General features: G+C 62.0%; 84 protein-coding genes and 4 pseudogenes. 45 read left to right on the top strand and 43 right to left on the bottom strand.

What is annotated here, in order from left to right; genetic code table 11:
• The 3 genes from D1Y85_RS27200 to D1Y85_RS27190 form a co-directional block, all read right to left on the bottom strand.
• Nucleotides 1-1486: hypothetical protein (locus D1Y85_RS27200; RefSeq protein ID WP_185219082.1), on the bottom strand; the 1486-nt coding region annotated here is incomplete at its 3' end.
• A 3-nt stretch (nt 1487-1489) separates the two neighbouring features.
• Nucleotides 1490-1822, bottom strand: coding sequence for a hypothetical protein (locus tag D1Y85_RS27195; RefSeq protein ID WP_185219081.1), 333 nt, complete (start codon nt 1820-1822; stop codon nt 1490-1492).
• Between the two features lie 39 nt (nt 1823-1861).
• Nucleotides 1862-2998: a hypothetical protein gene (locus D1Y85_RS27190; protein WP_185219080.1), complete on the bottom strand. Its 1137-nt coding sequence runs from the start codon at nt 2996-2998 to the stop codon at nt 1862-1864.
• A 40-nt stretch (nt 2999-3038) separates the two neighbouring features.
• On the opposite strand from D1Y85_RS27190, the gene D1Y85_RS27185 reads away from it, so the two are divergent.
• The 7 genes and pseudogenes from D1Y85_RS27185 to D1Y85_RS27735 form a co-directional block, all read left to right on the top strand.
• The gene (locus D1Y85_RS27185; RefSeq protein WP_185219079.1) at nt 3039-3815 is read left to right on the top strand and encodes a YadA family autotransporter adhesin; all 777 of its coding nucleotides are present in this window, start codon (nt 3039-3041) and stop codon (nt 3813-3815) included.
• An 87-nt stretch (nt 3816-3902) separates the two neighbouring features.
• The gene (locus tag D1Y85_RS22420) at nt 3903-5048 is read left to right on the top strand and encodes a DUF2827 domain-containing protein (protein WP_124153268.1); all 1146 of its coding nucleotides are present in this window, start codon (nt 3903-3905) and stop codon (nt 5046-5048) included.
• 4 nt (nt 5049-5052) lie between these two features.
• Nucleotides 5053-6213, top strand: a complete 1161-nt coding sequence (locus D1Y85_RS22415) for a DUF2827 domain-containing protein (RefSeq protein WP_124153267.1) — start codon at nt 5053-5055, stop codon at nt 6211-6213.
• Nucleotides 6210-7340 (top strand): DUF2827 domain-containing protein, encoded by a 1131-nt coding sequence (locus D1Y85_RS22410; RefSeq protein ID WP_124153266.1) that lies wholly within the window; start codon nt 6210-6212, stop codon nt 7338-7340. Before D1Y85_RS22415 ends, D1Y85_RS22410 begins: the two co-directional genes overlap by 4 nt.
• Nucleotides 7341-7419: 79 nt before the next feature.
• The gene (locus D1Y85_RS22405; RefSeq protein ID WP_124153265.1) at nt 7420-7758 is read left to right on the top strand and encodes a hypothetical protein; all 339 of its coding nucleotides are present in this window, start codon (nt 7420-7422) and stop codon (nt 7756-7758) included.
• A 144-nt stretch (nt 7759-7902) separates the two neighbouring features.
• The gene (locus tag D1Y85_RS22400; RefSeq protein WP_124153264.1) at nt 7903-8475 is read left to right on the top strand and encodes a hypothetical protein; all 573 of its coding nucleotides are present in this window, start codon (nt 7903-7905) and stop codon (nt 8473-8475) included.
• Between the two features lie 642 nt (nt 8476-9117).
• Nucleotides 9118-9198: pseudogene (locus tag D1Y85_RS27735) on the top strand (IS5/IS1182 family transposase); the annotation flags it as partial.
• A gap of 59 nt (nt 9199-9257) precedes the next feature.
• Here the strand turns inward: D1Y85_RS27735 and D1Y85_RS22390 are convergent.
• A pseudogene (locus D1Y85_RS22390) lies at nt 9258-9458 on the bottom strand (transposase); the annotation flags it as partial.
• A gap of 130 nt (nt 9459-9588) precedes the next feature.
• Between D1Y85_RS22390 and D1Y85_RS22385 the strand changes: the two are divergent.
• Nucleotides 9589-11112 (top strand): 4-hydroxyphenylacetate 3-hydroxylase N-terminal domain-containing protein, encoded by a 1524-nt coding sequence (locus D1Y85_RS22385; protein ID WP_124153262.1) that lies wholly within the window; start codon nt 9589-9591, stop codon nt 11110-11112.
• Between the two features lie 309 nt (nt 11113-11421).
• Here the strand turns inward: D1Y85_RS22385 and D1Y85_RS22380 are convergent, their stop codons facing one another.
• From D1Y85_RS22380 to D1Y85_RS22345, 8 genes are all read right to left on the bottom strand, one after another.
• Complete coding sequence (locus D1Y85_RS22380; RefSeq protein ID WP_124153261.1) at nt 11422-11760, bottom strand: cupin domain-containing protein; 339 nt, start codon at nt 11758-11760, stop codon at nt 11422-11424.
• A gap of 95 nt (nt 11761-11855) precedes the next feature.
• Complete coding sequence (locus D1Y85_RS22375; RefSeq protein WP_124153260.1) at nt 11856-12287, bottom strand: OsmC family protein; 432 nt, start codon at nt 12285-12287, stop codon at nt 11856-11858.
• Nucleotides 12288-12333: 46 nt separating this feature from the next.
• Nucleotides 12334-13122, bottom strand: coding sequence for a c-type cytochrome (locus D1Y85_RS22370; RefSeq protein WP_124153259.1), 789 nt, complete (start codon nt 13120-13122; stop codon nt 12334-12336).
• Entirely contained in the window at nt 13119-14744 is a 1626-nt protein-coding gene (locus tag D1Y85_RS22365; protein ID WP_124153258.1) for a cbb3-type cytochrome c oxidase subunit I, read from the bottom strand. The genes D1Y85_RS22370 and D1Y85_RS22365 overlap by 4 nt, the downstream gene beginning before the upstream one ends.
• A complete protein-coding gene (locus D1Y85_RS22360) occupies nt 14734-15306 on the bottom strand; it encodes a cupredoxin domain-containing protein (protein WP_124153257.1) in 573 nt (190 codons plus the stop codon). Before D1Y85_RS22360 ends, D1Y85_RS22365 begins: the two co-directional genes overlap by 11 nt.
• Nucleotides 15307-15324: 18 nt before the next feature.
• On the bottom strand, nt 15325-15507 hold the full coding sequence (locus D1Y85_RS22355; protein WP_124153256.1) for a hypothetical protein: 183 nt from the start codon (nt 15505-15507) through the stop codon (nt 15325-15327).
• Nucleotides 15508-15517: 10 nt separating this feature from the next.
• On the bottom strand, nt 15518-16801 hold the full coding sequence (locus tag D1Y85_RS22350) for a c-type cytochrome (RefSeq protein ID WP_425466968.1): 1284 nt from the start codon (nt 16799-16801) through the stop codon (nt 15518-15520).
• 13 nt (nt 16802-16814) lie between these two features.
• Nucleotides 16815-17420, bottom strand: coding sequence for a c-type cytochrome (locus D1Y85_RS22345; protein ID WP_124153274.1), 606 nt, complete (start codon nt 17418-17420; stop codon nt 16815-16817).
• A gap of 1065 nt (nt 17421-18485) precedes the next feature.
• Between D1Y85_RS22345 and D1Y85_RS22340 the strand changes: the two genes are divergently transcribed.
• Nucleotides 18486-19709: a retroviral-like aspartic protease family protein gene (locus D1Y85_RS22340; RefSeq protein ID WP_124153255.1), complete on the top strand. Its 1224-nt coding sequence runs from the start codon at nt 18486-18488 to the stop codon at nt 19707-19709.
• Between the two features lie 141 nt (nt 19710-19850).
• Here the strand turns inward: D1Y85_RS22340 and D1Y85_RS22335 are convergent, their stop codons facing one another.
• Nucleotides 19851-20237, bottom strand: a complete 387-nt coding sequence (locus D1Y85_RS22335; RefSeq protein WP_124153254.1) for a YybH family protein — start codon at nt 20235-20237, stop codon at nt 19851-19853.
• Nucleotides 20238-20819: 582 nt separating this feature from the next.
• Between D1Y85_RS22335 and D1Y85_RS22330 the strand changes: the two genes are divergently transcribed.
• Nucleotides 20820-21917: an NAD(P)H-dependent flavin oxidoreductase gene (locus tag D1Y85_RS22330; RefSeq protein ID WP_124153253.1), complete on the top strand. Its 1098-nt coding sequence runs from the start codon at nt 20820-20822 to the stop codon at nt 21915-21917.
• Between the two features lie 169 nt (nt 21918-22086).
• On the opposite strand, the gene D1Y85_RS22325 is transcribed toward D1Y85_RS22330, so the two are convergent.
• From D1Y85_RS22325 to D1Y85_RS22320, 3 genes are all read right to left on the bottom strand, one after another.
• The gene (locus tag D1Y85_RS22325) at nt 22087-22965 is read right to left on the bottom strand and encodes an ADP-polyphosphate phosphotransferase (protein WP_124153252.1); all 879 of its coding nucleotides are present in this window, start codon (nt 22963-22965) and stop codon (nt 22087-22089) included.
• Between the two features lie 95 nt (nt 22966-23060).
• Nucleotides 23061-23204: a cupin domain-containing protein gene (locus D1Y85_RS27180; protein WP_185219077.1), complete on the bottom strand. Its 144-nt coding sequence runs from the start codon at nt 23202-23204 to the stop codon at nt 23061-23063.
• Between the two features lie 79 nt (nt 23205-23283).
• Nucleotides 23284-23550 carry a hypothetical protein gene (locus D1Y85_RS22320; RefSeq protein ID WP_124153251.1) on the bottom strand — a complete coding sequence of 89 codons (267 nt, stop codon included), beginning with the start codon at nt 23548-23550 and terminating at the stop codon, nt 23284-23286.
• Between the two features lie 167 nt (nt 23551-23717).
• On the opposite strand from D1Y85_RS22320, the gene D1Y85_RS22315 reads away from it, so the two are divergent.
• Nucleotides 23718-25166: an MFS transporter gene (locus D1Y85_RS22315; protein WP_124153250.1), complete on the top strand. Its 1449-nt coding sequence runs from the start codon at nt 23718-23720 to the stop codon at nt 25164-25166.
• Between the two features lie 255 nt (nt 25167-25421).
• Here the strand turns inward: D1Y85_RS22315 and D1Y85_RS22310 are convergent, their stop codons facing one another.
• Both D1Y85_RS22310 and D1Y85_RS22305 read right to left on the bottom strand, forming a co-directional pair.
• Nucleotides 25422-26069 (bottom strand): hypothetical protein, encoded by a 648-nt coding sequence (locus tag D1Y85_RS22310; RefSeq protein ID WP_124153249.1) that lies wholly within the window; start codon nt 26067-26069, stop codon nt 25422-25424.
• A gap of 114 nt (nt 26070-26183) precedes the next feature.
• The gene (locus D1Y85_RS22305; RefSeq protein WP_246025016.1) at nt 26184-26654 is read right to left on the bottom strand and encodes a hypothetical protein; all 471 of its coding nucleotides are present in this window, start codon (nt 26652-26654) and stop codon (nt 26184-26186) included.
• 473 nt (nt 26655-27127) lie between these two features.
• Here D1Y85_RS22305 and D1Y85_RS22300 point away from each other — a divergent pair, with 473 nt between their 5' ends.
• Genes D1Y85_RS22300 through glmS form a run of 6 tightly spaced genes read left to right on the top strand, consistent with a single transcriptional unit; the run spans nt 27128 to nt 36685 of the window.
• Nucleotides 27128-29533 carry a poly-beta-1,6 N-acetyl-D-glucosamine export porin PgaA gene (locus tag D1Y85_RS22300; protein ID WP_124153248.1) on the top strand — a complete coding sequence of 802 codons (2406 nt, stop codon included), beginning with the start codon at nt 27128-27130 and terminating at the stop codon, nt 29531-29533.
• Nucleotides 29534-29559: 26 nt separating this feature from the next.
• Complete coding sequence (pgaB, locus tag D1Y85_RS22295) at nt 29560-31644, top strand: poly-beta-1,6-N-acetyl-D-glucosamine N-deacetylase PgaB (protein WP_124153247.1); 2085 nt, start codon at nt 29560-29562, stop codon at nt 31642-31644.
• Complete coding sequence (pgaC, locus tag D1Y85_RS22290; RefSeq protein ID WP_124153246.1) at nt 31641-32909, top strand: poly-beta-1,6-N-acetyl-D-glucosamine synthase; 1269 nt, start codon at nt 31641-31643, stop codon at nt 32907-32909. The genes pgaB and pgaC overlap by 4 nt, the downstream gene beginning before the upstream one ends.
• Entirely contained in the window at nt 32887-33492 is a 606-nt protein-coding gene (locus tag D1Y85_RS22285) for a Biofilm PGA synthesis auxiliary protein PgaD (protein WP_124153245.1), read from the top strand. The genes pgaC and D1Y85_RS22285 overlap by 23 nt, the downstream gene beginning before the upstream one ends.
• Before the next feature lie 18 nt (nt 33493-33510).
• Nucleotides 33511-34827 (top strand): hypothetical protein, encoded by a 1317-nt coding sequence (locus D1Y85_RS22280; protein WP_425466967.1) that lies wholly within the window; start codon nt 33511-33513, stop codon nt 34825-34827.
• Between the two features lie 40 nt (nt 34828-34867).
• A complete protein-coding gene (gene glmS / locus D1Y85_RS22275; protein WP_124153243.1) occupies nt 34868-36685 on the top strand; it encodes a glutamine--fructose-6-phosphate transaminase (isomerizing) in 1818 nt (605 codons plus the stop codon).
• A 201-nt stretch (nt 36686-36886) separates the two neighbouring features.
• Here the strand turns inward: glmS and D1Y85_RS27730 are convergent, their stop codons facing one another.
• The gene (locus tag D1Y85_RS27730; protein ID WP_124153242.1) at nt 36887-37099 is read right to left on the bottom strand and encodes a GDCCVxC domain-containing (seleno)protein; all 213 of its coding nucleotides are present in this window, start codon (nt 37097-37099) and stop codon (nt 36887-36889) included.
• 217 nt (nt 37100-37316) lie between these two features.
• On the bottom strand, nt 37317-39644 hold the full coding sequence (locus D1Y85_RS22265) for a heavy metal translocating P-type ATPase (RefSeq protein ID WP_124153241.1): 2328 nt from the start codon (nt 39642-39644) through the stop codon (nt 37317-37319).
• Nucleotides 39645-39720: 76 nt separating this feature from the next.
• Between D1Y85_RS22265 and cadR the strand changes: the two genes are divergently transcribed.
• Nucleotides 39721-40152 (top strand): Cd(II)/Pb(II)-responsive transcriptional regulator, encoded by a 432-nt coding sequence (cadR, locus tag D1Y85_RS22260; RefSeq protein WP_124153240.1) that lies wholly within the window; start codon nt 39721-39723, stop codon nt 40150-40152.
• A gap of 196 nt (nt 40153-40348) precedes the next feature.
• Here the strand turns inward: cadR and D1Y85_RS22255 are convergent, their stop codons facing one another.
• The 3 genes from D1Y85_RS22255 to D1Y85_RS22245 form a co-directional block, all read right to left on the bottom strand.
• Complete coding sequence (locus D1Y85_RS22255) at nt 40349-40915, bottom strand: LbetaH domain-containing protein (RefSeq protein ID WP_124153239.1); 567 nt, start codon at nt 40913-40915, stop codon at nt 40349-40351.
• Nucleotides 40912-41895, bottom strand: coding sequence for a phytanoyl-CoA dioxygenase family protein (locus D1Y85_RS22250; RefSeq protein ID WP_124153238.1), 984 nt, complete (start codon nt 41893-41895; stop codon nt 40912-40914). The genes D1Y85_RS22255 and D1Y85_RS22250 overlap by 4 nt, the downstream gene beginning before the upstream one ends.
• 250 nt (nt 41896-42145) lie before the next feature.
• Nucleotides 42146-43435 carry a glycosyltransferase WbuB gene (locus D1Y85_RS22245; protein ID WP_124153237.1) on the bottom strand — a complete coding sequence of 430 codons (1290 nt, stop codon included), beginning with the start codon at nt 43433-43435 and terminating at the stop codon, nt 42146-42148.
• Between the two features lie 198 nt (nt 43436-43633).
• On the opposite strand from D1Y85_RS22245, the gene D1Y85_RS27175 reads away from it, so the two are divergent.
• The 11 genes from D1Y85_RS27175 (at nt 43634) to D1Y85_RS22195 (ending at nt 57963) form a co-directional block, all read left to right on the top strand.
• A complete protein-coding gene (locus tag D1Y85_RS27175) occupies nt 43634-43771 on the top strand; it encodes a hypothetical protein (protein WP_185219076.1) in 138 nt (45 codons plus the stop codon).
• Nucleotides 43772-44303: 532 nt separating this feature from the next.
• The gene (locus tag D1Y85_RS22240; protein ID WP_124153236.1) at nt 44304-45305 is read left to right on the top strand and encodes a GlxA family transcriptional regulator; all 1002 of its coding nucleotides are present in this window, start codon (nt 44304-44306) and stop codon (nt 45303-45305) included.
• Between the two features lie 177 nt (nt 45306-45482).
• Nucleotides 45483-47048: a mannose-1-phosphate guanylyltransferase/mannose-6-phosphate isomerase gene (locus D1Y85_RS22235; protein WP_124153235.1), complete on the top strand. Its 1566-nt coding sequence runs from the start codon at nt 45483-45485 to the stop codon at nt 47046-47048.
• Between the two features lie 32 nt (nt 47049-47080).
• Nucleotides 47081-48499, top strand: a complete 1419-nt coding sequence (locus D1Y85_RS22230) for an undecaprenyl-phosphate glucose phosphotransferase (protein WP_124153234.1) — start codon at nt 47081-47083, stop codon at nt 48497-48499.
• Between the two features lie 35 nt (nt 48500-48534).
• The gene (locus D1Y85_RS22225) at nt 48535-49749 is read left to right on the top strand and encodes a polysaccharide biosynthesis/export family protein (RefSeq protein WP_246025014.1); all 1215 of its coding nucleotides are present in this window, start codon (nt 48535-48537) and stop codon (nt 49747-49749) included.
• The gene (locus tag D1Y85_RS22220; RefSeq protein ID WP_246025013.1) at nt 49746-52013 is read left to right on the top strand and encodes a polysaccharide biosynthesis tyrosine autokinase; all 2268 of its coding nucleotides are present in this window, start codon (nt 49746-49748) and stop codon (nt 52011-52013) included. Before D1Y85_RS22225 ends, D1Y85_RS22220 begins: the two co-directional genes overlap by 4 nt.
• Nucleotides 52014-52049: 36 nt before the next feature.
• Nucleotides 52050-53069 (top strand): hypothetical protein, encoded by a 1020-nt coding sequence (locus D1Y85_RS22215; RefSeq protein ID WP_124153233.1) that lies wholly within the window; start codon nt 52050-52052, stop codon nt 53067-53069.
• Between the two features lie 22 nt (nt 53070-53091).
• Complete coding sequence (locus D1Y85_RS22210; RefSeq protein WP_124153232.1) at nt 53092-54273, top strand: glycosyltransferase family 4 protein; 1182 nt, start codon at nt 53092-53094, stop codon at nt 54271-54273.
• Between the two features lie 51 nt (nt 54274-54324).
• Nucleotides 54325-55641, top strand: a complete 1317-nt coding sequence (locus D1Y85_RS22205; RefSeq protein WP_124153231.1) for a hypothetical protein — start codon at nt 54325-54327, stop codon at nt 55639-55641.
• Nucleotides 55638-56738: a glycosyltransferase family 4 protein gene (locus D1Y85_RS22200; RefSeq protein ID WP_124153230.1), complete on the top strand. Its 1101-nt coding sequence runs from the start codon at nt 55638-55640 to the stop codon at nt 56736-56738. The genes D1Y85_RS22205 and D1Y85_RS22200 overlap by 4 nt, the downstream gene beginning before the upstream one ends.
• 52 nt (nt 56739-56790) lie before the next feature.
• Nucleotides 56791-57963, top strand: coding sequence for a glycosyltransferase (locus D1Y85_RS22195; RefSeq protein ID WP_124153229.1), 1173 nt, complete (start codon nt 56791-56793; stop codon nt 57961-57963).
• A gap of 20 nt (nt 57964-57983) precedes the next feature.
• Here D1Y85_RS22195 and D1Y85_RS22190 read toward each other — a convergent pair whose 3' ends face one another.
• The gene (locus D1Y85_RS22190) at nt 57984-58373 is read right to left on the bottom strand and encodes a hypothetical protein (RefSeq protein WP_124153228.1); all 390 of its coding nucleotides are present in this window, start codon (nt 58371-58373) and stop codon (nt 57984-57986) included.
• A gap of 110 nt (nt 58374-58483) precedes the next feature.
• On the opposite strand from D1Y85_RS22190, the gene D1Y85_RS22185 reads away from it, so the two are divergent.
• The 3 genes and pseudogenes from D1Y85_RS22185 to D1Y85_RS22175 all read left to right on the top strand — a co-directional run bounded on the left by D1Y85_RS22185 (nt 58484) and on the right by D1Y85_RS22175 (nt 63893).
• A complete protein-coding gene (locus D1Y85_RS22185) occupies nt 58484-59797 on the top strand; it encodes a lipopolysaccharide biosynthesis protein (RefSeq protein ID WP_124153227.1) in 1314 nt (437 codons plus the stop codon).
• Nucleotides 59798-60120: 323 nt separating this feature from the next.
• Nucleotides 60121-60279 (top strand): annotated as a pseudogene (locus D1Y85_RS28140) (DapH/DapD/GlmU-related protein); the annotation flags it as partial.
• 56 nt (nt 60280-60335) lie between these two features.
• Nucleotides 60336-63893, top strand: coding sequence for an NHL repeat-containing protein (locus D1Y85_RS22175; RefSeq protein WP_124153225.1), 3558 nt, complete (start codon nt 60336-60338; stop codon nt 63891-63893).
• Here D1Y85_RS22175 and D1Y85_RS22170 read toward each other — a convergent pair.
• From D1Y85_RS22170 to D1Y85_RS22160, 3 genes are all read right to left on the bottom strand, one after another.
• Entirely contained in the window at nt 63890-64948 is a 1059-nt protein-coding gene (locus tag D1Y85_RS22170; protein WP_185219075.1) for an acyltransferase family protein, read from the bottom strand. The two genes, D1Y85_RS22175 and D1Y85_RS22170, sit on opposite strands and share 4 nt — an antisense overlap.
• Before the next feature lie 34 nt (nt 64949-64982).
• Nucleotides 64983-66176 (bottom strand): acyltransferase family protein, encoded by a 1194-nt coding sequence (locus D1Y85_RS22165; protein WP_124153223.1) that lies wholly within the window; start codon nt 66174-66176, stop codon nt 64983-64985.
• A 310-nt stretch (nt 66177-66486) separates the two neighbouring features.
• Entirely contained in the window at nt 66487-67386 is a 900-nt protein-coding gene (locus D1Y85_RS22160; RefSeq protein WP_124153222.1) for a LysR family transcriptional regulator, read from the bottom strand.
• A gap of 239 nt (nt 67387-67625) precedes the next feature.
• On the opposite strand from D1Y85_RS22160, the gene ampC reads away from it, so the two are divergent.
• Both ampC and D1Y85_RS22150 read left to right on the top strand, forming a co-directional pair.
• Entirely contained in the window at nt 67626-68795 is a 1170-nt protein-coding gene (gene ampC / locus D1Y85_RS22155) for a class C beta-lactamase (RefSeq protein WP_425466969.1), read from the top strand.
• 79 nt (nt 68796-68874) lie between these two features.
• Nucleotides 68875-69684 carry a hypothetical protein gene (locus tag D1Y85_RS22150; RefSeq protein ID WP_124153220.1) on the top strand — a complete coding sequence of 270 codons (810 nt, stop codon included), beginning with the start codon at nt 68875-68877 and terminating at the stop codon, nt 69682-69684.
• Between the two features lie 152 nt (nt 69685-69836).
• On the opposite strand, the pseudogene D1Y85_RS28135 reads toward D1Y85_RS22150, so the two are convergent.
• Together D1Y85_RS28135 and D1Y85_RS22140 are read right to left on the bottom strand one after the other, a co-directional pair.
• A pseudogene (locus D1Y85_RS28135) lies at nt 69837-70019 on the bottom strand (FAD-dependent oxidoreductase); the annotation flags it as partial.
• Complete coding sequence (locus tag D1Y85_RS22140) at nt 70000-71583, bottom strand: alpha/beta hydrolase family protein (RefSeq protein WP_124153218.1); 1584 nt, start codon at nt 71581-71583, stop codon at nt 70000-70002. The pseudogene D1Y85_RS28135 and the gene D1Y85_RS22140, both read right to left, overlap by 20 nt.
• Before the next feature lie 1173 nt (nt 71584-72756).
• On the opposite strand from D1Y85_RS22140, the gene D1Y85_RS22135 reads away from it, so the two are divergent.
• Nucleotides 72757-74130 carry a tryptophanase gene (locus tag D1Y85_RS22135; RefSeq protein ID WP_124153217.1) on the top strand — a complete coding sequence of 458 codons (1374 nt, stop codon included), beginning with the start codon at nt 72757-72759 and terminating at the stop codon, nt 74128-74130.
• Between the two features lie 459 nt (nt 74131-74589).
• Here D1Y85_RS22135 and D1Y85_RS22130 read toward each other — a convergent pair whose 3' ends face one another.
• A complete protein-coding gene (locus D1Y85_RS22130) occupies nt 74590-74769 on the bottom strand; it encodes a hypothetical protein (RefSeq protein ID WP_124153216.1) in 180 nt (59 codons plus the stop codon).
• A gap of 340 nt (nt 74770-75109) precedes the next feature.
• Here D1Y85_RS22130 and D1Y85_RS22125 point away from each other — a divergent pair, with 340 nt between their 5' ends.
• Together D1Y85_RS22125 and D1Y85_RS22120 are read left to right on the top strand one after the other, a co-directional pair.
• Complete coding sequence (locus tag D1Y85_RS22125; RefSeq protein ID WP_185219074.1) at nt 75110-76885, top strand: sensor domain-containing diguanylate cyclase; 1776 nt, start codon at nt 75110-75112, stop codon at nt 76883-76885.
• Nucleotides 76882-78519 (top strand): EAL domain-containing protein, encoded by a 1638-nt coding sequence (locus D1Y85_RS22120; protein WP_124153214.1) that lies wholly within the window; start codon nt 76882-76884, stop codon nt 78517-78519. Before D1Y85_RS22125 ends, D1Y85_RS22120 begins: the two co-directional genes overlap by 4 nt.
• Nucleotides 78520-78670: 151 nt before the next feature.
• Here D1Y85_RS22120 and dgoD read toward each other — a convergent pair whose 3' ends face one another.
• The 7 genes from dgoD to D1Y85_RS22085 form a co-directional block, all read right to left on the bottom strand.
• On the bottom strand, nt 78671-79819 hold the full coding sequence (gene dgoD, locus D1Y85_RS22115) for a galactonate dehydratase (protein WP_124153213.1): 1149 nt from the start codon (nt 79817-79819) through the stop codon (nt 78671-78673).
• 124 nt (nt 79820-79943) lie between these two features.
• Nucleotides 79944-80876 (bottom strand): dihydrodipicolinate synthase family protein, encoded by a 933-nt coding sequence (locus D1Y85_RS22110; RefSeq protein WP_124153212.1) that lies wholly within the window; start codon nt 80874-80876, stop codon nt 79944-79946.
• Nucleotides 80877-80905: 29 nt separating this feature from the next.
• Complete coding sequence (locus tag D1Y85_RS22105; RefSeq protein WP_124153211.1) at nt 80906-82642, bottom strand: IlvD/Edd family dehydratase; 1737 nt, start codon at nt 82640-82642, stop codon at nt 80906-80908.
• A gap of 34 nt (nt 82643-82676) precedes the next feature.
• Nucleotides 82677-83879, bottom strand: coding sequence for a multiple monosaccharide ABC transporter permease (mmsB, locus tag D1Y85_RS22100; RefSeq protein ID WP_124153210.1), 1203 nt, complete (start codon nt 83877-83879; stop codon nt 82677-82679).
• Nucleotides 83880-83907: 28 nt separating this feature from the next.
• Nucleotides 83908-85443, bottom strand: a complete 1536-nt coding sequence (mmsA, locus tag D1Y85_RS22095) for a multiple monosaccharide ABC transporter ATP-binding protein (protein ID WP_124153209.1) — start codon at nt 85441-85443, stop codon at nt 83908-83910.
• Nucleotides 85444-85533: 90 nt separating this feature from the next.
• Nucleotides 85534-86595: a multiple monosaccharide ABC transporter substrate-binding protein gene (gene chvE, locus D1Y85_RS22090; protein ID WP_124153208.1), complete on the bottom strand. Its 1062-nt coding sequence runs from the start codon at nt 86593-86595 to the stop codon at nt 85534-85536.
• A gap of 126 nt (nt 86596-86721) precedes the next feature.
• Nucleotides 86722-88104 (bottom strand): aldehyde dehydrogenase family protein, encoded by a 1383-nt coding sequence (locus D1Y85_RS22085; RefSeq protein ID WP_425466966.1) that lies wholly within the window; start codon nt 88102-88104, stop codon nt 86722-86724.
• Between the two features lie 174 nt (nt 88105-88278).
• Here D1Y85_RS22085 and D1Y85_RS22080 point away from each other — a divergent pair, with 174 nt between their 5' ends.
• Entirely contained in the window at nt 88279-89250 is a 972-nt protein-coding gene (locus D1Y85_RS22080; protein WP_124153206.1) for a LysR family transcriptional regulator, read from the top strand.
• 18 nt (nt 89251-89268) lie between these two features.
• Here the strand turns inward: D1Y85_RS22080 and D1Y85_RS22075 are convergent, their stop codons facing one another.
• A complete protein-coding gene (locus D1Y85_RS22075; RefSeq protein WP_124153205.1) occupies nt 89269-90090 on the bottom strand; it encodes an SDR family NAD(P)-dependent oxidoreductase in 822 nt (273 codons plus the stop codon).
• Between the two features lie 201 nt (nt 90091-90291).
• On the opposite strand from D1Y85_RS22075, the gene D1Y85_RS22070 reads away from it, so the two are divergent.
• The 6 genes from D1Y85_RS22070 to D1Y85_RS22045 all read left to right on the top strand — a co-directional run bounded on the left by D1Y85_RS22070 (nt 90292) and on the right by D1Y85_RS22045 (nt 96604).
• Complete coding sequence (locus tag D1Y85_RS22070; protein ID WP_124153204.1) at nt 90292-91827, top strand: NfeD family protein; 1536 nt, start codon at nt 90292-90294, stop codon at nt 91825-91827.
• Entirely contained in the window at nt 91824-92597 is a 774-nt protein-coding gene (locus D1Y85_RS22065; protein WP_124153203.1) for a slipin family protein, read from the top strand. The genes D1Y85_RS22070 and D1Y85_RS22065 overlap by 4 nt, the downstream gene beginning before the upstream one ends.
• A 111-nt stretch (nt 92598-92708) precedes the next feature.
• The gene (locus tag D1Y85_RS22060; protein ID WP_124153202.1) at nt 92709-93605 is read left to right on the top strand and encodes a fructose bisphosphate aldolase; all 897 of its coding nucleotides are present in this window, start codon (nt 92709-92711) and stop codon (nt 93603-93605) included.
• A gap of 99 nt (nt 93606-93704) precedes the next feature.
• A complete protein-coding gene (locus D1Y85_RS22055) occupies nt 93705-94352 on the top strand; it encodes a lytic transglycosylase domain-containing protein (RefSeq protein WP_124153201.1) in 648 nt (215 codons plus the stop codon).
• A gap of 243 nt (nt 94353-94595) precedes the next feature.
• The gene (locus tag D1Y85_RS22050; protein ID WP_124153200.1) at nt 94596-95258 is read left to right on the top strand and encodes a response regulator; all 663 of its coding nucleotides are present in this window, start codon (nt 94596-94598) and stop codon (nt 95256-95258) included.
• The gene (locus D1Y85_RS22045; protein WP_124153199.1) at nt 95255-96604 is read left to right on the top strand and encodes an ATP-binding protein; all 1350 of its coding nucleotides are present in this window, start codon (nt 95255-95257) and stop codon (nt 96602-96604) included. Before D1Y85_RS22050 ends, D1Y85_RS22045 begins: the two co-directional genes overlap by 4 nt.
• A gap of 109 nt (nt 96605-96713) precedes the next feature.
• Here the strand turns inward: D1Y85_RS22045 and D1Y85_RS22040 are convergent, their stop codons facing one another.
• A complete protein-coding gene (locus D1Y85_RS22040) occupies nt 96714-97592 on the bottom strand; it encodes a ProQ/FINO family protein (RefSeq protein ID WP_124153198.1) in 879 nt (292 codons plus the stop codon).
• 190 nt (nt 97593-97782) lie between these two features.
• Here D1Y85_RS22040 and D1Y85_RS22035 point away from each other — a divergent pair, with 190 nt between their 5' ends.
• Complete coding sequence (locus D1Y85_RS22035; protein WP_124153197.1) at nt 97783-98556, top strand: SDR family oxidoreductase; 774 nt, start codon at nt 97783-97785, stop codon at nt 98554-98556.
• Nucleotides 98557-98713: 157 nt separating this feature from the next.
• Here the strand turns inward: D1Y85_RS22035 and D1Y85_RS22030 are convergent, their stop codons facing one another.
• The 4 genes from D1Y85_RS22030 to D1Y85_RS22015 all read right to left on the bottom strand — a co-directional run bounded on the left by D1Y85_RS22030 (nt 98714) and on the right by D1Y85_RS22015 (nt 103131).
• Nucleotides 98714-99802: an OpgC domain-containing protein gene (locus D1Y85_RS22030; RefSeq protein ID WP_124153196.1), complete on the bottom strand. Its 1089-nt coding sequence runs from the start codon at nt 99800-99802 to the stop codon at nt 98714-98716.
• Nucleotides 99803-100377: 575 nt separating this feature from the next.
• Nucleotides 100378-100755, bottom strand: a complete 378-nt coding sequence (locus tag D1Y85_RS22025) for a hypothetical protein (RefSeq protein WP_124153195.1) — start codon at nt 100753-100755, stop codon at nt 100378-100380.
• Nucleotides 100756-100758: 3 nt separating this feature from the next.
• Nucleotides 100759-101721, bottom strand: coding sequence for a hypothetical protein (locus D1Y85_RS22020; protein ID WP_124153194.1), 963 nt, complete (start codon nt 101719-101721; stop codon nt 100759-100761).
• Nucleotides 101722-101739: 18 nt separating this feature from the next.
• Nucleotides 101740-103131 carry a glycosyltransferase family 2 protein gene (locus tag D1Y85_RS22015; protein ID WP_185219073.1) on the bottom strand — a complete coding sequence of 464 codons (1392 nt, stop codon included), beginning with the start codon at nt 103129-103131 and terminating at the stop codon, nt 101740-101742.
• Nucleotides 103132-104360 lie beyond the last annotated feature (1229 nt).

Raw genomic sequence — 104360 nt, 5'->3', positions numbered from 1 at the left:
CGGATCTGTCGGTGTCGGCGTCGACGGGTCTGGTGTCGGTGTCGACGGCGATGGCGACGGCGGACAGCACGGTGTCGAGCCTGTCGACGTCGACGGACGCGAGCCTTGCGTCGCTGAGCACCGGCGCGAGCACGACTGCCAGCGGCCTGACGAGTCTGTCCACGGCCACGGTCGCGAGCCTCAGCTCGCTGTCGACCGGTACGTCGTCGCTCGCGAGCGGAGTAGGCTCGCTGTCGACGGGTCTCGATGCCTTGACGACGTCGACATCGACCGGTGTCTCGTCGCTTACGGCGGGCCTCAGCGCGACGCAGAACAACGTGACTAACCTCACGGCGTCCGCGTCCACGGCGCTCGCGCCGCTGTCTACGGGTCTTGCCAGCACCGAAAGCATCGTATCGAGCGTATCGACCCAAACGTCGACCGGCATTGCCGCACTGTCCGGCAGCCTGTCTACCGCGAGCAGCACGCTTGGCAATCTGGCGGTGTCGGGTTCCACGAGCGTTGCGTCGCTGTCGTCCGGCATTGCGACGAACGACAGCAAGATTGCGAGCATGTCGGGCTCGGTATCGACTGGCGTCGGATCGCTGTCGACCGCGCTCACTTCCGCAACGAGCTCGATGACGGGCCTGTCGGTTTCGACGGCGACCGGATTCAGCTCGCTCTCGAGCGGCCTGTCGTCGACGAACAGCACCACGGCAAGTCTTTCGGTTTCGACCCTCGCCGGACTTTCCGCGCTGTCGACCGGTCTTGCTGCGGCGACCGACGACCTGCAGTCCATGTCGATCTCGACTTCGTCCGGCATGACTGCGCTGTCGTCGGGCCTTTCGACGACGACGAGCAACGTCGCGTCGCTGTCTGCTTCCGGTTCGACGAGCCTGGCTTCGGTATCGAGCGGGGTCGCAACCGCGAATAGCACGTTGACGAGCTTGTCGGCTTCGTCGTACGGCGACGTGAATTCGCTGTCGACCGGTCTCGCGACGGTAACGAGCGATCTCGGCAGCATGTCGGCTTCCAGCTCGGCCGGACTGGCATCGTTGTCGTCCGGGCTGTCCGGCCAGCAAGGCGCGCTCAGCAGCCTCTCGACGACTTCGTCGGAAAGCGTGGCGTCGCTGTCGACCGGCCTGTCCGGCACGACCAGCAGCCTGACCATGCTCTCGACGGGGCTCGATGCACTGAGCGGCTCGACGTCGACCAGCTTCGCGTCGCTCTCGAGCGGCCTTAGCTCGACGGACAGCTCGCTCGACGTGCTCGACGCATCCGCGTCGACGGGTGTGCAGTCGCTGAGCACGAGCCTCTCGACGGTGACCACGACCGTCTCCGGTCTGTCGACCACGATGGCGGATGGTGTCGTGTCGTTGTCGTCGGGACTGTCGACGGCCAACGACATACTCACCAGTGTGTCCGGGTCCGCGACCGTCGGCCTGACGCAGGGCAGCGCCAGCGTGTCGAGTGTCACCAGCGCGGTGTCGTCGCTGTCCACGACCATCGATCAGTTCTCCGCTTCGACGTCCACCGGACTGGCGCAACTGTCTACCGGTCTCTCCACGACGAGCAGCAACGTCGCAGGTGTGTCGACGTCGCTCTCGACGGGTGCAAGCTCGCTGTCCACGGGGCTCTCGACCACGCAGAGCAGCTTTGCCGTTCTGTCGGCTTCGGTATCTGCGGGGGCAGGATCGCTGTCGACGGGCCTGTCCACGACCGAGAGCACAGTCGCCAATCTCGATGCATCGACATCGGCCGGCATCGGTTCGGTCTCGAGCAGTGTGTCGACGATCGCGGGCGTCGTGTCGAGCCTGTCGTCGTCGTCGTCGACGGCCGTCACTTCGCTCTCTACCGCCCTGGTCGGCGCGCAAAGCGACATCTACAGCCTGTCGACGACAACGTCGACGACGCTGTCGTCGCTTTCCACCGGCATCTCGACGGTCGACGGCGATATCGACAGCCTGTCGACGTCCACTTCGACGAGCCTCGCTTCGGTGTCCACCGGTGCGTCCGATCTGTCGACGTCGACGTCAACGGGCATCAGCGATCTGGCGAGCGGCTTCGACTCGCTCTCGACCAGCATGGATGGTCTGTCGACGACCGTTACGACGGTGTCGACGTCGACGTCGAGCGGCATTGCTTCGCTGTCGACCGGCATCATCACAACCACGACCACGCTCGGCACGCTGGGAAGTTCGATTTCCAGCGGGGCGAGCCTGCTCGCCGGCGGAATCAGTACCGCGAACAGCACGTTGACGACGCTGGCGGGTTCCAGTTCGACCGGTCTCTCGTCGCTGTCCACCGGGGTGAGCGCACTTGCAACTTCGGCGTCCACTGGCCTGAGCACGGTTAGCACTTCGACTTCGACCGGCCTCGCATCGCTTTCGAGCGGTCTGTCGACCACCAACAGCACGGTGGCGAGCCTGTCTGCCGGAACGTCGAGCAGCCTGAGCACGTTGTCGACGGATGTAGGCACGGTGAGCGCCAGCATGTCGGCCACGAACTCGACGATTGCAAACCTGTCGTCGTCGACGTCGTCGGGTCTGGCTTCGCTGTCCACGGCGGTCGATTCGGTTGATACCGGCCTCGAAACCACTGACAGCACCGTCGCGAGCCTGTCGACGGCGACGTCGAGCGGCATGAGTTCGCTGTCGACGAGCGTGAACTCGCTGTCCACGGGCATAGCGTCCACGGACAGTGCGATTGCCAGCCTGTCGAGCTCGATAACGTTCGATGCAAGCGGCGTGGCGGTTGACGTCGGTTCGCTTTCGACCGCGCTCGGCACGACGGACAGCTCGATCTCCACGGGTCTCGCTTCCGTGTCGACCGGTGTCGGTTCGCTGTCGACCTCGAGTTCCACGGCGATCTCGGATCTCGCGGGATCGACGTCGACGAGCCTTGGTTCGCTGTCGACGAGCGTGTCGACACTGACCTCGGACATTACGTCGCTGTCGACCGGCCTCACTACCACGAACTCGACAGTCGCATCTCTGTCTACATCAATAGAACCCTTCACTGCGCAGGTAGATGCTGCGGCAGCGCAAGGTGCGACGGTTGTGGGCACACTGATTGGCGCAGCTAACAGTGACAGTACGGCGCAGACGCGCGGAAGCAGTGGCACGACGATCGGCAGCGTCAATGTCGCCGGCTGTTCGTCGGTGTCGGGTGTGGACGCAACCGGTTCGGGCTTGTGCGCGACGGCCACGGGTGACGGTGCAACGGCTTACGGCTCGAACGCGGCCGCTACTGCGGAGAACACGACGGCAGTCGGGTTCCGTGCGTCGGCGACCTACGCGGGCTCGGTGGCGATCGGTTACAACGCGCAGGCAACTGCCGATCCGACCGTCGCGGTGGGCGCGAACTCGCTGGCCGCGGGCAACAACTCGGTGGCACTCGGTGCTGGTGCAACTGCAACGGGCGCGAATTCGGTCGCGCTTGGTGCGGGGTCGATTGCGAAGGAGGACAACACGGTATCCGTGGGCTCGACGGGCAACGAGCGGCGTATCACGAACCTGGCGGCCGGTACGGACGACACAGACGCGATCAACATGAGCCAGCTCAACGCCGTCACCGGTGGCGTCACCAGTGCGATGCAGAGCATCAGCCGGAACGCGTACTCGGGTATTGCATCTGCGATAGCGCTGACGATGATTCCGGGTGTCGATGCGGACAAGACGCTGTCGATCGGGGTTGGCGCAGGGAACTACGGTGGATATCAGGCGATTGCAGTAGGTACAACGGTGCGCGTCACGAATAACATCGGCGTGAAGGTGGGGGTCGGTGTCTCGGGCACCAACCAGAACGTGGGTGTAGGTATGACGTACACGTACTAACAGCAGGTTGTGCTACGGGGAGTGGACCGCGGGCACGTTTCGACGAAACGGGCCCGCGGTATGGGTACAAGTATCAGGAAGGGATCAATGCGTATCGGAATTTCCGTTCTCAGCCACCAGGGCCAGAATATCTGGGAAAACGGTCTGGGACAGAACACTATCTTCGTTGCGCAGACGTTTCAGCGTCTGCCGTTCGTGCGATCAGTCGTACTGATCGACGTGGGCAGCGAGCAACAATTGCCGGCCGACGTGGAGCAGGTTGCGCCGGGCCTGCGCATCATCAAACAGCAGCAGGCGACCGACGAAGTCGACGTGATCGTCGAAATGGCCGGGGCGCTCGACAACGCGTGGCTCGATCTGATGCGTGCGCGCGGGCGCAAGGTTGTGTACTACTGCTGCGGGCAGCCCTTTGTCGGACTCGTTGAGCCGGCCGTGTTCAACAAGCCCGTCCATTCGTCACGTCCGGACCGCTGCGACGAAATCTGGGTGCTCCCGAAAGACGAGGCAAGCGTGCCGATGATGCGGACATTGCATCGTTGTCCGGTGCATGTGGTTCCGTATTTGTGGCATCCCCAGTTTCTGGAGCGGCGTATCCAGGAAGTCGCGGCACACGGTTTCCATTATGGCTACGAGGCGGCGCTTGATGCACGTAAAGCCGCAGGTGGCGGGTTGCGCGTCGCGATCTTCGAACCGAACATCTCGGTTGTGAAGACGTCGAGCATACCGATGCTCGTCTGCGATGAGGCATACCGTGTCGAACGCGACAGCGTGGCCGCGATGCATGTGCTCAACACGATGCACATGAAGGACCATGTCACGATGCTGCACCTCGCGAATTCGCTCGACCTGGTGCGCGAGCACCGCGCGACCTTCCACGGACGGCACGACATCGTCGGCTTCATGGCGCAGCACGCCGACGCGGTCGTCGCACATCAATGGTGCAACGATCAGAATTACAGTTATCTGGACGTGTTGTATGGCGGCTATCCGTTGATCCACAACTCGCCGTGGCTCGCGCAGATGGGCGCCGGTTACTACTACGAAGGCTTTGACGCGAAGCAGGGGGGCGAACAGTTGCTTGACGCCTGGCGCCATCATGACGAGCAACTCCAGACGTACCGCGACCACGCACGCGCAGTGTTCGATACGGTCGATCCTTTTGGAACGGCCAATCTTGCTCAGTACGCGGTGCGGTTGCAAAGTCTGACGGGCTCGAACGGTGTGAGGAATTGACAGCATGGAGTTTTCAAACGGTACGACGGAAAAGCGTCGCAATCTGAAAGTCGGGGTGTCGCTTTTTGTGCGCAAGGGGCAGCAGTCCTTGTGGGAAAACGGCATCTTCCAGAACTGCCTCTTTCTGGTGATGTTGCTCAAGCTCGTGCCGTCGGTCAGCGAGGTGTATCTCGTGGTGGGAGGAGGCGGCGGCGACGTCGACGACGCAAAGAATTTCATCGAAGATTCGCCTGTTCCGCTGATCGATCTGAACGATGCCATGAACCGGCTCGATCTGATGATCGAAATGAGCGCCCAGTTGAATCGCGACTGGATCGTGTCGTTCCGGGAGCGCGGCGGACGCGTGATCTCCATGCGGGTCGGGAACGACTATGTGATCGACATCGAACGGATGGTCTTCGATCGCCAGCAGGCGCTTTTGATCAGCGCCGCGCCGTATGACGAGATCTGGACGCTGGCCGAGTACGAACGGACATGCATGCCGTACTATCGCAGCGCAATGCGCGCGCCGGTGCGTTTGATGCCGCATCTGTGGAGTTCAATTGTGCTCGAGCGCGCCGCCACCGCGCTGCCGGAGGGAGAGTCGTTTGGCTACCAGCCGGGCCGCGCCCGCTGGCGCGCCGGCATCTTCGAGCCGAACATCTGCATGGTGAAGACTAGCCAGATTCCGATGCTGTGCTGCGAAAACGCGCATCGGGAGAATCCGGACGTGCTGGAGCACGTGTGGGTTTACAACACGGTCGGTATCAAGGACCACGCTGGCTTCTTCGCATTCGCGCGCAGCCTCGATATCGTGCAGCACGGGATTGCTTCGTTCGAGGGGCGCTTCCCGTTCTGGCAGGTCATGTCGAAATATGTCGACGTCGTGGTGACTCACCAGTGGGAGAACGCGCAAAACTACGTCTACTACGAGGCACTCTACGGCGGCTACCCGCTGATTCATAACTCGCATCTGATCGGCGATTGTGGCTACCGCTATCACGACTTCGATTGCGAAGAGGGCGGCGGCATGCTGTTGCACGCGTTCAACATGCACGATCTGAACCTGGACGCGTACCGCCGCACCGCGAATACGTTCCTGCAGACGCTGGACCCGCTGAATCCGGTCAACGTGAAAATCTACGGTGACGCGATCGACGCGGTATTCGCCGGAGGCGCGCGATGAGCCAAAAACTGCGTGTCGGGATTACCATCGGCCTGCACCAGGTCGACGAAACGCTGTGGAACAACGGCATCAAACAGAATGGCGTGTTTCTGGCGGAGACGCTGCGCCACTGTCCGAATGTCGAGAGCGTGGTGCTCGTCAATACCACGGGCGTGCCGATCACCGACGCACTTCCGTGGGACCAGACCCGCTGGCCTGTGGTGTCGTTCGATGACGCCAAGGACAAGCTGGATGTTCTGATCGAGCTGGGCGGTCAGACGGATCCCGCGCGCACGGAATATTTGAAGGCCCGTGGCACCCGTCTCGTTTCGTATTGCTGCGGATTCGAATATATCCACGCGGCCGAAGCGATGCTGTTCGGCAAAAATATGTGGGACGGCAACCTCTTCGTGAACCTGCGTTATGACGCGCTGTGGTTCATTCCCCAGGTGGCGGGCAACACACAGTCATATCTCGAGGTGATGAGGCGCCTGCCGGGGCAGGTCGTGCCGTTCGTATGGAGTCCGGTGTTTCTGGAGGCGCGGTCGCAAAGCTTTCCGGACGGAGGGCAATACCGGCCGCGCCAGGGACCACGCAGGCTCACGGTCATGGAGCCGAACATCAATATCGTGAAGTTCTGCCTGTATCCGATATTGATTGCGGAACTCGTGTACCGGGAACGCCCCGCAGACATCGAATTGCTGCAGGTGGCCAATACGTTGCCGCTGGCGCAGACGAATCGCGACTTCATTGCGCTGATGAACCACCTCGATATTGTCCGCGCCGGCAAGGCACTATTCACGGGGCGGCACGATACGCCGACGTTTCTGGCGACGAATACCGATGTCGTGCTTTCGCACCAGTTGGAGAATCCGCTCAATTACTTTTACCTGGAGGTGTGCTGGCAAGGGTATCCGCTGGTTCACAACGCAACGTTGTGCGATGACCTCGGCTATTACTACGCCGGGAACGATGCAGGCGCAGGGGCGCGGCGGCTCAACGAAGTCATCGACCATCACGATGCGAATGCCGTTTCATACCGGGACAGGCAGCGCGCGCTGATCCAGCGCTATCTGCCGGACAACAAGGATGTCGTTTCTACCTATAGTGCGTTGCTGGAAAACTTGATGAAGGCGCCGGTGCGCTGAAATGGCGACGTCGTAGTGTCAGGTCGAGGCGTCACTGTTGGAAAGGCGGACATTTCTTTAAATATTGTTTTGCACTCTTATGAAAATAAAATCTTCTATCACCGCGGTCATGGTAATTTCGACATCCTTTATCTGGGGATGCTCGACGTATTCGGATCCCCTGCAAAAAACCGAGGTGATTTCCGCGGCGAATGGCGGCGTACAGTATCGCGTTGAATGCAAGGGTATTTTCAGTTCTTCGTCGGTCTGCGTGCGGCAGATGAAAAAGATCTGCGGCGAGCGCCAGGTCCGCCAGGTGGAAGCCAAGGATTCAAAGGATCTCAGCCTGAAAAGCGGAGATGATCCGCGCAGCATGACGTTTATGTGTGTCGCTGCAAACGGCAGCGAAGCGGGTGCGCAGGGAACACAGGCGCGGTAGTCCCCAGTCGGGCTATTGGTTCCTTCCGTTCGTCGGGCATCGTGAATGCGGCCTGGATCGGTTCCAGTTATTCCGCTTAAGCAGGATTGTTTATTGTTGTTGGAGCGAGTAATGAGAGCTGTTCTATATGCTTGCCGTCGTGGCTTGATCCGTTTTTCCGCGGGCCTGCTGGTTATCTCGGCGTCCGTTGCGGCGGCGCATGCGCAAAGTGTGCTTGCGCCCGCCACCAGCGCGCCGACACCACGTAATCCACTAGTACTCGCCGCCGGCAACGTCGGCGTACGCCAATGTTTGCCGGCGTTGAGCGCGTTGTCGGAATTCGGTGTCCGCGACGCGCGCAACAGTGATGTACTGCTCGATTGGGATCACCGCAAGCCTAATGGAGCGGCGGTGTTTTCTTTGCTCGGCCTGGAAGGGCGGGCGGGCAGTAATGCCGTGATGTCGATTTCGGCGGTGCCCGAACTCGATGGCTCGTGTTCCACATCCGCCGAACGGATCGAAGTCGCGCCCAAGTCGTGCAAGGCGGTTGCTGACGCAGAGTTGCGTGGCTTTCAGGCGACGAAATTGCTGCCCCAGATGACTGTCTACGCGAAGCAGCAGGATCCAGGATCGACGGTCTCGTTGATCGAAACTTCCGGAAGCTGTCTGGTCATCCGGCGTTTTGTGAAATTCGCGGCGACGTGGACTGCGGCAGGTGCGGTCGGGCCGGGGAAATAGGCTGGTTACGCTGACTGAATTTACTGGCACGTTTTGAAGCGCGATCAGAAATTCAGATTCGCCCCGGTGGCTTCACGACGGGCCATCATGGGGATGCGATTGCACGCAGCGTCAGTCGCTACGCAATCGCATGAAATGTTAGATATTCGAAACGTATATCCGACTAGGTAAGGCGCTCACAACGACGAATCTTCGCGTTGCTATCATGGTCGCGCTCTGTTCGGGAGCACTCGATGAACAACAAATTACCATTCGTTGTGGTTGTATCCTGGTGTCTGATTACGCTTGCTTGTGCACAGGAGTCGCAAACTCAAGCGGTTCCAGCCACGTCTGCGCCACCGGTCACACCAACGAGCGCCCTTCATCTGGTGCCGAGAAACGACGCTCCGGCGGGCATGCTTCATCAATGGCCTCACGCGATGGGTCGATCGCAACCGAGTCATGACGAGAGCCTTGGAGCGCTGCTGGCAGCACATCCGGAATTGCAGACGCACTCGCATATGACGTATGCACCGAGCACCCGCGTCCTTGTGGGTGAGCGTGCCCGGCTGCAACCGCCTGGTAGCGAATTTAGCGGCGAATTTAAACCCCTGCAGTAGCCAGGATTCAGGTCCGTAAGCCGTGCCATTTCGTACGCGAGGAATGCAGGTCATCAAACTGCCTGAGGCGAAGAAGCGCTTCGCGCTGCTGCCTCGTCGCTGGGTGGTCGAGCGCAGCGTCGGCTGACTCAACCCGTTCAGGTATCTGGCTTGCGACTACGCCCCGAAGGAAGTCTCCTTGGGGCATGTCATGTCGCTGCCGAACCCAGCCTGCTGCGGCAGGTCTAAGCACGTAATGCCCGTTTGCATGACATACAGGATGCCGTTCAGTGTTGCGCGGTCACCTACCTTGCGGCGTCGACCACCTTTGGGTGAGGGTGTGAACACCGTAAGCAGTGGTTCCAGCACCGCCCATAATTCGTTAGTGGTTTTTCGTCTGGCCATACCGCCATGGATATGGCGCTCACGGGCGGATGTCCGGGTTGTGTTAGCCACGCTAACTTACCAACCGAGGCGAATCGTAGCAGGGTAAATAACGTTCCAGGCTATCTATTATTTTAGAGTATTCTCGAAAATGGACAAAGATCTCAGCAAAGCAGGTATTCCTCTTACTGGCGAAGAATATCTCGAGAGCCTGAATGATGGCCGCGAAGTCTGGATATACGGTGAACGGGTATCTAATGTTGCGGAGCATCCGGCGTTTCGTAATACTGCACGTATGGTGGCCCGTCTTTATAATGCGCTTCATGATCCGCTGCGCAAGGCGTGCCTTACAAGTCCTACTGAAGGGGGGTACACTCATCGCTTCTACCTCCCTGCTAAAACCGTAGAGGAGCAGATTGCACAACGCGATGCAATTGCGGACTGGCAGCGCAGCGTATATGGCTGGATGGGGCGTTCACCCGATTATTGCGGCGCAATTGTTGGCGCGCTCGGTGCAAATGGGCCGTTTTACCAGCGATTCAAGGAAAATGCCCGAAATTGGCACGCCAAGGCTTGCGAGCGGACCTGGTATTTCACTTTTGGCATTCAGAATCCTCCGATAGATAAAGGCGGTCCGGAAACCTCAGGTGTTCACCTTCGGGTTGTAAAGGAAAATGATGCTGGAGTTTATGTAGATGGCGCAAAGGTGGTTTGCACCAGTGGAGTTTTCAGCCACTACGTCTACATTTCACATGACGTGGCGGAGCCGATAAATTTCATCGTGCCAGTCAATGCGCCCGGACTCAAACTCTTATGCCGCGTATCAAACGAGTACCGGGCTGGTGTTCTGGGAAGTCCGTTCGATTATCCGCTTTCCAGTAGATTTGACGAGAACGACTCGATTCTGGTGTTCGATAACGTATTTATTCCGTGGGAAAACGTTTTATCATATAAAATGGATTTGCCTCTGGATGAAAGTTATTCAGATCGCTTTATCGAGAGAAATGAGCTTCACGGAATAACGCGATTCGCAGTCAAGATGGATTTCCTCGTTGGGCTTTTTGCGCGGGCGCTTTCAATTACGGGTGCCAGCCGTGTGCAAGGCGTGCAGGCGCTCATAGGCGAGATGATTGCCTGGAGAAATATTTTCTGGGCCCAATCCGATGCGATAGCGAGGAGCGCTACGCCGTGGCACGGCGGTGTTGCTCCAGATCCGAACGTTGCGTTCGCGGGGAGTGTGCTGCAGCAGACAGCCATACCCCGCATACGAAGTCTCATCGAGCAGGCAATTGGAAGCGGTTTCATTTACGTCAACTCTCACACGAGCGACTTCAAGACGCCAGAGATTCGCGGCTATCTTGAGAAATATTTGCGCGGTACGGAAGGCGGCACTCGTGCACACGAGCGAGTGAAAGTCATGAAGGCGCTATGGGATGCGTTGGGTACCGAGTTTGGCGGGCGGCACGAGCTGTTTGAAATCAGTTACCACGGAAACAACATTTCTACCCGCCTTAGAAATCTGCAGGCGGCGTTTGATACTGGCAACCTTCAACGGTTCGCGGACTTTGCGCAATCGGCAATGGATGAGTATGACCTTGATGGCTGGACGGTTCCCGACCTCATTAATCCGGACGATATCAGCATCCTTAACGCCGCTGATAAAACCTCTCCGTAGTGCGAGGGCATCATGATTATTGTCGGCCATGCTTTTCGCAAACTGGCAAATTGAGAGATGCTCTCGTGTAGGCAAATAATGCGGAATCTGATCGATCGCTGGTAGTCGGTTTGAGGTTTGCGTTTCGGTGGGGCAGGCGTGAGGCTCGTTCGCCCGCGATTGCCGGGTCGCCGGGTTACGGTGATCGATGCGCTGGGCGTCTGATGCAACGCGATCGGGAGCACAGCGTAGCGACCGCTGCCTCACGACATGGATCGAAGCGTGTTTGCGCGCGGCGTCGACCACGCCCGCCTCACTTCTATCGCGCCATTACCCCTTGTCGCTCGCGAGACGGATCGTCACGATCAGCGATGCATCGTCGAGCGCTTCCAGCGCATGCGGCGTCCCCGCTTCGAGCAGTAGCATGTCGCCCGCATGAATCGTCCGCGGCTCGCCGTTCACGGAGAAGCGCACCACGCCTTCCACACATTGCACGGTGATCTCGCCTGGCGTGTGGTGTTCGGCGAGCTGTTTGCCCGCGGGCAGCACGATCCGGATCACTTCGAGCTGTTTCGAGCGGATCAACGTCGTGGACTTCGCGTCCTTCAACGCGCCGCCGAGCGGGCTCACGTCGAACGGCTCGCCGGGTGACGCATGGGGAATGGCCATAAAAATCTCTTATTCGATGACGCCGGCCGCGCGCGCGTCATGCACGATGCACACCCCGCACCGATGGCCGGCAAGGAACGCGGCACCTTGCGCGCTCACGAAACAAGCGCTGCTTTCAGCGTGATCTTCGCGTTGTTGGCAAATAGCTTCGACAGCGGGCAATTTTCCTTTGCAGCCGTCGCGAGCTTTTCGAAGTTCGCCTGATCGATGCCCGGGATTTTCGCCGTCATGTCGAGGTCGCACGCCGTGATCGAGAAGCCTTCGCCCACCTTGTCGAGCGTAACGGTCGACCGGGTTTCGATGCTGTCGGCCTTGAAACCCGCATTGGTCAGAAACAGCGAGAACGCCATCGTGAAGCAGCCCGCATGCGCGGCGCCGATGAGTTCCTCGGGATTGGTGCCCGGCCCGCCTTCGAAGCGCGACGCGAAGCCATACGGCGCGTCTTTGAGTACGCCGGTCTGCGTGGAAATCGTGCCTTGCCCGTCTTTGATGCCACCGTGCCATCTGGCCGATGCCGTCCTCTGCATGATGTTTCTCCGCTGGATTGGAAAGGGATGCGCGTTCAGCGCCGACTCAAGGCCGCGGTTGCCCGGCAAACCAGGCCGCCGCGGCATCGATCTCCGCGAGGGTCATGTTGCGCGCGATATTGCGCATCTGCTCGGAGTTGTCGTTGTGCCGGGAGCCGTCCGCAAACGCAAGCATCTGGGCCTTCGTATAGGCTGCGGGCAGACCGTCGAGCGACGGGGCGCCGACCATGAACTCGATACCGCCGTGGCACGAAGCGCACGCCGGAATGTTGCGCAGGGGCGAGCCGTGCGCCACGATCGGGGGTGATGCGCCGTTCACGTGGACGGGGCGCGGCAGCGAGGCGTACCAGGCCGCGAGGTCGCGTATGTCCTGGTCGGAGAGATTGCGCGCCATCGGCGACATCACCGCGCTTACACGCACGCCACTTCGGAAGTCGTGCAGTTGCTTGTATAGCGAACTTGCGGGTTGCCCCGCGAGATTAGGCGAATTCGCCTCGCTGATGCCTTGCGGTCCATGGCACATCGAGCAGCGCAGCCCGAGCGTCGCGCCGCGGCCGATCGAGAGTTGCGTGGGATTGTCGAGCATGTGCGGCGTGAGTTGGGCCGTGCTGACCTTGTAGCCTGGCGGGATAGCTGATTCGACCGGATGCCACTGGCGCGGCACGCCCGCGGCGCTGCAGATCGCGTTCCAGATGCCCGTGAAGTACGGATCGGTTTTCACGGAAGGCAGCCATACGAAGCCGATCAACACCGACACGATGAACGCCACAATCGACGCACCGACCCCGGCGCGGAACCACGGATTGCGTAACGAGAACAGCGTATCGTCGTTCATCGCAGCGCTCCAATGGGGATCGCAGGTACGGACGTGTTGTTGTTCGCGATTGCCTGCGCGATCGGATAGGCGTAATTGGTGACCGTGAGTGCGATCATGAGCACGACCCACAAGGCGAAGCTGTTGAGCGCGACGGGCAGTGTGTGCGGCTCGTGGACAGGTGTGCTGAAGCGGTATTCCTCGGCGGCGATGCGCTCGCCGCGATGGCCTTGCACCAGCACGATGAAGAACAGGATCCCCGAAATGACGAGTATCAGCCCGCCGAACACTGAGATCACGACGAGCATGGCCTGCGGCGCGATCGCGGGATCGGTGAAGTCGAAATAGGCCATGCGGCGCGGCATGCCCATGATGCCGACGAAGTGCCACGGAATCGTCGTGACCATCATGCCGATGAACCACAGCCACAGTTGCCAGCGCATGAGCCGCCAGTTGGTGAGCGCGCGGCCCGTGAGCTGCGGCCACAGATCGTAGGCGATGGCGAAATACATGATGACAATCGCACCGCCGAAAATGAGGTGAAAGTGGCCGGTGATCCACTGCGTGTTGTGGATCGTCTGGTCGAGCTGGTAGCTCATGTTGATGAGGCCGCCCGCGCCGCCGAGGCCGAGCATGACGAACGAGAACGCCACGGCGAGCATCTGCGGATTGTCCCACGGCAGCTTCGCGATCCAGCCGAAAGTGCCGGTGCCGCCGCGCAGGCGGCCCGCGATTTCGACCGAGGCGCAAATCGTGAAGACGGTGAGCAGCGTCGGCACCGATACGAGCGCGGTGAACACCGTCTGCACGAACTTGAAGCCGGAACCCACGTGCGGATCGGTAAAGAGGTGATGCAGGCCGATCGGCATCGCGACGACGAGGAACAGGATGAATGAAATACGCGCCATCGCGTCGCTGTAGAGCCGCCCGCCGATCGCGCGCGGCACGATCGTGTAGTAGGCGACATACGCGGGTATCAGCCAGAAGTAGACGATCGCGTGCAGCGTCCACGAGAAGAACACGCGCGCGAGGCCGGCGTCGATGGTCGTGCGCAGGCCGAGCGCAACCGGCAGGATCTGGAACAGCACCTCGATCGCGGCGCCCACGGCGGTCCAGCCCCACAGGTAGGCGCCCGCGGTGCTGGCGAACATGGCGAGCGGCACCGGCTTGCCCGGGTTATCCCGCTTCCAGATGTGGCAGTTCACGGCCATGAGTCCGACCCAGACCCACGAGCCCACCACGACGAGCACGACACCGATGTAATAGAACACGTTGCCGATCATCGGCGGATAGAACGTGAAAAGCACGGAAGCGAGTCCGAGCGCCACGGTCACGGACGCGATGACCCCGCCGAGCGCGACCAGGATGAAGCCGGTCCATGCCCAGCGCACGCCGATGAGCGGCCGCTTGAGCGCGAGTTCGGTGACCGCGTAGCCAAAACCCATCGCGACCAGCGTGGGCAGCGCGTAGCCCATCACGGTGCCGTGCTCGGTGACCGACCGGTAGTACAACTCGGGATTTTGCAGCCACGGATGCAGCGGGCTGCGCACGAGCATCTGCCAGGCGCCGAGCAGCAGCGCGACGCCGAACAGGATGAACGCGAGCCAGAAGTGAGCCAGGACGAGTCGCTTGTTATTTAACACAGCTGAGTCTCCGCGCGTTGCCGGCCTGTGCGGCCATCTGCATGAACGAGTCCTTGTCGATGACCTTCACGTGCGCCCACATGCCCTGGTGGCCTGGGCCACAGTACTCGTGGCAGGGCATGAGGTGATCGCCCGTGCGATCGAAGGTCGTGCGGAACGTCGATACATAGCCCGGTTCGACCATCGAGTTCAGGTTCGTGTCGGTGATGAGGAAGCCGTGTATGACGTCGGCACTCGTCGCGCGAAACGTGATCGGCACGCCTGCGGGCACGAGCAGGCACTGCGGCGTGAACGAGTATTCCTGAGCGATCAGGCGCACCGTCACCGAGCCGTCGGACTCGACGGCGCTGCCGAGGTTCGGTTCGACGAATTCGCCGCTCATGTGCAGCGAGGTGACGTCGACTGTCTCAACGCGTGACGGCGGCATCATCGCCCAGTGCAGGCCGGTGTAGACGACCATCGCGACCAGAACGGACACAAGCAGGACCATGGCTATCGCCCAGCGACGCTCTACGCGGGCGGCGACGTCGGCACTGGCGTGGGGATCGGTTGGGCTCGACATGGGATCGGACCGTTTTATTTATTGAATGACGCCGCGAGGCAGGAACACCAGGAAATAGAACGCGAACCAGATGATCGTCACGATGGCCGTTGAGACGGTCGCCAGCGCGAGCGCGCCCCCCGGCCCGTGCTGTACGATCTCGTCGACGCGCTCGGCCAGCGGGCGATCGCCTGGTGTTTCGGGAGCAGGAGTCTCGATCATCGTGAGCGCCTCAGAAGAGCGGCGCCGCGCGCAGTGCGTTCACTTCGCGCACGGACACCGGCGTGCCGTGATTGCCCCACGCCGTGCGGATATAAGTCACCACGGCCGCCACTTCCTCGTCGGAGAGCAGCTGGGCGAACGGCGGCATGCCATAGGGCGTCGGATTCTTGATCGTGCCCGGCGGATAGCCGCCGTTGAGCACCATGCGGATCGGGTTGACGGCGGAATTCATCTGGATCGACTGGTTGTTCGCGAGCGGCGGGAAGGCGGGCGGCATGCCCTGGCCTTCTGTTGCGTGACATTCCGCGCATTGCGCCGCGTAGATTTTCCTGCCGAGCGGTACGAGACGGGCCGCCTCTTCGGCGACGTAGGTGCTGCGCGGCGAGGTGTCGACTTCGTTTGTGTGGCCTGGCAACGCCTTCAGATAGACCGCCATCGCGCGTATGTCTTCGTCGCTGAGGTACTGGAGACTGTTTTTGACGACCTCGGCCATCGGCCCGTAGACGGCGCCGCGCGTGCACACGCCCGTTTGCAGCAGATCGACGATCTCTTCGATGCTCCACTCGCCGAGACCGGCTTCCTTGTTCGACGTGAGCGACGGTGCGTACCAGTCCTGCATCGGGATCAGCCCGCCCTGGAATTGCTTCGACGTCGAAACGCCGCCGAGCGCATTGATCGGCGTGTGGCACATCACGCAGTGGCCGAGCCCCTGGACGAGGTACGCGCCGCGGTTCCATTCCGTCGACTGGGCGGGATCGGGCTTGAATTCACCGGGCCGGAAGAACAACGTGCGCCAGCCGATCAAGAGCGAGCGCTGGTTGTAAGGGAAGCGCAGGTTGTGCTCGCGATTTGGCTGATGGATCGGCGGCGTCGAAAGCAGGAACGCGAAGATCGCATCGGAGTCGGCGCGCGTGACATTCGTGTATGACGCGAACGGCATGACGGGATAGAGCAGCGTGCCGTCGCGCGACTTGCCGTCGTGCAGCATGCGATAGAACTCGTCGGCGGTCCAGGCACCGATACCGGTTGCCTTATCCGACGAGATGTTCGGCGAATAGAACGAGCCGAACGGCGTCTCCATCGCGCGGCCGCCTGCGAACGGTTTGCCGCCGGGGTTCGTGTGGCAGGCGATGCAGTCGCCCGCGCGCGCGAGGTATTCGCCCAGCGCGATTTTTTCGGCCGCGTTGGCGGGCGCGTGCGGCGGGGCCGTCTGGGCGCGCACGAGCGCGCCGGCCGCGCACAGCGTCGCAACGAGGAGCGGGATACCGAATCTGAGGGATCGAAGTTTGCGCACGTCGAGGCCTCGGCTAGTTGGGGACGCTGCCGCAGGCGATCGGCAGTGGCGCGGGCGCCGCGGGCGTCGGATCCGCTGGCGCGGGCTGCACGGCGAGCCACGCGGCGATCGCCGTGATCTCGCGGTCAACAAGGCGCGAGGAGATGTCGTGCATACAGTTGGGGCTCGCGGTGTGGCGCGTGCCGTAGCGGAACGCGCCCAGTTGCGCGCTGATGTAATCGGCGTGCAGGCCGACGAGGCCCGGGATGGCGGGTCGCATGCCCGTAAGCTCGGCGCCGTGGCAGGCCGCGCAGGCCGGCACGTGGCGCTGCGGCGCGCCGTGCTGGACGAGCTGCTTGCCGAGATCGAGGGTGGCGGCGTCGACTCGCGGCGCTGCCGGCGCGGGATAGGGTGGGTGTAACTCCGCGAAGTGCTCGGCCATCTGCTTGAGGTACGCGTCGGGCAGATACGCAAGCAGATAGTTCATCGGCGGATAGCTGCGTCCGCCGTCGCGGAATGCGATCAGCTGATTGAACAGATAGCCGGCAGGCTTGCCGGCGAGACGCGGGAAGTAGTCGTTGTCGGTTCCTTCGCCGTGGACACCGTGACAGGCGGCGCAGGCGAGCAGGCGTGCCTGCATCGTATCAGGCGCGCGCTCTGTGGCGGGTGGTGCCGCGAAGAGCGGCGCACACGGGCCGAGGAGCACTAGGACGATCAGGACGATTCGCTTTCTCAAAGACGCCCTCTTGCGGTTGTGACAACACAAACCTGATGCAATCCGGTATCGATGAGGTGCCGGGTCGCGCCGTGCTATTGGCTAGCTGGCGTCCCCGTAAGCATCCTCTGGGGGACATTATGGGAGAAAAATCGAGACACGCGGTGCGAAGGTGTACAAAAAATAGAATGATGCGGGGTTTATACCGGGCGTCGGTATCACGTTAGCTAACGACGTCGACATGCGGCTGCCTGCAGACGCGCAAAAATTGCCGAAGCAACGGACAGGCGCGATCGTTGCAGAGGGGAGCCACAAGGCAGGGGGCGGCGCAACGAAATGACGAAGCGCAGCCATTTACCTGACTTCACGTAGCGCGCAGGGCTTCGCCACTCAGACTATGTCGACGACGATCTCGCCACGCGCGCTCGCGTCGACGATGGCTTCGTATTCCGAGGCGGCCCGAGGCGGCCGTGCGCAGACCGAAGCGGCGCGGGTCTACCCACGGCGTGAGCTTGCTGGCGTCGGCCGGCCGCGTCGACTGCGCGAGTATTTCGTCGTGATGCGCCGGATGCTGGCAGTTCAGCAGCGGATAGAGCGCAACAGCTGCCAGACGACAGAAGTTCCACAGCGGTACCGATTCTTTCCACGATTCTGCTCGAATTGTTGCGGAATAGACAATTGTCAATTCCTGATGACTCGTGGGTCGGATTTCTGAGATTGTGCAATTCTGTGTTCGCAGAGTTACGAGGAGTTAAAGCTGCGGAAAAGAGCGGAACGGATGAACGCTGTCATCGAATCTCACTTTCGCTAAACCTGGTCTCATTCATCGCATCTGCGTTGATATCAGTTACCGAGAAGGCTGACTGATGCACCAAACAGATCAGGCTACCTAATCATTTCCGCGACTGCGATGTCGGTTCGGAAATGATTGCGCTTCCCGCTAAACGGCTCGTGAGTGTCTATGCACCTCTGGCCGGTCCAGATTACTGAATGAATAACAGAAAGCTTGCGCAGCAATGGTCCACCCGGATTGGCGGGTTTTTCTACTGCATGGTACTTTGCTGCACCACAGCGTCCGCACAGATGGTGACGGCTCATCCGAATCCGGAATGCCAGCTGAAAATGGAAGCCCGTCTGCCGATGACTGAGAATTCGGGGCATTACATCGTTCCCGTGAGCATCAACGGCAAGGACTACCCGATGATCGTCGACACGGGTGCGAGCACGTCGCTGACGCCCGCCGTGGCCGACATGATGGAACTCGCCACGGATAACAGCTCCGCACGGCGGGCCGCCGGTATCGGCACCGAGGTCCGGTCGGAATACCCCCGTATCGTGCCGTCGCTCAAGCTGGGGCCATCGGAATGGATCAACCTCGAGGTCCTGACCTCCGACATGCTGTCTGCAAAGATGAAAGCCATGCAGCCGCCACCGGTTGGTCTGCTCGGGGCGGATGTCCTTTCGCGCTACGACGTCGAATTCGACTTCCCCGCCAGACAGATGACGCTCTATACGGCGCAGAACTGCTTCGGCTCGTTTGCCCCGTGGCAGGGACGGTATTTCGAATATATGCCGGATCCGTCCAGACAACACCGTTTCCTGTTGCCGGTCGTACTTAATGGCCATCCCACAGACGCTTTGCTCGATACCGGCGCCACGCGATCCATGGTGACAAAGCAGTCCGCATTCGACGCTGGCGTTGACGAACACAGCGCTATTCCGGTGCGGCAAGGTTCCGCGACAGGCTTCGAAGGGACGCCATTCGCTGTGCGGACCTACCGGTTTGCCAGCGTTCAGATCGGCCCCTCGGTCTACCACCAGGTTCCGGTGGACGTGGTCGATACCAGGCTAACACAGGGCGGCATGCTGCTCGGCATGGATTTCATGCACTCAAGGCGTGTGTGGGTGTCGTATTCGAACAATGTGGTGTTCATGCAGCCCGCTGCAACCGCAGCCACGCATTTGTCTACACCGGCATCGCCACCGGTTACGCCCGCTCCGGCCACTACCGGATCAGCGACATCGACGGACGACAGTGAGAGCCTGCACGAGCTTCTCTCGAGCCGGCCCGATCTAAATACGCACACGCACATGACTTATTCCCCCACCGTCCGCGTCTGGCAGGGGTCAAGGTTGCAGTTGCCTCCACTACATTATTCCCGCCCCGTCCCCGACTGGCAGGGGTCAAGCTCGCAGTTGGTTCCGCTACATTGAGTCATCGGTCCTGTCGTAACGGGCCTATGCAAGGTCTCTGAACTGGACGGCAGGAACCTTCAGCGACATGAACGTCATGTTCACTTGGACGATGCACAGGTCGGCGGTACGGCGACTTTTGCAGCGTGAATCCGCGCCGCGCTATTTCTTCACATCGACGAAATTCGCATCCCGCGCAAGTAGCCAGCGACCGCCAGCGTCTCGGTGCAACAGCGTGAGCGTATAGCCCGCGCGGCGCACGGCTTGCGTGGCGCCAGGCGGGGTCACGCTGATGTCGATGTAGTTGCGTATGAAGGCCCAGTCGCCCAGCACCTGAAGCTCGACGATCCGGGCCGTGCCGTCGATGCGCATGCCCGCCTGCGAAGCCGATGCGGCCGCGAATTCCGCCTTGCCGAACGGTTCCATGCCCGGAACCATGAACACGACGTCGTCGGTCATCAGGCTCAGGACTTTCGCGGTGTCGCCAGCGGTGCTTGCGGCCATCCAGGTGTCCACGAGTTCGCGGATCGCGCGTTCGTCAGCGGTCATCATGCGCTCCGGAGCGTGTGTCAATGCGCACGATTCTAGCCACGTATAGGCCCTGCATTACGCTCCATCGGCCAATGCCACGCCAATCGCGACAAAATTGAAGCGCATTACCGACCACGATTGAATCGCCGCACGGAACAATGACTTTCGCATGTCGTTGATTATCTCTATTTATAGCCTAATCCAGACTCGCTTCCATCGACCTCAAACGCCGCGTGCAGCGCTGTTGCATGGAGAACAATTACGCAGCCCGCCGCCTTCGATCCCGCTGCTCCGGCGCCTTTCAACGTCTCGCGGGCCACCGTGTCCGATCGCGTTGACGCGCGATCTTTTTACGGCATCGAGAACGAAGTGAACCGACTCGACGCTTCCCGATCGAACGCCGTTGGCGTGCGAGGCTACGCCGGGCGCGATGCGGCTCCCGGTGCGCTGGCGGAGCGTATCGGCGGCTGGAATATCCTCATTGGTTGCTTGCCTACGGCCGCGGCGCTGGCGGCGTGTAGCATACTCGCGCATTGGGCGCGCGAACGGTAGCCGTTTCCGGCGTCGCGCGGGAATGGGTTGATTCATGGAGAAATCAGAATGACAGATTCATCAGGAACCCGAAGCTTGTTGACCCTGCTCGGCATCGAGAAGCCAATCATTCAGGCTCCCATGGCGGGCGTGAGCACGCCCGAACTCGCGGCGGCCGTGTCGAACGCGGGCGGGCTTGGATCGCTCGGCCTCGGCGCGATGAATGCCGATAGCGCCCGCAAGGCTATTCGTGCAACGCGCGCGCTGACCAGCAAGCCGTTCAATGTCAACGTGTTCTGCCATCAGCCCGCGCGTGCGGACAGCGCGGTGGAGCGCGCGTGGTCGGACTGGCTTGCGGACGCGTTCGCGCAATACGGTGCGACGCCTCCGGCCGAGCCCCAGGAAATCTACACGAGTTTCCTCGTGGACCGCGCGATGCAGACGATGCTCGTAGAAGAACGGCCCGCGGTGGTCAGCTTTCACTTCGGGTTGCCATCGGCCGAAGTGATCGCTGAACTCAAGCAAGCGGGCAGCAAGCTGCTCGCGAGCGTGACGAGTGTCGACGAAGCGAAGCAGGCTGAAGCGGCCGGTATCGATGCGCTCGTCGCACAGGGTATCGAAGCGGGAGGACATCGCGGCGCCTTCGATCCGGATACCGACGACCGGCTTGGCATCTTCGCGCTCACGCGTCTTCTGGTTCGCACGAGTCCTCTGCCCGTAATCGCGGCGGGCGGCATCATGGACGGCGCGGGCATCGTCGCGGTGCTGGCGCTCGGCGCCCAGGCCGCACAGCTCGGCACTGCGTTTGTCGCGTGCGCGGAAACGGCAATCGACGAGGGGTATCGCCGCGCGCTGCTTGGTGAATCCGCGCGCCGCACGACGTTCACGAAGGCCATCTCCGGACGGCTTGCTCGCAGCATGGTCAACCGCTTTACGCAACTCGGCAACGATCCACGCGCGCCGCAAACGCCCGCTTATCCGATCGCGTATGACACCGGCAAGGCGCTCCATGCGGCGGCGAAGGCGAAGGGCGAGTTCGGCTACGGCGCGCAGTGGGCCGGACAAGCCGCGGCGCTCGCGCGTGGCTTGCCGGCTGCGGAGCTGTTCGCGCAGCTCGAAAACGAGATGCGTGCGTGCCTGAAAGCCATGCGGGAAATCCGGATCTAGCGCGGCACATTGTCAGAATGCGGGCGTCCGCGCGTTCGAGACCGATGACGGTTTCGACGCGCGGATTTTGTCACGACGAGAGTATTACTTCGCTGGAACCTATGACTGCCGCGAAGGACGGTGCGCTTCGCGAGCGTTCTTGCGAGCTGGAAAATTGATGTGGTGTGAACTACCCGGCTTCATTAACCAGCTGCTCGCGGATCTTGAGCAGTTCGGCGCGCCGTTCCGCGGTGGTAGTGGGATAGCTCAGCTTCAGCTTTTCCAGCGTGTCGAGGATGATCTGCGAGACGATTAACCGGGCGTCGTCCTTGTTGTCAGCCGGGACGATGTACCAGGGCGCCTGTTCCGTGCTCGTCGCAGAGAGGCATTTCTCGTAGGCGTTGGCGTAACTCTCCCAGTATTCCCGTTCCGCCATGTCGGAAGCGCTGAATTTCCAGTTCTTGGACGGATCGTCGATGCGCTCGAGAAAACGCTTGCGCTGCTCTTCCTTCGACAAATGAAGGAAGAACTTCACGATACGCGTATCGTTGCGGAAGAGATGGGCTTCGAACCCGGCAATCGACTGGTAGCGTCCTTTCCACATCGACTTGCCTGACCCGGCTGCGGGCGACAGCCCCTCGCCGCCGAGTATCTCGGGATGGACGCGCACGATGAGCACCTCCTCGTAGTACGAGCGGTTGAAGATGCCAATGCGGCCGCGCTCGGGGAGGTCGCGCGAAGTGCGCCAGAGGAAATCGTGCTGAAGCTCCTGTGCGCTCGGATGCTTGAAGCTGTACACCTGACAACCCTGCGGATTGACGCCCGACATGACGTGCTTGATGCAACCGTCCTTGCCGCCGGCATCCATTGCCTGAAAGACGAACAGCGCGGCAAAGCGATTGTCCGCGTAGAGCTTGTCCTGCAGTTCACTCAGCTTTTTGACGTGCCCGGCCAGTGCGGCGTGATACTCGTCCTTCGTTTTGCACAGGGGCTTCACGCGTGTCGGCCATTTCTTGAGATCGACGGTTTGACCCTCGGGGGCGCGGAAATCATCGGAGTGTATTTTCATAGCGACCGCTCAAATGGAGAATCGTTGCCAGGAATGGAAACGTTTTGAGCGTAACATCGTTCGACCGTGGCGGCGAACGTCGATCGTTCGATCGGTCAACTCTCGAGCGGAATGAACACGTTGAATTGCCCCTCGTCAGGATGCCGCGAACGATGCCCCTTGCCGACGGTGTCCTCGACGAGCACGACCGTACCCGGTTCGCAGCGACAGGTGTCGCCGTCGCTCGTTTCGAACTTCATGCAAGTCCGAACCCGATAAGGCGTCGAACAGCAAGCGGAACCAATGAAAGCGACGGCGGCTGTCGTTGGTGTGTGGCGATCAGCTCCGTCCTGAACGCCTCAGTCGCTTGATCACGAGCACGCAAAGCGCGGGCACATGAACCACGCCGAGGCCGGTCACGAACACGGCCCACGGGGGTGCCGACGCTCCGGCCAGCATGGCCGACACCACGCCGAACACGATGCCGACCATCAGCAGCATCGCGTGCGCGACGAGCCGTTTCCGGCCTGCACCCGTGAAGCGAGGCATGCTCACGTGGACATAGGCGACGATCAGTAATGCCACAGTGGCGACCAACGCAGACATAGTGATTCCTGTTGCCTTCTACAATGCTTTGTTCATGATCCGGAGCAGGGTGCATTGTAACGATACTCGTGAACGTCGGGATACGCCCAGGTACGCCGCGTGCTTGCGATGCGTCGCACGCCTGTATGGCGCGGCAACAATCACGCAACCGTGGACGTCCCCGTGCGATGAACACCACCGAAATGTCCACCGTCATCGAGACTGATCTCCCTGCGCGCCTCGACCGTCTGCCGTGGGGGCGCTTTCACGTGCTGATCGTCGTGGCGCTCGGCGTCACCTGGTTGCTCGACGGGCTCGAAGTGACGCTCGCGGGCGCAGTTGCGAGCGCGCTGAAGACGAGCCCGATGCTGCATTTCGATAACACGCAGGTGGGCCTCGCCGGTAGTGCCTATATCGCGGGCGCGGTGTGCGGTGCGCTCGGGTTCGGCTGGCTCACGGACCGGCTGGGGCGGCGCAAACTGTTCTTCGTCACGCTCGCGGTCTATCTGCTTGCCACCGCGGCTACTGCGTTTTCGTGGAGTTTCGCGAGTTTCCTCGCGTTTCGCGCATTGACCGGCGCGGGCATCGGTGGTGAGTACGCGGCCATCAATTCGACGATCCAGGAATTCACGCCGGCGCGCGTGCGCGGTTGGACCGATCTGGGCATCAATGGCACTTTCTGGGTGGGTGCGGCCATCGGAGCAGCGGGCTCGCTCGTCCTGCTCGACCCGCACTGGCTACCGGAGGACTGGGGCTGGCGGGCTTGCTTCTTCATTGGGGCGGTGCTTGCGCTGATCATCCTGCCGATGCGTACGTGGATACCCGAAAGCCCCCGGTGGTTGCTGACGCACGGCGAGCATGACGAGGCTCGCTCCGTGGTCGAAGCGATCGAAGCGCGCTTTCGCGAGGCTGGCCATGTCCTCACAGCCAACACTACCAGGCCGCTGCGGCTGCGCGCGCGGGGTCATACGCCGATACGCACGGTTTTACACACGATCTTCGTGAGGCATCGCAGACGCGCGCTCGTCGGCCTCTCGCTGATGACGGCTCAAGCCTTCTTCTACAACGCGATTTTTTTCACCTACGCGCTCGTGCTCACCGACTTCTATCACGTGCCGGGCGGCGACGTGGGGCTCTATCTTCTGCCGTTCGCGCTCGGCAATTTTCTCGGTCCGCTCGTGCTCGGCCGACTGTTCGACACGCTTGGCAGACGAATCATGATTTCCTCGACTTACGCGTTGTCCGGTCTGCTGTTGACGGCAAGCGGCTACCTGTTCTCGCAGGGCTGGCTTACCGTGACGACGCAAACGGTCGCGTGGATGGTGATCTTCTTCTTCGCGTCGGCGGCGGCGAGTTCAGCTTATTTGACCGTCAGCGAGTCTTTCCCGCTCGAAATTCGCGCGCTCGCGATTGCAGTGTTCTACGCATTTGGTACGGGGCTAGGTGGAATTGCGGGCCCGGCCTTCTTCGGCCGGCTGGTCGATACGCATCAGCGCAGCGAAGTGTTCATCGGCTATCTCGTCGGCTCCGCGCTGATGCTCGCCGCAGCGTTGATCGCCGCAATCTGGGGTGTGGACGCGGAGCGCAAGCCGCTCGAGCATGTCGCCACGCCGCTTTCGGCGCTACCAGACGAGTGAGCGGTCGTGTTGGATGCTGTGCGCAATCAGGGTTTCCTGTGAGCGTAAGGACACCCGGTGCGCTCGCGTCAGGGGCTGAAAGTCAAAGGCAGCGTTTACCCGAGGCTCGACAATAAATGGAAAGCTTTTGTAAATGCCTTTTAAGTGGAGTGACGAGTTAAGACCCGAATTGAAGCTTCTTGCCTGCATACAAAATGCTGACCAATTTAATTCAGAGACTCACGCGTCAGACATTGAAGATTGACAATAGCGTTATCAATGCCGGTATATATCGGGCATATAGCTCGGAAAATCGGAGCGTGTCGTTGTTGCGTATCGAAGCAGGGGCGGGTGAGGGACATGCCGATGCACGTGCTTCATCATCCGCTTCGGCCCCGGAGGCGCGACGGAGACCGGATGAATGTCTTGCGTCTGAACGGTTGACGCTACCGTTGGTGCGTTCGCGGGCACCCATCCCCCGTTGACCATGGCCTGGGTAAGCAGCGCCCTGGTTTCCGGCGTGTTGCCCCTTCGTGCAATGACACCGCTAGTTGCTTCGATCACGCAATTCCATTGCGCGACGGCTGCGCAGGCGCGCGCGCGCGCAAGCAGAGCACCGGGCGCGTCGAACCGGGGCGCCAGTGTCTGGCTGCTCGCAGCTACGGGCGCGTTCGCCATCGGACCGGAAAGTGTCGAGTGATCCGGTTCGGCAGGCTTCGCGCGAGGATGGCGGTCGCTGTCGTACTTCGCGCCAATTGCGAGCATGAGCAGGTAAAAGGAGAGACTTAGCGCGAGACTGAGCCACGCTCCTGCAGTGACACGCTCGGGATTGTCAATGCTATCGGCGGCCCCGGTGTCTGACACTTCTACGTCGTACGCCCGCGTGTCATCTGGCGCTCGTTCGTGATGTTTCGGGATCGTCATGGCCCGCGTTTCCCTCCGTTGCTGGGTCTCTAGCCGCAATGACGCTCAAAGTCGCGTCACCACGCGTATAACGCAGTTGTGCACGTGCAATGCCCGGTATGTGTCCCAGTCACCCTACCACTTTATCCGGGCGTTCATGTTTCCAGTCTGCACGATCTCGAACTTCATTTCGCCACGATACGTGCCTTCTATACGATAGTCGGCATCCGGTACGGAGAACAGACAGTGAGGACCTGCAGCAACGAAATCCATCAGGACACGGCCGTGACGCCTCACCTTGACCGCGACGTCGGAGAGCAGCGCACCATCGGAGGCGGACACGAACGAGATGGCCATGTTGAAAGGATGGTCCGGATCGGGTGAGGTAACGTGCGAATCGATCCCGGGCTTACCGCACACGTAATAGAGCATCTGTTGCGGCGCGGGGCTTGCCGAGGGTGGACGCGGTGCCACCGGTGCGGCGGCTTGCATGTTCTGCGGTTCCGCTGGCCGTGAGTACTGCGCTTTTACGGACTGCGCGTCAGTGCACGCAATGAGCAGGATGCCGGATAGCGCAAGCAGGTCGCGTTTTTTGAAGACCACCATGATTGATCTCCCTGGCGGATGATCAAAAGGATAGGAATCGACGGAGCGAAATGCAACCCTGGTGGGTTTGACGGAGTCTCCGACGATGCTTTCACTTTATAGCAGGAAGCTGCTTGCGCCGACCCCGTCACCGTATAGTTGGGATGTTGAATGGCCTAAAACGAAATAAATTTTCTGCCAGCATCTGCCACGCAAGGACGCGCCGCCCGCAAGCGTTGCTTCAATCAGACAAAAGCCCGAAGTCCTGCGCCATCGGTGCGAATAAAGTCTCGTTACAGATTTTACTGAGTAGAGGTTAGCTTTCGCATTCCCGCCGCGAGTACCTTGTTTACTGGATTGAATTCCGGTTTTTCTCGACTGATTGTTGTAGCCATCGCGTCCAGTTTTTCAGCATTGATGTGTCCTTTGCGGCACGTCGATTGCGCCAGGGGACTCGCATTTTCGCGTTTAACTATCGGCAGGGAACTGGTGACATGAACGAGAACAAACGTGTGTACGCGGCACATTCGCAGCGGCAGCTCACGGCCTGCGCGCGCGCTGTCGTCCTGCTTTTGTATGCCTTTGCAGCGCTCGAAAGCAAAGACGGAGAGGCGAGGGAGTCGGGTGGGGAGATGCCGGTGGTGTACGTTGTCGCGCTGGCCGACGCACCCATGGACGCGACTCCGCAGAGTCGAGCGGTGATGTCCGATGAGTCCGGCTCTACGGTCTACGCGGTGGCCGCGGTGTCGCCTGCTCCCGAGGAGAGTGCAGGCGCCGCGCCAATGCCGGTGGCCGCTCCGGTTACGCGCGAATCTGAAGCGCCTGCAGGCGAAGTCGTTGCACAGGCTCCCAAGGAACAGATGAGTACGCAGCCGCTCGCCCCGGCGAGCGGGTCGAATGCCGCACCCGCTGCCGTCACGCCACCACCTGCTAGTCCATCGGATCAGGGACCCCAGCCGGGATCGCTGGGGCAGATCCCGCCAGCAGGTGCTGCCGCGCAGCAGAACCTCTCACCGAACGACGCGCTGCGCCAAAGCGTCCTCGGACTTGCGACCAGTGGCGGTGCGATTCGCGCACTTGAACAGGCAAAGGCGAGACCCGATGTGTTTTCGCCGGTCGACATCGCGCAGATCGAGGAACTCAGCATCCGGCAGGAGGTGCGGGGCGGTCGGGCCAAGGTTCGCTCGATGACGAGTTCCGATCGCTTCGATGCACTCGATGCGTCCATTCGCAAGGCGGATGAATTCGATGCACGACTGCCGAAGACGCCGGAATACGCGCAAGTGCGAGCATCGCTTGCCGGCGACCGCACTGTAGCCTACGCGGCGCGCGGGCGGATGGAGGATGCCGTGGCCGCGTTCGAGTCGATTCCACAGGGGGCGGAGGTTTCGGTCGAATCCCTCGCGGCAGTGGGCGAAGCCTATTCCTATCTTCAGCAACCGGCCAAGGGAGAGCAGGTCTATCGCCGCGCGATCGACCAGTCCGCCTCGGTTCCAACCGATGCAGCGACACTCGGATACCAGTACGGCACGCACACGCGTCTGATCGATTTGCGCGAAGGTCTGTTTTACGCGCTCACCGACCAGAACAAGTATGTGCAGGCGCAGCAGGTGCTCGACGACATCCAGCATTCGCTGCCACCGGCCAACGAGGTTCATCCGTGGGACCAGGCGAATGACGACTATCTGCGCTATTACCGCCTGCTTGCGCAGTTTCAGATTTACTCCGGCCAGACGAGTACAGGCATGGCCGGACTGCAGCGCCTTGAGCAACAGGTTCCGTTCAATTCGGAGGTGCGCAACGCGCAGGCCGACGCGACACTCGGCATGTCACAGACACGGCGCGCGCGCGACATGTACTCCGCAACGTTGACGGACCACCCGGACAACATCGAGACACTGGCGGGGCTGGGCCGGGCGTCGCTTGCGCTGGGCGACTATGCAAGCGCGCGCCGCATCAACGACGCCTTCGACGACACGTTTCCCGAGAACGGCTCCGTGCGCGGTTTCAAGCGGGACTTCGCCGCGTACCGCGCACCGGTGCTGTCGTTCGACGTCAGTGGCGAACATGGCAACTCGGTGTTGGCGGACAATCAGTTCAGCATCGACACGACGTTGTATTCGCCACCCATCTACGACTACTGGCGCGTATTTGCCCATACGTTCTACGGTTATGCGGACACGGATATTGGCAATATCAGCCGTACCCGTGTCGGCGCTGGCGGCGACTATCGCAACGGTCCGCTTACCGTGACCGGCGAGGTGACCCGCTCGATGGGCGGCAATGGACGAACCGGCGGCAACGGCGAAATCAGTTTTGCATTTAATGACTATGTGTCGGCCACTGCGGCGGTCGACAGTGACTCCAATGCGATTCCCTGGAAGGCTTACGTCGAGCATCTGTGGGGAAAAACCGCGCAGTTCACCTTGAATTTCACTGACACCGATCGGCGTTCGGCGTCCGTGTCGTACGGCGCCGCGCGCTACAGCGATTCGAACTTCAATCAGGAGATTGCATTGAGTGGGACACAGCGTGTATTCACCGCTCCGAACCAGCTGGTGAATCTCACGTTGAATCTGAACACGAGCAGCAACACGATCACCAACGCGGCCTACTTCGCGCCCTCGCGCGATTACACGGCGGAAGTGGTCGCAATGCACCAGTGGGCAGCGTGGCGCAGCGGCGAAAAGGCCCTGTTGCAGCGTATCTATCTGACCGTGGGCGCTTATAACCAGCGCGGCTTCGGCACGAGTGCGGAGTACGGTGGACGCATCGAACAAGCGTGGACGTTCAGTCACGACGTTGCGATCACCTACGGCATCGGTGTACTCAGCCACGACTACGACGGTTCGCGAGAAACGTCCGTCACTGCATACGCCGCGCTCGTGGTTCCGTTCTGACTTTGAAATGCGAAAGGAGGCCGGCGATGGATTCACGTCGACGATTTGTGTGCAGCTGTCTGGGTGCCATGGCGGGCTGCACGTTGTTTCCATCGCTCGCGCCGGCCAAGCTGATCGACATCCTTCCGCCGGCCGATCCTGCCGATGGCAAGACGTTTCGCGTGCTCTGCTTTCACGACGTGCGCGACAATCTGCGGGCTGAATTCAATACGAACAATGTGCTCGATCCGTATGCGGTCGATACCGGCACGCTGACATCGATCTTTTCGTGGCTGGAGTCGAATGCCTATCATCCTGTCACGTTCGAGGCGGTCGTGGCGTCGCGCCATGGCGGCAAGCCCTTGCCGCCGCGCTCGGTGCTGCTGACCTTCGATGACGGCTTCAAGAGCCATCATGACAAGGTGCTTCCGCTTCTCAAGCAGTTCAATTACCCGGCTGTCATGGGGATCGTGACATCGTGGATAGACACGCCCGCGGACTCGGGCATTCGACTTTCGGACACGATCGTCGTGCCGCGCAATACGTACATGTCGTGGGACGAGATTCGCGCGGTGGCCTCATCGGGTCTTGTCGAACTGGCGTGTCATACGCACGACCTGCATCACGGCGCCGTGGCCAATCCGCAAGGCAATGAATTGCCGGCGGCGACTTCGCATTTGTACCTGAAGGATCAGAAGCGCTATGAGACGGACGCCGAATTCGAGTCGCGCGTGCGAGGCGATCTGGCGCGGTGCATACGTCAGGTCAAGAACCAGACCGGCGTGACGATCCGCTCGATGGTGTGGCCGTATGGCGCGCAGAATCTGACCGTGAGAAGCGTGTCGTCGCACCTTGGCATGCCTACGCAGTTCACACTCGAGTCCGGGCCGAATACGAGCGACATTCCGCTCGACCGCCTGCGCCGGATTCTCGCGACGTATGACCTCGACGTCGGCGGTCTGGAGCGTTCGATGCGCGAGCCGGCGGAGAATCGCGGGCAGATCAATCCGGTGGAGCGGGTTGTGGTGGTTTCGCTGGACGATGTCTACGATCCCGCACCCGATGTGCAGGAAAAGAAACTCGGTGAATTGATTGAGCGGATTTATCGTTTGCAGCCGAGTTCGGTGTACCTGCAAGCCTTCTCTGATCCCGCGCATACAGGGGTGGCGCAGGCACTGTATTTTCCGAACCGGCATTTGCCCGTGCGTTCCGATCTGTTTTCTCGCGCGGCGTGGCAGTTGAATACGCGTTCCAACGTACAGGTCTACGCGTGGATGCCTATGCTCGCCTTTGCGGTGCCCGCGCAACTCAACGGACGCGTCGAGTTCGTGACCGCTGCAACGGGCGGTACAGTACCACCCGGGGTGTCGAACGTGCGGCGACTGAGTCCTTTCGACCCGGCTGCGCGCGCGTACGTGCGCGACTTATATGAAGACCTCGGCAAATACGCTGCTTTTAACGGACTACTCTTCGGCGAAGACGCGACGCTCAGCGATTTCGAGGACGCCGGGCAGCACGGCCGCCAGATGCTCGCGAGCTGGAATCTGCCGCACGATATCGATCAGATCCGGGCGAATCCGGAACTCGCGAAGCGTTGGGGCAGCCTGAAGACCCGCCATCTTCTGGAATTCTCGAAGGAATTGCAGCGCATCGTCCTCGACAGTCAGAACAGCGACGAGGTGCTGACCGTGCGCACGATCTTTCCCGATGTCGTGATCGACCCGGACGCCGGGCAGCGCTACGCGCAGGACTATCAGGCGTTCCTGAACAACTACGATTTCGTTGGCCTGCTCGCCATGCCGTCGCGACAGGGCGTCTCGTCCGTGGACAGCTGGCTCGACTCGCTCGGACAGCACATACGTGCCGTGCCGCAAGGCCCCCGCCGAACGGTCTTTCTCCTGGAAGCAATCGATTTCCGCACGGGTGAGAGCATACCGGCCGACCGCCTGACCCAGCAGATGGGTCATCTTCGGGAATCCGGAATGGTGAGTTTCGGCTACTACCCCGACAACTACGCTCGCGATTTGCCGAACGCGCTTGCAATGCGCGACGTCATGTCGATGCGCTCGAGGCTCGATCCGACCTCGATTAATGCGCTGCTCAAGAGCACCCCAGGGGGAATGAATCAATGATGCATATCGTGATCAACCGGCTTCAGGATTTCATCTTCTTCTACCCGTTTTTTATGTCCTATTTATGGATGATCGGCGGGACCGTTCATTTTCTCGCGCTGGAGCACGGGCGAACCCGCTCGCCACGCGCATTGAGAATGGCAGGGATGCCGAAGGTGGCGATCATCGTACCGTGCTACAACGAGGAGTCGAACGCGCGCCGCGTATTGCATCATCTGGCGGCGCTCCAATACGCCAATTACGAAATCATCGCGGTCAACGACGGTAGCCGCGACCGCACGGGCGACGTTCTGAACGAGCTGTCCGCCGAGATTCCTCATTTGACCGTGGTTCACCACTCGAAGAATGAGGGTAAGGCGATTGGCCTGACGACTGCCGCCGTGGTGACCGATGCGCCGTTCCTGATGTGCATCGATGGTGACTCGCTGCTTGGCGACGACGCTATCGAATGGATGCTGGAGCACTTCATTTCCGATCCGAACGTTGGCGCGGTGACCGGCAATCCGCGTATCCGCACACGCACTTCGCTGCTTGGTCGGATGCAGGTCGGCGAATTTTCGTCGATTGTCGGACTCATCAAGCGCACGCAGCAGGTTTATGGCCGGATCTTCACCGTGTCCGGTGTCATCACGATGTTCCGCAAGAGTGCGCTTGCCGATGTCGGCTACTGGAGTTCGGACATGCTGACCGAGGACATCGATATCAGCTGGAAGCTTCAGTGCAACGACTGGCGCGTAGCCTACGAGCCACACGCGCTCAGCTGGATCCTGATGCCCGAGACGCTGAAAGGTCTCTACAAACAGCGCCTGCGCTGGGCCAAAGGGGGCATTCAGGTGCTGTTCAAGTATTGGGGCACGCTCATGAGCGCGAGGCGGATCATGATGTGGCCGCTCTTCATCGAATATCTGCTCGGTATTGCGTGGGCATATTCGATGTCCTTTATCTTGCTGCTCGCGGCGATCGGCACCGTCTATTCATTGCCGGAGGACTGGAACGTCGCGCTCGTGCCGCACTGGCACGGGATGTTGCTGGTGGCGACCTGCGTCCTGCAGATCATCGTCGGCTGCCTGATCGACAGGCGTTACGACGAAAAGCTGCTTTTCTATATCCTGGATACCGTCTGGTATCCGCTGGCGTTCTGGTTGATCAACATGGTCACCACTGTCGTCGCGCTGCCCGCCATCGCTCTGCGTCGGCGCGGCAAACGTGCAGTCTGGACTAGCCCCGATAGAGGTATTCAACATGAACAACAGGCCCGTCATTGATCTCTCCCTGCGTTCCGCGCGTCAGATCATCGCCGAGAAAGGCAAGGCACGCGGGATACTGCTCATTCTATGGTTCCGGCTCATCCGGCCCGCTTGTGTCGGTTCGATGTGGGCGGGTATCACCATCTACGCGTACCGGTATCTGTTGCCGTTCGACGAGGGCGATCTGTCCATACGCGAGCTGGTTTCGTATCTCGCCGCCATTGGCGAGATCGCATCGGTCTTGACGGTGTGGATGATTCTCGCGCGCGTCGCTCACCCATTTGCGTCGAAGTCGCGTACGCAACGGCTGTTGCGGCGCAAGGCGGGTCTCACTGTCGAACCGGGGCCTTTCGCATCGGAAACGCTGCGTGACTGGAAGACGATATCGCACGTGTTCTTCGCTTCGCACGACGCCAACGGTCTTATCGCGGCGCTGAATGCGCTCATCCTTCATGCGCCGGCTGGACGCAGCGTGGCCGACGGCATGGCTGAAAAGAACGCCCATGACGAGGCGAAGCACGCACGCTATTCGATTGCCGAAGTGTCCGGCATGCCGCCGCGCGCGCCGAGAGATTTCCGGCCGGGTCACAGGCATTACTGAGTGCCTGGCTGGATCGCAATGGAGCCGCTATCCGGAACCGCGCACGGTTTGCGGCGCCTGGCTGGACGAGGGCGAACGAGTGCGCTTATGCCGGTCGTGCTCGTGGCGTTGCTGGGTGCGAGTCCGCCGCCCAGCCGTGGTGCCGCACAGAATGCCTTGAACGCATCGCGTGCGCCGGCCGGGGCGGTTGTTGCCGTGCCTGCACCGGGCCTCGGCGACGAACGGCGCTTCATGCACGGCATTGGCTATGCGACCGCCGACGGCGACAGGAACTGGGTCTTCTTCAGTAGTTCGGGCCTGCCGCCGCGCGGTGCGAACAAGGACGGAAGCTGGCCGCACGATGTGTACGTGGGTGAATGGTCGCCGGCATCCCCTCACGTTTCGCATCCGCACATCTTCATCAGCCGACCGGAGGCACAGGAGCCCGTTTCTGTCGCGCAGAGCACGTCGGGCAACATATTCGTCAGCTTCGAGGATGGCTGGAACACGCCGAACACGGTCAGTCAGCGTTACGGCGTCTATCGTGCCGATCTGAGGCCAATCAAGCCCTATCCGAACGATGTCGAATCCGGCGGCCACTCCGGACACGTGGCGGCCGTGGGGGACCGCTTTGTCGTGTTCTATTCCGAAGACTGGGTTGACGGTGGCGGCGTCGACAATCTCGGCACAGGCAAAGGGGTCTACACAAAAGTCTACGGCGACCGCGGACAGCTTCTTTCGCACGAGGACGTCGCCCCGCACGTGCGCGAGTGGTGGCCGATGATTGCCGGATCGCCCACGCGCGCGCTGCTCGTCTGGCAAAAGTACATTCCCGGCGAGACCATCGCCGAGCTCAAGTGTGCCGTGCTGGACCCGGTGTCCGGCAAGATCGTACGGCCTGAGTCCGGCGTGGATGATGCGAAGGTGGAGTACTACACGTACGCCGCGGCCTGGGTGCCTGCAGTCGGGCGTTTCGTGATCGAGGCCACGCTTGCAACGGGACGCACCAAGGTGTGGCTGGTCGACGAAGACGGGCGCGCGACTGCGCAGCTCGACTGTCTGCCGGCTTCCGTGCGCGAAGCGGGCATTGGCGTGAACGGCAACGTCGCCTACGTGCCCACGCGCGATGGACGGCTGATGGCGCTCGCGTTGACCGAAAACACGATCGAATTGCGCGGCACGCAACGTGCGCCATTTGCATGGGGCAACACGGGTGCAGTCGGTATGCCGCGTGGACCTGACTCCATTCACTTTGTTTCGCTTTCGCCGACGGGATTGCGCGAAGCGGACTTCAACGTGGGCAACGAGGTAGCGCCATCCGCGTCGGATCGCTGTGCCTCGGACGCCACGCAATAACAGTCGCAGTGAAGCGACGCATCTAATAGTGGAGGCGCATATGTGCGGAATCGTTGCTGGCGTGAGCCAGGGAAATGTCGTGCCCTTTTTGCTGGAGGGTTTGAAGCGACTCGAATACCGGGGATACGACTCATGTGGTGTGGCGGTGCTCCAGCGCGGTGAGGCGCGCCGGGTACGCACGCTCTCTCGCGTGTGTTCGCTCGAAGCGGACGCGCTAGCCGCCGATCTCGACGGCGTGACCGGCATTGCGCATACGCGGTGGGCAACGCATGGCACACCGGTGATCAACAATGCTCACCCGATTTTTTCGGGTGAGCAGATCGCGGTCGTGCACAACGGCATCATTGAAAACCATGAGCAATTGCGCGAGCAGCTGCGCCTGAAGGGTTACGAATTTCAGAGTCAGACCGATACGGAAGTGATTGCGCACCTGATCCGCGATCATTACCAGGGCGACATTCTGACTGCGGTTCGCGACGCGGCAGGACTGCTTCAGGGGGCCTATGCGATCGCGGTGATGTGCCGTGACGAGCCGAAGCGAATCGTCGGCGCACGGCAGGGATCACCACTCGTCGTGGGCATCGGAGACGACGGTGCATTTCTCGCATCGGATACCACTGCTATCGCCGACTGTGCCGAACGCTTCGTCTATCTCGAGGATAACGACGTCGTGGATATTCATGGCACGGATATCGCGATCCAGGATCGGGAGGGAAGGACGGTTTCGCGTCGCGAGGTCAAGTCGCGTGGCCACGCGCAGGATACCGGGCTGGGTGCCTATCGGCATTACATGCAGAAAGAAATCTTCGAACAGCCGGTAGCGGTAGCCCGCACGCTCGCGACGATGTCCGGGGACGAATCGTTGCAGGCCGCCATGCCGTCCCCCGAAGAACTGGCCGATGTGTCGAATCTGGTGATGCTCGGATGCGGTACGAGCTACTACGCGGCGCTGACCGCCTGCAGCTGGTTCGAGCATTTCGCGAATGTGACGGCACGCGCGGAAATAGCAAGCGAATTCCGGTATCGCGATTACGTTTCGCAAGGCAACACACTGGTCATCGCGGTCTCGCAGTCGGGTGAGACCGCCGACACGCTCGCTGCGTTACGCTACGTTCAGTCGATGGGCGAAGCGCGCACGCTGGCCATCTGCAACGTCGCTGCGAGCGCGATGGTCCGGCAAAGCCGCTGGGCCTTTATCACCGAGGCCGGAGTCGAAGTCGGCGTGGCGTCGACAAAGGCGTTCACGACGCAACTCGTCGCGCTGTTTGCGCTTGCGATTGCCATCGGCAGACAGCGTGGGTCGGTGAGTCAGAGCGAGGCCGCAACCTGGATGCGCCAGCTTGCGGCGCTTCCGGACGCGATGCGCAACGTGCTGGCACGCGAGCCCGAGATCATGGCGTGGGCGGAGGCGCTCCACCAGACCGAGCATGCGCTCTTTCTCGGGCGCGGCGCGCATTTTCCGATCGCGCTTGAAGGGGCGCTCAAGCTCAAGGAGATTTCCTATATTCACGCCGAGGGTTACCCGGCTGGAGAGCTCAAACACGGCCCGCTGGCGCTCGTGACCGAGTCCATGCCGGTGATCGTGACCGCGCCGAACGACGCGCTTTTGCAGAAGCTGAAATCGAATATGGAAGAGGTGCGTTCGCGTGGTGGACGGCTTTTCGTGCTTGCCGATTCGGACACGGGCTTGATGGCCGGACCCGGTATGCGGGTGATCCACATGCCGGCCTGGCGAGGGCCGCTATCACCTGTGCTTCACGCGGTGGCGTTGCAGTTGCTCGCCTATCACGTGGCCTGCCTGCGCGGCACCGACATCGACAAACCCCGCAATCTCGCCAAATCGGTCACGGTGGAGTAGGCACGCCAGGGTGGCCGGCGCACACTGCAACTTCGAATAGCTTTACTTAACGCCACATTGCGGCCCCGCAAACTCAGGCGGGGCTGCACTTAAGTGAAATTATTCAAACTACGGGTTCGGTGGGCGGTGATCGGCCACAGGAAGGAACAGTGAGCGTGGCCGACGCAAGGCCGGTTCACTCCCCACATTGCGCGAACCGGGTCAGGTGCAGCAGGAACCGGACTGCTGCATCGGAGGGCATTTGTTGGTGCCATACGAGCAGTACACGCAGCAATCTCGTGGTTTTGGTCGCAACACTGTCCTGCAATGTGTACATTCGTAAAACCAGACGCAGGCGTCGGTGGGCATTGTCTCTTCTTTCCTGTGCCCGCACACAGGACACGTGATGCTCGAAGCCAGCACGATTGCTGCCATCACAGCACCTCCATTACTTGAGACAGAAAAAGTAGCTTCTCCACGGGAATGACGGCGACCGCACCATCAGGGCTCCCTCGCGTGCAAATCAGTAATCGTGTTGATCAACGCGTAGACCGCTTCTGCCTCGGTGAATACTTCGAATTTTATGTGCCCGGTTCTCCGATCGTCGGCGAAGGGGTTCGGTTGAGGGAGTCCCGACTTCTGGCATCTCCAGTCATTTTCGGAGCAGTCGGAGCCCGTTGGCGACAACCAGCAAGCTCGCACCGACATCGGCGAACACGGCCATCCACATCGTGCCAAGGCCGGCAAGCGTCAAGGCAAGGAATACAGCTTTGATCGTCAGCGCCAGTGTGATGTTCTGCACAAGGATTGCGTGCGTCGCTCTCGACAGGCGGATGAAGGTCGCGATTTTGCGCAGGTCATCGTCCATCAATGCGACGTCGGCCGTTTCGATTGCCGTGTCTGTTCCCATCGCTCCCATCGCGAAGCCAATGTCGGCGCGCGCCAGTGCCGGCGCGTCGTTGATGCCATCGCCCACCATGCCGACCAGGACATCCTTCCCGGCCAGTTGTTCCACCGCGCGCAGTTTGTCTTCCGGCAACTGATTGCCTTCAACCCGGTCGATTCCAACCTGGTGTGCGATGGCCTGTGCCGTATGAGTGTTGTCCCCCGTCAGCATCGCAGTGCGCACGCCGAGCTTGTGGAGTTCGGCAACTGCCTCGCGGCTACTGTCCTTCACCGTATCGGCCACGGCAAAGAGCGCGAGCACCCGGTCTTCGTCTATCAGCATGACGACGGTTTTGCCTTCCCGTTCGAGCATATCCAGTCGCGCTTCCAGTTTCGGCGAGCAGCGTCCCAGTTCTTCGACGAGGCGGTGGTTTCCAATCGAATAGCGCTTTCCGTCGATGACGCCGCGCACACCCCGCCCGGGAATCGCCTCGAAGTGCTCGACAGCGTAATGCGACACGCCCTCGACGTCTGCAGCCCGCGCCACGGCCATCGATACCGGATGGTCGGAGCGGCCTGAAAGGCTCGCGGCAAGCGACCGTACATGGCCAATATCGGCGTCCGTGACGTGCATCTCGAACTCGGTCTGAACCGGCTTGCCGTGGGTGATGGTGCCGGTTTTATCCAGTGCCAGCCATCCGAGATTCCGCCCCTGTTCGAGGTACGAGCCGCCCTTGACGAGAATCCCGTGACGCGCAGCGGAGGTCAGTCCGCTCACGATGGAAACCGGCGTGGAGATGACGAGCGCACACGGGCAGGCGATAACCAGAAGCACCAGCGCTTTATAAATCCAGTCGAACCAGTTCCCTGAAAATACGAGCGGAGGCACCACTGCGACAGCGAGCGCTACCGTGAACACGATGGGTGTGTAGATGCGGGCGAACTGGTCGACGAACCGCTGGGTCGGTGCTTTAGAGCCCTGTGCCTCCTCGACTGCATGAATGATGCGTGCCAGCGTCGTGTTGGTCGCCGCCGCCGTGACCTCGTACTCGAACGAGCCGGATTCGTTGATGGTTCCGGCGAACACTGGGTCGCCCTCGGCCTTTTCGACAGGAAGGCTTTCGCCGGTGATGGGGGCCTGGTTCAGGGTCGAGCGACCGCTCACGATTGTGCCGTCAAGACCGATGCGCTCGCCGGGCCTCACACGCGCGAGCGCGCCGGGAGCCACGGAACGGGCGTCCACCTCGAGCCACGAGCCGTCAGCCTGCAGGACGGTCACCTTGTCTGGCGCAAGACTGATCAAACCTTGAATTGCGTTGCGGGCCCGGTCGAGTGATTTGGCTTCGATGAGTTCCGCTATCGTGAACAGCACCATGACCATAGCGGCTTCCGGCCACTGGCCAAGAAGCAGCGCGCCAGAAACGGCGATGCTCATCAGGGCGTTGATGTTCAAGTTGCCATTGCGGATGGCAATCCAGCCTTTCCGGTACGTAGTGAGCCCGGAACCCGCGATAGCGAGCAAGGCGAGCGCGGCCACAAGCCATGTTGGCTGTCCGAGCCAGTGAGTGATTTCGGATGCGGCCGCGATGGTACCGGACAGCGCAAGCGGCCACCAGGGCTTGTGCGCGACTTCTGGCCCTTTGTCGGTTCGTTCTTCTGCATCTGCGACTTCCGGCGTAAAACTGAGCGACCGGATGGCTTCCAGTATCTGGGCAAGAGTATCGGCGTTATGGGTCACCGTCAGGACGCGCTGAATCAGGTTGAATTCCATACCTGCTACGCCATTCATACCTGTCAGCTTCTTTCGAATTAAAGCTTCCTCCGTCGGGCAGTCCATCTGCAGGATACGAATTTGGGTTCGGACCATATCGCCGAGCACTTCTGGTTCCGGCAGGGATGCGAACGACACGGGTGCGGGCGCACAGCAGCTATCGCCGCCTTCGTGGCTGTGAGCGTGGTGGTGGCTGTACCTGGGGGCGTCGTGGTGGGTTCGCTTCGTTGCGCAGCAAGTCGGACCTGAGCACGTAGGGGCGTGGTTGTGGACGGCCTCCGCGCTGCGCGTCCTGGTGTTTTCCGAAACTTCTGCATGCGACATGGTGGTATCCGTCCTTGATTCGTGGTGTAGTAGACACCTTGGAGTCACTCCAAGGTCAAGACGGAAAGGAGAGGCAATGAGAATCGGCGAACTGGCGCGGCTTGCCAATTGCACCACCGACACAATCCGCTTCTACGAGAAGGAGGGATTGCTGCCCGAAGCGAACCGCACGGATGCGAATTACCGGAACTACAACGAGAGTCACATTGACCGGCTTCGGTTCATTCGTAACTGCCGGGCGTTGGACATGACACACGACGAAGTGCGCACGCTGCTAAGGGCGGCGGACGAACACGCTTCGAACTGCGGGGCGGTCAATGCGCTCGTGGATGAGCACATCGAGCATGTCAACGCGCGCATCGACGAATTGCTTCAGCTTCGGGATCAACTGGTCGTCTTGCGCCAGAGATGCACGGGCGAACAGCGCGTCGACGAGTGCGAAATCATGCACGGGCTCTCGTCGATGGAAACGCCTCCGGCGGGAGCGAAGTCATCACATCTCGGATAGCCAGCATGACTTGAAGCGTCTTCGCTGCGGACAGATGCCTTCGGTACTCTCGTGCTGAACGGGAATTCGTGTGGCAGCGCCGGCTCAATCCCGCGCTCCGATATGAGTCCGAGGCCGCTTGCGTTCGTCAGCGTCTGATCCCGAAGGAAGCGCCACGGCAATGCGTTGCCCTGGAAAAACGTTCGCGATCGACGGTCTAGCTGAATCGCTTGCGAATGAACCGGCACGGATTTCCGCCGTACATGCCTTCGGCTTCGAGTGACCGGTGAACGACCGACAGCGGCGTAACAACCGCAGACCGTCCGATCGTCACGCCCTTCAGAACGACGCACTTCGACGTGATCCAGACTCCGTCCTCGATCGTGATGGGCGCAACCTGTAGATCCATGTTCGTGACGGGATCGTGCGAGCCGCACGTCAGGAATGTCCCTTGGGAAATGCACACGTTCGATCCGACGCGGACCCTGTCCTGGTTGTGAATCCAGACGTCTTCGCCAAACCAGGTGTTGTCGCCGACCTCGAGATTCCACGGTGACTTCACCCGGATCGCGTGCAAAAACCGGCAATTTACGCCGATTTTCGCGCCGAATAGCCGGAGCAGCCCGGCGCGCACCGCCGAAATCGGCATGAGCCGGTTGTTGATCACGCACGCTTCGACGACGAACCAGGCAAGCTGCGTAAGCTTACCGCGCGCGCTAACGTAGTTTCCCTTGCCAGCTTGCGCAAGATCGATTGATTCGCTCGTTCCATTCAACCGTGTCATTTCACTAGTGCCTTGATGGCCAGTTTCTTTGCCATCTGAAATGTCTTCGGAAATGTGGTCTCGACGCCGAGCACGATCCGGTTGGAGAGCTTTCCCATGTCCTTTGGGCAATGGAATGCCATGCCTTCGAACTCGTGCAGGCTCAGCGGTTTGATCCTGGCCTGGAACTGCAGGAACCGGTGCGACAGCGGAATGAAATGCGACGTCAGCGAACTGCGGGAGAACTGTGGCCGCGTGGTGCGCAGACTGCCGTGGATCGTCTTCGCGTTCCAGTAGAGCACGTCGCCTTTCTGCAGGAATGGCGCCCGGAATTCAAGCTGATTCTCTGCAAGGATCTTCCTCACCAGTTCCTTGTACCGGTCGTGGTTGAACGCGACGTCGAAATTCTTTCCGTTCTTCGCCATGTCGATCAGATGAGAGCGCGGGACCACGAAAAAGCGGCCCGCTCCCGCATCGATATCTTCGAGCGCGTACCAGCATCCGGCCATCGCGCCGATGTTTTCGCTGTCGAGGTAATACGTGTCCTGATGCGGCCAGGTTTCCGAATTACCTTCGAAATACATGCTCTGCACGAGCTTGCCATCTTCCGAGAAAATCTCCCGGTTGATGGCCTTGATCGTCTCGCTCGCGAACACCTTGACGGTAAGGTGTTTTAGCGGCGCAAAGCGCGATTCGCCGAGCGACTGAAGATTGAGCAACGGATTCATCACGAAACCGTGCTCGTTGATCCTGTTTTTTTCCGGATTCGCGGTGGCCTGCCGGTAGATGTACCCCGAATAACGCTTTACCGTTTCCTCGAACGCCGCTCTGATGGAATCGCAGAGCGCCGGGTCCACCGCGTGGCGTACCACCATGTAGCCATGCTGATCGTAGTAGCGCCTCGCGCCATGGAGGTCGCTCGTGTCGAACGTCGTCGAGTTCTGACCGGCGAATTCAGGAATCTCGATCTCCGTTCCAATCGGACTCAGAATCTTGTACATGTTCGCTGCATCCTCGCGTCAAAGGTTCATTTAACGGCAACGTTCAAACCAGGCAGTACGGATTGCATGCGACGAACACCAGAAAATTCTCTGTGCCAGACAAAGCACTGTCAACTTGGGTTGGCGGCTAGTGGCGAGGGGTTGTCGCAATCTGACGAGCGAGGCGGTGTCGTTTTGCGTGAACGCTTTCTGCGAACGCACGGGATTGCTCCCTGGCTTGCCGCGCATGATGTTTCAGCCGCCCTGACGCTCAGTGCCGCGACCGGACTTTCAAACCGGCCGCTTCGTTTGCCTCGTTAGCCGTCGCGGTTTTCCGGTCGAATGCGCGCGTCGCGATCAATTCGGACTCGAACGCGGCCAGTTCGGCGTCGCGGGCGAGCATGGCGACTGCATATTCGCGTCCCGCGCGGCCGAGCTTCGCGCGCATCGGCGCGTCGTCGGCCAGGCGCCGGATCGCTTCGGCCAGCGATGTCGCGTCACCTGGCGGCACGATCACACCGCGTGGCGCGACAGTCTCGTAGAGTTCGGTCCCGGGGCGCGCCATCGCAACCACCGTGCGTCCGCTTGCGAACATGCCGGTCAGTTTCGATGGCATGACCAGATCCGCGGCGTCGGCGCGTTGAGGCAACACGTGAATATCGGCGAGATTGAGCAGTTCGTTTAGCTCTTCGGCGGGGCGCAAATCGATGATGCGGCAGTTCGGCAGCGAACCGCAGGCGGCCTCGATACCTGCGCGTGCGGGACCTGCACCGCAGAGCACGAACGCAAGATCGGCGCATTGGCCCAACTGGAGGATCGCGTCCGTTAGCACATCGAGTCCCTGCTTGCCGCCCATATTGCCGGAGTAGAGGATGACGATCGCCTCGGCGGGCAAGCCGAGCGCAGCTTTGAGCGTCCCCGGTTGCGCCAGTGGGAATATGGCGTCGGTGTCGACCCAGTTCGGAAAGTACGTGAGCCGCGCGGGCGACACACCTTTCGCAATCGCCCGCGCGATCATCTTGCTGGAAAGCGTCGAAACGCTATCGAAGTGCGTGAGCAGTACGCGCTCGGCAAGGAGCGCGAAGCGTTTGAGCCACGAGCCTTGCAGAATGCCAAGCTTGAACGCGGCATCTACTTCGAAATCCTGAATATGAAGCCAGGCATGGGCGCCGGTCAGACGTGCGACTAACCAGCCGGTCGGCGCATTGAGCAGGCTTGGCGCGACACAGAACACTACGTCGGGCCGCCACGCCATGAGCGAAAGCATGACTGGGAAGCTCGACAGCGCGAAGCTGGCGAGATGCAACAGCCGTCCGAGCGATTTCGGTCGCGCCGGTACCCACAGCGGCGCGCGTGACACGGTTACGCCGTCGCGTTCTTCGCGTGTGTAGCGTTTCGCGTTGAAGTCCGGCGCAACGCGCCACTCGGGGTAATACGGCGGCGCGCAGACGACGTGGACATCGTGTCCCCGAGCCGCGAGCCAGACGGCCATTTCGCCTGTGTACTTGCCTATTCCCGTCATTTCAGGCGCGTAGTTGATGCCGTAGATCAGGATCTTCACAGGCCCTCCGTTCGCGCCACGCCGACGGGCGATCGCTGAGACGATTATCAGCGTGGCGAAATACGGGAAGCCGCCATCGTTTCGTGACGATCGGCCATCATGTGACGCGCCGGACGGTCAAGGCGCGACGATGGGCGGGGCGGCTTCGCGAAGAGCAGTTAGCGCTATCGCGGTGTGGCTCGAACCGGAAATCCTGACATGTCGCAGTTCGTTATTTCGATTGCGGCGTTAGTTTTATACCGCTTTCGATTTCCGAATGCTGCGGTGCGGAAAATTTTACTCGAATTTGATCCGCACACCACTTATGTTGCCGATTTTTTAAGAATTGAAAACTGAATTATTTCATTTGAACCTGATTTTATTTAATGTTTGCTACGCTTAAATTACGTTTCTTGTTCAATTCGTTGGCATATAAGATGCAACTGAAATTTCAGAAACCATACCTGATAGTTCAGACAAATTTCAAAAAACGCCGAATTTACCCACTGACTATGCAAAGGCGCCTGTTTTTATATAAATCGTTGATTTCAAGGCCCTGATTTCGCACATTTTGAATAACAATGGCGATGCGGGCGCGCACCAGAAAGGCTCCGAATTGCACCAAAGCGCATATCGACTTTGACGCAAATGTGGCGCAAGCCAGCTAGATAATTTTGCTCCCACTCTATATATGAAGCGACCCAATTTCGGGGAAAGAAAATGTAAGCATTTCACATCCGCCAACATCTCGTCTATTTCCGTCACGACACACATTCGCAATTTCGGCGGCCTATGATGCAGTGCACATGGACCGATATATAAAACGGGAATCAATACCGTAAAAAAAGGGAGGCGTACCGAACACTCAATAACGGGATGGGAAACTGTCATGACATACGCCGCTTTTGAGGATCGAGATTTGCCCGCGACGCTTTCCGCGAAAAAGTTCGCACCTGGGTTGGCACGTCAGGTCGGGCTGGTTCTGTTCGATGGTTTTTCTCTGCTCGGCACCGGCATGGTGGCCGAGGTGCTTCAGCTTGCCAACGAAATTGCGGCTGCCGATGACGGCGGCGAGCCCACCTATCGCGTCTGGCTGCTCTCCGTGAGAGGAGGGGGTATTGCGTGTTCCTCTTCGCTCGAACTTGCCACTATCGCCATCGATGCAGCCAGTCAACTGCACTTCGACGCGGTCTACATCGGCGGCGGCCGCTCGGCCATGCAGGCGCTCGAGGATATCCGCCTGATCGCGTGGTTGCGTCGCGTGGTGGCGACCACCACCGAGGTGCGCGCGATCGGGCACGGGCAACGGCTGCTCGAAGCAGCCGGGATCGAGACCGCCCGAGTGGTGCCCGAGCCACCCACGCACGTCGCGAGTACCGCTGACGATACGCCCGGCGACGACCACCACGAAGCGTTGAAATCCGCGTTGATGATGATACGGCGCGATCTTGGGGTCGAAATCGCGCGCAAGGTTGGCGAGCGGGCGTTGCCTAGCATCTCGACGCGATTGTCGGCATTGTTCGCCGATGCCACGCGTGCGACGCCGGCAGACAAGGTGTGGGCGTCGGCGCGTTGGCTCGAGGAGAACTGCGAGCGGCCAATTTCAGTCGGCGATGCTGCCCAGACCTTCGCGATGAGCGAGCGCAATTATCTGCGGTGCTTCAAGCTCGAACTCGGCGTGACGCCCTCGGACTATCTGCTCCAGGTGCGTCTGGAGCTGACGTGTCAATTGCTCGTCAACACGGATCTGCCGGTCGACAAGGTGGCGCGCCGTTGCGGCATGCGTGACGGCGACCGTCTCTCGAAGATTTTCCGCAACCGGCTCGGCGTATCGCCAACCGAATATCGCAATCGTCACCGCGTCCACGCGGACAACGTGATCGGCCAATAACGAAGTCGATCTGGCCGGCTCGGCGCCGGCGAGGAATCTCTGGCGCGGCGCAATGCGCGCTGGCTTCAATTGCCAATTGAGTATTGGACGAGTGTGCGCTGGCCGCCGACGGCCTCAGCGTATGGGGGACGTAGTTCGTGCAGTTTCAACTCTTTGGTAAAAAAGGAGTGCGAAGCGATGAGCCTCGATTCCGGAAAGGGCAACAAATCGGAAGCCGTGTCGCTGGATGCAGCGCAGTCGGCGCTGGTGAGCGTCGATGTCGTCGCTGGGAGCACGTCCGTCGCTTTGCAGCCGACACTGCGCCTCCTGCCGGTCGTCCTGGCGGGTGGCGCGGGCACGCGTCTGTGGCCGATGTCGCGTGAGCAGTATCCGAAGCAACTGATCGGCGTCATCGGCGAGGACTCGCTGCTTCAGGCCACGATGCGGCGTCTCGCGGGATTTCCCGCGCCGTGGGAGGTCATGCGCGAGCCGATCGTCGTCTGCGGAGAGGAGCATCGTTTTCTGACCGCCGACCAGATGCAGGCGTGCGGGGTCGAGGTGCGCATGATCGTCGAGCCAGAACGACGTGACACGGCCCCCGCGCTGACACTCGCCGCGGCAGCGGCCTGTGCCGAATGCGGCGATGCGATCATCGTCGCGATGCCGGCCGACCATGCGATCACTGACGTCACCGCTTTCCAGTACGCAATCAGTGAGGCTGCGAACCATGCGCAACGCGGCGCGATCGCAACACTCGGCGTACCGCCAACGCACGTGGACACGGCATTCGGTTATATCCGCCTCGGCAAGCCGTTGCAGGGCGACGGCAACGTGCGCGAGATCGCCAGCTTTGTCGAGAAACCGGCCCCCGAGCTTGCCGCACAGTATGTCGATACCGGCGACTACTGGTGGAACAGCGGGATCTTCGTCGTGCGCGCGACGGTCTGGCTCTACACACTGCAGCGCCTGCAACCCGACATGCACGACGCCTGCGTGGCCGCCTACGCGTCGGGAAAACGTGACGGCGCGTTTTACAGGCCGCAGCGAGACTGCTTCAAGGCTTCGCCGTCCGACTCGATCGACTATGCCGTGATGGAGCGGCTCGGCACGGATGCGGCGCTCGCGCCTGGCGTGGTAGTGCCGCTCGATGCGGGCTGGTCCGATCTCGGCTCGTGGGATGCCGTGTGGGATGCGCTCGACAAGGACGACGACGGCAACGTCGCGCGCGGGCGTGTGGTGTTCGAGAACGCGACGTCGAATTACGCGCACTCGGAAGGGCGGCTCGTCGCCTGCGTGGGTGTCAACAACGTCGTCGTAGTCGAGACCGATGACGCCGTGCTCGTCGCCGATCGATCGCATGTGAAGGACGTCAAGGGTCTCGTTGCGAAGATCAAGGCGCAGCAGGCGCCGGAGGCCAATCTGCACCGCAAGGTGCGGCGGCCGTGGGGCTATTACGACTCGATCGATCACGGCGGCCGCTTTCAGGTCAAGCGAATCGTCGTGAATTGCGGCGCGCAGTTGTCGCTGCAATTGCACCACCATCGGGCCGAGCACTGGGTCGTCGTCAGCGGCACGGCGCTCGTCACGCGCGGCGATGAGCACTTCATGCTGACCGAAAACGAGTCGACCTACATTCCCATCGGCGTGCGCCATCGACTCGAAAATCCCGGCAAGCTGCCGCTTGAAATCATCGAAGTGCAGTCGGGTGCCTATCTCGGCGAGGACGACATCGTCCGCTTCGATGACACCTATGGTCGCGTCTGAGTGTCATCGATCGTCCCAACCGGAGTGCGTCCATGAGTGCGGTCGAGTTCGTGCCGGAGTCACCGGCTGCGTTTGGCGGCATCCAGGGGTTGCTTGCGCGCATTCTGGATCTCTCGCTGATCGTCGCCTGTGCGCGTCTGGCGGTCCGCCTGCATCCGCCGACGCAGGTCTCGCCCGAGGTCGTGAGCGCGTTCGTGTTGTTCGCGTGCGCGTTCGCGATGGCAGGGTTCCCGGTGTTCGGTGTCTATCAGTCGTGGCGCGGCCGATCCGCCGTGCGTTTTCTCTCGCACGTCACGCTCGCGTGGGGGAGTGTCGCGGCACTGACGCTGGTGATGGCGTTTGCCGCGCATATCACCGATCTGGTTTCGCGTCTGTGGTTCACGTCGTGGGTCGGCTCGACGGCCGCCGCGATGCTCGGCGCGAGGCTCATCGTGCGCGCGGCCCTTTCGCGAGCGCGCAATGCCGGTATGAACCTGCGCCATGTCGCGATCGTCGGTTGCGGCGAGCATTGCCAGGACATCGTCGAGACGATTCGCCGTGCACCCGCCACGGGCTTTCGCGCCTCGGTCGCGTTCGACGCGCGCCCAAGCGATGGCGTGAAGATCAGCGGCGTGCCGGCGTTCAGGACGATCGAGCCTTTTGTCGACTTCGTCCGGCGCAACGGCATTCAGGAGATCTGGCTCGCATTGCCGCTTTGCGAGGAGCGGACGCTGCTGCGCTTCGTGAACGCGTTTCGCGACGATCTCGTGAACGTGCGCTTCATTCCCGACGTGCGCAGCCTCGCACTGTTCGGCAGCGCGATGATCGACCTGGTCGGCATGCCGGCCATCAACCTCGTCGCCTCGCCGTTTCCGGCTCACGCGATGGTCAAAAAGGAAGTCTTCGACCGCGTGTTCGCATCCATCGCGCTCATTGCGCTGACGCCGATTTTCATCGTCATCGCCATTGCGGTGAAGTGCTCGTCGCCTGGGCCGGTGTTCTTTACGCAGAAGCGAATGGGCGCGGACGGTCGCGTCTTTCGCATCCACAAGTTCCGCACGATGCGCGTGCATGCCGAAACCGCCGGCCAGGTGCGGCAGGCGACGCGCGGCGATCCGCGCATCACGCGAGTGGGGGCGTTCTTGCGCCGCACGAGCCTCGACGAGCTTCCGCAGTTCTACAACGTGCTGCGCGGCGAGATGTCCGTGGTCGGACCGCGTCCGCACGCGATCGAGCATGACGAGCTGTATCGCAAGATCGTCAGCGGCTATATCCACCGCTATCGCATCAAACCCGGCATCACAGGCTGGGCGCAGGTGAATGGTTTTCGTGGCGAGACGGACCGCGTCGAGAAGATGGTGAGCCGCGTCGAGCACGATCTCTACTACCTGCATCACTGGTCGTTCGCGCTCGACATGCGGATCGTCGCCGCGACCGTCGTGAAAGGGCTTGTCAATCGCAACGCGTATTGAGCGCTACGCGATCTGTTTTACAGGGAATGTTGCACATGAACATGACCATGTCGGGCGTATATCTGAAGACCGCCATGGCGCCTGCCGCCCGCGCGCTGTGCTACGTCATGCCGGGCGTGGCTGCCATGGCCGCCGCCGCGCTGCTCGCCGCGTGCTCATCCGTTGCCCCCGGGATGCGCATGGACACGCCGCCCACCTTGCCGACCGGCGAGACCGCGCCTGGCGCCGCGGGTGGCGAGAATGCGGCAGCGCAGGGGCAGCAAGAGATCCCCGTCACCGAGATCACGTTGAAGTTGATCCGCGACCTGAACACAACCCCGGGTCCGGACCAGATCTACACCGAACTTCAATCGGGCACGAAACCCGGGCCGTATACGCTCGGGCCGGGTGACGTCGTCGACATCACGGTCTGGGATCATCCGGAGCTGATCCAGTCGCAAGGCCAGGCGAACGCACCGGCCGTGTCGCATCCGTCCGATCCCGCGCCGGGTTTCGTCGTCGACCAGGATGGCTTTCTGCAGTTTCCGTACATTGGACGCGAGCACGTCGCGGGGATAACGATCGAGGACGTGCAGCGCATCGTCTACAGGAAGCTCGCCGAGTACTACACCAACCCGCAGGTGACGGTGCGCATCGTCTCGTACCGGGCGAAGCAGGTCTTCGTGGACGGCGAAGTGACGACGCCCGGCGCGCTCGCCATCACCGATGTGCCGATGACGCTGTACCAGGCCATCACGCGTGCAGGCGGCTTCACGAAGAATGCGGATCAGAGTCAGGTCGTGCTCGTACGCGAGGGCAAGTCGTATCGGCTGAACCTGCCCGACATGCTCGCGCGCGGCGAAAATCCGTCCAGCATCCGACTGCGTAACGGCGACATGCTCCGCATCGTGGCGCGCGAGGAGCATGGCGTCTACGTGATGGGTGAAGTGTCGAAGCCCGTGACGGCCGTGCCGCTGCGCAACGGCAAGCTGAACCTCAGCGACGCGATTTCGCAGGCAGGCAGCATCAGCCGCGACACGGCCAGCCCGAGGCAACTGTATGTGATCCGGGGCTCGACGACAGCCAAGCCGGAAGTATTCCATCTCGACGCAGGCTCGCCCGTGTCGATGATTCTCGCCAACCAGTTTCCACTTCAGCCGGAAGATGTCGTGTACGTCGACAGCAACGGGCTCGTGCGTCTCAGTCGCGTACTGAACCTTCTCCTTCCCGGAATCAACGCGGCCTTGACCGCAGCGGTGTTGTCGAAATGAATTCACCTATCCCCCGACTCGTCCACAACGCGCCGGCCGATGCGCTCGGCGTCGACGTCGTGACCGAACTGTCCTCGGATGGCATGCACACCGAGACGCCGCTCACGGTCTGGCTCTCGCGCATTGCCGACAGCTGGCGCCTGATTCTCGCGATGACGCTCTTCGTCACGTTGCTCGGCGGCTTCTATGCGTTCGTCGCGACGCCCGTGTACGAGGTCGAGTCGCTGATCCAGATCCTCGACAATGACATGTCATCGAAGGACAAGGACTCGCTGGGCCAGCTAGCCGCGATCTTCGACAAGGGCGGCACGGCAGCGGGCGAGATCGAATTGATCCGCTCCGATCTGGTGGTGGGCCAGGCGGTGCAGCAATTGCATCTCGACATCGAAGCGACACCGCGCTATTTCCCGCTGATCGGCGCGGCGCTGGCGCGGCGCGTGCCGCCGGGACAACTCGCGCCGCCGCGCTTCGGACTCGCGCAGTACGCGTGGGGCGGCGAGCAGATTTCGGTCAGCTCGCTTACGTTGCCTGAAAAACTCGCGAAAAAAGGCGTATTGCTCATCGCGCAGCCGGACGGCACGTACAACCTCGTGACGAAGGATGGAGAGCCGATTCTGCTCGGGCGCGTCGGCGAACCGGAGACGGCTGCGTTCGGCGACGGCACGGTCGCGATACAGGTCGATCAGCTCGTGGCGCGTCCACAGACGCAGTTCGTGCTGAAGAAATATTCGATGCTGTATGCGACGGGCGACCTGGAAAGTCACTTGACCGTAGCGGAAAAGGCCAAGCAGTCGGGAATGATCGGCGTGACCTTGCGCGGCGACGATGCCGCTCACACCGCCGAGATTCTCAACACGATCACCTCGCAATACGTGAAGCAGAATGTGGACAGCAAGTCGAGCGAGGCCGAGCACACACTGGCCTTTCTCGAACAGCAGTTGCCGCAACTGCGTGCCGAACTCGACAACGCTGAGGAAAAGTACAACCACTTTCGCAACGAGAATGGCTCGGTCGATCTGAACGAGGAGAGCCGTCTGCTGCTCGAACAGGTGGCCGCCGACAAGGCCAAGCTAGTCGATCTCAAGCAGCAGCGCGACGAGATGATCCAGCGCTTCACGCCGAAGCATCCGGTCGTGGCGGCACTCGACGCGCAGATCGGCACGCTGCAGTCCGAGCTTGGCGAACTCACAGGACGCGTGGCCAGAATGCCGGACACCGAGCAGAACGCGCTGCGGCTGATGCGCAATGTCCGCGTCGACACGGAGCTTTACACGAACCTGCTCAACAATGCCCAGCAGTTGCGCATCGTGAAGGCGGGGCAGGTCGGGAACGTGCGGGTCGTCGATCATGCCATGGTGCCCGAATACCCGATCCGTCCGAACCGCCCGCTCGTGCTGGGTTTTTCCGCGGTCCTCGGCATGCTTCTCGGCATCGGCATCGCGCTGTGCCGCAAGGCGGCGTTCGGCGGCGTCGAGCATTCGAAGGAAATCGAGTTTGCGCTCGGCGTGCCGGTGTATGCGGTCGTGCCGCGCAGCGCCGCGCAATTGCGGCTTTACGAGGCGATGGAGCGGGGCACGCGCGAGCAGCATGTGCTGGCCGCCGTCGCCGCAGATGACGTCGCGATCGAAGGCATCCGCAACTTGCGTACTGCGATGCAGTTCGGCTCGCTTGGCGCAAGCAACAACATCATCGCGATCACGGGGCCGCGCAACAAGATCGGCAAGTCGTTCGTGTCGGTGAACTTCGCGGCCGTGGAGGCGCTCGGCGGCAAGCGCGTGGTGCTCGTCGATGGTGATATGCGTCGCGGCGACCTCCACGAATATCTGAACATCCGCCGCCGCCCGGGGCTGTCCGACGCGATCGCGGGCGCCAGTCTCGACAGTGTGCTGATCCGCGACGCGCTACCGGGGCTCGACGTGCTACCGCAAGGCATGGTGCCGCCCAATCCGGCCGAACTGCTGATGAGCGAGCGTTTCCGCTCGCTGCTCGAAGAGCTGTCTTCGCGCTACGACATCGTGATCGTCGACACGCCGCCGGTCCTCGCCGTGACCGATGCCGTGCTGATTTCACGCCACGCGGGCGCTACGTTGCTCATCGTGCGGTACGGCCACGACGCGATGTCGGGCATCGCCGAGACGGTGCGCCGCTTGCGCCACGGCGGCATTGCCGTGAAGGGCGTCGTGATGACCGACGTGCCGCGCGCGCCGTTCGGCTATAGCTCGAAATTCCCGACTTATTCGTCGGAGACGGTGGAGCTGCATTAGTTGCCGATCGGAAACCTTCGGGAGGAAACAGATCGCATGTCCTGCTATCGCATCGTCCAGCCGCAGATCAAGGCGCACGGATGCGGCGTTTCGGATCACTCGGGGGTGCTCGTGCGTTTGCTGAAGGAAAGCGCGAAGCACGCCGAGTGCTACGCAGTGCCGAACCGGCACGCGTGCGACGCGGTGCCGGTGGTCGCCGGCGATGTCTGGATCCTCCAGGTGTCGATCTACGGGTTCAGTGGTAAAGGTGTGCCGCTGTGGTTGCCCACGTTCATCGAGGCGGCGCGCGCTCGGGGCGTGCGGATGATCGCGTGCTTCCACGAGCTATGGGTGCTGGTTGCCCCCGGTCTGTCGACGGCGTACTGGCTCGCGCCATTGCAGCGGCGTATCTGCGAGCGTCTTGCGTCGCTGGCCGACTACGCGTTTTTCAACTGCGACTGGGCGTACACCTGGGGCGTCGAGCGGTTAGGCGCTCGCGCGTTCTACGCGCCGACTTTTTCGAACGTGGGCGAACCGGCGATCGTGACGCCGTGGCACGAACGCGAGAATCTCGCCGTGGTTTTCGGTTCGCCTCTCACGCGCGAACGCGTGTACGCGCAAGCGGTGCCTGCGCTGGCGAAACAACTGGGCCGCGCGCGCATCGAGCGGGTGATCGATATCGGAACGCCCGCGCCGTGGATCGGCGAGGTGGCCGACGCCCTGAAGCCCCACGCGTTCGAATCGGCCGGGCCGCTGCCAGCCGACGATGTTTCGCGTTTATTGATGCACGCGAAGTGGGGCTTCTTCAACACGCCGTGGGGGCAGGCCTCGAAGTCGGGCGTTTTCGCGGCGTATGCAAGTCACGGCGTCGCGCCGGTGTCGATTTTCGACGATGCGCTCGGCTACCCGGCGCCCTCGCAGTATCCGCTGCCGGAGCGCCATTTTCTGACGCGCGGCACGTTTGCCGACGCAGACGATTCGCTCGACACGCTGTCCTCGGAAATCGGTGCGCGTGTGTATGTCGAACACGCGCGCAGCCGCCAGCTAGTCGAAAAAATCGTGGAGCTGACATCATGAGCGCCGCCGGGGGGACCCGCCCATGAAACGCGTCGCCGTCTTTCATCCGGGCCTGCAGCATTCGCATCAACTGGCGTGGGGGCTCTATGAGCGCGACATGCTTGGCGCGTACTGGTCTGGCGTGCCGGTACGCGAACTCGATGGGCCAGCGCCGACGCTCCTGCCCGCGCAATGGCGCATGAAGGTGCGCGCGACCGCCATTCCGCGCGCGCTAAGGCGACATCCGGTCTGGTGGCAGATGCTGCTGCGTGCGCGAGCGCTGGCGCGCACCGCGGGCACGCGCCACGACTACACGCACCGCGTGTTTCACTGGTTCGACTGGTGGGTCGCACAGCAAGTCCGCGCGCTACGGCCCGATGCCGTGGTGGCCTACGAAAACTCCGCGTGGCACACCTTCATCGCCGCGCGCGAGGTGGGGGCCGACTGCATTCTTGACGCTCCGTCGCTGCATCACGACGACGCGAGACGCCTGATCGATCTGCCGTCGAACGGCTACATCGCGGAGATCAACCGGCGCAAGGACGAAGAAGTGCGTCTTGCCGACCTCGTCATTACATGCTCGGACATGGCGCGCGACTCGTATCTGCGCGCTGGCGTGCCCGACGCAAAGGTGCGTTCGGTGATGCTCGGCGCGGAACTGCCCGCAGGTGTCGCGCGCAACGGCGACGAAAAGCGCCCGGTGCGGTTCATCTTCGCGGGCACGCTCTCGTCGCGCAAGTCGACCGATCTGATTCTCGACGCGTTCGAGCGCCTCAACGCCGAGGGCCATTGCGCGGATCTCCTGCTCGTCGGCGGTTACGAGGAGGAGAAATGGCTGACGCGTGCGAAGCAGGTGCCGCACGTGAATTACCTGGGCGGCGTGCCGCAGTCGCAGCTTTACGCGCTTTTTGCAGCGGCCGACTGCCTGCTGCTGCCGTCGCGCTTCGACGCGTTCGGCATGGTCGTCGTCGAAGCCATGGCGACTGGAACGCCGGCCATCGTCTCGACCATGACGGGCGCGCGCGAGGTGATTTCCCGCTTTCCCGAGAGCGGCTGGGTGGTGGAGCCGACCGGCGAGGCGATCTATCGCATGATGCGCGAGAAGGTCAGGGACCGCGCCTCGATCCAGGCGGCATCCGTGCACGCGCTGAAAGCCGCCGACTATTTCACGTGGCGCGCCTACCGCAAGCGCGTCGCCGATCTCATTGCCGATACGCTGGGGTGAGGGATGCGCAAAGCCACTTACAGTCGCGTGAAGCCGGTCGCGAAACCTCGAATGCAGGTCCGGTTCGACTTCCTGCTCGTGGTCGCGGTGATCCTCATCGCCGTGTTCGAGGGGGCCGTGCGCAAGTGGATCGCCCCCGGCCTGACGACGCCGCTACTGTTGCTGCGCGATGTGGCGGCGTTCACGCTCGTGCTGCGCGCGGTCTTGGGCGGTGCGTTCCGCGTCATGCCGGGCGTCACTCGTTGTCTGGTCGCATGGACGTTCTGTGTGACGTGCTGGGGCGTGTTCCAGATCGTCGTGCTGCAAGGCCCGCCTGTGCTCTTCGCGCTCGGCATGCGATTCTGGCTGCTTTACTTCTGGTTCGCGCTGGCGATGGCCTGCTCGCTCTCCACGAGTGAGGTCGTGAGCGTGATGCGGCTCATGATCGTGCTCGGCGTCGCGATGACGCCACTCGTCGTGCTGCAGCACTTCCTGCCGCCGTCCTCCGTGCTCAACGTACAGCCCGACACGGAAGAGGACCAGATATTTCTCGTCATCGCGAACGTCGTGCGTGTCTCGGGCACCTTCACGTTCACGCTCGGCTTTGCGTGCTTCATTGCGGTCGTGACGCCGATCGCGATTAGCACGACGTGGTCCGGCGTGCGGCTTTATCCGCGTCGGTGGATGGCGCTTGCGGGGTACGTCGCGGTTGCCATTTCGACGCTCGTCAGCGGTTCTCGCGCGTCGATCATGTTCTTCGTCGGGATGCTGGCGTTGCAGACGTTGGCCGGCTTCGGCGCCGCGCGCACGGGCGGTGCGGTGATGCGCTCGGCAGCGAAGGTCGTCGTCGGGCTCATCGCGGTCGCGATCACGCTGAACGTGTTTAGCGACGCCGTGCAGGACACGATGCAGCGCTTCAAGTCCGCAGGCCAAGGTGAGGACATTGTCGAGCGTATCGAAACCGAGCTTGTTGGCGAGCCCGCTGCACGCAAGGATATCGATTTCCTCGGCCACGGACTCGGCGCAGGCACGAACGCCGGCTCCGTGCTCCTGACCGGCGAGAACGCATTCGCGCTGGCCGAATCGGAGCCTGCGCGCGTCATGCTCGAAATGGGCGCGGTCGGATTCGTCTGGCTCGTCATCAAGTGCGTGATGTTCGCGGCGGGGTTGGCGAAAAGCGCGATGATGCTGGCGCACAACGGCGAGTCGCTGCCGCTCCTGATGTGGGCCGCCACGGCCTATGGCATGTCGTCGTGGCCGGTGAGCGGACAGGTCAGCGCCAATGCGTTCGGTTTCCTCGCGCTCGGGCTCGCGCTTTGCTCGATCCGCACGCGGCCGGTTGCCGCCGAGACGGGCGAGCGCGTGTGGCCGCTTGGAGCAACGCCATGAGACTCCTGCTGGTTGGGAACTATCCCGCTGACGGCCAGAAGAGCATGCTGGCCTACGCGCAAATGCTGCTGCGCGGATTGCGCGCAGCAGGCGTGGAGGTCGAACTGACCGCGCCGCGCGCCGTGCTGCTGCCCAAGGGCCTCATGCCAGCCGGGTTGGCGAAGTGGATTGCGTATATCGACAAGTTCATCATCTTCCCGGTCTATCTCGTGCTCGCGGCGCGGCGATTCGATCGGACGCACGTCTGCGACCACTCGAACGGCATGTATCTCTTATGGCTGCCGCGCACACGCAGCAGTGTGACGTGTCATGACGTGATCGCGATCCAGGCCGCGCGCGGCCTCGTGACGGGCTGGCATACGGGCTTCACGGGCAAGGTGCTGCAGGCGCTGAATCTGCGCGGCGTCGCGCGTGCGCGCCGGATCGTCTGCGTCTCGGATCTGACGCGCATGCAACTGCTCGATCTGCGGCACGATCTGGCCGCACGCACGACGGTGATCCGCCATGCACTGCACGCCGACTTCCGAATCGACCGCGCATGGCGCGAGGTGCTTGCCGCGAACGGGCTCGGCGCGCTCGCGGATGCGCCGTTCTTCCTGCATGTCGGCTCGGATCATCCGCGCAAGAACCGCGTGGCCGTGGCGCGGATCTTCGCGGCACTGCTGCGCGCGAGGCGCTTTGCGAACGCGCGGCTCGTCTTCGTCGGCCCGCCGCCCGATGCACCCACGCGCGAGGTGATCGCGGAAAGCGGTTTCGCGGCGCGCGTGCGTACCGTCGAGGACGCGTCCCACGTGCTGCTCGTCGCGTTGTATTCGGGGGCGCAGGCGTTGATCTTTCCGTCGCTGAACGAGGGATTCGGCTGGCCCATCGTCGAGGCGCAAGCCTGTGGCTGCCCGGTGTTCGCATCGAATCGGGCGCCGTTTCCCGAGGTCGGCGCAGACGCGGCCGTCTACTTCGATCCTGGCGACTACGCTGCGGCCGCCACGACGATCGAGACGGCCGACTTCGAAGCGATGCGCCTCGCGGGTTTCGACAATGCCGCTCGTTTCAGCACGGACGAGATGATCCGCAAGCTCATTGCAGTGGTCGGATCATGACTGGCCAACACCCGACGTCGTTGAGACGAATTTCGACAGGAACGATTCGCGCATGAAGCTATTGCACGTCCTGCCTTCGACCGATCCCCGCCTTGGCGGCACCGTGGAAGCGGTGCGTCAGACGGGAGCCTGGCTGTGTGCGGCCGGTCACGCGGTCGAGGTGCTGTCACTCGACAATCCGGGGGATGCTCACGTCGCGGCATTTTCCCTGCGTGTTCACGCGCTCGGGCCGTCGGTGGGCCACTATCGCTATAACGAGCGGCTCGTGCCGTGGCTGCACCTGCACGCGCGCGAGTACGACGCCGTGTTCGTGAACGGACTCTGGCAGTACCACAGTTTCGGAACCTGGCGAGCCCTGCGCACACTGCGCGTGCCGTATTTCGTGTTCACGCACGGGATGCTCGATCCGTGGTTCAAGCGCACCTATCCGCTCAAGCATCTGAAGAAATGGCTGTATTGGCCGTGGACCGAATACCGGCTCTTGCGCGACGCCAACGCAGTGCTCTTCACGAGCGAAGAGGAGCGACGGCTTTCGCGCGATTCGTTCTGGCTCTATCGCGCGAAGGAGCATGTCGTGACGTGCGGCACCGCAAGTCCGCCGGTGGAAAGCGAGACTTTGCGAAACACGTTTTTCGACGCGTGGCCGTGTCTGCGTGACAAACACATCATCCTGTTTCTGAGCCGCGTGCATCCGAAGAAAGGGTGCGATTTGCTGATCGAGGCGTTCGCGCGCCGCGCGGCTGAGCACCCGGACTGGCAACTCGTCGTCGCGGGGCCGGAGAGCGGCGACCTCGGCGAGCGCCTGCGCGCGCGGGCAAACGAGCTAGGCGTGACGGAGCGTATTACGTGGACAGGCATGCTCGAAGGCAACGAGAAGTGGGCCGCGTTCTACGCGAGCGATGTGTTCGTGCTGCCTTCGCATCAGGAGAATTTCGGCATGGTGATTGCGGAAGCGCTCGCGTGCCGGTTGCCGGTGCTCATCACGAACAAGGTCAACATCTGGCGGGAAGTCGAAAGGGGACAGGCGGGCTTCGTCTGCGACGACACGATCGATGGCGTCGAGCGCGGTCTCGAGTGGTGGCTAAGCCTGAAGCTCTCCGACCGGCAGCAGATGAAAGCGCGAGCACAAGCGCTCTATGACGAGTGCTTCACGATCAAGGCGATGGCGCAGGGCCTCCTCGATGCGGTGGAGCGTTATGCGGTCGAGCGCCTGGCGTGGCACTAGCTTTGCTGCAAGCGGCGCGTTTACCACGGGTTCCGGTAAGCCGGCCGGCCGCTCGTGGACGACCATGCGGGTGGCCAGGGGTTGGGCAAGACGTCGTGCCGACGAGGCGGCGGCGTCGTGGTGAAGATGGGTTTGGTGCGCCGTGTCGCGTCAGGGGTCGCGTTGTTGTCGTCGTCGGGCGCGGAGGTGCCGACCTCACGTGGCGCGCCGAGCAGCTTCGCCTCATCGGGCATGGGGTTTTCGCGCGGGAGCTGGTAGCCCGGCACTTCCGGCATGCTGGCCGGAGCCGGTGCTGGTGCAGGCACACGAGCGTAGTCACCGGTGTCGCCCGTTTCGCCACCGGCCGCGAGGGCGTGGCTCTGACACGCCGCGGCGACGACAAGCAGTGTAAAGGGCCTGATGATCTGCATGAGCATTGGGGCAATGTGGCGAATTACTTCGTTTAACGAAGCATTGAATCGACGATTCGATTATAGGCACAGACGATCGACTCACCAAACTGAACGAGGAGCATCAGCCGATGAGCCGCACTCGCTACGCGATGTCCGAGGCCGCCGCGCAAAAACGCACCGCCGGAGTGCGGGCGTTGCTGCGCGCCACGCCCAGCGTGTATGTGTTCGTCGCGAAGTTTCTGTCGCGCGAAGCGGTTGTGCAGGGACTGAACTTCGTCGGCGGCATTTGTGTAGTGCGCGCCCTTTCGGTGCACGAATACGCTTGGTACACGATCGCCGTGACGATGATGGGCGCCGGCAGCGTACTCAGCGACATGGGTGTGAGCGCGGCGCTGATGAGCGTGGCGGGGCGCCTGTGGCCCGATCGCGCAAAAATCAACCGCGTGTTCACGGTCGCGTTCGAAGCGCGAGCGAAATTTTTCGCCCTGTTCGGCGTGGCGATTTTCGTCGCTGGGATGCTGCTGCTCGCGAGGGCGCAGGCGTCGTGGCCGCTCGCCATTGCGATCATGCTGCTGGTCGTAGCGGTGTCCTTTTTCCAGTTGAATTTCGATCTCACGGCCGTGCTGCCGAAGCTCGAACAGAATCTCAAGCAGTTGCAGAAGATCACGATATCGGGCGCGCTGCTGCGCCTCGTGCTGCTCGCCGCGCTCCTCGTGTGGCCGCACGTGCTCACCGCGCTTGCGGCCGCGCTCGTCGCGATCGCACTGCAGGCGCGCGCGATTCGCCGGCGTTACAGCGTGCATGCGCAGGACACCGCCTTCGCGCTCGACGAGGTCAAGCAGGAATTCGCGAAGGTCGCGCGCCGCCAGGCTCCCGCGTCGATCTACTTTTGCATTCAGGGCCAGCTCAACGTGCTGCTGCTCGGCTATTTCGGCAATGCGACCCAGATCGCGCAACTCGGTGCGCTGGGCCGGATCTCGGTGCTGCTAGTCGTCATGCAGTCGGCGTTTTCGAGCATCGTGATGCCGCGCTTCGCGGTGCTCAAGGATCGACGCGAGATGCTGCGCAAGTACTGCGCAGCGGTGGCGCTCTTTGTCAGCCTCATCGCCGTATTTCTCGGTGTTGCCGCGCTGTTTCCAGGCGCCGTGCTCGAGGTGCTCGGCGACAAGTACGCCGGACTGCACGGCGAGTTGCTGCTGATTCTCGGCTCGGCGGCGCTGTGGGTGATCGAGGCGTTGCTGTTCTCGTTGAACATGTCGCGTGCGTGGATCATGCCGTCATGGATCCAGGTCGTCATCACGCTCGTGCTGCAGGGGGTGCTGCTGTGCTTCATGCGCGTCGATTCGATCGCGAGCGTCGTGATTTTCTCGTCGATCAGCCCGGTGGTGTCGATCGCCGTCTACGCGGCAGCGGCCTGCGTTCATTTCCGCAAGATGCCATGAAATATTTCATCAGCGAGCTGCTTCTCTACGCGAATAATGTTTTCGCCAACCACGTGCCGTCTCATTTCATGCGGCGCGTCTGGTATCGCCGTGTCATGGGCTTCGACGTCGCGCCGTCCTCGGCGATCCTGATGGGCGTGACGTTCGACGCGCGGCACGGGTTTTCGATCGGCGAGAACTCCGTCGTCAACGAGGATGCGCGCATGGACACGCGCGGTGGCATCGTGCTCGGCCGCAACGTATCGATCAGCTCGCGCGCGACCATCCTGACTGCCTCGCACGATCCTGATAGCGAGAGCTTCGCGGGCTACGAGCGCGGCGTCGTGATCGGCGACTATGTCTGGATCGGTCTGAACGCGGTCATCATGCCCGGCGTAACGATCGGCGAGGGCGCGGTCGTGGCCGCGGGCGCCGTCGTAACGAGTCCGGTCGAACCGTATGCGATTGTCGCCGGCGTGCCCGCTCGGCCGATCGGGCGACGCAGCAACGGACTGAACTACAGCACGCGCTACCAGCGCTTATTCAAATGAAGCGACGCATGCCAACGGGCCGCGATATGCGGCTGACCCGACGTCCTTTTCTGCTCGGCTGCGTACTGGCCGTACTCGCACTCGGTGTCGCGTACGCGGCGTGGGTTGCGCGCGATCTATGGGGCTCGACCCGGGCGATCGATGCCGCGTCGGCTGCGAACACGCAGAGCGCTGCGAATGCGGCTCAATCGGCTCATCCGCCGATCCCGATTCACTTCACACTCTCACAGCCCGGCTACGTGACGCTCGTGATCGAGAAGCCGGACGGCACGCGTGTGCGCAATCTCGTGAGCGAGACGCAGTTTCCGGCGGGCGAGAACACCGCGTGGTGGGACGGCCTCGACGATCTGGGCCGCGACGCCGATGCCGCCATGCACGGCCAGTACGGTATTCCAGGCCGGCTCGTGGCGCCAGGGACATACCGCGTGCGCGGGCTGGTACGGCCCGCGTTGAAGGCGCTTTACGAGTTCAGCCCGTACGATCCTGGTCAGCCGCCCTGGAAGACCGCCGATCGCCGCAGCGAATGGCTGGCGAATCACTCGGCGCCATCGGCCGTGCTGTTCGTGCCGCCCGGCGATGCGCCCGTACGGGCACATGCGCCCGCTACGACGGCCGGGCAGGTGCTGGTCGGCAGCTACGTCTCCGAGGGCGGCAGCGGGCTAACGTGGCTTGCCCCCGACGGGCGCAAGCTGTGGGGGCAGATGTGGGTGGGCGGCGTGTGGACCGGCGCGACACAACTGGCTAGAGATACCGGCCCTCAGCGTGTCCCGGACGTTTACGCGTATACGGCCTCGTCGTGGCGCGGCGATCAGCCTGGTGATCACTACAGCGAGCTGCGTCTTAACGCGTTGCTCTCGCCGCAGGCGCAGCGTTCGGTGCCGGCCGATGCGCGTCTCGGCACCGGCGACGACGCGCCGGTGCTCTCGCCGCCATTGCGCATCGACGAGCCGCCGGGTCTCGCGAAACCCGCCGCCGACGATCCGTATCCCGAGCGGCACGCGCTCGTTGCAGGACTCGCTGTGCGCGACGCGCTCGTAGCCGTCGCGCTGCGCGGCGTCAATCAACTCCTGTTCGTCGATACCGCGCAGCATCGCGTGCTGGGCCGCGCGCCGCTCGACGATCCGCGCGGGCTGACGTTTGACGCACAGGGACATCTGCTGGCGCTTTCCGGACATCAATTGGTGCGACTCGACCTCTCGCGCGACGCGGCGGGGCAGGTGCAAATCGCGGGCCGCCAGACGGTCATCGCGGGCGGACTCGACGACCCGCAAGCACTCTGTCTCGATGCGGCTGGCGCGATCTACGTGAGCGACTGGGGCAACAGCCACCAGGTCAAGGTGTTCGCGCCTGATGGACGGCCGGCGCGCACGATCGGACATAAAGGGGCGCCTGCACCCGGCGTCTACGATCCGGCGCACATGAATCATCCGGCCGGCATCACGATAGACGGTCGAGGGCGCCTGTGGGTCGCCGAGAACGACAAGACGCCCAAACGCGTGAGCGTATGGGATAGCGCGACGGGACGCTTCGTTGACGCGTTCTACGGGCCGCCGCGCTATGGCGGCGGCGGCACGCTCGATCCACGCGACCGGACGCGCTTCTACTATGCCGACGAAGCGGGCGGCACAACATTCAAGCTCGACTGGAACTCACGCACGAGCACGCCGCTGGCGGTCTACTATCGCGCCGATTCCGACGACGCCGGTTTTGCTGGCACCGATACCGGCGGTGCGCCGGACTATCCGCTCTACCGCGACAAAGAACGCTATCTGACGAATGCGTTCAGCGCGCAGGTGACGGGACGTCCGAGCGTCATCCTGTGGCACCTCGGCCCCGACGAAATCGCACGGCCCGTAGCCGCGGCGGGCAGCACGTCCGACGCCACCGGCAAGTTGCTACCGGTTTTCGCCGATCCGGCGATGAAGGCGCGCATGCCAGCGGGCAGCGATCCGGCGCATCGCGCGCTGCTGTTTCTGTGGCGCGACGCGAACGGCGATCACCGTGTTCAACCGAACGAGGTCACTTTCTGGCAGCCGCAGGGCGAGGCGCGCGGCAACGCGGCGATGCTCGGCAACGTGACGGTGCTCGACGATCTCTCATTCGCGTTTGCTTACGCCGGGCAATCGGCGATCGTGGTTCCGGCCACTGGCATCGCGTCGGATGGCGTGCCGGTTTACGACACCGATCATCCACGCACACTGGCAACCGGCGTGCAGGCACCCGTGAGCACGGGCGGCGGCCAGGTGCTGGTGGGCCGTAACGACTGGACTGTGTTCACGACGCCGCCCACGCCATTCGCGCCACAGGGCGTCGCCGGCGTGCAGGGCAGTCATGGCGCACGCTGGTCGTATCCGAGCCTGTGGCCGGGCCTGCATGCATCGCATGCGGCACCGGTGCCGTCGCGGCCCGGCGAACTGATCGGCACCACGCGCGTGCTGGGCAACCCGATCGATGCACCGCCGCCCTCCGACGTGGGGCAACTCTGGGCCATCAACGGCAACGAAGGCGACGTCTATCTGTTCACGACGGATGGTCTGTTCGTCGCGACACTGTTCAAGGACGCGCGCCTCGACACCGCGCCGCCGCCGCCCGACGCTGCGCGCGGGCTCGACCTCGGCACGACGAGTCTCGGCTTCGAATGCTTCCATCCGACGCTCACACGCGGCTCGGACGGGCACATCTACATGCAGGCCGGTTCGACGTCGCCGCTCTTGCGCATCGCCGGGCTCGAAGACATGCGGCGCTTGCCGGACCAGAGCATCACGGTTACTGCGGCGGATCTCGTGGCCGCGCAGCAGCAGAAACGCGCCAACGCCGAACGCGAAGCCGCCGCGCGAAACGGAGAGCGCGTACTCACCGTGGCTGTGCACGGGGACGAAAACGCGCAGGACTGGCCGAACGGCTCGACTCAATGGGCGAAGATCGACACGCGCAGCAGCCAGGTGGGCGACTGGGGTCATAAGGATGCCGTAACAAGTGGCGCGCTTGGGGTATTCGGCGACCAGCTCGTGATCACGGTCCGCACCGACAATCCCGATCTGCTCGCCAACAGTGGGGAATCGCTGCAGAACCTCTTCGCGACCGGCGGCGGCATCGACCTGATGCTCGGCGTCGATCCGACCGCGAGCGCAGAACGCACCGACGCAGTGCGCGGCGACGAACGGCTGGTGGTATCGCGCGTGAATGGCGCGACTGTCGCGATGCTCTACCGTCCTGTCGCCGCGACGGGGGGACTTGCGCCGGTGAGCTACAGCTCCCCGCTGCGCACGATCCGTTTCGATCGCGTGGACAATCTCAGCAACCGTGTAGTGCTGGACGTCCAGCGCGGCGGAGACGGCACGGTGACTTACAAGGTCACCGTGCCGTTGAAGCTGCTCGACCTGAACGTCTCGCCAGGCACGACGATCGCCGGAGATATCGGCGTGCTTCGGGGCAATGGCTTCGAAACGCTGCAACGCGCGTACTGGTCGAACAAGGCGGGCGGTCTGGTCAGCGATCTGCCGGGCGAAGCCGAGTTGACGCCGAATCTGTGGGGGCGCTTCCGGTTTGTCTCGGCGTACGACTAACGTCCCGGCGACTCCGCCGCGATCTCGTAGCCAGGCGCCGCCGCGTGCTTCGTGCGGCGCAGTTCCACGAAGCGCTCGCGCACGCGACCGCACGGGCGATCGACGCACAACGTAAGCCCGAAAGCGGCCGCATACGCGAGCAGGATGAGGGGCGCGGTGACCAGTGCGCGAGTGGCGTGCGGCAGGATCGCGATCTGCGAAACGTAATGCGATATGAACAGCAACGGCAGCCAGTGAACCAGATAGAGCGAGTAGGAAGCGTCGGAAAGCAGCCGGTCGAATGTATTGCTGCGCAAGCTCAGTGAGCCGATTGCGAACGGCAGCGCGATGGCCGCGAGCGCAATGTTGAACGGTGGATTCCAGGCCAGATAAGCGGCGCTGCGATGCGCGCCGCCAAACAGCACGGGCCGCAGCGCGGGCGCTGCCGCAAACACGCCAATCACGGCGAGCGTCAACGCGGCTGAACCAAGCGCCACCGCGCGAGAAGGCCGCAGCACGGGATAGCGTGCTGCGAGCATCCCTGCGACGAACCACGGCAGATACGAAGTAAAAGCGCGGTCGTAGAACAACGCGAACGATACGGCGCTCACGCCTGCGCAGGCGATGAGGGCCACGCGCGGCTTGTGCTGCATCAGCACAATGATGAGCGGCGCGACGAGATAGAACTCCATCTCGATGTCGAGCGACCATGCGGGCACCAGCGGAGCGCCGCCGGCCGTGTTGTAGCCAAAGATCAGGAAACTCGCGACGAGCGCGCGCAAATCCAGCGGCGTGACGGGCACACGCGGCGGCACGAAACGCGGCAGGACGTCGACGATGGCAAGGGCAAGCAGGCTGCACAGCAGAAACACGGGGGCGAGCCGCCAGGCGCGCGAGACGACAAACGTGGTGTAGGGATCGCGCGTGGCCGCGTATTTGTGCTGCCACATCACGTCGACCCAGTACCCGCTCAGCGCGAAGAACAGATAGACGGGCGTGTGGCCGATCCCGAAGCTCGTGTAATGGAACACGACAACGATGGACGCGAGCAGGAATCGGAATGCGCCTGGCGCCATGCTGCTCTCCTGGTCGATTGAACCCGCTTGCGGTTCAAGTCTTCGGCGCGGGCGCGCCAGTGGGTTCGACGCTCCGTTGCCGTTGCTCTTGCGCGCGCAGGTGCGCATCGAGCCAATGACGCACGCGCGCCGTGTGCCGCTCGGTCAGCAACGAGGCCGCGAAACAATATGCGTAGACGAGGGTGACAGCCACACCGAAGCAAACCAGGCCACGTGCATCGGGCTGCTGTGAAAAACGCAGGCCGAAGGTCTGGCATGCGAATGCGCACAGCAACAGCAAAGCGGGGAAGTGGAACAGGTAAGTTGAATACGAGAAATCGGCGAGGCGTCTATGCAGCGCGGCGAGCGGCAGTGCATGCGAGAGACGGCTCGTGCTCGCGAGCGCGACCATATACGCCATGCCGAGCACGAAGTCTCGCGTGAACGAGCCAGCGAGGCTCGTATCGATTGCAGCGATGCCATGGGTGAGTCGCGACGCAAGCAGCGCCGCCGCGAACAGCGCGACGCCGAACGCGGGAGCGGGGCGCCACGCCTTTGAGTAGACCCAGCGATGGGCGACGATGCCCAGCATCCACACGAAGCCCCAGAGCGTAAGTGCCAGCGGCAGCGCAACGACGAGCGCCAGCGCCGCGGCGGCCCAACCGATGCGCCAGGCGCGTTCGCTCGTGAGCGCAACGATCGCCAGCGCGAAAAGGCAGTAGTACCACCACTCGTATGAGAGCGACCAGAGCGGGCCATTGCTGCCGAGCGTTGGCGTTAGCACGCCTTGCAGCATGAAGAGATTGCCGAAGAACGCCGTGACGTTCATGCCGGTGACGAAAGGCGCCGCGATCGATGCAATCGCGGGCGTGGGCAGTGTCGTGTAGATGCGGGTCGCGTCGAACCAGTGCAGACCCGTGAAATCGAGTCCGATTCCGATCACAAGTGCGGGAACGAGCGTCGTGTAAATACGGCTCGTGCGCGCGCACGCATACGCGCGCAGATCGGGGCCGCGCATGAGCCATCGATCGAGCGTGACGCCGCCCACCAGAAAACCGCTGATCACGAAGAAGATCACGACGGCCTCATGGCCGAGGCCCGTGACGAGGTAAAAGGCGCGATCGGCGCTGCCGTGCTGCGCGAGTGCGCCGAAGTCGGCGAGCACGAGCGCACGCGCGTGATTGATCACGACGAGAAACGCAGCGACCCAGCGCGACAGGTCGAGAAACGTCGAAACGCCTGCTTTCATCGTTTCGCCTTGCGGGCAGAAGGGGACAGGACGGAGGCGGCCGCACGCCAACAGCCTGACTCATGCTACGTCCTCGTGATGACCGGTGCGCGCGCGTGGCGGGAATCGACGAGGCTTTGTCGTATGGGCGCAGTGGCGCGGCTACAAACTCCCCCGGCGGGAGCGTGAGCGTCGGATCAGCGGGGCAAGGCAAGGGAAATAGCGCGCCTCGCGAAGCTGACTTTTGGCGACTTCGTGCAGCTGACGCCGGTCGTGGCGATCGATCTGTTCGCCACCGGCCCGGTCGGCCGCGAGCGGCTCATTCCTTGCGTCAAGGTGTCCCGGCCGATTGCCTGACGCGCCTCGACGCGTCGGCTTCGCCGGACACCCACTCGCGAAACGCGGCCATCGCTGGCGACAGTGCCCTCGACTTCAACGAAGCGAGCCAGTACGCCCCGATCTGCACCTCGGCTGCGAACGGCTGTACGAGCAGGCGTTGGTGAATCTCACGCGCAAACATCGCGGACGGGGCAAGTGCGATTCCGGCCTCCTGCATGGCCGCTTCGACCATCAATCGCGACGAATCGAACACCGGTCCATTCACCGGCCACGGCTCGATCCCGGCGGCCGCGAACCACAAAGGCCACTCATCCTCGCGATACGACCGCAGCAGCGTTTCCTTACCCAGATCAGCCGGCGTCGCGAGCCGCTTCGCAACCTCCGGCGCGCACAGCACGGTCAGTGGCGCGTCCATCAGCCAGACGTTGTCGGTCGCGGGCCAGCTTCCGTCGCCGAAACGGATCGCGAAATCGAGACCTTCCGCCGCGAGATCGACGAGATTGTTATTCGTCAGCAGCCGTAGTTCGATAAACGGATGGCATTCGTTAAATGACTTCAGACGCGGCATCAACCAGCCCACGGCGAACGTGCCGACGACGCCGATCGTCAGCACCTCGCGCACGCGTCCGCCCTCAAACTGGCGGACGACGGCCTCGATCCGGTTGAATGCGTCGGTCAACACCGGGAGCAGTGCGCGCGCCTCGTCGGTCATGCCGAGCCCGCGCGGCAGACGCTTGAACAACGGCGTGCCGAGCCGTTCCTCGAGCATGCGCACCTGCTGGCTGACGGCCGCCTGCGTGACTTTCAGCTCCAGACCGGCCAGACGGAAATTCAGATGGCGGGCGGACGCTTCGAACGCACGCAGCGCGTTGAGGGGCAGGTGAGGTCGCATGTTCGTGAAGAAAGAAAAGCTTTTGGGTACGTCAAATTATCCTCGCTTGTTCCCGATGCGCCAAACCTTGAGAATTGACGTCGCGCGCGGCGCGGAACCTGGTCTTTCGGGTCGTGACAATGGACAAGCAACGATGCGTCGAGTAACAAGATTTCGTTGACCATCATGCACACGAAAAGGCACGCGAAAACTCTCGCAAAGGACATGAAGCAATGAAGTTCATCCTCAGGCACGTCGCCATGGCGACATTCACCGTCTGCCTGATCGCGCCCGCCGTGGCAGCCGGGGTCGTTGCCGGGGACCGCACTTCGCGCGCGACGCCTGACCGGCGCACCGAAATCCGGCACGTTGTCGACGCGGCCATCCAGCCGCTGATGCGTGAGTACGGAATTCCGGGAGCGGCAGTGGGTGTCACCGTCGATGGGCGCTCGTACGTGTTTGATTACGGCGTCGCGTCGAAGGAGACGGGCAAGCCGGTGAACGGCGATACGCTGTTCGAACTCGGCTCCGTCAGCAAGACATTCACGGCAACGCTCGCGTCGTGGGCTAGCGAAGAGGGCAAGCTGTCATTTGCCGATCCAGTTGCGCACCACTGGCCGGCGCTCGACGGCACGCCATTCGGCGCGGTCACGCTGCTTCAGCTCGGTACGCACACGCCAGGCGGCATGCCGCTGCAAGTCCCCGACGAGATCCACGGCGAGTCGGACCTGCTCGCGTATCTGAAAGCGTGGCGGCCGGCGTATCCCCCCGGCACGGAACGCACCTATTCAAATGTTTCGGTCGGCACACTAGGACTCGTGACTGCGAAGGTGCTGGAGAAGCCATTTCCCGATTTGATGGAGCAGCGGCTCTTTCCGGCGCTCCATCTCTCGCAGAGTTACATCGTCGTGCCACCTGCGAGGATGGGCGATTACGCGCAGGGCTATACGAAAAACGGTGAGCCCGTCCGGATGAAAGGCGACGTGCTGTCCAGCGAGTCGTACGGTGTGCGCGCAACGGCGGCCGACGTGCTTCGCTTCGTCGAGGTGAACCTCGGCGTACGCGGCGTGGAACCGGGCTTGCGTCAGGCGATTTCCGCGACACACATCGGCTACTTCCGCGCGGGGCCGATGACGCAGGATCTGATCTGGGAGCAATACGCCTGGCCGGTCACACTCGATACGTTGCTTGATGGCAATGCGCCGAAAGCGATCGATCCAACGCCATCGGCGAAGATCGATCCGCCGCTTGCACCGAGCGACGCGACGTGGATCAACAAGACCGGTTCGACGAACGGCTTCGGTTCATATGTCGCATTCGTGCCCGCGCGGCGGATCGGTATCGTGATTCTCTCGAACCGCAATTATCCGATCGCTGCGCGCGTGACGGCGGCCTATAAGATTTTCACCGCGCTCGATAGCGGGCGGTGAGAGCGTCGGCATCGGAGTGGAGAGGGGGCATTGAACTGCCCCTGCAGTATCGCCACCAAATTGGCATCCAGTACGCACTATGGGAATTTTCCTTTTTAAGCCGGGCGGATTCTGGCCGGCTGGTTTGATAGCGATCGCGATCGGTTCGCTTTGTGTGACGTCCGCGCAAACGGCTGAATCGGCGGAACATACGACGTCGATCGAAGGGCAACGACCCGCTTATTACGCTCGAATTCGTGACGATGGCTCCGTGAAGTCCGTATCCATGTCGCCTACCGCGTTGCGGCTCGACATGAACAGCGGGAATTCGATCAAGGCAGAGGCGGCCGACTTCAAGCCTGTCACGTACTGGTTCGGCAAATCGGTGCTGAACCGGAAAATGCTTGCACGCATCAGCAGCGTCTACACCGTGCCGAGGATCCGGACGGTTCCGATCGTATCCAGTGGCGGCGATTGGGTGGTGGCCGAATTCTTCGGCGCTGGATCGCATATTCCCAATTGCCGATACGAAATGTTACGCAAGACAGTCCTGACCCAGTATGTGCTGGATTCGCGCGGACGCGTCATGCGTATCGCGGATATCGGCTGGCAAACTGATTCTGCCGACCCGCGACGCACGGATGAACACGTTATGTACGTCGGGAAGTATCGGACCTGGATTCGCGCGTATGACGTGGACAGTCGGGGCGATTTACGACTGGTGGCCGCCGCGTGGTCCACTCGATCACAGGAACATAGGTCCGGTGATCTTCCGCCCGCCGAAAACGAACTCGTGTTTGGAAATGTGCGGGGGAAGCAGTTGTGGGCAAACAAGAGGAATTTCGAGGCGGCCTTGGGGCTTGACCTGGCGGCGAGGGCGATACTGGTCCGGCAGTACGGTGGGGATTGACGGTGTCGCAACGGCCAACGCAGTTTTGGTGCGTGCAACTGATGTGCGCCCGAGTTTGCCTCGGGCGCACAATGTCGGCATCAAGAAGATCAAAACGTCTTATGCCGGATTTCGCTTTCCGGCCACGGTCATCGGCTGCGCGGTACGCAGGAACCACCGTTTCGATATGAGCCTGCGAAATCCGTCTCCGCAAGATTTAACACCGCGTCACGAAGCAGGCGGCTCGTGCGGCTCTTCGGCGAAATAAAGTCCGTAGACCGCGTCGAATTGCGTATATCGTCGTCTGCAGCCCCCCTCGTCGACACGAACGTTGGATCAAAAGTTGCTGAAGAAGCCACGCGCCGCGACCATGCAGAACGGCGCGACGAGACCGCCGTGGTAGGACTGGAGAATCGCGGAAAACCCGTTATCCGTGGCGCCGGCCTGAATGGCCTGCTGGGCGACCGCCGCTTCGGCCTGGGCGAACCCTGTCTTGACCGCGGCAAACGGATCATTCACGCCAGGCGCGGAATCGACATCAAGAATGCTCGTCAGGCCCGGCGTGACTTTGGCGTTCTTCCAGTAGGCCTGCTCGATCGCCGCATTGAAAAAGAACACGGTCGGGTCGAGATGGCCGCCGCATAGAAGCACCGGCGCGCGCGGTACCCAGTTCCGAAGATCGTTGCGCTTGAATGCCTGACGCAGTGGCTGAGCCGGACTGCGAGCGGGTGCCATCGCAGTGGTCGGTGTGGGATAGGCGCCGTCCGGATTCACGATCTGGTCTTCGAGAATGCTCAGGCGATAAGCGTTGCGCACGAGATTCGAAGTGCCGAAACCTGCGGCGAACAGCGGTGCCAATTGTGGAGGCGCGAGCGGTGGCGCAACGGGCGGCGTCAGCGAAGCGAACTGGGGTGCGGGCCACTGGCTGCTGAAGAGCTGCGTTGTGGGAAGCTTGCCTTCGGCGAACAGCGTATTCATTGGGACGACACTCGGCAGCAGGCTCTCAATGCCAGTCGCGTAGGCCGCCTCGTAAAAATCGCCTGGCTGGTGATGGATGTTGCCGTATGCGTGCTGGTAGCTCGTGGTCACGAACACCGTAAAGATCGTCGATCCGAGATCGACCTCGCCCTGGACCAGCGCATCGCCCATGGCGCCCAGCGCATACGGGCCCGAGCCAGGCGCGGAGGCCGTGACCTTGATTCCGGCCGCCTGCAGTGCGCGGTGCGTGGCCAGCGCGACGTAGCCGCCCTGAGAATAGCCGGTGACGAACAGCTGCCCGTTTTCGCGCGTCTTGTCTCCCGGGTCCGGAAGGGCCATCGAGAGGCGGGCCGCATGCAATGAATCGATCACGTCGGCCGATTGCTGGTCGCCGTTCAGATAGGGGTGGTACGGCAAGGTGGACCCAGAATAGCCGGCATAGTTGCTCGCGACCACGATATAGCCTTGCGCCGCGTAGATCGCAGCCACGGCAGTCCCTTCGCCCGCGCCGTCGCCGTTGGCCGGGTCCGCCTGGGTGATGTCGGCGATGTTGTAGTCGCGGTAGGTCGTCGTTCCGTGGGCATACAGCATGAGAGGCCGGGGACCTGTGCAGGATGCGCCTCCACCAGGAATCATCAGCGCCGCACTCGAGACTGTGGGTTCGCCCGCGCCACCTATTGTGAGGTAGCGGAAGTATCTGATTTCGATGTCGCAGCGCGGCGTGCCGGCAACTTTCAGCAATTGCTGCCCCGTCGCGTTGGTGCCCAGCAGTTTTGCGAAGTCACCCGCGCTCACGCGCAAGCTCGTCCTCTGCTCGATCAACTGGCCTCGGAAAAAGCAGCTCAAACCGCTGCAGGTCGAACCTGCCTGCACAACAACGCTGGTACTCGCCAAAAAGAAAGTCAGCAGTGCCAGGCCCACGTTACGCATCGCTTCTCGCATCTCACGCTCCGCAATTGTTGGTGTTCGGATAATGTGGCTGCCTCAACGAGTGAAACGAGTATAGGTAAACGAACTAGCCGACTGCCAGTTGTTGTGGAAGCAATTTTTCGCATGAAGCGCTCTATGAGTAACCTCTACGGCGTACATTGGTGCGATCAATGTTCCAGCACGGACGCGACTCCCCGGCACGGCGAGAGCGCCGAGCGTCCCGGTTCCGGCCGCGGTTCCGTTCAAAACCCGCATTTCGCTTGCGGGTGACGCAGGGTGGAAAATACGTGCCATGGACGCTGTGCTATTGCTGCGCAGAATGTGGTGTTCTCGCCCAGCAGCACGTGGATGGACGCAAAGGCGTTCGATGCAAGTCGTCGAACCTAAATGAATTTAGCCCTGGTCGGTGATACGCGTGACCAACGCGGTCAATCCAAACGTGCGCTAGCCCACAAAAGGGCCTTTATTTTTTCGAAATCTGCTGATTCACGTGAAGAAAAGTCTGCCAACGAGCTCGCTGAAAATCCATGAAAGACGGCACCCCCGCCACACGCGTTTTGACAAAGGCTAAGCCGGAAGCGCGTGAGGCCGTGTTGGCCGAACAGGTCGTGGAGGGTAATTCGACGCCCGCGAAGAACGAAAGCCCGAAAATAGAACGCGTAAAAAAGAAAGGGCGGTGCACGACGGTTTCATGATGTCCACAATCGATCACGAACAAATTGCATACCCAAAGAAACAATGTCTTGATACGGGCGTGTTAGTGAATAATTCGCGAAATGCCGCGCGCCGGATTACGCTGCGCGTGTCTACATCCGAAAGCGACTCCTCGCGGTGATTGCTGCTGTTGAGATCGCCCACGCCAGCCGTCCTTTGAAATCTGCTTGAGGTTTGCGCGATTGCACAGTTGAGGCAGACCGATATCGATGAATGCGCTCCGCGCAATCGTTGCAGGATAGGCCGCGGCGAGCGCGTTTATGTTGCGCCCACGTTTGCTCCCCTTGATTCCAGCAGGGTCACCCGCCGCACGGGCCCGGTCGTTCGCACGGCTTGATCCTCTGATGCATCGACCTTGATCTGCGTGTGCACGATCGAGATTTTTGCAGGAATGTTGCGAATAACCGACACCGCACCGTGTCGCCCCGACATACTTTTGGCGCTTTCAAAAATATGTGTCGGGGAGACACCATGCCGAAAACCCTTATCGAGCCCTTTCGAATCAAGAGCGTCGAGCCTATCCGCATGACTACGCGTGAAGAGCGCGTACGCCTGCTCGAAGAGGCCAGGCTCAACGTCTTCAAGTTGCGCGCCGAGGACGTGCTGATCGACTGGCTGACCGACTCCGGCACCGGCGCCATGTCCTCGCGCCAGTGGGGCGCGATTATGGAGGGCGACGAGAGCTATGCCGGCGCCCGGAGCTTTTACCGTCTCGAGGCGGTGATCCGCAAGATCACCGGCATGCAGCACGTCGTGCCCACCCACCAGGGCCGTGCGGCTGAAAAGGTGCTGTTCACGGCGATCTGCAAGAGCGGCGATATCGTTCCCAACAACTGCCACTTCGATACGACGCGCGCGAACCTCGAATACCTCGGCGCCGAGGCCGTCGACCTGGTCATACCCGAAGGCCTTCAACCGAGTCTGGTTCATCCCTTCAAGGGCGACATCGATCTCGCGCGCGCCGAGGCGCTGCTCAAGTCCAGTGGGGACCGCATTCCATTCGGAATGCTGACCGTCACAAACAACACGGGCGGCGGACAGCCCGTGTCGATGGCCAACATTCGCGCCTACTCGAAGCTGCTCAAGCAATACGGAAAGCCGTTCGTTCTCGACATCTGCCGCTTCGCCGAAAACGCAATGTTTATCAAAATGCGCGAACCGGGCTACGCCAATACGCCGATTGCCGAAATCGCCACTGAGATGTTCTCCTATGCCGACGGGGCGACAATGAGCGCCAAGAAGGATGGCATGGTCAATATCGGCGGTTTCATCGTGCTGCGCGATGATTGCTGGATCGACGCTATCCGCAACAACCTCATCATGATGGAGGGATTTCCGACCTACGGCGGCCTCGCCGGGCGCGACCTCGAAGCGCTCGCCGTCGGACTGGAAGAGGGGCTCGACGAAGACTACTTGCGCTACCGCCTGCGCACTGCCGAGTACCTTGGCGAAAAGCTCGACGCGGCGGGTGTCGGCTACGTGAAGCCGACGGGCGGCCATGCCGTTTATATCGATGCGCGCACCGTGTTGCCCGAAATGCCGGTCGCGCAATATCCGGCGTGGGCACTGTGCAATGCGCTGTATCTCGAGGGCGGCATCCGCGGTGTCGAGATTGGTTCGGTCATGTTCGGCAAACGCCTCGACGACGGCAGCGAGACTTATCACAAGATGGAATTGTTGCGACTGGCGTTTCCGCGCCGTATGTATACGCAATCGCACTTCGACTATGCGGCCGAAGTGATCGCCGAAGTCAAGGCGAGCGCGGCGAGCATCCGCGGCGTGACGATCGTTAAGCAACCCAGGTTCTTGCGGCACTTCACCGCGGAGTTCGCGTGGGCCGATTGAGTGCATCTGAAGGGTGGGCGGCGCGGACCGAAACGTCACGCCGCGCGTGAAGTAGTTTTCATCCTTGATCTTCCTGAATGTATGTGAACCGTGGGCCGCATTTGTGTGCGGCCCCATTGAATGGAAGTTTCCGTTTGCCGTTTTTGCGCGTTACCGCGCGTCCTGAAAGCGAAACGCCTGATGAAGGTTTCGGCCGATCGGGCCATGAACATGATTCTGCAAAAAAACAGGATCGGGTGAACGTCTGGGGGACACATTTAGCGGGCTTCGCTCCATATTTAACATAAGGTAAATTATCGAACTTTTACTTGTTACGGCTTTTTTGAAATGTCGTGTTCTGTGTCGGTTGAGCGCCGGACATCCACAGGGAGCGCCGGCGATGAACGCGACTGGGACGATCACGATGACGATGCGCGAAGTCGACCGGTTCAAGGTCATCCAGGCCGTGACTGTCGACCTTCAGCCATTCCTCAATCTTCGCGGCCCATGCGTCCTGAGCCGCTTCGGGTATTCCGGTTCAACAGCAACTGGCTGACGCAGCCGCGTGCGAATCGTGTTGTGGTGCAGCCCCATTCGCCGCGCGATCTCGCGCAGCGGCACATTGTCGCGGAAATACATCCGCTTGATCGTGGCGAGCATACCCACCGTGATTGCCGATCTGGACCTTGCGAATTAAAAGGACGCTGGCGACGCCCTGACACATACAAATAGCTTACAAAGACGCATATAGTTGAATTGTCAACTTGATGCGCGAAACAGGGCCTCTGAAATGCCCCAGCATCGCACTATCGGTAATAACACCGTCTTCCTTCGAGTCTGCCCGGATTTGCAAGAACGCATGTTGGCACCTGTTATCCGGGCACGGCTTCCCTGTCATTTGACCCGCATGAGTTCCCTGACCGCCCCTGTCGCACGGCAGGCACTTTCTTACTTAGCCCGTCCGCGCAGGACATCGTGGCTACGACGGGCATTGCCGGCGATGGTGCTGCTGGTGTTGCTGCATCTGGCCGTGAACATCGGCCAGTCATGGCACGATTTCCGCGCCCTCAACGAACAAACCGCCCGGCGCCTCGACACGCTTGCCTCAACCCTTGCGCTGCACATCGAGGACCACGCCAGGGTGGTCGATCTCACCACCGTTGCTGTCGGCGACGCCATCGAGACTTCGACTCTCGATAACCGGAAGCTCGCTCAGCTGGCGTCGCTAGACAAGGAAATACTTGGCGCCGTGTCGATCGCAGTGATTGACCCCGCCGGCCGGCTGCTCGCTGCCTCGGACCCGGTAATCGAACGCCATGCCCCGAACCTCCTCGCGTCACAGCGGAGCATGAACGTCGAGTCCCCTCCGTACGCTCAGCCGGTTCACTACGACTCGCGCTGGGGTCTGCTCTTTGTCAGAGACCATCGCAGCGAAGCGGGCACGTTTAAAGGTCGCATAGCCGTGATCGTACCGATCGATCAGTGGCTGACGGAGGATGTCGATTTTCCGCCGGGGAGCGTGGCACTTTTGCGCAGTCCCGATGAGACTCTCATCGCCCGTTACCCCTCGATTCCGGGTGCCAAACCCGGATCGCGGTACCACATCGAGAACCTGAAGGCTAAAGGGCCGACTCCCTCGACGTCTTATGTGGTCTCGCCACTAGACGGCGATCTTCGCCTGGTCACTTCCCGCAGCGTTGCCATCGGTCCGGCAGGCAAAAGCCTGACCCTCGACCTGGGCTACTCGGTGGAAGCGTACCGGCTCCCGTGGGTGCATAGCGTGTACCTCAATCTGGCCGGAATGGCCACCATGATCGCGCTCCTGGTCGGAGGCATTGTCCTGCTGCGCCGTGAAAACCGGCTGCGTGAACAGGTGGAAACATGGGCTGGCTTCGTCTCGACGGTCATCGGGAACATTCCGACCCCCATCGCACTGGTGGATCGCGGCACGGGGAGGATCACGCTCGCCAGCGAGACGCTCAAGGATATTTTCGGCATGCGGGCCACAGTCGGCGCGCCCTTCGCGAACCTCTTTGCCGACCCGGAAGACTGGAATGACACTGGCGTACGGGTCTCCAACGAGCCGGTTGTCATGCGTACGCGTGCGGGAATCGTCCACATGGTCGTGCAGTGTTCGGACCTTCCGGATGACGCTGGCGAAGTCGAACAAAAGGGCCTCATGCTTGTCACCCTGATCGATGTCAGCCAGCAATGCGAGCAGATCCGGCAACTGCGTACCGAAGCCGAATTCGACGCGCTAACGAAGCTCCCCAACCGGCGTCATTTTGACCGGGCGAGCGAGCGTGCCGTGGCACGCGCACAGCTATGCCAGAGTCCCCTCGCCGTCCTCGCAATGGATCTCGATCACTTCAAGGAGGTCAACGACACGCGGGGCCATGCAGCAGGCGACCGCGTGCTGGAGTTGGTCTCCGAGCGGTTCAATGCTGCGCTTCGCGAGCAGGACCTGCCGGCCCGGATGGGCGGAGAGGAGTTCGCCGCCCTCCTGCAAGGCGCTTTGCCCGAGCGGGCGCGCGCTATCGCGGAGCGGGTCCGGCTCGCCGTGGCGACGCCGATCACCCTCGACGATGGGCACGTCATACACGTGACAGCGAGTATCGGCGTAGCGATGTATCAGCAAGGCGAATCCGATCTCTCAGGCGCGAAAGCGCGGGCCGATGCCGCGCTTTACCGCGCCAAGCGCTCGGGACGTAATCGGGTTGAGACGGAGTGCGAAGTCGCGGTTCAGGATGCTCGTTGTGGGGAGTGCAGGACATGAGATCCCTTGCGCGTTATGGTCATCTTTTTAGCCAAAGATTTAATAGCCGGATAAGGGCAGCTGTGACAACAGCAGTTGTCGGGACGGTGGCCATCGCCTTGCTGTCTAGTATTGCGTTTGGCTATGCGCGCGCCCAGATCCTGCACGAAGAGTTTGGAAAGCTGAACGCGATAGCGGCAGAGGTCCTGCACCGCAGCGAGCGCTCAAGCGACCAGGTGCGTGATGCAATTGGCGAACTTCAAAGGCAGGATGCTCCCCCCTGCTCCCCGCAGAATCTGGCGCTGATGGAACAACTCGACCTGAAATACGGGCAACTGCATGGAGTGGGATACGTCGCCGACAACCGCCTTATGTGCTCTTCCTATGGGCGCCATGGTGGCGGCATCCTGTTGCCGACGCCGACCTATCAGCACACCCTGGGAGGCCCCGGAGGCCTGGCCCTGCTACGGAAGGTCAACCTGTCTCTTTCCGGCGAGATCGGATCGGAACCTGTGGTAGTGGTCACATCCGCCGCAAACGGATATTCGGCAATCGTTTCCCCCACCTTGCCGATCGATGTGTATACAAAGGATCCCAATGTTTCGCTCGGCACGGTGCTCTACGGCACCAGCGAGGTCAGAATGTCTCGCGGAACGTACAATCCGGCGTGGCGTACCCGTCTGGGCGACCAGTCGCACGTGGAATATCTCGAGCACGACAGAATCGTTTCGCTCTGGCGCTCATCGAGGTACGACTACTTCGCATTTGCCGCGATACCTGCGGATGAGGCGACGGCCCGGATTCATCAGGCCGGCGCTCTGATATTCTCGTGCGCGGCTTTTGCGATGGCGCTGTTGACGTTCCTGACGGTTCTGTTGGGGCGCAAGCAAGTCCCGCTGTCCGAATGCATCCGGGAGGGCCTTAGAAGAAGCGAGTTCTATCTGGTCTATCAACCCGTGGTGGATCTGAAAACAGGCCGGTGGGTTGGAGCCGAGGCGCTGTTGCGCTGGCGCCGTGCCACTGGGGAACATGTGCGACCCGATGCCTTCATCCCGGTAGCGGAAGAGTCAAATCTGATCGGGAAACTTACCGATCATGTTTTCGAGCTGGCAATCAAAGACCTGGCGGGTTTCTTCAAGAGGTACCCCGATTTCCACATCGCTATCAACGTGTCGTCTTCCGAAATGCAGTCGGCTGAGATCGTGTCACGGCTGAATGGATTTGTCGCCCGAGCGCCGGGAGCGAACCAACGCAACTTCGTGATCGAAGCCACGGAGCGCAGCCTCATTGAACCGGAGACAGCGAGAGGCATTTTTCAAAAATTGCGGGAATCGGGCTTGGCGGTAGCCATCGACGACTTTGGCACAGGTTTTTCGAGTCTCTGCTATCTGCAGTCACTCAGCGTCGACTATCTGAAGATCGATAAATCGTTTGTCGATGCTATCGACACGGCGTCCGTCAAGAACTTCGTCGTCGAGCACATCATCGGCATGGCCAAGGACCTTCAGCTTCGGCTCATCGCAGAAGGCGTGGAGAACGAAGAACAGGCCGGTTTCCTCCGGGACCGGGGTGTCGAGTACGCCCAAGGCTGGCATTTTGCCAAGGCCATGCCATTTGACGAGTTCCTGGCTTCGCTAAACCGGCAGACGGCGTAGCCGCCGTGTCGACACAACAGGTCCTACCTGAAACTCAAAGGTTGCCGACGAACCTCCGTGAGCGGGAAGGCGTTCGGGCCGAGCGCCCGGTCGTGACTGGTTCGATACCCACGAACCATCGTCTGATCGCCCCCGCTTTCGACCTCACCCATCACCACTCGGCAAAGCTTCCGTCCGCATGCCGCCAGACAGGATTGCGCCAGCGATGCCCCTCCACGGCGCGACTCTGCACGTACGCCTCGTTGACCTCGATCCCCAGCCCCGGCCCAACCGGGATCGTGACCATGCCGTCGCGGTAGGCAAAGACTTCCGGGTTGGACACATAGTCCAGCAGATCGTTGGCCTCGTTATAGTGGATGCCGAGACTCTGCTCCTGGATGAAGGCGTTGTAGCAGCCCGCGTCGATCTGGAGATTGGCGGCCAGCGCAATCGGGCCCAACGGGCAATGCAGCGCGAGCGCGACATCGTAAGCCTCGGCCATGGCCGCGATTTTGCGCGTTTCGGTGATCCCGCCGGCATGAGACGGATCAGGCTGGATGATGTCGACGTAGCCTTCGGACAGGATGCGCTTGAAGTCCCATCGCGTGTAAAGGCGTTCGCCCAGCGCGATGGGCGTGCTGGACAGATGCGCCAGGTCCCGCAGCGCTTCGTAGTGCTCACTGAGCACCGGTTCTTCGATGAACATGAGCTTGTAAGGCTCCAGTTCCTTGAAGAGCACCTTGGCCATCGGTTTATGCACGCGCCCATGGAAATCCACACCGATGCCCACATTGGGTCCCACCGCATCGCGCACGGCGGCCACGTTCTCGATGCATCGTTCGACCTTGTCATGCGAATCGATGTACTGCAGCTCCTCGGTGCCGTTCATTTTCACCGCGGTAAAGCCGCGAGCCACCGCCTGGCGTGCGGCCTCGGCCGTTTCGCTCGGGCGATCGCCGCCGATCCAGCTATACACGCGGATGCGGTCCCGCACCGACCCGCCCAGCAGCTCCGACACCGGCACGCCCAACGCCTTGCCCTTGATATCCCAAAGCGCCTGATCGATGCCCGCGAGCGCGCTCATGTGCACACCGCCGCCGCGGTAGAAGCCGCCACGGTAGAGAACGGTCCAATGATCTTCGATGTGGCGCGGATCCTTGCCGACGAGGTAGTCCGACAATTCGTCCACCATGGCGGCCACGGTGTGGGCGCGCCCTTCCAGTACCGGTTCGCCCCAGCCCGTCACACCGGCGTCCGTTTCGATCTTGAGAAAGCACCAGCGCGGCGGCACCAGGTAGGTAGTCAATCGAGTGATTTTCATGATCGTGGAGTGCAGCGCTAAATGGATAAGGAAAGGGATTCAGACTCGCACTGGCCGGCGCGCCACGCGCGAACCAGCGCGCGGCCCGCCATGCATCTCTGCCAAGGCGTCAGCCTGTGTGATCTCAACGCCCCCAACGCAACACCAGCGGATCGAGTCGGCGTGCGATGTCGAGCAGTCCGGCACGCACGGCGGGATGCATCGGCGGGAACGGGTGACGACTCGCTTCACACGCAATCACGCCACCGGCCTTCATCAATGCCTTGGCGGTCAGAATGCCGCCCTGCCGGTTCTCGTGGTTGATCAGCGGCAGCCAGCGCTGGTAGAGGCCGAAGGCCAGATCGGCGTCCCCTGCCCGGTGCGCCTCGATAATCGGGCGAATGCCGTCGGGAAAACCGCCGCCGGTCATGGCGCCTGTGGCGCCCGCGTCGAGGTCTGCCAGCAAGGTGATGCCCTCTTCGCCGTCCCATGGTCCTTCGATCGCGTCACCGCCCAGACGGATCAGTTCACGCAGCTTGCTGGCAGCACCGGGCACCTCGATCTTGAAGTAGGCAAGATGTTCGATGTCCTGCGCCATGCGCGCGAGGAATGCCGCAGACAGTGCGGTTCCGCTCGCCGGTGCGTCCTGCACCATGATCGGAATGCGAATCGCGTCGGATATCCGTGCGTAGAACTCCTGAATTTGCGTCTCGGGAATGCGGAACGTCGCGCCGTGGTACGGCGGCATGATCATGACCATCGCAGCGCCCATGTCCTGCGCCCGTCTGCTGCGTTCGGCGCATATCCGCGTGCCGTAATGGCTCGTGGTCACGATCACAGGCACGCGCCCCGCTACGTGTTCCAGCGCGGTGCGGATCAACACGTCGCGCTCCTCGTCGGAGAGCGAGAACTGCTCGGAAAAGTTGGCCAGGATACACAGGCCGTCCACTCCGGCGTCGATCATGAAATCGAGGCAACGTTTCTGGCTCTCCAGATCGAGTGAGCCATCGTCGTTGAAGGTGGTCGGTACAACGGGAAAGATGCCGCGGTAACGTGGCGCGGAGGCGGTGGTAGACATGAGTTTCCCGGGTTCGGGCAGAAAGAGGTTCAGTGGGAGTGGCGCGGTACGGCTGCGCCTCGGCATCCGACCAGGAAGTCGAAATCGCACCCTTCGTCAGCCTGCAATACCCGGTCCCTGTACAGTTGCTGGTAGCCGCCTTGCATCGGGGACTCCGGCGGCTGAAAGTGACTGAGCCGCTCGGCCAGTTCCGCTTCGCTGATGTCCAGATGCAAGCGGCCCTGTGCGCAATCCAGTTCGATCCAGTCGCCATCGCGCACTGCTGCCAGCGGGCCGCCGGCGGCGGCCTCCGGAGCCACGTGCAGCACCACCGTCCCATAGGCCGTGCCGCTCATGCGCGCGTCGGAGATGCGCACCATGTCCTTCACGCCTTGCCGCAACAGCTTGGGCGGCAGCCCCATGTTGCCGACCTCGGCCATGCCCGGATAACCGCGTGGTCCGCAGTTCTTCATGACCAGCACCGAGTTGGCGTCCACCTCGAGACTTTCGTCGTTGATGCGTTCCTTGTAGTGCTCGAAATTTTCGAACACGACCGCCCGCCCACGGTGCCGGAGCAGATGCGGCGACGCGGCGGAAGGTTTGAGCACGGCACCGCGCGGCGCGAGGTTGCCGCGTAGCACGCAGATTCCGCCATCGTCGATGAGTGGACGGTCCAGCGGACGGATCACTTCGTCGTCATAGGACGGCGCGTCTTGCACGTTGTCCCACAGACTCTGACCGTTCACGGTCAGCGCATCGGGATGCGGCAGCAGCCCCGCTTCGCCCAGACGGCGAAGCACCGCGGGCAAACCACCGGCGTAATAGAACTCCTCCATGAGGAAGCGGCCCGATGGCTGGAGATCGACCAGCGTCGGCGTCCCCTTGCCGATGCGGGTCCAGTCGTCGAGTTCCAGCTCGACGCCGATACGCCCCGCAATCGCCTTCAGGTGAATGACTGCGTTCGTCGATCCGCCGATGGCGGCATTGGTCCGGATCGCATTCTCGAACGCCGCGCGCGTCAGGACTTTGGACAGCGTCAGTCCTTCGTGAGCCATCTCGACGATGCGCTGGCCCGACATGTGCGCCAACACGTAGCGCCGTGCATCCACGGCAGGAATCGCAGCGTTGTGCGGCAAGGAAACGCCCAGCGCTTCGGCCATGCAGGCCATGGTGCTCGCGGTCCCCATGGTGTTGCACGTGCCGGCTGACCGCGACATGCCGCCTTCCGCCGCCAGAAAATGGTGCAGCGATATCGCGCCGGCCTTGAGATCTTCATGCAGACGCCACACGGCCGTGCCCGAACCGATGTCCTTTCCCAACAGCTTGCCGTTGAGCATCGGCCCGCCACTGACCACGATGGACGGCACGTCGCAACTGGCCGCGCCCATCAGCAACGCGGGCGTGGTCTTGTCGCAGCCCACCAGCAGCACCACGGCATCGACCGGATTGCCGCGAATCGCCTCCTCGACATCCATGGAAGCCAGATTGCGCGTCAGCATGGCCGTCGGCCGCAAATTGGATTCGCCGTTGGAAAATACGGGGAATTCGACGGGAAAACCGCCCGCCTCCAGAACGCCCCGCTTGACATGCTCGGCGAGCTTGCGGAAATGCGCGTTGCAGGGCGTCAATTCGGACCAGGTATTGCAGATCCCGATGATCGGGCGACCGTCGAACTCGTGATCGGGAATGCCCTGGTTCTTCATCCAGCTGCGGTACATGAAGCCGTTCTTGTCGTTGGTGCCGAACCACTGTGCCGAACGCAGCTTTTTCTTTGTGTCAGTACTCATGAGAGGAATGCCCAAGATTGCTGGAAATACTGGATCAGGCGCGGTTACGGTTATAGACATCGATCAGGACCGCGGCCAGCAGGACCAGCCCCTTGATCACCTGCTGATAATCGATACCGATGCCCATGATCGACATGCCGTTGTTCATCACACCCATGATGAATGCGCCGATCACCGCACCGACCACCTTGCCCACGCCGCCGGACGCCGAAGCGCCGCCAATGAAGCACGCGGCGATCACGTCCAGTTCGAAGCCGAGACCAGCCTTCGGCGTCGCTGTGTTCAGGCGCGCCGCGAAAATCAGACCCGCCACGGCGGCGAGCACGCCCATGTTCACGAAGGTCAGGAACGACAGGCGCGCGGTGTTGACGCCCGACAGGCGCGTGGCTTTTTCGTTGCCACCGAGCGCATAGATACGGCGGCCGATCGTCGTGCGGTTCGTGACGAACTGATACACGAGGATCAGCGCGACCATCAGGATCAGCACGTCAGGGATGCCTCGATACAGGGACATCAGCCAGCTCAGATACACCAGCGCGCCCGCAAAAAGCACATTCCTCGCGACGAAGAGCACGAGGGGCTCCACATCGATTCCATGGGCGCGTGCCTTGATGCGCTGGCGCACCGCCGCTGCGATCAACACGAGCACCAGCGCGAGCCCCACGACCAGCGACAGCACGCGAAGGTTCTCGCCGCCGAACGGGTCCGGCAGGAAACCCGTGCTGATGCGCTGGAATTCGGTCGGAAACGGCCCGACCGACTGGCCCTGCAACAGCGCCAGCTCAAGACCCTTGAAAACCAGCATCCCCGCGAGAGTAACGATGAAGGCGGGTATGCGCGCATAGGCCACGAACCACCCCTGCGCGGCACCGATCAACCCACCCGCCGTCAGCGAGACGAGTACGGTGGGCACCACGCCCCAGTTGAACTGGACGATCAGCACGGCAGCGAGTCCACCGATGAAGCCGCAGACCGACCCCACCGAAAGATCGATATGGCCCGCCACGATGACCAGCAGCATCCCCAGCGCCATGACGACGATGTAGCTGTTCTGCAAGACCAGATTGGTGATGTTCAGCGGCTGCATGAGCACGCCATCGGTCTTGATCTGGAAGAACCCCATGATCACGATCAGCGACAGCAACAATCCGTAGTCGCGCAAATTGTTCTTGATGAGACCTCGAAACGGTTGACGCAACGCGTCTGCCGCGAGGTCAGGGGACGCTAGATTTTTCATGAGGAAACCTCAGTTCGGTATACAAAAATCACGCCTGACCGGCGTTCACGATGGCACGCATGATGCGCTCCTGGCTGGCTTCGTCCCGACCCAGCTCAGACACGAGGCGTCCTTCGTTCATCACATAGATGCGGTCGCACATGCCCAGCAATTCCGGCATCTCAGAAGAAATCAGCAGGATTCCTTCACCTTTGCTCGCAAGCTCGTCGATGATCGTGTAGATCTCGTACTTGGCGCCGACATCGATACCGCGCGTCGGCTCGTCGAGGATGAGCAGACGGGGCTCGGTGAACAGCCACTTGCTCAGCACCACCTTCTGCTGATTGCCGCCGGAGAGGTTAACCACCGGTTGCTCGATTCCGGAGCTGCGGATTCGCAGCGAATCGCGATAACGCTGCGCAACCCGCGCCTCGGCGTGTTCGTCGATCACGCTGTGCTCGGACACGGCGGACAGATTCGCCAGCGTCACGTTCTTTCGCATCTGCTGCTCCAGAACGAGCCCGTACCCTTTGCGGTCCTCGGTCACGTAAGCGATGCCGTGCCGGATCGCACGGCTGACGGTGGACACATCGACTTCGCGGCCGTCGACGAACACCTGTCCGCTGATCTTCCGGCCATAGGAGCGCCCGAAGATGCTCATGGCGAGTTCGGTCCGGCCCGAGCCCATCAGGCCCGCGATGCCCACCACCTCGCCCTTGCGCACGTTCAGGTCGATACCCTTGATGACTTCACGGTCGCTGTACTGCTCGTGGTACACGTGCCAGTCGCGCACCTCGAAGATCACTTCTCCGATGTGCGGCTGACGTTGCGGATACCGGTGCGCCATGTCTCGCCCCACCATGCCGCGGATGATGCGATCCTCGCTGACCTCGCCCGCAGCGCAATCGAGCGTCTCGATCGTGGCCCCGTCGCGGATCACGGTGATCTGGTCGGCCACCTTGGTGATTTCGTTGAGCTTGTGCGAAATCAGTATGCAGGTGATGCCCTGTCCCTGTAGCTCGAGCAGCAGTTGCAGCAGCGCAGCGCTGTCGGTTTCGTTCAGGCTGGCGGTCGGCTCGTCGAGGATCAGCAGCTTGACGCGCTTGGACAAGGCCTTGGCGATTTCCACCAACTGCTGTTTGCCGACCCCGAGCTTGCCGACGATCGCATCGGGCGACTCCTTGAGGCCGACGCGCTTCAGGAGATCGCGTGTGGCGACATGGGCCGCGTGCCAGTCGATCACGCCGCGCGTTGCGGTTTCGTTGCCGAGGAAGATGTTCTCGGCAATCGAGAGCAGCGGCACCAGCGCCAGTTCCTGGTGAATGATGATGATGCCGCGATCTTCGCTGTCGCGGATGTCGTCGAAGCGCTGCAACTGCCCTTCGAAATGGATTTCCCCTTCATAGGAACCGTGCGGATACACACCGCTCAGCACCTTCATGAGAGTGGACTTGCCCGCGCCGTTCTCACCCACGACGGCATGGATCTCTCCGGCCTTCACCGTCAAATTGATGTTGTCCAGCGCCTTCACGCCCGGAAACGTCTTGGTGATGTTGCACATGGACAGGATCGTCTCGTCCGCCATGCTGTCTCCTGGTTCTGTCAATGTCCGTGGCGGGGGCCGTCGGCCCGGGACGCTCTGCAATCCCGCGCAAACGGCCGCCTCGCTCCCTGCTTACTGGAGTTGTGCTGCCGTGTAGTAGCCGCTATCCACAAGAATATGCTTCCAGTTGGACGCGTCCACCAGCACCGGCTTGAGCAGATACGACGGCACCACCTTGACGCCGTTGTTGTACGTCTTGGTGTCGTTCACTTCCGGCTTCTTGTCTTGCATCATCGCGTCGATCATGCTGACCGTCACCTTGGCCAGCTCGCGCGTGTCCTTGAAGATGGTCGAGTACTGTTCGCCATGCAGGATCGACTTCACCGAGGGAATTTCGGCATCCTGTCCGGAGACCACCGGACACGGCTGCTGCGGCGTGCAATAACCCACACCCTTGAGCGACGACAGAATGCCGATGCTCAGGCCGTCATACGGGCTCAGCGCGGCGTTCAGCTTGGCGTTGCCATAGTAGGCGGACAGCAGATTGTCCATGCGCGCCTGGGCCACGGCGCCGTCCCAGCGCAGCGTGCCCACCTTGTCCATGCCCATCTGCTTGCTGCGCACCACGAGCTTGCCGCTCTTGATGTACGGATCGAGCACGCTCATCGCGCCGTTGTAGAAGAAGAACGCGTTGTTGTCGTCGGGCGAGCCGCCGAACAGTTCGATATTGAACGGACCCTTGCCGTCCTTGAGGCCGAGCTTGTCGACGATGGACGTTGCCTGGAGCACCCCGACCTGGAAGTTGTCGAAGGTCGCGTAGTAATCGACATTCGGCGTGCCACGGATCAGGCGGTCGTATGCGATGACCTTGATGCCGGCGTCATGGGCCTTTTTCAGCACATTGGACAGCGTGGTGCCGTCGATGGCGGCGATCACCAGCACCTTCGGCTTCTTGGTGACCATGTTCTCGATCTGCGCCAGCTGGTTCGGAATGTCGTCGTCGGCGTACTGCAGGTCGGTGGTGTAACCCTCAGCCTTCAGTTGCTTGACGATGTTGTCGCCATCGGCGATCCAGCGCGCCGAAGACTTCGTCGGCATGGATACGGCCACCAGCCCTTTGTCTTGCGCGTGGGCGACGCCGACCAGTGGCAGCGCCATGATCGCAACCAGGGTTTTCAGGAACAAGCGCTTCATTGAGTCGTCTCCTTCCATGCAGGCATGGATGCCGTTCTGGCCGCAGTCCAGGCGGGCGGGTTTATTGAATAACTGCGGTTGAATTGCTATCTGCACGGCCTGCCAGAAGCGTGAGCAGGCCTTTGTTCAAACCTTCATGTACCCCGTCTTGACCGTGGTGTAGAACCCGGAGGCATCACGTCCCCGTTCACCCGGACCAGGGCTGGATCTCTTGCGCCCCCCGACGGGAACGCGGAAATCCACGTCCACAGTCGGCAGGTTGACTACCGTCATGCCCACCACGGCGTGCCGCCTGAAATGCATGGCCCGGGAAAGCGATCGGGTGCACAGGCCCGCGCACCGGCCGTCGGGCGTATTGTTGGCCAGCGCGAGCGCGTGTTCGTAATCGTCGGCTTCGAGCACCGCGGCCACCGGACCGAAGATCTCTTCGCGGGCAATCCGGTCCTGCGGCCGCGCCAGCCACAACGCAGGACGCATATAGTGGCCGGGCGACGCCGCCTCGATCAGTTCCCCACCGCACACGTGCTCGGCACCTTCGCTGCGCGCCACGTCGAGAAAGCGCTGGTTCTGCGTCAGCCGGCTTTCATCGACCACGGGCCCGATGTCGATGCCGCGGCCCATGGCATTTCCGACCTTGAGGGCCGCCATGCGTCTCGCCATTTTCTGCACGAACGCGTCATGCACCGCCGATTCGACGATCACGCTGCTCGATGCGGTGCAACGCTGTCCGGCCGAGGCGAACGCGCCTCGAATCGCACACTCCACCGCGGCGTCCTGGTCGGCGTCGGCCAGCACGATCAGCGGATTTTTGCCGCCCATATCCAGTTGCGCTCGCGCGCCACGCGCGGCGGTTGCGCGCTGGATCTGGGCGCCGATGCCCTGCGATCCGGCAAAACTGATCGCATCGACGAGCGGACTGTCCACCAGCGCCTGCCCGACCTCGCGTCCGCTGCCGACGAGAAAGTTGAAGACACCCGAAGGCAACTGGGCCCGGCTGATGATCTCGGCCAGTGCCGCGCCGCAGGCCGGCGCGAGTTCCGCCGACTTCAATATGACCGTGTTCCCGTACGCCAATGCAGGCGCGATCGTCCATGCGGGAACGGCGAACGGCGAACTCCAGGGGGCGATCACCCCGAACACACCGACCGCTGCGGGCGTAACGTCCACTTGCACATCGGGACGCTCCGACGCCATCGTCTCCCCCTGAATGCGTAGCGCCTCGCCTGCAAAAAACTTGAAGATCTGTCCTGCACGGACTACCTCGGCGACCGCTTCGGGCAGCGTCTTGCCCTCCTCGCGGGCCAGCAGGCGGCCCAGTTCTTCCTTGCGGGCCAGCAGTTCGCCGCCGATCTGGTCCAGCGCATCGCACCGGCGCTGCGTCGCGCTGACTTGCCAGAGGACAAACGCATCGGCTGCGGCGCGCGCGGCTTCCTCGGCCTGCGTGCGATCCGCCCGGGCATATTCGGCCACGACTTCCCGCGTATCGGACGGGTTGTTGCGATACCCCATCGTCACGCCGTTGACCCAACGTCCGTTGATGTAATTCCTGACGTCTATGGCTGCCTCACCCATGCTGGTGCGTGCCCTCGATTAGGTTGCGCAGACAGTCTAGGATCGGTATGAATATGGGTCTAATATAGAATATTCAGGTATCGATACAAATTCTGATATCGCACTTCGCACATGCCCCCGTACACTCACTGGTTCATCCGCGCGCGCCTCAAGACGCGCCAGTTGCTGCTGCTGGTCGCACTGGCCGAGGAAGGCAACATCCATCGCGCCGCGCAGGTGCTGAACATGACTCAGCCGGCAGCGTCGAAGCTGCTCAAGGATCTCGAAGACGTACTGGAGGTAGAACTGTTCGAGCGCCTGCCGCGCGGCATGCGCCCCACCTGGTACGGTGAATCGATGATTCGCCACGCCCGCATGGTGCTGGCCAACCTGGGGCAGGCCTACGACGAGATATCGGCCATCAAGGCCGGCCTGTTCGGCCAGGTCGGGGTGGGGGCCATCACGTCCCCGGGCATCGCCCTGCTGCCCCAGGCCGTTTCTTACGTCAAACAGGCCCATCCGAATCTGAACGTCTCGCTGGAGATCGACACCAGTCCGGTGCTGATGGATCGCCTCGCGCAGGGCAAGCTCGATATGGTCGTGGCGCGCCTGAACGCCGACCACGACAAAGCCATGTACCGCTACGAGCCACTCTCCGACGAGCCCGTCTGCGCGCTGGTGCGCTGCAACCATCCGCTGCTGTCGATTCCGGGACTCACACTTCGCGATGTCGATTCGGCGGGCTGGATCGTTCCGCCCGCTGGCAGCGTGCTGCGCCACCGCTTCGATCTGATGTTCCAGGAAAAGGGGCTTGCGCCTCCCATCAACCTGATCGAAACCTCGTCCCAGCTCTTCATCACGAAGATGCTGGAGCAGAGCGACACGATTGCCGTGCTCAGCACCGCGGTCGGGCAATACTATGCGTCGCACGGCGTGGCCGCCCTGTTGCCGCTCGAGATGCAATGCAACATGGACGCGTTCGGGATCATCACGCGCCGCGACCAGTTGCCGTCGCCGGGCGCACGGGCCATGATGCGCGCGCTGCAGTCCGCTAGCCTCGACGCCTATGGCCGCAAAATCAATCACGAGTGGGCCGAAGCCTGACCCGGCTCGCCCGGGGGATCAGATCCATCCGGCGTCGACCAGAAACTCCTGAGCGGTGCACATTTCGGCATCGTCGGACGCGAGGAACAGCACCATGGCGGCAATATCATGCGGCATCAGCTTGTCCGGTAGACACTGGTTCCGCTTGATGTCTTCCTCCCCTGCCGCGTCGAGCCACTTCGTCATCTGACGTTCGGTCATGACCCATCCTGGGGAGACCGTATTGATACGAATCCGATCCTGGCCGAGAGGACGCGCCAGTCCGCGCGTGAGACCGTTCACCGATGACTTGGCGATCGCATAACAGGGGTACTCGCCGGCCTTGCCCTGCCAGCCCGTCGAGCCGAGATTGACAATCGAGCCGCGCCCCAGCCGGCGCATACCGGGCACCACGGCCTGAATCGCGAATAACGCGGGACGCTCGTTGATCGCCATGCGCTCCTCGTAATACTCGGGCGTGACGTCCTCGAGCGAGTGACGCTGATCGCTGGCCACGTTGTTGACCAGCACCTCGAAGTCGCCCAGTTCCGCGACGGCCTCGCCCACTGCGGCCTGCAGTGCCCGCACGTCACTCACGTCGCACGCTTTCCACCAGGGCCTCGGCAGTCCCAACGCCTGCAGACGCTCGCACAGCGATACGCTGGCTTCTTCCGCCACATCGACGAAAGCGACGTGCGCGCCCTGCTGCGCAAAAGCCTCCACCATGGCGGCGCCGATGCCGCTGCCACCGCCGGTGATAAAGACCGTTTTGCCACTGAGACTGGGATAAGCGGCCCGCCGCTCGCGAACGGGAGCAACACGTAGACCTGGGGTGCCGGAAGCCGCGGTGCGATTTGTCATTGCAATTTGTATATCAATCGATTCATTTTTGCGAAATAACAGTTATCAATTTGCCCTGGCAAGTCAGCGCCGTCAAGGGTGCCGATCCCGCAGCGACGTCCTCCGCAGTTGCTTCCCTGAGGGAATCACGCCCTTTGCAGAAACCGCCTACTCTTTAAGCATTGGGTCGTTGCTTTTCCCACACGCCGCCCGGTTGCCCCGATGCTCTTTCATCGCACTTCGCCAGCAGCGCCCGATGCGCCACCGCTTCATCCGCGCCACCCACTGCCGGCGCGGGTCGCCCGCGCCGCGCTGTTTGCGGCGCTGCTCGTCGTGTGTGCCGTTGCAGCGGCGCCCTCCCCGCAGACGGCCGTCGTCGTGATGACCGTCAACAGCGCGATTGGGCCCGCGAGCGCCGATTTCGTCGTCCGGACGCTCGCCCGCGCGGCAGAGCGGCGCGCGCCGCTCGTGATCCTCCAGCTCGACACACCCGGCGGACTCGACACGTCGATGCGGCAGATCATCAAGGCGATTCTCGCGTCGCCGGTGCCCGTCGCTGCGTTCGTCGCTCCGGGCGGCGCGCGCGCCGCGAGTGCGGGCACCTATATCGTGTACGCGAGCCATTTCGCGGCGATGGCGCCGGGCACCAACCTCGGCGCGGCGTCGCCCGTGCAGTTCGGTATTGGCGGCGCAGGGGGAGGAAACCCCGCCGGACCCATCAGTCCCATCAGCCCCACCGGCCCCGCGAGCGCCGCGTCGGGCGCACAGACGGGCCCGGTGCAAGGCCCACTTCCGGGCGGGACGGAAGCGACGGAAGCCCGCAAGGTCATGCACGACTCCTCCGCGTATATCCGCGGACTCGCCCAGCTACGCGGGCGCAACGCCGACTGGGCCGAGCACGCGGTCCGCGACGCCGTGAGCCTGTCGGCAACGGAGGCGCTCGATCAGCACGTCATCGATCTGATCGCGCAGGACCCGGGCGATCTCGCACGCCAGCTCGACGGCCGCACCGCGATGACCACGGCCGGTCCGACACGCATCGCCACCGCGCACGCGCCGCTCGTCTTCGTCGAACCGGACTGGCGCAGCCACTTCCTGTCGATCATCACCGATCCGAACGTCGCGTTGATCCTGCTGTCGCTAGGCGTGTACGGCCTTTTCTTCGAGTTCGCCAACCCCGGCTTCGTGCTGCCCGGCGTCGTCGGCGCAATCTGTCTTTTGATCGGCCTCTTTGCGATGCAACTGTTGCCCGTGAACTACGCGGGCCTCGGCCTCGTGCTGCTCGGACTTGCGTGTCTCGTCGCCGAGGCGTTCCTGCCCACGTTCGGCGTACTGGGGTTCGGCGGCATCGTGGCCTTTGCAATCGGATCGCTGATGCTGATCGACACGAACACCCCGGGCTACGGCATTCCCCTGCCCCTGATCGCCGGTCTCGCGCTCGGCGGCGCGGCGTTCGTCGGAACGGTGTCGAGCGTCGCGCTGCGCGCGCGGCGGCGTCCGGTCGTGACCGGCGCGGAGGCGATCGTCGGCAGTATCGGCGAAGTGATCGACGATGGCTTGCAGCCCGACAAGCGCACCGCCGTCGCGGGTTCGGGGCCTTTGGCCACGGGTTGGGCACGCGTGCTCGGCGAGCGCTGGCAGGTCGCATGCGACGCGCCGCTCGCTGCGGGCAGCCGCGTACGCGTGACCGGCCGCAGCGGCCTGAAGCTGACCGTCACGCCATTACATGAAGTGCCGAGCGAAGGAGAACAATCATGATCGGCTACACGTTTGGCTTCTCAAGCGTCCTGCTGGTGCTGGCGATACTGCTCGCCGCGTCCTCGATCCGCGTCTTTCGCGAATACGAACGCGGCGTGGTGTTCATGCTCGGCCGGTTCTGGAAGGTCAAGGGGCCGGGGCTCGTGCTCATCATCCCGGTCGTCCAGCAGGCGGTGCGCATGGACCTGCGCACGGTCGTATTCGACGTGCCGCCGCAGGACGTCATCACGCGCGACAACGTATCGGTGAAAGTCAACGCCGTGGTGTACTTTCGCGTCGTCGATCCGGAAAAGGCCGTGATCCAGGTCGCGCGCTTCCTGGAGGCGACGAGCCAGCTCTCGCAGACCACGCTGCGCGCGGTGCTCGGCAAGCATGAACTCGACGCCCTCCTCGCCGAGCGCGAGCAGCTGAACGCCGATATCCAGAAGACACTCGACGCCCAGACGGATGCGTGGGGGATCAAGGTGTCGAACGTCGAGATCAAGCACGTGGATCTGAACGAAACGATGATCCGCGCGATCGCGCGCCAGGCCGAAGCCGAGCGCGAGCGGCGCGCAAAGGTGATCCATGCCGAGGGCGAACTGCAGGCGTCCGAAAAGCTGCTACAGGCCGCGCAGCGACTCGCGCTGCAGCCGCAGGCGATGCAACTGCGTTATCTGCAGACCCTCACGACGATAGCGGCCGACAAGAACTCGACCATCGTCTTTCCGCTGCCGGTCGACCTGCTGACCGCGCTGCTCGAACGCTTCGACCGGCGCGGTGAGCGTTAAGCGGCCCGCACGATATTTTCGCGGGTACGCAACGTGCGGCTGCCAACTGTGCGCACCAGGATGGGGTCATACGATCGCGCCTAAGCGGTGCCCTATTTCGGAGAAGCAGACATGGCGAACGACACAATGCTGGCGCAGATGGGCGATAAACCCGGTTTCATCGCGGCGCTGGACCAGAGCGGCGGTTCGACGCCAGGTGCGCTGCGCCAGTACGGCGTTCCCGACAGCGCATATAGCGGCGACACCGAAATGTTCCGCCTCATTCACGAAATGCGCGTCCGGATCATCACAGCGCCTGCATTTACGGGTGCCAAAGTGATCGGCGCGATCCTGTTCGAGGCCACGATGGACGGTACGGCTCAAGGCAAACCCGTGCCGGCTTTCCTGTGGGAAGACCGCGGCGTGGTACCGTTTCTGAAGGTCGATAAAGGGCTGGAAACCGAGGCCGACGGTGTGCGGCTCATGAAGCCAATTCCTGCGCTCGATGCCCTGCTCGAATGTGCGGTGAAGGCCGGCATCTTCGGAACCAAGATGCGTTCGGTCATCGAAGGGGCCTCTCCTGCTGGCATTGCCGCGATTGTCGAGCAGCAATTCGAGCTTGCCGCGCAGATTGGCGCACACGGCCTCGTGCCGATTCTCGAACCCGAAGTCTCCATCAAGATCGCCGACAAGGCCGAAGCCGAAGCGCTCCTGCGCACGGCATTGCTCAAGGGCCTCGATGCGTTGCCGGACTCGCGCAACGTCATGATCAAGCTGACGATTCCCGATACGCCGGACTTCTATCTGCCATTGATCGAGCATCCGCGCGTCGTGCGCGTCGTGGCGCTCTCGGGCGGTTACACACGCAGCGACGCCTGCCGGCGCCTCATGGCCAATCACCGCATGATTGCAAGCTTTTCGCGAGCGCTCATCAACGACCTTACGAAGTCCATGAGCGACGCTGAATTCGACGCCGCGCTGGCGACGAGCATCGACGAAATCTGGAAGGCGTCCGTCGACAAAGCCTGATCGTTGCGCCGGGCATGGGCGAGGTGTCCGGTTACCGCATGCCCGGCCGGGCATGCGGTTATACTTGCCGCTTCGTTATCCTCTCGACATGCACTGACCATGAGGCGGTTTCTTTGCCTGATCGTCCTGCTGCCGGGCCTCCTTCAGCAAGCGTGGGCCCAGCAGAGCCCAGCGACCGACAACATCTCCACATACCTCACGCAACGCTTCGGCGTGGCGAAGCAAAAGGCTTTGCAGATCTCTGAGGCGGTCACCGCGGCCGCGCAAAAGTATTCACTGCCGCCTGCGGTCCTTCTCGCCATCATCTCGATTGAATCACGCTTTCGCGAGAAGGCGCGCGGCCCGCATGGCGCAACCGGTCTGATGCAGGTCGTACCGTCGGCGCACCGCGACCTGTTGCGCCACGTGAAGGACCTCACCAATCCGGACGTCAATATCGATCTCGGCTCGTCGATCCTGTACGGCTACATGCGCGACGCGGGTGGCAACCTCGATGCCGCCATGAAGGTCTACGGCGGGTCTTTCGCCTATGCGCAGATGATCGATTCGCGCGCCGTCGAGTTCGCCCCGCTCTTCGACGCCGCAAAGGCGGGCCCGGACACGGCGAGCGGGACAGCCGTGCCCGTCGTGTTCGTGTCGCCCGATGCCTACGACGCCGCGTCTGCGGTATCCGACGCATCTTCCCCGGTGGCAGCGGCTGCATCGGGCAGTTCTGCCGTCCCGGCGGTCGGATCCCGCGCTAACTGAGTCGCGGACCGCGGCCTGATGACCGTGTACCGACTCCAAAAAATGATTTGCACACCGTAGCAATATGCCGAATCCGGAGCGTGAAACAGGAATCGCGCGCGTCGGCCGATGTCGTCGCGCGCAACGCCTCGTTGGTGCTGCCTGGCTCCTGCAGCGCAAACCGTTCCGCGCCCTGCAATGCTTAAGGTAACCTTAAGCCGCAATGCCCGACAATGTCGGGTGGTAAAGCTCCGGAAATGTGCCATGCGTCTGCTGCTGGTGGAAGACGATGAAATGATTGCGGAACCCGTGCTCGAGTCGCTGCGCCGGGAAGGCTACGCGATCGACTGGGCACGCGACGGCCGTGAGGCCGAGCTTTCGCTCGGTCACGGCGTCTACGACCTCGTGCTGCTCGATCTGGGTCTGCCGAAAAAAGACGGCATCGACGTGCTCAACGGATACCGCAATCGCGGCGGCGAAGCGCCCATCATCATCCTGACCGCGCGCGACGCGGTGACCGATCGCATCGGTGGCCTCGACGCAGGCGCGGACGACTACCTCGTCAAACCCTTCGACCTCGACGAGCTGGCAGCGCGAGCGCGCGCCCTTCTGCGCCGCCGCGTCGGCCAGAAGCAGCCGGTTTACACGCACGGCGATCTGGCGCTCGATCCCGCGTCGCACACCGTGACGCTCGCGGGCACGACCGTCCCGCTCGTGCCGCGTGAATTCGCCCTGCTGCATATCCTGATCGAGGAGCCCACGCGGGTCTTCACGAAAGCCGAACTCGAAGACCGCTTGTACGGCTGGGGCGAGGAAGTCGGCAGCAACACGATCGAAGTGCATGTGCACAGCTTGCGGCGCAAACTCGGCGCCGAGCAGATCGTCACCGTGCGTGGCGTGGGTTATCGGCTGAAGAGGTGCGAATGAGGTCGATCCGCCGCAAGTTGCTTGCGTGGCTGATCTTCGGATTCGCCGCTGCCGCCGTGATCGCCGGCGCCGCCATTTTCCATACGGCCCGCGAAGAAGCAAGCGAACTGTTCGACTATGAGTTGCGTGCCGTTGCGCTCTCGATGCCGGCGAATCTGGCGGCGGCCCGCAACGTCGAGGAGGCCAGTCCCGGTTTTGAGGGCATAGCCGACGACCGGATCCTGATCGAAGTGTGGAGCCCATCGGGCGAACTCGTCTATCGCTCGCGTGCCGCGCCGCCGCTGCCGCGTTTTCAGGAAGGCCTGCGCACCGTCGAACACGACGAAACCCATTGGCGCGTGTTTGGCACGCAGCAGGCAGGCCGATTCGTCCAGGTCGCGCAACCGGTTTCGGTACGCGATGCGCTGGCGCTCAGGCTCGCCCTGCACACACTTTGGCCGCTCGCCTTGCTGGTCCCCGTGGCGATCGTCCTCGTGTTGCTCGCCGTGACGCGCGGACTCGCACCGCTTGGCGCCCTGTCGGAACTGCTCGCCACGCGCTCCCTGCATTCGCTCGAACCGCTGCCGCTCGGTGACTCAGTGCCTGTCGAACTGCGTCCGCTCGTGACCGCGCTCAACGATCTGCTTTATCGCCTTCATTTCGCCTCGCAAGCACAGCGCACCTTCATCGCGGACGCAGCGCACGAATTGCGCTCGCCGCTCGCCGCGCTGAAACTGCAGTGGCAGGCCGCGCTCCACGACGGCAGCCTGACGGGCGATGCACAGACCGTCGAGCGCATCGCCACGCGCCTGAACCGGACCATCCGCCTCGTACAGCAACTACTCACGCTCGCGCGCGAGGATTCCCAGCCGGCCGGCCCGGACACGATCGTGAGCCTGCGCCGGATCGGCGAACAGGCGGTCGGCGATTTCTCGCTGCTGGCGGAGGAAAGGGGAATCGACCTCGGTCTCGAATCGAGACCACCGGTCACGCAGGACGACCCATGCGAGGTCATCGCCGACGCGCATGGATTGAGCACGCTGCTCAACAACCTGCTCGACAACGCGATTCGCTACACGCCGCACGGCGGCAAGGTGGATCTCGTTCTGACGCGCCGCGGCGATAGCGCCGGATTCGAAGTCATCGACAACGGCCCGGGCATTCCCGATGAAGATATCGAGCGCGTGCTTGACCGCTTTTATCGCGGCAACCACGTTCAGGGAACGGGAAGCGGACTCGGACTCTCGATCGCCGCGCGCATTGCGCAGCGTCACCAGTTGGCGATCAGGCTGCGCAACAGCCCGGGCGGACGGGGACTCACTGCGTCGGTGGGCGGCTTGCGGACGCCGGAGCGCGAAGCCGTCTGATCGATCTTGGGCCGTGCGAGTGCGCATCGTATGCGGTATGCATACGATGCGCACGTCCGAGCGTGGTGATGCCGGGCGCGGAGGCCCGGCTCGATCCGGGAGATGACGCCTATGCGCCCGCTGCGGGCGGTTCGACGCCTTCGGGGGCCGGCGCCTGTGCGGGAGCCGCTGCGCCTTCAGGGACTGACGCCTGAGCCGGAGCCTCGGCTTGCGGAGGCTGAGGCTGCGCATCGGCGACTGGCGCCAGCGCCGCGTCCTGGGGCTTCGGCTGGGGCTTGCCATCATCCTTTTCCTGCGCCCGTGCTTCGGCCTTCGCCTTCTGGCGTGCCAATGCCGCGTTCGCCCGGCCAACATGCGACGGATCGATGCCCGGGCCCGCCGACACGGTGCCGTCCAGCTCGTAGCGCGAACCGCCGGCCGCGACGCGCTCGTGGTAGCGCGGGTGGTTCACATGACGCTTCAGCACCGCCACGATCATCGTGCGGTCAAAGTCCGGGTGACGCGCGACGAGGTCTTCAGCGACGCCAATCTTGAGCGGCAACCGGTCGCGAAATGCCGGGTAGTGCCTGGCAAAAAGGTTCCAGACTGTGTTGAGCTGGCGATTGCGCTCGATGCGCGCCTTTTCGGCATCGCTAAGGTTCGCCGCGGGCTGCACCGGCGCCCGGCCGGGCCGCTGGCGCTGCTGCGCGGGGCGCTCGCCAGGCTTCTGCGGACGGGCCTGCTTCGGCTGCTGCGGCTTGCCACCTTGCGGATTGCCGCCCTGCGGCCGGCCACCGGGCTGCTGCGGCCGTGCGCGCGAACGCGCGTCTTTCGCACGGGCGTCCTTATCCTTGGCGAGCGCGGGCGTCCCCTTGCGTGCGGGCTTGTCCTGCGGCGCCTGGTGCTGTTCTTCGGGCGCTTGTCCCGAGCCCTTCCCCATGCTCTTCTTGATTTCCAGAAGACCTTCCTTGAAGCTCAGGGTACGGCGTTGTTGCGATGCGGCTTTCACGTCCAGCTCTCTTCCTTGTGGGGGTTCGGCCGCTATGATACCGAATCGCGAGCCGCATTTCCGGCGCGGCACGTCAAGAGCCGTTCAATCACGCGATACCGCCCCTTCTTCGGCTCGCATTCCCAGGCATTCACAGGATCTGCGCGCGACAACGCTTTGCGTGCGCCGCCTTCACTCTTGATCGATTGACATGACTTCAACCACGCTCTCCAGCGCCTCCATTTGCGCCATCGTCACGGGACATACACGCGGTCTCGGCGCGGCGCTCGCAGAAGAACTGCTTGCGCGCGGCATTCGCGTCCTTGGGCTCGGACGCGGTGATCATCCGTCGCTCGCGGGGCGTCACGCAACGGCATTCGAGCAGACCGTGCTCGATCTCGCCGATACCGCGGCCATCGAGCACTGGCTCGCCACCGGCGCGCTGCGCACCTTTATCGGCGATGCCGACTGCGTGCTCCTCTTCAACAACGCGGGCACGGTCGATCCGATCGCTCCGTGTGGCGCCCAGGACGCGGGCGTGGTCGCTCGCGCCATCGCGCTGAACGTCGCTGCTCCGCTGATGCTTGCGAACGCGATTGCTGCGCCCGATACGGCGAAGGCACAGGCCTCGCGCCGCATCGTGCATGTATCGAGCGGAGCGGCCCGCAATGCGTACGCTGGCTGGAGCGTCTACTGCGCAACGAAATCGGCGCTGGATCATCATGCGCGCGCAGTGGCGCTCGATGCGCCACATGGTGTGCGTATATGCAGCGTGGCGCCTGGCGTCGTCGATACGGGCATGCAGGCCACGATCCGCTCAACGAGCGTTGAACGGTTTCCATTGCGCGAGCGTTTCGAACAACTCAAGCAGGACGGCAAACTGACCACGCCGGAAGCAGCAGCGCGACAGTTGATCGAGTACGCGCTGAGCGATGCATTCGGATCGACGTCGACCACCGATGTTCGCGAACTTGTGTATTCCTGAATCTGCTCCCGCAAGCCCTCACCTTTGCGGGCTTGCGGACCTGCTGACATACGACTTCAACTTGTTGTTTGCACGGTGTTTTACGCTGATCAGCGCAACACGTTGGCACCTCGATCCCGCAAACACTCACCTTTGTCGTGCGCGTGCGCCGATCGGATCAGGTCAGCGCGACGTTCGGACGGACAGCCTTCAGGCGGCGTGCTCCTCCCGCGAGTGTGAGAAGCGCGCCGATCGCGAGCAGATCGCCGGCGAGCCGCGCCGGGAAAAGCGTCGTGACGTGTGCGGCGCGAAGCAGCGTATCGACGAGGTTCGACACGACCGCACCGCCCACGAAGCAGACGAGCGCTTGCTGCCCGATGTTGACCACGCCTGGCAACCGCTGCGCCAGCCGGCGTATCCAGCCGAGGCGCACTGCCTGTGCTGCCAGCCACGCGAGCGCGCCGAAGCTGACGATGCGCAGGCTCGCAAGGTTCTGCTTCATGTAGCCGGGCTGCGGATCGAGATCGGCGAAACCGCGTAGATATGCAAAGGTCAGCACCAGTGCGGCCGCGAGTACTGTGATCGAGCGCCCGAGTGCCGAAAACTGGAATCTGTGCGAGACGGGGTACAACCGGCACAGCAAACCGACGATGAACATCGCCTGCCACGCGAACGGATTAAACGGCCAGATCGCGCCCGGCGCCGCCGGCAGATAGCGCACCAGCCAGCATGAGGCAAACCAGATGGCGAAGCTGCACACGAGCACGATATCGGGTGTGCGTAACGCAAGCGGCATGACGAGCGGCAGCGCAAGTACCAGCGCAACGTACATCGGCAGTACGCCGGCAAGATAGGGCTGATCGCGAAACAGTGCGACGTTGGTGAGCATCGTGAATGGATGCGCCGCAAAGCGCAGGAACCCCGACAAGCCGACGAGCGGAGAATCCACGCGAAGCATCACCGCTGCAGCACCGGAAAGCAGCATCAATGCTGCCGTGCAAAGATAAGCCGCATAGATCTCCCAGCCGCGACGCAGGAATCGCTGGTTCGCCGCGCGGATGCCTTTGCGCGCCTCAGTCGCTACCCAGCTCGCCGCCGACACATATCCGCTTACGAACACGAATACCTCGGCGGAATCGCAAAACGCGAAGTTATGCAACATCGCATGCGAAAGCACGCTAGCCGGAATGTGATCGAGTGCAATCGCGATTAACGCAAACCCGCGGAGAAAGTCGATTTCGATCGAGCGCTTCGCAGTCTGACTCATCAATGACATCTCCCGCGTGGACTGAAGATTACGATTGACGAAGCCGCAGATAGCCGATGTGATCAAGTATGCGGCGAGCGGAAATAAATATGTAAGGATTGCTGACGATACGCGTGATTATTGCCGTAGGCAAACCTCAGACATTCCAGCCATCAATCAGCGAAAGGCTGTTGTAACGGCCGCGGATACGAGCAAAATCTAAGCGACTTTAATGCCAGACATGAGCCAACGGGACGGACGTAACGAGCGGTTGCATTTATAGAGTACGTTCCGTCCCTTCGATTTACACAATTAAATTCGCGAGCACATTCAGTACGGCCCCGCGCACGTTCACACGTATAGGCGCGCCCGCCCGGCGTGGTTCGAAACAAGGGGTGAAATCGGTGCACGATCCCCACAACGAAGAAACGTACGCGCGTTCATGGTGCCGCTGCCCGCAATCCGGGTGTGCGCGACAAGGCATCCGTAAGCAGGATGCATACGGTTTCGTATGCACATACCTCGTTGACGCGTCGCCGCTGCGCGGGTTCCCCTGCCATCGGCAACTCTCCGCACCGATCGGAAAATGAAAGGTGTCAAAAACCACCCTGCGACGGCGCCGAAGAGATAAAGGCAACAAATGCATGGTTCGCCGAGCGGTCAAGCAGCGGCAAAAGATGGGCGGGTGTTGACGACGCTCGCCATGTCACTTCGGAGTCGGCTTCGAATGTGTCGATCAGGCAGCGGCGCGCGTCGACGTACGCGGTGCTGTTGCGGTCGTGCGTCATGGTCGCGCATCGAATGATGGGTGATCCAGATAGCATCAACTGCGGTTTGCGCTCTCCGGCAGGATTCGCATCTAGTTCATCCTGCCGGCGCAAACGCTCGCACAAAGAAAATGCGGTGACTCCGATCCGCTGATACTCCGGTAGTCGGGTAAAGTCCGGCCGAAGTTTGCGAATCAGGAACGTCAAAAATTAGTTGAAGGGGAACAACAACTTACCTGTCACGCTCGTGTAGCGATAGCCATCGCCACCGCTAGAGAAACCGCCAGTGTGATTGTTCGTCGTTTCCACGGCGATCTGCCACTGCACTTTCTGGCTACGATGATTTTGCAGGCCGATGCGCGCGCCCCAGATATTGTTTCCGCCGCTATCCGTATTCTGATGTCCAAGATCGCCGCTGACGAAAAACACGACCTTGTTACTTAGCGCGGTTCGCCACGAAAGTCCGCCAGAGTACTCGTTCAACCATTGCGGCGAGTAGTAGTTGCCTTGATCCGGATTGCTATCGTAGTACGTGCGCGTCTTGATATAGGCGCTCACGCCACTGTTTGGCAGCAGATCATAGCTCCACCGCGTGCGCAGCATCGAACGCGTATTGTTATCCGAGAACCACATTGCGCCCGCTACCGCCCCAACCGTAAAGCGCGGTGTGAACTGATGGTCGAGCACAAGCATGAGGCTGTTGTACGTCAGGCCTTTTTCGATGCCGGCGACCGAGTCGACCACATCGCGCTCGGCGCTCAATCCGAGCGACGTGCTTTGAGTGACGCGATGCATGTAATCGAGCGCGCCGGTAGCCGTCGTGTGGCCATCGGTGTCGTTGACCCCGAGGCGGGCATCTATGCTCTGTGCGACTTCGTGCGAGTGGTACTGGCCGAACAAGCCGCGACCGTAGGCCCCCGACCAATCCGGCGCGTCATAGTATGCGAAGGACGCGCCGAGCCCCCAACCGTTCGAGAAAAGGTAGCCGGCGTTCGTCCGGCCCTCCCGAAAGTGGTCGCTGTCATCGCTGAACAATGTGTCGCCGGAAAACGCGCCATATCTGCCAGGACCGTCGACGGATTGAGCGTGAGCGAACGAGGCAATCGTCAGTGCGCCGGCGACGCTCAGCGCGTGCCAGAGTACCCACGCATTGCGGGAGCGACTTACGTGCATGAATTATCCTTTTAAGCGTTACTTGGTGCCCCAGCGCTTGCCACGCGTGACAAATTCCTGGAAATAGCCCACCACGCAGGCAGGCTGCAGGACGAGCCCGTAAAAGAGGCTGTAGAAGAGAAAGCCGAAGGGATTGCGGCGTACCCTCAGCCCCTGCTCGATAAACATGCGGGACTGGATACGGAACATGATGCCGTTGATCAATATCGCCATTGGCAGTACTAGCAATGTCATCGGTCCGGCAATCCAGTAAATGCCAAAGAGCGCCAACACGAGTCCTGGAACGAAAGCAAGCGTATAGACCAGGTCCATATAAGGAAACAGCAAGTTCCACCAGATAAACAGCGTGATCATGCGTGCCTGAAACAGCAGGTGCCAGTGGGCCTTGAAGGCCTCCATCAACCCGCGTGACCAGCGTTGACGTTGACGGATAAACTGACTCCACGTCTCGGGCGCGTTGGTGAACAGACAAGCGTTTTCGGCGTAGCCAACGCGATACCCCGCCCGCAGAATGGCCCACGTGAGCACAATGTCCTCGCCCACGGCGGTCGGCCAGCCGCCAACATCGCGCAGTACCGACGTGTCGTACGCCGAAAATGCGCCCTGTGCGACCAGCGTGCCTTGATACAGGCTCTGCAGACGCTTCACGGCGGCAATGCCGTGGAAGTAGTCCCACTCCTGAATTCGTGTGACGAGGTTTTTTCGGGAATTTCGTACCAGCACGGCTCCCGCCACAGCTCTCGTGTTTGCGGGATCACTGAGGTACCGGCTCACGAGATTTCTCAGCGCGTTGCGATATAGATATGAATCACCGTCGACGGTCACGGTGATGTCGTGACGCACATGCTTCAGACCTTCGTTAAGCGCGCGTGCCTTGCCCCCGTTGCGAGGCATGTGGATGACCTCCAGCCAGGGGTAATTCAACCGGTCCAGTTCCGCCGCCGTGCCGTCGGACGAGCCATCATTGATGACGATGACTTGCAGTGGGCCTGAATATGCCTGCTTCTCGATGCTCTCGATAGTTTGCGCAATGCTGGCTTCCTCGTTGTATGCGGCCACAAGAATGCTGATTCCGGGAAGCACGTCCATGTTCTGGCGGAATGACGGTCGCCGGTCCAGCATCAGACTCGTCATAAGGAACGCGTTCATGCTACCAGGCAAAATCGCAATGCCGAACAGGATCAGATATGCCCAAACCGCGCCCATTTCAGAGGTCATGTCGGCGAGCCAACGCTGAGCCAGATGAAACGAAAGAACGGACCAGGCCACGGCCAGTACGAATGCCACCGTGAACTTGAGTTTGACGGGCAAGTACAGGCGTGGTTTGCCGCCGTCGGATGACGTGGGCTGAGCGCCGTTGACGGCCGGCTCTCCCCCAGATGAACCACTTGGATTGCTATGAGTTGTCATGTGCAAAGGATCAGGTTTTCCGAATGCCACATCGATGAGCGATTTTCACTATCCTGACGCGATTACCTGCCCCATCATCTTCGGGGCAGATGCACACTCGCTGCGCTTCTGCGCTTCTGCGCTTCTGCGCTTCTGCGCTTCTGCGTTGTCGACGAAGACTCAACCACGAACGGGCCCGTACCACCTGGCAATCTATTCAACAAAGCCAGTCCGGTACACACAGAAGAAGGTGCTCAGTCAATTATTTGGCAACCGCGATTGGTCTAGCAGTTGTTGACGATATCGCAGCGAATTTAGGGCTACACGCGCGATCTCTCAGACGTTGACGCCGACATGCGAGCAAATACTTGCCCGCCCCGCTCATGGCGGGTCGCTTTTCCGTGCGTCTTCGCTTAGGGTGTTACTGCAAGATGGATGGCAGCATCACTTGATCTTCCCCGGATTGAATTTTTCGTGTTGGTATTTTTTTAAAATCGTATTGGTGATACTGCATCACCAACGCATCGCCCTTATTAATTTGACTGGCACGGATCGGTCGACGAGAGTGCACAGCCACCATTCTTATAGGGCTACGAGCGCGAGAATCATAACAAACTTTCTCCGCGCTTGCAGCAACTAACAGGCAGAAATTAAACATCTTCTTCTGGCGCTTCCCGAACATTTTTCTTGACCCACATCCATTTGGCACCATTGCGGCAATGGGCAACGCATGACGGACGCCAAAGTTCCGGCTTATTTATCATATGCCCGAGGGCAGGCTTACCGGACGCAAACGTTTTAATGGCGAATCTGTTCTCCAGCAGGTCCGATAAATGAAATTCGCCATATTGCTCAATTGGCCAATCCCTATATATCTGACGACCTGGAGGCGTAAGGAAGCATTACCTCAATCCGAGTGAAATTTTCCGTAGCTTGAGTTGAGAGATTCTCGTTTTCGCGGTAGCTCATATTATGCGAACATTTAAAATTCACTACCGCAAACGTTGACGAGTTCAGAATAAAGACGGCCGACCGGTTCGGAAGTGCAGCAAGTGACTCCGCGTCCTTCACGAGCGCAGCAACCTCACTCGTTTCGTCCGCCGTGGTGACCAACGCAACAGTCAGATTGAAAAGCCTGGTGTTTCGCCGACGTTACGCATGCCTGTATTGACCCAGTGAAAACCTGCTCAAGTCATAATTGAAGGAACGTGGCGATGAGCGTGAAGATGGAAGAAGACATCAAGCGATGG

Origin of the sequence: Paraburkholderia dinghuensis, assembly GCF_003837865.1 — a bacterium.
In the GTDB taxonomy this organism is placed as follows: domain Bacteria; phylum Pseudomonadota; class Gammaproteobacteria; order Burkholderiales; family Burkholderiaceae; genus Paraburkholderia; species Paraburkholderia dinghuensis.
This window is presented reverse-complemented; position numbering and strand designations above follow the sequence as displayed.

Bases quoted from the DNA above. Each gene is read 5' to 3' on its own strand.
- D1Y85_RS22015 (WP_185219073.1), bottom strand. From the start codon at position 103,131: ATGACAACTCATAGCAATCCAAGTGGTTCATCTGGGGGAGAGCCGGCC.
- D1Y85_RS22160 (WP_124153222.1), bottom strand. From the start codon at position 67,386: ATGCGACCTCACCTGCCCCTCAACGCGCTGCGTGCGTTCGAAGCGTCC.
- D1Y85_RS22265 (WP_124153241.1), bottom strand. From the start codon at position 39,644: ATGTCGCATGCAGAAGTTTCGGAAAACACCAGGACGCGCAGCGCGGAG.
- D1Y85_RS22050 (WP_124153200.1), top strand. From the start codon at position 94,596: ATGCGTCTGCTGCTGGTGGAAGACGATGAAATGATTGCGGAACCCGTG.
- D1Y85_RS22385 (WP_124153262.1), top strand. From the start codon at position 9,589: ATGGACAAAGATCTCAGCAAAGCAGGTATTCCTCTTACTGGCGAAGAA.
- D1Y85_RS22340 (WP_124153255.1), top strand. From the start codon at position 18,486: ATGAATAACAGAAAGCTTGCGCAGCAATGGTCCACCCGGATTGGCGGG.
- D1Y85_RS22030 (WP_124153196.1), bottom strand. From the start codon at position 99,802: ATGAGTCAGACTGCGAAGCGCTCGATCGAAATCGACTTTCTCCGCGGG.
- D1Y85_RS22250 (WP_124153238.1), bottom strand. From the start codon at position 41,895: ATGTACAAGATTCTGAGTCCGATTGGAACGGAGATCGAGATTCCTGAA.
- cadR (WP_124153240.1), top strand. From the start codon at position 39,721: ATGAGAATCGGCGAACTGGCGCGGCTTGCCAATTGCACCACCGACACA.
- chvE (WP_124153208.1), bottom strand. From the start codon at position 86,595: ATGAAGCGCTTGTTCCTGAAAACCCTGGTTGCGATCATGGCGCTGCCA.
- D1Y85_RS22110 (WP_124153212.1), bottom strand. From the start codon at position 80,876: ATGTCTACCACCGCCTCCGCGCCACGTTACCGCGGCATCTTTCCCGTT.
- D1Y85_RS22170 (WP_185219075.1), bottom strand. From the start codon at position 64,948: ATGGCGCCAGGCGCATTCCGATTCCTGCTCGCGTCCATCGTTGTCGTG.
- D1Y85_RS27180 (WP_185219077.1), bottom strand. From the start codon at position 23,204: ATGAAGTTCGAAACGAGCGACGGCGACACCTGTCGCTGCGAACCGGGT.
- dgoD (WP_124153213.1), bottom strand. From the start codon at position 79,819: ATGAAAATCACTCGATTGACTACCTACCTGGTGCCGCCGCGCTGGTGC.
- D1Y85_RS22205 (WP_124153231.1), top strand. From the start codon at position 54,325: ATGCAGGTCCGGTTCGACTTCCTGCTCGTGGTCGCGGTGATCCTCATC.
- D1Y85_RS22070 (WP_124153204.1), top strand. From the start codon at position 90,292: ATGCTCTTTCATCGCACTTCGCCAGCAGCGCCCGATGCGCCACCGCTT.
- D1Y85_RS22300 (WP_124153248.1), top strand. From the start codon at position 27,128: ATGAACGAGAACAAACGTGTGTACGCGGCACATTCGCAGCGGCAGCTC.
- ampC (WP_425466969.1), top strand. From the start codon at position 67,626: ATGGCGACATTCACCGTCTGCCTGATCGCGCCCGCCGTGGCAGCCGGG.
- D1Y85_RS22240 (WP_124153236.1), top strand. From the start codon at position 44,304: ATGACATACGCCGCTTTTGAGGATCGAGATTTGCCCGCGACGCTTTCC.
- D1Y85_RS22235 (WP_124153235.1), top strand. From the start codon at position 45,483: ATGAGCCTCGATTCCGGAAAGGGCAACAAATCGGAAGCCGTGTCGCTG.
- D1Y85_RS22185 (WP_124153227.1), top strand. From the start codon at position 58,484: ATGAGCCGCACTCGCTACGCGATGTCCGAGGCCGCCGCGCAAAAACGC.
- D1Y85_RS22415 (WP_124153267.1), top strand. From the start codon at position 5,053: ATGGAGTTTTCAAACGGTACGACGGAAAAGCGTCGCAATCTGAAAGTC.
- D1Y85_RS22370 (WP_124153259.1), bottom strand. From the start codon at position 13,122: ATGAACGACGATACGCTGTTCTCGTTACGCAATCCGTGGTTCCGCGCC.
- D1Y85_RS22315 (WP_124153250.1), top strand. From the start codon at position 23,718: ATGAACACCACCGAAATGTCCACCGTCATCGAGACTGATCTCCCTGCG.
- D1Y85_RS22055 (WP_124153201.1), top strand. From the start codon at position 93,705: ATGAGGCGGTTTCTTTGCCTGATCGTCCTGCTGCCGGGCCTCCTTCAG.
- D1Y85_RS22230 (WP_124153234.1), top strand. From the start codon at position 47,081: ATGAGTGCGGTCGAGTTCGTGCCGGAGTCACCGGCTGCGTTTGGCGGC.
- D1Y85_RS22065 (WP_124153203.1), top strand. From the start codon at position 91,824: ATGATCGGCTACACGTTTGGCTTCTCAAGCGTCCTGCTGGTGCTGGCG.
- mmsA (WP_124153209.1), bottom strand. From the start codon at position 85,443: ATGGCGGACGAGACGATCCTGTCCATGTGCAACATCACCAAGACGTTT.
- pgaB (WP_124153247.1), top strand. From the start codon at position 29,560: ATGGATTCACGTCGACGATTTGTGTGCAGCTGTCTGGGTGCCATGGCG.
- D1Y85_RS22210 (WP_124153232.1), top strand. From the start codon at position 53,092: ATGAAACGCGTCGCCGTCTTTCATCCGGGCCTGCAGCATTCGCATCAA.
- D1Y85_RS22105 (WP_124153211.1), bottom strand. From the start codon at position 82,642: ATGAGTACTGACACAAAGAAAAAGCTGCGTTCGGCACAGTGGTTCGGC.
- D1Y85_RS22190 (WP_124153228.1), bottom strand. From the start codon at position 58,373: ATGCAGATCATCAGGCCCTTTACACTGCTTGTCGTCGCCGCGGCGTGT.
- D1Y85_RS22085 (WP_425466966.1), bottom strand. From the start codon at position 88,104: ATGGGGTATCGCAACAACCCGTCCGATACGCGGGAAGTCGTGGCCGAA.
- D1Y85_RS22125 (WP_185219074.1), top strand. From the start codon at position 75,110: ATGGTGCTGCTGGTGTTGCTGCATCTGGCCGTGAACATCGGCCAGTCA.
- D1Y85_RS22140 (WP_124153218.1), bottom strand. From the start codon at position 71,583: ATGCGAGAAGCGATGCGTAACGTGGGCCTGGCACTGCTGACTTTCTTT.
- D1Y85_RS22345 (WP_124153274.1), bottom strand. From the start codon at position 17,420: ATGCAGGCACGCCTGCTCGCCTGCGCCGCCTGTCACGGTGTCCACGGC.
- D1Y85_RS22175 (WP_124153225.1), top strand. From the start codon at position 60,336: ATGCCAACGGGCCGCGATATGCGGCTGACCCGACGTCCTTTTCTGCTC.
- D1Y85_RS22255 (WP_124153239.1), bottom strand. From the start codon at position 40,915: ATGACACGGTTGAATGGAACGAGCGAATCAATCGATCTTGCGCAAGCT.
- pgaC (WP_124153246.1), top strand. From the start codon at position 31,641: ATGATGCATATCGTGATCAACCGGCTTCAGGATTTCATCTTCTTCTAC.
- mmsB (WP_124153210.1), bottom strand. From the start codon at position 83,879: ATGAAAAATCTAGCGTCCCCTGACCTCGCGGCAGACGCGTTGCGTCAA.
- D1Y85_RS22035 (WP_124153197.1), top strand. From the start codon at position 97,783: ATGACTTCAACCACGCTCTCCAGCGCCTCCATTTGCGCCATCGTCACG.
- D1Y85_RS22150 (WP_124153220.1), top strand. From the start codon at position 68,875: ATGGGAATTTTCCTTTTTAAGCCGGGCGGATTCTGGCCGGCTGGTTTG.
- D1Y85_RS22215 (WP_124153233.1), top strand. From the start codon at position 52,050: ATGTCCTGCTATCGCATCGTCCAGCCGCAGATCAAGGCGCACGGATGC.
- D1Y85_RS22405 (WP_124153265.1), top strand. From the start codon at position 7,420: ATGAAAATAAAATCTTCTATCACCGCGGTCATGGTAATTTCGACATCC.
- D1Y85_RS22165 (WP_124153223.1), bottom strand. From the start codon at position 66,176: ATGAAAGCAGGCGTTTCGACGTTTCTCGACCTGTCGCGCTGGGTCGCT.
- D1Y85_RS22305 (WP_246025016.1), bottom strand. From the start codon at position 26,654: ATGGTGGTCTTCAAAAAACGCGACCTGCTTGCGCTATCCGGCATCCTG.
- D1Y85_RS22120 (WP_124153214.1), top strand. From the start codon at position 76,882: ATGAGATCCCTTGCGCGTTATGGTCATCTTTTTAGCCAAAGATTTAAT.
- D1Y85_RS22420 (WP_124153268.1), top strand. From the start codon at position 3,903: ATGCGTATCGGAATTTCCGTTCTCAGCCACCAGGGCCAGAATATCTGG.
- D1Y85_RS22080 (WP_124153206.1), top strand. From the start codon at position 88,279: ATGCCCCCGTACACTCACTGGTTCATCCGCGCGCGCCTCAAGACGCGC.
- D1Y85_RS22130 (WP_124153216.1), bottom strand. From the start codon at position 74,769: ATGCTCGCCACGATCAAGCGGATGTATTTCCGCGACAATGTGCCGCTG.
- D1Y85_RS22200 (WP_124153230.1), top strand. From the start codon at position 55,638: ATGAGACTCCTGCTGGTTGGGAACTATCCCGCTGACGGCCAGAAGAGC.
- D1Y85_RS22335 (WP_124153254.1), bottom strand. From the start codon at position 20,237: ATGACCGCTGACGAACGCGCGATCCGCGAACTCGTGGACACCTGGATG.
- D1Y85_RS22280 (WP_425466967.1), top strand. From the start codon at position 33,511: ATGGAGCCGCTATCCGGAACCGCGCACGGTTTGCGGCGCCTGGCTGGA.
- D1Y85_RS22020 (WP_124153194.1), bottom strand. From the start codon at position 101,721: ATGCACGTAAGTCGCTCCCGCAATGCGTGGGTACTCTGGCACGCGCTG.
- D1Y85_RS22060 (WP_124153202.1), top strand. From the start codon at position 92,709: ATGGCGAACGACACAATGCTGGCGCAGATGGGCGATAAACCCGGTTTC.
- D1Y85_RS27730 (WP_124153242.1), bottom strand. From the start codon at position 37,099: ATGGCAGCAATCGTGCTGGCTTCGAGCATCACGTGTCCTGTGTGCGGG.
- D1Y85_RS22330 (WP_124153253.1), top strand. From the start codon at position 20,820: ATGACAGATTCATCAGGAACCCGAAGCTTGTTGACCCTGCTCGGCATC.
- D1Y85_RS27175 (WP_185219076.1), top strand. From the start codon at position 43,634: ATGTCGCAGTTCGTTATTTCGATTGCGGCGTTAGTTTTATACCGCTTT.
- D1Y85_RS22325 (WP_124153252.1), bottom strand. From the start codon at position 22,965: ATGAAAATACACTCCGATGATTTCCGCGCCCCCGAGGGTCAAACCGTC.
- D1Y85_RS22075 (WP_124153205.1), bottom strand. From the start codon at position 90,090: ATGACAAATCGCACCGCGGCTTCCGGCACCCCAGGTCTACGTGTTGCT.
- D1Y85_RS22310 (WP_124153249.1), bottom strand. From the start codon at position 26,069: ATGACGATCCCGAAACATCACGAACGAGCGCCAGATGACACGCGGGCG.
- D1Y85_RS22375 (WP_124153260.1), bottom strand. From the start codon at position 12,287: ATGCAGAGGACGGCATCGGCCAGATGGCACGGTGGCATCAAAGACGGG.
- D1Y85_RS22410 (WP_124153266.1), top strand. From the start codon at position 6,210: ATGAGCCAAAAACTGCGTGTCGGGATTACCATCGGCCTGCACCAGGTC.
- D1Y85_RS22320 (WP_124153251.1), bottom strand. From the start codon at position 23,550: ATGTCTGCGTTGGTCGCCACTGTGGCATTACTGATCGTCGCCTATGTC.
- D1Y85_RS22360 (WP_124153257.1), bottom strand. From the start codon at position 15,306: ATGTCGAGCCCAACCGATCCCCACGCCAGTGCCGACGTCGCCGCCCGC.
- D1Y85_RS22135 (WP_124153217.1), top strand. From the start codon at position 72,757: ATGCCGAAAACCCTTATCGAGCCCTTTCGAATCAAGAGCGTCGAGCCT.
- D1Y85_RS22355 (WP_124153256.1), bottom strand. From the start codon at position 15,507: ATGATCGAGACTCCTGCTCCCGAAACACCAGGCGATCGCCCGCTGGCC.
- D1Y85_RS22220 (WP_246025013.1), top strand. From the start codon at position 49,746: ATGAATTCACCTATCCCCCGACTCGTCCACAACGCGCCGGCCGATGCG.
- D1Y85_RS22195 (WP_124153229.1), top strand. From the start codon at position 56,791: ATGAAGCTATTGCACGTCCTGCCTTCGACCGATCCCCGCCTTGGCGGC.
- D1Y85_RS22225 (WP_246025014.1), top strand. From the start codon at position 48,535: ATGAACATGACCATGTCGGGCGTATATCTGAAGACCGCCATGGCGCCT.
- D1Y85_RS22285 (WP_124153245.1), top strand. From the start codon at position 32,887: ATGAACAACAGGCCCGTCATTGATCTCTCCCTGCGTTCCGCGCGTCAG.
- D1Y85_RS22045 (WP_124153199.1), top strand. From the start codon at position 95,255: ATGAGGTCGATCCGCCGCAAGTTGCTTGCGTGGCTGATCTTCGGATTC.
- D1Y85_RS22380 (WP_124153261.1), bottom strand. From the start codon at position 11,760: ATGGCCATTCCCCATGCGTCACCCGGCGAGCCGTTCGACGTGAGCCCG.
- glmS (WP_124153243.1), top strand. From the start codon at position 34,868: ATGTGCGGAATCGTTGCTGGCGTGAGCCAGGGAAATGTCGTGCCCTTT.